This window comes from Spongiibacter sp. (genome assembly GCF_984394615.1).
In genome coordinates, this window is the sequence record NZ_CFHTQA010000006.1 from 1 (window position 1) to 106,411 (window position 106,411).

Annotated in this window: 102 protein-coding genes and 1 tRNA gene; 54 read left to right on the forward strand and 49 right to left on the reverse strand. The window is 57.2% G+C overall.

The window, feature by feature from the left end:
- Positions 1-19: 19 nt before the first annotated feature.
- From AC5DB9_RS03845 to AC5DB9_RS03880, 8 genes are all read right to left on the reverse strand, one after another.
- Positions 20-664 (reverse strand): hypothetical protein, encoded by a 645-nt coding sequence (locus tag AC5DB9_RS03845; RefSeq protein WP_483263607.1) that lies wholly within the window; start codon positions 662-664, stop codon positions 20-22.
- 127 nt (positions 665-791) lie between these two features.
- Positions 792-1,733, reverse strand: a complete 942-nt coding sequence (locus AC5DB9_RS03850) for a hypothetical protein (protein WP_272990799.1) — start codon at positions 1,731-1,733, stop codon at positions 792-794.
- A 1,058-nt stretch (positions 1,734-2,791) separates the two neighbouring features.
- Entirely contained in the window at positions 2,792-4,876 is a 2,085-nt protein-coding gene (gene fusA / locus AC5DB9_RS03855; RefSeq protein WP_272990803.1) for an elongation factor G, read from the reverse strand.
- A gap of 504 nt (positions 4,877-5,380) precedes the next feature.
- Positions 5,381-6,268: a 3-hydroxyisobutyrate dehydrogenase gene (mmsB, locus tag AC5DB9_RS03860; protein ID WP_272990805.1), complete on the reverse strand. Its 888-nt coding sequence runs from the start codon at positions 6,266-6,268 to the stop codon at positions 5,381-5,383.
- 76 nt (positions 6,269-6,344) lie between these two features.
- Positions 6,345-7,463 carry an enoyl-CoA hydratase/isomerase family protein gene (locus tag AC5DB9_RS03865; RefSeq protein ID WP_272990807.1) on the reverse strand — a complete coding sequence of 373 codons (1,119 nt, stop codon included), beginning with the start codon at positions 7,461-7,463 and terminating at the stop codon, positions 6,345-6,347.
- Entirely contained in the window at positions 7,463-8,251 is a 789-nt protein-coding gene (locus AC5DB9_RS03870) for an enoyl-CoA hydratase (RefSeq protein ID WP_272990809.1), read from the reverse strand. The genes AC5DB9_RS03865 and AC5DB9_RS03870 overlap by 1 nt, the downstream gene beginning before the upstream one ends.
- A complete protein-coding gene (locus tag AC5DB9_RS03875) occupies positions 8,248-9,408 on the reverse strand; it encodes an acyl-CoA dehydrogenase family protein (RefSeq protein WP_272990810.1) in 1,161 nt (386 codons plus the stop codon). The genes AC5DB9_RS03870 and AC5DB9_RS03875 overlap by 4 nt, the downstream gene beginning before the upstream one ends.
- Positions 9,409-9,446: 38 nt before the next feature.
- Entirely contained in the window at positions 9,447-10,886 is a 1,440-nt protein-coding gene (locus AC5DB9_RS03880) for an aldehyde dehydrogenase family protein (RefSeq protein WP_272990813.1), read from the reverse strand.
- A 157-nt stretch (positions 10,887-11,043) separates the two neighbouring features.
- Here AC5DB9_RS03880 and AC5DB9_RS03885 point away from each other — a divergent pair, with 157 nt between their 5' ends.
- On the forward strand, positions 11,044-11,925 hold the full coding sequence (locus tag AC5DB9_RS03885; RefSeq protein WP_037508420.1) for an AraC family transcriptional regulator: 882 nt from the start codon (positions 11,044-11,046) through the stop codon (positions 11,923-11,925).
- Here the strand turns inward: AC5DB9_RS03885 and AC5DB9_RS03890 are convergent.
- From AC5DB9_RS03890 to AC5DB9_RS03900, 3 genes are read right to left on the reverse strand one after another with little or no spacing between them, the layout of a single operon-like run.
- Positions 11,919-12,701: a PhzF family phenazine biosynthesis protein gene (locus AC5DB9_RS03890; protein ID WP_272990815.1), complete on the reverse strand. Its 783-nt coding sequence runs from the start codon at positions 12,699-12,701 to the stop codon at positions 11,919-11,921. The genes AC5DB9_RS03885 and AC5DB9_RS03890 overlap by 7 nt on opposite strands.
- Positions 12,702-12,728: 27 nt before the next feature.
- Complete coding sequence (gene cobB / locus AC5DB9_RS03895; RefSeq protein ID WP_272990818.1) at positions 12,729-13,448, reverse strand: Sir2 family NAD+-dependent deacetylase; 720 nt, start codon at positions 13,446-13,448, stop codon at positions 12,729-12,731.
- A 10-nt stretch (positions 13,449-13,458) separates the two neighbouring features.
- Complete coding sequence (locus tag AC5DB9_RS03900; protein WP_272990821.1) at positions 13,459-13,944, reverse strand: GNAT family N-acetyltransferase; 486 nt, start codon at positions 13,942-13,944, stop codon at positions 13,459-13,461.
- 179 nt (positions 13,945-14,123) lie between these two features.
- On the opposite strand from AC5DB9_RS03900, the gene AC5DB9_RS03905 reads away from it, so the two are divergent.
- Complete coding sequence (locus AC5DB9_RS03905; RefSeq protein ID WP_272990824.1) at positions 14,124-15,911, forward strand: alpha/beta hydrolase; 1,788 nt, start codon at positions 14,124-14,126, stop codon at positions 15,909-15,911.
- Positions 15,912-15,967: 56 nt separating this feature from the next.
- On the opposite strand, the gene AC5DB9_RS03910 is transcribed toward AC5DB9_RS03905, so the two are convergent.
- The 3 genes from AC5DB9_RS03910 to AC5DB9_RS03920 form a co-directional block, all read right to left on the reverse strand.
- Positions 15,968-16,153, reverse strand: coding sequence for a DUF3094 family protein (locus tag AC5DB9_RS03910; protein WP_022958398.1), 186 nt, complete (start codon positions 16,151-16,153; stop codon positions 15,968-15,970).
- Positions 16,154-16,311: 158 nt separating this feature from the next.
- Positions 16,312-18,099: an acyl-CoA dehydrogenase C-terminal domain-containing protein gene (locus AC5DB9_RS03915; RefSeq protein WP_272990828.1), complete on the reverse strand. Its 1,788-nt coding sequence runs from the start codon at positions 18,097-18,099 to the stop codon at positions 16,312-16,314.
- Positions 18,100-18,207: 108 nt separating this feature from the next.
- Positions 18,208-19,995 (reverse strand): acyl-CoA dehydrogenase C-terminal domain-containing protein, encoded by a 1,788-nt coding sequence (locus AC5DB9_RS03920; protein ID WP_272990831.1) that lies wholly within the window; start codon positions 19,993-19,995, stop codon positions 18,208-18,210.
- A 253-nt stretch (positions 19,996-20,248) separates the two neighbouring features.
- Between AC5DB9_RS03920 and AC5DB9_RS03925 the strand changes: the two genes are divergently transcribed.
- Positions 20,249-20,653 carry a hypothetical protein gene (locus AC5DB9_RS03925; RefSeq protein ID WP_272990832.1) on the forward strand — a complete coding sequence of 135 codons (405 nt, stop codon included), beginning with the start codon at positions 20,249-20,251 and terminating at the stop codon, positions 20,651-20,653.
- On the opposite strand, the gene bioD is transcribed toward AC5DB9_RS03925, so the two are convergent.
- Genes bioD through bioB form a run of 4 tightly spaced genes read right to left on the reverse strand, consistent with a single transcriptional unit; the run spans position 20,650 to position 25,191 of the window.
- On the reverse strand, positions 20,650-21,348 hold the full coding sequence (bioD, locus tag AC5DB9_RS03930) for a dethiobiotin synthase (RefSeq protein WP_272990834.1): 699 nt from the start codon (positions 21,346-21,348) through the stop codon (positions 20,650-20,652). The two genes, AC5DB9_RS03925 and bioD, sit on opposite strands and share 4 nt — an antisense overlap.
- Complete coding sequence (gene bioC / locus AC5DB9_RS03935; RefSeq protein ID WP_272990836.1) at positions 21,348-22,940, reverse strand: malonyl-ACP O-methyltransferase BioC; 1,593 nt, start codon at positions 22,938-22,940, stop codon at positions 21,348-21,350. Before bioC ends, bioD begins: the two co-directional genes overlap by 1 nt.
- A complete protein-coding gene (bioF, locus tag AC5DB9_RS03940; RefSeq protein ID WP_272990838.1) occupies positions 22,940-24,142 on the reverse strand; it encodes an 8-amino-7-oxononanoate synthase in 1,203 nt (400 codons plus the stop codon). Before bioF ends, bioC begins: the two co-directional genes overlap by 1 nt.
- Positions 24,143-24,147: 5 nt before the next feature.
- On the reverse strand, positions 24,148-25,191 hold the full coding sequence (gene bioB / locus AC5DB9_RS03945) for a biotin synthase BioB (protein ID WP_272990840.1): 1,044 nt from the start codon (positions 25,189-25,191) through the stop codon (positions 24,148-24,150).
- Between the two features lie 79 nt (positions 25,192-25,270).
- On the opposite strand from bioB, the gene AC5DB9_RS03950 reads away from it, so the two are divergent.
- The 5 genes from AC5DB9_RS03950 to AC5DB9_RS03970 all read left to right on the forward strand — a co-directional run bounded on the left by AC5DB9_RS03950 (position 25,271) and on the right by AC5DB9_RS03970 (position 30,368).
- Positions 25,271-25,978, forward strand: coding sequence for a ComF family protein (locus AC5DB9_RS03950; protein WP_272990842.1), 708 nt, complete (start codon positions 25,271-25,273; stop codon positions 25,976-25,978).
- A gap of 18 nt (positions 25,979-25,996) precedes the next feature.
- Positions 25,997-26,983 carry a serine/threonine protein kinase gene (locus AC5DB9_RS03955; protein ID WP_272990843.1) on the forward strand — a complete coding sequence of 329 codons (987 nt, stop codon included), beginning with the start codon at positions 25,997-25,999 and terminating at the stop codon, positions 26,981-26,983.
- A gap of 152 nt (positions 26,984-27,135) precedes the next feature.
- Entirely contained in the window at positions 27,136-27,594 is a 459-nt protein-coding gene (locus AC5DB9_RS03960) for a (2Fe-2S)-binding protein (protein WP_022958408.1), read from the forward strand.
- Positions 27,595-27,603: 9 nt separating this feature from the next.
- Positions 27,604-29,829 carry a xanthine dehydrogenase family protein molybdopterin-binding subunit gene (locus AC5DB9_RS03965; protein WP_272990844.1) on the forward strand — a complete coding sequence of 742 codons (2,226 nt, stop codon included), beginning with the start codon at positions 27,604-27,606 and terminating at the stop codon, positions 29,827-29,829.
- Positions 29,826-30,368 (forward strand): hypothetical protein, encoded by a 543-nt coding sequence (locus AC5DB9_RS03970; protein ID WP_022958410.1) that lies wholly within the window; start codon positions 29,826-29,828, stop codon positions 30,366-30,368. Before AC5DB9_RS03965 ends, AC5DB9_RS03970 begins: the two co-directional genes overlap by 4 nt.
- Positions 30,369-30,374: 6 nt before the next feature.
- Here AC5DB9_RS03970 and AC5DB9_RS03975 read toward each other — a convergent pair whose 3' ends face one another.
- The 4 genes from AC5DB9_RS03975 to AC5DB9_RS03990 form a co-directional block, all read right to left on the reverse strand.
- Positions 30,375-31,409: an NAD(P)H-dependent flavin oxidoreductase gene (locus tag AC5DB9_RS03975; protein WP_272990847.1), complete on the reverse strand. Its 1,035-nt coding sequence runs from the start codon at positions 31,407-31,409 to the stop codon at positions 30,375-30,377.
- 51 nt (positions 31,410-31,460) lie between these two features.
- The gene (locus AC5DB9_RS03980) at positions 31,461-32,222 is read right to left on the reverse strand and encodes an ABC transporter permease (RefSeq protein ID WP_022958412.1); all 762 of its coding nucleotides are present in this window, start codon (positions 32,220-32,222) and stop codon (positions 31,461-31,463) included.
- A gap of 4 nt (positions 32,223-32,226) precedes the next feature.
- Positions 32,227-33,156 carry an ABC transporter ATP-binding protein gene (locus AC5DB9_RS03985; RefSeq protein WP_022958413.1) on the reverse strand — a complete coding sequence of 310 codons (930 nt, stop codon included), beginning with the start codon at positions 33,154-33,156 and terminating at the stop codon, positions 32,227-32,229.
- Positions 33,157-33,231: 75 nt separating this feature from the next.
- On the reverse strand, positions 33,232-33,864 hold the full coding sequence (locus AC5DB9_RS03990; protein WP_272990850.1) for a TetR/AcrR family transcriptional regulator: 633 nt from the start codon (positions 33,862-33,864) through the stop codon (positions 33,232-33,234).
- 115 nt (positions 33,865-33,979) lie between these two features.
- On the opposite strand from AC5DB9_RS03990, the gene AC5DB9_RS03995 reads away from it, so the two are divergent.
- Both AC5DB9_RS03995 and AC5DB9_RS04000 read left to right on the forward strand, forming a co-directional pair.
- Positions 33,980-35,998: an oxidoreductase gene (locus tag AC5DB9_RS03995; RefSeq protein WP_272990852.1), complete on the forward strand. Its 2,019-nt coding sequence runs from the start codon at positions 33,980-33,982 to the stop codon at positions 35,996-35,998.
- A gap of 177 nt (positions 35,999-36,175) precedes the next feature.
- Positions 36,176-37,069 (forward strand): hypothetical protein, encoded by an 894-nt coding sequence (locus AC5DB9_RS04000; protein WP_272990855.1) that lies wholly within the window; start codon positions 36,176-36,178, stop codon positions 37,067-37,069.
- Positions 37,070-37,147: 78 nt separating this feature from the next.
- Here AC5DB9_RS04000 and AC5DB9_RS04005 read toward each other — a convergent pair whose 3' ends face one another.
- Together AC5DB9_RS04005 and AC5DB9_RS04010 are read right to left on the reverse strand one after the other, a co-directional pair.
- Complete coding sequence (locus tag AC5DB9_RS04005) at positions 37,148-37,531, reverse strand: MAPEG family protein (RefSeq protein WP_272990858.1); 384 nt, start codon at positions 37,529-37,531, stop codon at positions 37,148-37,150.
- A gap of 40 nt (positions 37,532-37,571) precedes the next feature.
- On the reverse strand, positions 37,572-38,294 hold the full coding sequence (locus AC5DB9_RS04010) for an acyltransferase (RefSeq protein ID WP_022958417.1): 723 nt from the start codon (positions 38,292-38,294) through the stop codon (positions 37,572-37,574).
- Between the two features lie 90 nt (positions 38,295-38,384).
- Between AC5DB9_RS04010 and trmB the strand changes: the two genes are divergently transcribed.
- Both trmB and cysE read left to right on the forward strand, forming a co-directional pair.
- The gene (trmB, locus tag AC5DB9_RS04015) at positions 38,385-39,077 is read left to right on the forward strand and encodes a tRNA (guanine(46)-N(7))-methyltransferase TrmB (protein WP_272990860.1); all 693 of its coding nucleotides are present in this window, start codon (positions 38,385-38,387) and stop codon (positions 39,075-39,077) included.
- Between the two features lie 39 nt (positions 39,078-39,116).
- Positions 39,117-39,917 (forward strand): serine O-acetyltransferase, encoded by an 801-nt coding sequence (gene cysE, locus AC5DB9_RS04020; RefSeq protein WP_272990863.1) that lies wholly within the window; start codon positions 39,117-39,119, stop codon positions 39,915-39,917.
- Here cysE and AC5DB9_RS04025 read toward each other — a convergent pair.
- Positions 39,914-40,708: a M48 family metallopeptidase gene (locus AC5DB9_RS04025; RefSeq protein WP_028968219.1), complete on the reverse strand. Its 795-nt coding sequence runs from the start codon at positions 40,706-40,708 to the stop codon at positions 39,914-39,916. The genes cysE and AC5DB9_RS04025 overlap by 4 nt on opposite strands.
- Positions 40,709-40,806: 98 nt before the next feature.
- Between AC5DB9_RS04025 and AC5DB9_RS04030 the strand changes: the two genes are divergently transcribed.
- Positions 40,807-41,385 (forward strand): DNA-3-methyladenine glycosylase I, encoded by a 579-nt coding sequence (locus tag AC5DB9_RS04030; protein WP_272990867.1) that lies wholly within the window; start codon positions 40,807-40,809, stop codon positions 41,383-41,385.
- Between the two features lie 80 nt (positions 41,386-41,465).
- Positions 41,466-42,008, forward strand: coding sequence for a DUF4136 domain-containing protein (locus AC5DB9_RS04035; protein ID WP_272990869.1), 543 nt, complete (start codon positions 41,466-41,468; stop codon positions 42,006-42,008).
- An 8-nt stretch (positions 42,009-42,016) separates the two neighbouring features.
- Here the strand turns inward: AC5DB9_RS04035 and AC5DB9_RS04040 are convergent, their stop codons facing one another.
- Positions 42,017-42,568, reverse strand: coding sequence for a DUF1415 domain-containing protein (locus tag AC5DB9_RS04040; RefSeq protein ID WP_272990871.1), 552 nt, complete (start codon positions 42,566-42,568; stop codon positions 42,017-42,019).
- 213 nt (positions 42,569-42,781) lie between these two features.
- On the opposite strand from AC5DB9_RS04040, the gene AC5DB9_RS04045 reads away from it, so the two are divergent.
- On the forward strand, positions 42,782-43,336 hold the full coding sequence (locus tag AC5DB9_RS04045; RefSeq protein WP_022958424.1) for a hypothetical protein: 555 nt from the start codon (positions 42,782-42,784) through the stop codon (positions 43,334-43,336).
- A gap of 66 nt (positions 43,337-43,402) precedes the next feature.
- On the opposite strand, the gene hemE is transcribed toward AC5DB9_RS04045, so the two are convergent.
- The 10 genes from hemE to AC5DB9_RS04095 all read right to left on the reverse strand — a co-directional run bounded on the left by hemE (position 43,403) and on the right by AC5DB9_RS04095 (position 57,264).
- Entirely contained in the window at positions 43,403-44,470 is a 1,068-nt protein-coding gene (gene hemE / locus AC5DB9_RS04050) for a uroporphyrinogen decarboxylase (protein WP_272989524.1), read from the reverse strand.
- A gap of 82 nt (positions 44,471-44,552) precedes the next feature.
- A complete protein-coding gene (locus AC5DB9_RS04055) occupies positions 44,553-45,971 on the reverse strand; it encodes an FAD-dependent oxidoreductase (RefSeq protein ID WP_273009020.1) in 1,419 nt (472 codons plus the stop codon).
- Between the two features lie 30 nt (positions 45,972-46,001).
- A complete protein-coding gene (gene gltB / locus AC5DB9_RS04060; protein ID WP_273009022.1) occupies positions 46,002-50,450 on the reverse strand; it encodes a glutamate synthase large subunit in 4,449 nt (1,482 codons plus the stop codon).
- Between the two features lie 154 nt (positions 50,451-50,604).
- Positions 50,605-51,693: a 3-dehydroquinate synthase gene (gene aroB, locus AC5DB9_RS04065; protein ID WP_272993563.1), complete on the reverse strand. Its 1,089-nt coding sequence runs from the start codon at positions 51,691-51,693 to the stop codon at positions 50,605-50,607.
- Between the two features lie 56 nt (positions 51,694-51,749).
- Complete coding sequence (aroK, locus tag AC5DB9_RS04070) at positions 51,750-52,280, reverse strand: shikimate kinase AroK (protein WP_022958429.1); 531 nt, start codon at positions 52,278-52,280, stop codon at positions 51,750-51,752.
- Positions 52,281-52,287: 7 nt separating this feature from the next.
- Positions 52,288-54,465 (reverse strand): type IV pilus secretin PilQ, encoded by a 2,178-nt coding sequence (locus AC5DB9_RS04075; RefSeq protein WP_286855400.1) that lies wholly within the window; start codon positions 54,463-54,465, stop codon positions 52,288-52,290.
- Positions 54,466-54,488: 23 nt separating this feature from the next.
- Complete coding sequence (locus AC5DB9_RS04080) at positions 54,489-55,010, reverse strand: pilus assembly protein PilP (protein WP_272993559.1); 522 nt, start codon at positions 55,008-55,010, stop codon at positions 54,489-54,491.
- Positions 55,010-55,627 carry a type IV pilus inner membrane component PilO gene (locus AC5DB9_RS04085; protein ID WP_272993557.1) on the reverse strand — a complete coding sequence of 206 codons (618 nt, stop codon included), beginning with the start codon at positions 55,625-55,627 and terminating at the stop codon, positions 55,010-55,012. Before AC5DB9_RS04085 ends, AC5DB9_RS04080 begins: the two co-directional genes overlap by 1 nt.
- A gap of 9 nt (positions 55,628-55,636) precedes the next feature.
- Complete coding sequence (locus AC5DB9_RS04090; RefSeq protein WP_272993555.1) at positions 55,637-56,197, reverse strand: PilN domain-containing protein; 561 nt, start codon at positions 56,195-56,197, stop codon at positions 55,637-55,639.
- Complete coding sequence (locus AC5DB9_RS04095) at positions 56,197-57,264, reverse strand: pilus assembly protein PilM (RefSeq protein WP_022958434.1); 1,068 nt, start codon at positions 57,262-57,264, stop codon at positions 56,197-56,199. The genes AC5DB9_RS04090 and AC5DB9_RS04095 overlap by 1 nt, the downstream gene beginning before the upstream one ends.
- 169 nt (positions 57,265-57,433) lie before the next feature.
- On the opposite strand from AC5DB9_RS04095, the gene AC5DB9_RS04100 reads away from it, so the two are divergent.
- Positions 57,434-59,887 (forward strand): penicillin-binding protein 1A, encoded by a 2,454-nt coding sequence (locus AC5DB9_RS04100; RefSeq protein ID WP_273009045.1) that lies wholly within the window; start codon positions 57,434-57,436, stop codon positions 59,885-59,887.
- Between the two features lie 27 nt (positions 59,888-59,914).
- On the opposite strand, the gene radA is transcribed toward AC5DB9_RS04100, so the two are convergent.
- Positions 59,915-61,279 (reverse strand): DNA repair protein RadA, encoded by a 1,365-nt coding sequence (radA, locus tag AC5DB9_RS04105; RefSeq protein WP_022958436.1) that lies wholly within the window; start codon positions 61,277-61,279, stop codon positions 59,915-59,917.
- 78 nt (positions 61,280-61,357) lie between these two features.
- Between radA and AC5DB9_RS04110 the strand changes: the two genes are divergently transcribed.
- From AC5DB9_RS04110 to tatC, 10 genes are all read left to right on the forward strand, one after another.
- Complete coding sequence (locus tag AC5DB9_RS04110; RefSeq protein ID WP_028968224.1) at positions 61,358-62,491, forward strand: DnaT-like ssDNA-binding domain-containing protein; 1,134 nt, start codon at positions 61,358-61,360, stop codon at positions 62,489-62,491.
- A gap of 10 nt (positions 62,492-62,501) precedes the next feature.
- The gene (locus AC5DB9_RS04115; protein WP_272993547.1) at positions 62,502-63,074 is read left to right on the forward strand and encodes a replication protein P; all 573 of its coding nucleotides are present in this window, start codon (positions 62,502-62,504) and stop codon (positions 63,072-63,074) included.
- 86 nt (positions 63,075-63,160) lie between these two features.
- On the forward strand, positions 63,161-63,910 hold the full coding sequence (gene ubiE / locus AC5DB9_RS04120) for a bifunctional demethylmenaquinone methyltransferase/2-methoxy-6-polyprenyl-1,4-benzoquinol methylase UbiE (RefSeq protein ID WP_272993545.1): 750 nt from the start codon (positions 63,161-63,163) through the stop codon (positions 63,908-63,910).
- A complete protein-coding gene (locus AC5DB9_RS04125) occupies positions 63,907-64,536 on the forward strand; it encodes a ubiquinone biosynthesis accessory factor UbiJ (RefSeq protein WP_272993543.1) in 630 nt (209 codons plus the stop codon). Before ubiE ends, AC5DB9_RS04125 begins: the two co-directional genes overlap by 4 nt.
- A gap of 14 nt (positions 64,537-64,550) precedes the next feature.
- Positions 64,551-66,179 carry a ubiquinone biosynthesis regulatory protein kinase UbiB gene (gene ubiB, locus AC5DB9_RS04130; protein ID WP_272993541.1) on the forward strand — a complete coding sequence of 543 codons (1,629 nt, stop codon included), beginning with the start codon at positions 64,551-64,553 and terminating at the stop codon, positions 66,177-66,179.
- Positions 66,180-66,217: 38 nt separating this feature from the next.
- Positions 66,218-66,619 (forward strand): phosphoribosyl-AMP cyclohydrolase, encoded by a 402-nt coding sequence (hisI, locus tag AC5DB9_RS04135; protein ID WP_022958441.1) that lies wholly within the window; start codon positions 66,218-66,220, stop codon positions 66,617-66,619.
- Positions 66,620-66,623: 4 nt separating this feature from the next.
- Positions 66,624-66,971 carry a phosphoribosyl-ATP diphosphatase gene (locus AC5DB9_RS04140; protein WP_272993539.1) on the forward strand — a complete coding sequence of 116 codons (348 nt, stop codon included), beginning with the start codon at positions 66,624-66,626 and terminating at the stop codon, positions 66,969-66,971.
- A gap of 10 nt (positions 66,972-66,981) precedes the next feature.
- A complete protein-coding gene (tatA, locus tag AC5DB9_RS04145) occupies positions 66,982-67,212 on the forward strand; it encodes a Sec-independent protein translocase subunit TatA (RefSeq protein WP_022958443.1) in 231 nt (76 codons plus the stop codon).
- Positions 67,213-67,215: 3 nt separating this feature from the next.
- Positions 67,216-67,626 carry a Sec-independent protein translocase protein TatB gene (gene tatB, locus AC5DB9_RS04150; RefSeq protein WP_022958444.1) on the forward strand — a complete coding sequence of 137 codons (411 nt, stop codon included), beginning with the start codon at positions 67,216-67,218 and terminating at the stop codon, positions 67,624-67,626.
- Positions 67,623-68,375, forward strand: a complete 753-nt coding sequence (tatC, locus tag AC5DB9_RS04155; protein ID WP_272993536.1) for a twin-arginine translocase subunit TatC — start codon at positions 67,623-67,625, stop codon at positions 68,373-68,375. The genes tatB and tatC overlap by 4 nt, the downstream gene beginning before the upstream one ends.
- On the opposite strand, the gene dnaB is transcribed toward tatC, so the two are convergent.
- The 7 genes from dnaB to rnr all read right to left on the reverse strand — a co-directional run bounded on the left by dnaB (position 68,369) and on the right by rnr (position 75,303).
- Entirely contained in the window at positions 68,369-69,769 is a 1,401-nt protein-coding gene (dnaB, locus tag AC5DB9_RS04160) for a replicative DNA helicase (protein ID WP_022958446.1), read from the reverse strand. The two genes, tatC and dnaB, sit on opposite strands and share 7 nt — an antisense overlap.
- A gap of 160 nt (positions 69,770-69,929) precedes the next feature.
- Positions 69,930-70,376: a 50S ribosomal protein L9 gene (rplI, locus tag AC5DB9_RS04165; protein ID WP_022958447.1), complete on the reverse strand. Its 447-nt coding sequence runs from the start codon at positions 70,374-70,376 to the stop codon at positions 69,930-69,932.
- A gap of 33 nt (positions 70,377-70,409) precedes the next feature.
- Positions 70,410-71,228: a hypothetical protein gene (locus tag AC5DB9_RS04170; RefSeq protein ID WP_084495348.1), complete on the reverse strand. Its 819-nt coding sequence runs from the start codon at positions 71,226-71,228 to the stop codon at positions 70,410-70,412.
- A 39-nt stretch (positions 71,229-71,267) separates the two neighbouring features.
- Positions 71,268-71,495 carry a 30S ribosomal protein S18 gene (gene rpsR / locus AC5DB9_RS04175; protein ID WP_022958449.1) on the reverse strand — a complete coding sequence of 76 codons (228 nt, stop codon included), beginning with the start codon at positions 71,493-71,495 and terminating at the stop codon, positions 71,268-71,270.
- A gap of 26 nt (positions 71,496-71,521) precedes the next feature.
- Positions 71,522-71,956 carry a 30S ribosomal protein S6 gene (gene rpsF, locus AC5DB9_RS04180; RefSeq protein WP_022958450.1) on the reverse strand — a complete coding sequence of 145 codons (435 nt, stop codon included), beginning with the start codon at positions 71,954-71,956 and terminating at the stop codon, positions 71,522-71,524.
- 147 nt (positions 71,957-72,103) lie between these two features.
- Complete coding sequence (rlmB, locus tag AC5DB9_RS04185; RefSeq protein WP_022958451.1) at positions 72,104-72,835, reverse strand: 23S rRNA (guanosine(2251)-2'-O)-methyltransferase RlmB; 732 nt, start codon at positions 72,833-72,835, stop codon at positions 72,104-72,106.
- A 53-nt stretch (positions 72,836-72,888) separates the two neighbouring features.
- Positions 72,889-75,303 carry a ribonuclease R gene (rnr, locus tag AC5DB9_RS04190; protein WP_272991134.1) on the reverse strand — a complete coding sequence of 805 codons (2,415 nt, stop codon included), beginning with the start codon at positions 75,301-75,303 and terminating at the stop codon, positions 72,889-72,891.
- A 126-nt stretch (positions 75,304-75,429) separates the two neighbouring features.
- On the opposite strand from rnr, the gene AC5DB9_RS04195 reads away from it, so the two are divergent.
- Positions 75,430-75,516, forward strand: a tRNA-Leu gene (locus AC5DB9_RS04195).
- A 164-nt stretch (positions 75,517-75,680) separates the two neighbouring features.
- Entirely contained in the window at positions 75,681-76,940 is a 1,260-nt protein-coding gene (locus tag AC5DB9_RS04200) for a tyrosine-type recombinase/integrase (RefSeq protein ID WP_047012722.1), read from the forward strand.
- A 37-nt stretch (positions 76,941-76,977) separates the two neighbouring features.
- Here the strand turns inward: AC5DB9_RS04200 and AC5DB9_RS04205 are convergent, their stop codons facing one another.
- Positions 76,978-77,259, reverse strand: coding sequence for a hypothetical protein (locus tag AC5DB9_RS04205; RefSeq protein ID WP_047012723.1), 282 nt, complete (start codon positions 77,257-77,259; stop codon positions 76,978-76,980).
- Between the two features lie 478 nt (positions 77,260-77,737).
- Here AC5DB9_RS04205 and AC5DB9_RS04210 point away from each other — a divergent pair, with 478 nt between their 5' ends.
- From AC5DB9_RS04210 to AC5DB9_RS04270, 13 genes are all read left to right on the forward strand, one after another.
- Complete coding sequence (locus AC5DB9_RS04210) at positions 77,738-78,478, forward strand: hypothetical protein (protein WP_047012724.1); 741 nt, start codon at positions 77,738-77,740, stop codon at positions 78,476-78,478.
- Between the two features lie 119 nt (positions 78,479-78,597).
- A complete protein-coding gene (locus AC5DB9_RS04215) occupies positions 78,598-78,819 on the forward strand; it encodes an AlpA family transcriptional regulator (protein ID WP_047012725.1) in 222 nt (73 codons plus the stop codon).
- Between the two features lie 25 nt (positions 78,820-78,844).
- On the forward strand, positions 78,845-79,708 hold the full coding sequence (locus AC5DB9_RS04220) for a ParA family protein (RefSeq protein WP_272994566.1): 864 nt from the start codon (positions 78,845-78,847) through the stop codon (positions 79,706-79,708).
- A gap of 179 nt (positions 79,709-79,887) precedes the next feature.
- Positions 79,888-81,591: a ParB family protein gene (locus tag AC5DB9_RS04225; protein WP_272994564.1), complete on the forward strand. Its 1,704-nt coding sequence runs from the start codon at positions 79,888-79,890 to the stop codon at positions 81,589-81,591.
- 10 nt (positions 81,592-81,601) lie between these two features.
- A complete protein-coding gene (locus AC5DB9_RS04230) occupies positions 81,602-82,162 on the forward strand; it encodes a DUF2857 domain-containing protein (RefSeq protein WP_272994562.1) in 561 nt (186 codons plus the stop codon).
- 2 nt (positions 82,163-82,164) lie between these two features.
- Entirely contained in the window at positions 82,165-83,307 is a 1,143-nt protein-coding gene (locus AC5DB9_RS04235; protein ID WP_272994560.1) for an STY4528 family pathogenicity island replication protein, read from the forward strand.
- Positions 83,308-83,522: 215 nt separating this feature from the next.
- The gene (locus AC5DB9_RS04240) at positions 83,523-84,302 is read left to right on the forward strand and encodes a PFL_4669 family integrating conjugative element protein (protein ID WP_047013456.1); all 780 of its coding nucleotides are present in this window, start codon (positions 83,523-83,525) and stop codon (positions 84,300-84,302) included.
- Positions 84,299-84,835 (forward strand): DUF3158 family protein, encoded by a 537-nt coding sequence (locus AC5DB9_RS04245; protein ID WP_047012730.1) that lies wholly within the window; start codon positions 84,299-84,301, stop codon positions 84,833-84,835. Before AC5DB9_RS04240 ends, AC5DB9_RS04245 begins: the two co-directional genes overlap by 4 nt.
- Positions 84,832-85,230 (forward strand): single-stranded DNA-binding protein, encoded by a 399-nt coding sequence (locus AC5DB9_RS04250; protein ID WP_047012731.1) that lies wholly within the window; start codon positions 84,832-84,834, stop codon positions 85,228-85,230. Before AC5DB9_RS04245 ends, AC5DB9_RS04250 begins: the two co-directional genes overlap by 4 nt.
- Positions 85,231-85,561: 331 nt before the next feature.
- Positions 85,562-87,574: a DNA topoisomerase III gene (locus tag AC5DB9_RS04255; RefSeq protein WP_047012732.1), complete on the forward strand. Its 2,013-nt coding sequence runs from the start codon at positions 85,562-85,564 to the stop codon at positions 87,572-87,574.
- Positions 87,575-88,306: 732 nt separating this feature from the next.
- On the forward strand, positions 88,307-88,558 hold the full coding sequence (locus AC5DB9_RS04260; RefSeq protein WP_047012733.1) for a hypothetical protein: 252 nt from the start codon (positions 88,307-88,309) through the stop codon (positions 88,556-88,558).
- Between the two features lie 28 nt (positions 88,559-88,586).
- Positions 88,587-88,979 (forward strand): hypothetical protein, encoded by a 393-nt coding sequence (locus AC5DB9_RS04265; RefSeq protein WP_047012734.1) that lies wholly within the window; start codon positions 88,587-88,589, stop codon positions 88,977-88,979.
- A 94-nt stretch (positions 88,980-89,073) separates the two neighbouring features.
- Positions 89,074-89,790 carry a DUF5983 family protein gene (locus AC5DB9_RS04270; protein ID WP_047012735.1) on the forward strand — a complete coding sequence of 239 codons (717 nt, stop codon included), beginning with the start codon at positions 89,074-89,076 and terminating at the stop codon, positions 89,788-89,790.
- A 54-nt stretch (positions 89,791-89,844) separates the two neighbouring features.
- Here AC5DB9_RS04270 and AC5DB9_RS04275 read toward each other — a convergent pair whose 3' ends face one another.
- Entirely contained in the window at positions 89,845-90,576 is a 732-nt protein-coding gene (locus AC5DB9_RS04275) for a hypothetical protein (protein ID WP_272994556.1), read from the reverse strand.
- Between the two features lie 404 nt (positions 90,577-90,980).
- Between AC5DB9_RS04275 and AC5DB9_RS04280 the strand changes: the two genes are divergently transcribed.
- The 8 genes from AC5DB9_RS04280 to AC5DB9_RS04315 all read left to right on the forward strand — a co-directional run bounded on the left by AC5DB9_RS04280 (position 90,981) and on the right by AC5DB9_RS04315 (position 98,578).
- A complete protein-coding gene (locus AC5DB9_RS04280; protein WP_272994553.1) occupies positions 90,981-91,775 on the forward strand; it encodes a GTPase in 795 nt (264 codons plus the stop codon).
- Between the two features lie 109 nt (positions 91,776-91,884).
- The gene (locus tag AC5DB9_RS04285) at positions 91,885-92,247 is read left to right on the forward strand and encodes a DUF3085 domain-containing protein (RefSeq protein WP_047012738.1); all 363 of its coding nucleotides are present in this window, start codon (positions 91,885-91,887) and stop codon (positions 92,245-92,247) included.
- Between the two features lie 402 nt (positions 92,248-92,649).
- Positions 92,650-93,150: an STY4534 family ICE replication protein gene (locus AC5DB9_RS04290; RefSeq protein WP_272994551.1), complete on the forward strand. Its 501-nt coding sequence runs from the start codon at positions 92,650-92,652 to the stop codon at positions 93,148-93,150.
- 104 nt (positions 93,151-93,254) lie between these two features.
- The gene (locus AC5DB9_RS04295) at positions 93,255-93,863 is read left to right on the forward strand and encodes a DUF3275 family protein (protein WP_047012742.1); all 609 of its coding nucleotides are present in this window, start codon (positions 93,255-93,257) and stop codon (positions 93,861-93,863) included.
- Positions 93,864-93,956: 93 nt separating this feature from the next.
- Positions 93,957-94,604: a hypothetical protein gene (locus tag AC5DB9_RS04300; protein WP_272994550.1), complete on the forward strand. Its 648-nt coding sequence runs from the start codon at positions 93,957-93,959 to the stop codon at positions 94,602-94,604.
- Positions 94,605-94,666: 62 nt separating this feature from the next.
- Positions 94,667-95,776 carry a DUF6094 domain-containing protein gene (locus AC5DB9_RS04305; protein ID WP_272994548.1) on the forward strand — a complete coding sequence of 370 codons (1,110 nt, stop codon included), beginning with the start codon at positions 94,667-94,669 and terminating at the stop codon, positions 95,774-95,776.
- Positions 95,777-95,886: 110 nt separating this feature from the next.
- Complete coding sequence (locus tag AC5DB9_RS04310) at positions 95,887-96,180, forward strand: hypothetical protein (protein ID WP_414711341.1); 294 nt, start codon at positions 95,887-95,889, stop codon at positions 96,178-96,180.
- Between the two features lie 106 nt (positions 96,181-96,286).
- Positions 96,287-98,578, forward strand: coding sequence for a DEAD/DEAH box helicase (locus AC5DB9_RS04315; protein ID WP_272994547.1), 2,292 nt, complete (start codon positions 96,287-96,289; stop codon positions 98,576-98,578).
- A gap of 75 nt (positions 98,579-98,653) precedes the next feature.
- On the opposite strand, the gene AC5DB9_RS04320 is transcribed toward AC5DB9_RS04315, so the two are convergent.
- Together AC5DB9_RS04320 and AC5DB9_RS04325 are read right to left on the reverse strand one after the other, a co-directional pair.
- A complete protein-coding gene (locus tag AC5DB9_RS04320; RefSeq protein WP_272994545.1) occupies positions 98,654-99,565 on the reverse strand; it encodes an ImmA/IrrE family metallo-endopeptidase in 912 nt (303 codons plus the stop codon).
- Positions 99,562-99,876, reverse strand: coding sequence for a helix-turn-helix domain-containing protein (locus AC5DB9_RS04325; protein ID WP_272994543.1), 315 nt, complete (start codon positions 99,874-99,876; stop codon positions 99,562-99,564). The genes AC5DB9_RS04320 and AC5DB9_RS04325 overlap by 4 nt, the downstream gene beginning before the upstream one ends.
- Positions 99,877-100,094: 218 nt before the next feature.
- Between AC5DB9_RS04325 and AC5DB9_RS04330 the strand changes: the two genes are divergently transcribed.
- The 4 genes from AC5DB9_RS04330 to AC5DB9_RS04345 all read left to right on the forward strand — a co-directional run bounded on the left by AC5DB9_RS04330 (position 100,095) and on the right by AC5DB9_RS04345 (position 104,767).
- Positions 100,095-101,270 (forward strand): HNH endonuclease, encoded by a 1,176-nt coding sequence (locus AC5DB9_RS04330; RefSeq protein ID WP_272994541.1) that lies wholly within the window; start codon positions 100,095-100,097, stop codon positions 101,268-101,270.
- Positions 101,270-102,520 carry a nucleotidyltransferase domain-containing protein gene (locus AC5DB9_RS04335; protein WP_272994540.1) on the forward strand — a complete coding sequence of 417 codons (1,251 nt, stop codon included), beginning with the start codon at positions 101,270-101,272 and terminating at the stop codon, positions 102,518-102,520. The genes AC5DB9_RS04330 and AC5DB9_RS04335 overlap by 1 nt, the downstream gene beginning before the upstream one ends.
- Before the next feature lie 544 nt (positions 102,521-103,064).
- Complete coding sequence (locus tag AC5DB9_RS04340; protein WP_272994539.1) at positions 103,065-104,288, forward strand: HesA/MoeB/ThiF family protein; 1,224 nt, start codon at positions 103,065-103,067, stop codon at positions 104,286-104,288.
- Complete coding sequence (locus AC5DB9_RS04345; protein WP_353744101.1) at positions 104,285-104,767, forward strand: Mov34/MPN/PAD-1 family protein; 483 nt, start codon at positions 104,285-104,287, stop codon at positions 104,765-104,767. The genes AC5DB9_RS04340 and AC5DB9_RS04345 overlap by 4 nt, the downstream gene beginning before the upstream one ends.
- 28 nt (positions 104,768-104,795) lie before the next feature.
- Here the strand turns inward: AC5DB9_RS04345 and AC5DB9_RS04350 are convergent, their stop codons facing one another.
- Positions 104,796-105,344, reverse strand: coding sequence for a 3'-5' exonuclease (locus AC5DB9_RS04350; protein WP_272994537.1), 549 nt, complete (start codon positions 105,342-105,344; stop codon positions 104,796-104,798).
- Positions 105,345-105,990: 646 nt separating this feature from the next.
- Here AC5DB9_RS04350 and AC5DB9_RS04355 point away from each other — a divergent pair.
- The gene (locus AC5DB9_RS04355; protein WP_272994535.1) at positions 105,991-106,188 is read left to right on the forward strand and encodes a helix-turn-helix domain-containing protein; all 198 of its coding nucleotides are present in this window, start codon (positions 105,991-105,993) and stop codon (positions 106,186-106,188) included.
- The last annotated feature ends 223 nt before the right edge of the window (positions 106,189-106,411 follow it).

Below are 106,411 nucleotides of genomic sequence, written 5' to 3' on the forward strand. Positions count from 1 at the left end.
GCGGAAATTTGGCGATATTTTATAAAAGGGAGAGGTTGTGCAGACCTTCCCTAGGTCTTTTTGGTGGTTTAACTATTGGAGGCGGTATTACGTACTTGTGTTTTTCAGGGTCGTGCAATGTAAACAAATACTCCGGCTCATAGAACGGCCATATTTCTTCTGACACTCGATTTAGGACGCACAGTTTGCCAAGCAGAAAACCAGCATTATTTTTTACACGTATTTCCTTGGCATCTGACTCACCATTGTCTAAGGCTATGTCTGTATAGTTTTTATTTGGCTCTACCCATGTTCGTTTTACAACGCCAATCTCAAGTTCGGGATTCTCGGTTAAATTTTGCTCTATTTCAGCGGATACCAAAGAGGGCTCATAAATACCAGACGAGATCTCGTCAGTGTAGAAACATCCATGCTTATACCAAGGCCATCCCAATGGTGGATCTAGCCATACACTCCCGCCGTTGTGACGGACAAAAAAGACTCCATCACCGCACCTAGGACATGTAGTGCTGAAACACATGCTTTCATGTGAGGTATTGTACCCTGAGTAATCAGTTGCCCTTGAAGATGAACCAATACAGCTACCATACAAGTGCATGGGGATACATCGTCCATTGACGTATCTAAAATCAATCGGGTTTCCACATTTATCGCATGTGCTCACGATCTCCCCCGAATGCTAACGCAGAGTGCAGCGGCAGTTTGTGGAGTGGCGTTTTGCGCTAGCGTAGCGATCAGCGCAAAAAGAGCCACGGAACAAACTGTCCGACTGGCACGTATTGTTAGGGTATTTATTTGGCATGCGTAATAGCGTTTCTTGAATCTGAAATTACTCGGTCATAGCGCTCGATAAATACAAGCATCTTGTCGGGGCTTTCTTGGAATGTCTTAATCCAACGAGATAATGCCTGCGCTATTTCATCTATTAAATCTTTAAAATTGAAGTATTGAGTGTCTAGGTCGGGATCTGGAATGTATCCACTTCTTGCGACACAAAAGCTAATTCTCTTTTCTTTTCCGGACAACACTTTTCTGGAATCCAAATTAGACATGTGAAGAACGGAATTCCGAAGCTCCCACAGTTGCTGCTCAGTAATTCCCAATTTTTCAATTGATGCATACTTTTTTAACCATTGGACGAAACTTCCACTAACATCACCAAACTCGAGATATGCGATCGTATCGATGAATGAGACAAGAAGCTTCATACACGACACATAGTGCTTTGCGTTAAAAAGAAGCTTTATTGCTTTAAAATAATCGTCGTTTAGCAGTCGAGGCATATCAAAGCCATCTGGCGTGATGTAAGACTCCAGATAATCTGCCATCTTACCCTTGCCGATTTTTGGATGATCTTCGAATGAGCTCACATAGAATGGCTCATACCCGTGTGTGACATCTATCTGCGCCTCACCGTTTACAATTGGAGTAATGCAGCAAAGTGGGCTTTCAGGAGCATCATGGCGAGCGAAGAACTCCTCAAAGACCTCCATGCTTCGCCCAGCCCTTACCATTGCCATGTAGGAAGAGTACTTAAATATGCCATCGGAAGTACCAACCGTACATGACCGCACGTTGGCAATATCTGCTATTAAGCAGTCGCTAGACACGGATCTTCTAAGGAATTCCATTTTTTCTTCATCAGAGCCATCCATTTCATGCACTGCCACACCGAGCTGACTAATTTTTTCACCGTCAGTGTAGAGAAAGCAGTTAAAAACTCTTTCCTTCATATAGACCTTCGAAGATTCTCGTTGTCAGACACCCTAACGCCCAAAGCACAGGCGCGAACGTAGTGAGCGTCCAGCCCGCGCTTTTTGCGGGCGATTGTGCCTTTGCTTGTTAAATGTTGAGGGCACGAAAAGAACCCCCGAGTAAAATTAATAGAACAGGCACCACAATGAAAACTGCGATGTCTGACTTTACACCTGACTTAATTATTCTTGGTGCGTAATAGATACCAGCCAATAAAGCTGGAACCAACATTATGTTTATACCTTTTACGCTATCAGTTACTGGAAGCTCAAAGGGCAGAACCATAGGGACTACGAAAGCGCCCAGCCAAAGATAAAATACAAAAACGGCATTTCTATATGATGTATGTGCTTTCTCAAAATCCATAGTGACATTTAACAGCCTGTTTATGAGGCCTACGGCCTCATAATAAATATTATCGGGCGGCCATCTATCACGCCCACCCATTTTAGCCCAACCCTTAACTTATTGTTTTTAAAGCCATATTTCGAGATCAGGTTTCTTCGCGACGAATAACAGGGCCATTTCACTGGCAGGAAGGAGCTATCGGGATACACTGTATGCACATACAGTTTTTTTTAACAGGGAGTGTCATTATGAGTGCTTCACCATTCCTTCGGTCATTGCGGGGCACATGCTAGTGCGTCGCTACTGTCTTTCTACAGTAAAGTCGTACCGCTACTGGATCAAGCTTTTCATTATGGTTGATTGCAAGTCGCCTCTGACGGAGGGGGCTGGCACATCGATGGAGCTTGTTCTTGTTATCTCATCGGTGAGCGCTGCGCGCCACGACACGCTGGTTGTTTTGCGCCTTGAGCAAAAAGAGCCGGGAGGTGCTCCTTCCCGGCAAGGCGCTCTATAAGCGCACGTTGAATTCAACACCGTAACCACGCGGCGCTGCAGCAAGGTGGCGCTTCGATGCGTCGATGCCTTAACACCGGCAAGCAAGTGATACCGGCGCATCGCCCTTCGCGAGACATAAAAAAAGCCCCGCCGGCATCGCCGACGGGGCTCTGTTCAAGAAAAGGCCTGAAACTTACTTCGCAGCCTTTTTCTCTTTCTCTTTTGCAATCACTTCTTCAGCCACGTTGGCGGGGCACGGTGCGTAGTGCGAGAACTCCATGGAGAACTGGCCACGACCGGAAGTCATGGTACGCAGGGTGCTGATGTAGCCAAACATTTCTGACAGCGGTACATCGGCCTTGATGCGAACGCCAGTTGTACCGGCTTCTTGACCAGAGATCATGCCGCGACGACGGTTCAGGTCACCGATAACGTCACCGACGTTGTCTTCGGGGCTGAATACGTCAACTTTCATCACCGGCTCAAGCAGCTGAGCACCGGCCTTAGGCATAGTCTGACGGAATGCACCTTTAGCAGCGATTTCGAAGGCTACTGCCGAGGAGTCAACCGCGTGGTACGCACCGTCGTGCAGGTTAATCGCAACGTCCAGAACCGGGAATCCAGCCAGCGGACCGGTTTCCATCATCGACTTGAAGCCCTTCTCGATAGCCGGGAAGAATTCCTTCGGTACGTTACCGCCCACAACAGAGGTGGTGAAGGTGAAGCCGGTGTTCGGCTCGCCGGGCTCGATGGTGTAGTCGATCTTACCGAACTGACCGGAACCACCAGACTGCTTCTTGTGCGTGTAGCTGTCTTCAACTTTCTGAGTAATGGTTTCGCGGTAGGCAACCTGAGGCTGACCAACAACCAGCTCAACGCCGTAAGTCCGCTTGAGGATGTCGACCTTGATATCCAGGTGAAGCTCACCCATGCCTTTCAGGATGGTCTCGCCAGAATCTTCATCAGTTTCGACTCGGAAAGTGGGGTCTTCAGCAACCATCTTGCCGATCGCAACACCCATCTTCTCGGTCGAGCTCTTGTCTTTAGCCGCCACGGCAATAGAGATAACCGGCTCAGGGAACACCATTGCTTCCAGCGTACAGGGGTGATCTGGATCGCACAGGGTGTGACCGGTTTGCACGTTTTTCATGCCCACAATGGCGATGATGTCGCCCGCTTGCGCATTGCTCAGCTCGTTGCGCTCATCGGCCTGCATCTCACACATGCGACCAACACGCTCCGTTTTACCCGTGAACGAGTTAAGAATCGTGTCGCCTTTTTTGAGCTTGCCGGAGTAGATGCGGATAAAGGTCAAAGCACCGAAACGGTCGTCCATGATCTTAAATGCCAGAGCGCGGAACGGCTCGTCAGCAGAAACGGTCGCGTATTGGCCAGTCGGGGTACCTTCTTCGTCAGTCAGCGGCTGGGGGTTAACCTCAGTCGGGCTGGGCAGGTAGTCAACAACGGCATCCAGAACCAACTGCATACCTTTGTTTTTGAAGGCAGAACCACAGTAAGTCGGGAAAAACGCCAGCTCCAGCGTGCCTTTGCGGATACAACGCTTGATGTCGTCGATAGAAGGCTCTTCACCTTCCATGTACGCCATCATTACGTCGTCGTCCATCTCAACAGCCGTTTCAATCAGCTGCTCGCGGTACATGGCTACATCTTCTTCCATGTCAGCAGGAACGTCGGTGATCTCGTAGTTTTCAGGCAAGCCTGAATCGTCCCAGATGTAAGCCTTGTTGCTCAGCAGATCAACAACGCCTTTGAACTCGTCTTCACGGCCAATCGGCAGGGTCATGATCAGCGGTGTTGCGCCCAGTACTTTCTTAACCTGCTCGGTAACACGCAGGAAATCCGCACCAATACGGTCGAGCTTGTTAACGAAAATCAGACGAGAAACTTTGGAATCGTTCGCATAGCGCCAGTTGGTCTCAGACTGGGGCTCAACGCCGCCAGAGCCACAGAATACGCCGATGCCGCCGTCCAGAACTTTCAGCGAGCGGTAAACTTCAACGGTAAAGTCGACGTGTCCAGGGGTGTCGATGACGTTCAGGCGGTGGCCCTTCCATTCACAGGTCACAGCAGCCGACTGAATGGTAATACCACGCTCAGCTTCCTGCTCCATGAAGTCGGTAGTCGATTCACCCTCGTGAGTCTCACCGAGCTTGTGAATTTTACCCGTGAGCTTGAGGATACGCTCAGTAGTAGTGGTTTTTCCGGCATCAACGTGGGCGAAAATACCGATATTGCGGTAAAAGGATAGATCAGTCACGGCGGTCTCTAAATAAGCTGGGTTGAAAATGGTTGGCTACGATACTGGAAGTGAGGAAAAATTTCTCTACTATTTTGGGAAATTATGCTAATCCGGGCCAAATTTTTCCCCAAAAAGCCGTCACAAAGCCCCAAATGGCGCTAGCTCGAGGTCAACGGCTCCCAGATGCCCTCCCCTCCCCAGCTTGCCACCTGCCAGAGAGCTAGTCGCCTCCGCAACGAGTCCCTGCCGCCCATACCGCGCTCAAGAACATACCCCAATGAAAAGTGGGCGTAATGAGCGCCAACCAAGAACGTTGGCTTGGTCAGCAAGTGGACCTGGCCGGGGGCGTATACTTCTCCATAGCTCTGCCCCCTACCCACAGGCTGCCTTGGCAGCCCTCATATTTTATCGAACCGGCACTGAATTCCAGAGAGTTGTGATCCGAACTTTCAACAACAGCAGGGATGCAGAACAATAGCTTTGATTGTGGACTTCCCTGAGTAATGTAGGCAACTCCTCCGCTTATTCACCCTGCATCATTTCAATAATGGCGGAGAAATCGCGCTGGCTGTTGCCCTTACCGGCAAAGCTGGCGTAAAGGCTACGCGCCATTGCGCCCATGGGTACAGCACTTTGGGTTTTAAGGCTGTTTTCCATGGCCAGACCGAGATCTTTGAGCATGAGTTGGGCCATGAAGCCGGGCTGGTAGTCGTTACTGGCGGGCGTACCGGGCATGACACCCGGCACCGGGTTGTAGTTTTGAAGGGACCAGTTGTCACCCGAGCTGTTTTTCATAATTTCGGACAACACACCCGCATCAAGGCCGTTGTTCATGCCCAGTTGCAGCGCTTCTGCAGTGCCGATCATGTGGACAGCCAGGAGCATGTTGTTGCACATTTTGGCGATTTGTCCGGCGCCGTGATCGCCAGCGTGGAAGATTTTCTTGCCCATCCCCGACAGGATTTTTTCTGCCCGCACGAATCCCGCTTCGCTGCCACCGCACATAAAGGCCAGGGTTCCGGCCTGCGCGGCTTTCACCCCGCCAGAAACCGGCGCATCGAGCATGGCCAACCCGGCGGCTTCGGCGGCGGCCCCCACCTGACGCGCCGTTTCGGCATCGATGGTGCTGCAATCCAGGATAAGAGTGCCTTTCGCCGCCTTGGCGATAAGGCCGTTTTCCCCGAGATACAGACCCGCCACATGTTTACCTGCGGGCAGCATACTGAGTATCACCTCTGCGCCCTCTATCGCCTCCAAGGCTGAACTGGCGCAACGCGCCCCCTTTTCAGCCAGCGCTTGCATGGCCGCCTCTGAAAGGTCGAAGACGGTAAGGCTATGGCCAGCAGTCATCAGGTTGGCGGCCATGGGGCCACCCATATTGCCCAGGCCAATAAAGGCGATATTGCTCATGCGGTTCTCCTTCACGCCGCCGAGGCGGCGTCTTGGTGGCGATGTGAACGCCGTTCGCGATTATTATTGGGTTCGCTTATAAATCCCGGAGTGGGTGTTCATGCCAGGGCGACTCAAAGTAAGCACCCACTTCACCCTCACCCACCGCCGCAGCGTTATTGTGGCGCCACTGGGGATTTTTATCTTTGTCGATCAGCAATGCGCGTACGCCCTCGGCGAAGTCACTGCCGCGCACGATATTTGTCGACAGCGTCAGCTCGGCGCGGAACACCTCGCGAAGCGGCAAGCGCTGGGTTCGGCGCAGCTGTTCAAGGATCAAACGGGCACTGAGCGGCGAGCCTGCGGCCAGCGTCGCCGACGCTTTTTGCAGCCAGGGATTGTCGCTTTGCAGCGCGCAGATGTGCTCGATAATATCGAGGTCGCTACCCTGACAAGCCCGCTCTATTTCGGCGCTGGCGGCTTCAACCTGCCCTACTGGACGCGCATCAGCGCTGGCCTGCACGAACTTGCGCATCAACTCCATCAAGCGCTCGTGATTGTCGCCCACACTGGTTGACCACGGCTCCTCGCTCATAGCCGTTAATACGTCGTCGCGTAGGCGGTGCTCAATGAAGCCTTCCGCCAGACCGAGATACAGCGCGTCGGTGGCATTGAACGAGGCGCCGGTCAGGGCCAGGAAGCGGCCGTTACTGCCCGGCATGCGGTTGAGGAAGTAGCTGCCACCCACGTCGGGGTAAAGACCAATGGTAATTTCGGGCATGGCGAGACGGGATTTTTCGGTGACGACACGGTAGCTGCCCGCTGCAAAAATCCCCAGGCCGCCGCCCATTACAATACCGTGGCCCCACACCACCACGGGCTTACCGAATTGCTGGAGTGCGTAATCGAGCCGGTATTCCAGTTCAAAGAAGCGTTCGGCGTAGTCGCAAGGGCCGCCGGGCTGTTCGGTCGCGGAGCGGTATAGCGCCTGTACGTCGCCACCGGCACAGAACGCTTTTTCACCTGCAGCAGTGATGAACAGGCAGGCAATATCGCTGCGTTCGCGCCAGTCCTTTACGGTGGCCAGCATGGCCTCAACCATGTCGAGGTTCAGCGAGTTGAGGGTTTTCTCAATATTGAGGGTGATAATGCCCAGCTTCTGACCACTGGCCGTACTGCGTTCTTCAAACAGGACATCCTGCGTCGTTATGCTCATTACGCGTTTTTCCACTCCGGTTGGCGTTTTTCCAGAAAGGCGTTCACACCCTCTTTCTGGTCAGCGGTGTCGAACAACTGAATGAAGCGCTCACGCTCCAGGATCAGACCTTTTGGCATCACCACATCGCGGGCTTCATGAATCAGCTCCTTGCAGAAGCTTACCGCTACCGGACTCTGGGCGGCTACCGACGCCGCCAAATTCATGGCCGCTGATTTCGCTTCACCGGTGTCGACCACCTCCTCTGCCAGTCCGATACGCTGAGCGGTTTCGGCATCGATGCGCTCGCCGCAGAGGATCATGCGCTTGGCCCAGCCGGGACCGACCAGCGCGGTAAGCCGCTGAGTGCCCCCCGCGCAGGGCAACAGACCAACCTTGGCTTCCGGCAGGGCGAGTTTGGCCTGGCGCTCAACAATGCGAATATCGCAGGCCATAGCGCACTCCAACCCGCCGCCCATGGCAAAGCCGTTAACCGCAGCAATCGATACGCCGCGAAAATCCGCCAACGCTTCAAAAGCCTGACCAAACTTCAGACCGATATCCTGCGCCACGGCCTTGTCGCCGCTGGCGAACATCTTCAGGTCGGCGCCTGCGGAAAAGAATTTATCGCCGCTGCCGGTAATCACCAGCGCATAGATATCGCGATTGGCATTCAGCTCGCTAACGATCTGACGCAGGCCAATCAGGGATTCGGCATCCCAGGTGTTGGCGGGCGGGTTGTTGATGGTGATCACAGCGGTGTGCTCGCAGATGTCCAACAACAGTTTTCCAGTGGGGCTCGTGCTCATTTGATCACCTCCAGTGCGCCTTCCATTAATAAGCGGCGGGCAATGATTACCCGCATGATTTCGTTGGTGCCTTCCAGTATTTGGTGCACGCGGCTGTCGCGCAGGTGGCGCTCCAGCGGGTATTCGCGGATGTAGCCGTAGCCGCCATGCAATTGCAGCGCGTCGTTGCACACCTCAAACCCCACATCGGTGGCGAAGCGTTTGGCCATGGCGCAATAGGAGCTGGCTTCGGGGTGCCCGGTATCGAGTTTGAAAGCCGCCAATCGCACCATTTGCCGCGCGGCAACCAGTGTGGTGGCCATGTCCGCCAGCTTGAATTGGGTGTTTTGAAAGTCGGCAATCGCCTGCCCGAACTGCTCTCGCTCTTTCACGTAGGCGGTGGCGGTTTCCAGCGCCGCCTGAGCGGTGCCAATGGAGCAGGTAGCGATATTGATGCGACCGCCATCCAAACCTTGCATGGCAATTTTAAAGCCTTGCCCTTCTTCGCCCAGGCGGTTGCCAACCGGCACCCGTACATTGTCGAAGGTGACCGTGGCCGTTGGCTGGCTGTTCCAGCCCATTTTTTCTTCCGGCTTGCCGTAGCTGATGCCCTCGCTATCGGCGGGAATCGCAAAGGCGGTAATCCCTTTCGGGCCAGCATCGCCCGTGCGCAGCATTACCACCAGCAGATCAGTGGAACCCGCTCCGGAAATAAACATTTTGCTGCCGTTGACGACGTAGTGGTCGCCATCGCGCTTGGCGCTGCTGCGCAGATTACCGGCATCCGACCCCGCGCCCGGTTCCGTTAGGCAATATGACGCCAGCCGCTCACCGGCAACCAAACCGGGACACTGCGCTTCGATCAATGCGGGCTGACCGTAGTGGCCGATCATACTGGTCGCCATATTGTGGATGGTCAAAAAGGCCGCGGTAGAGGTGCAGCCTCTTGCCAGCTCTTCCACGATCACGCTGGTGTCGAGCCGACTCAGCCCGAGGCCACCCGCCGGCTCGGGGGTGTACATGCCCATAAAGCCCAGCTCACCGGCCTGGCGCAGTGCGTCTTTAGGAAAGATATGCTCGGCATCCCAACGCGCCGCATTGGGCTTGAATACACCGTCGGCAAACTGCCGGGCGCTGCTCGCGTAGGCCTGCTGTTCGTCGTTTAATTCAAAGTTCATCGACCGTACCGAATTAACAGCTGCTGGATCGCAGATTATTACGCGGGTGACTGCAGCGCTCGACGCTGCTCCGCTGCAATGGCCGAAGCAAACAGCAGCTCGTCGGCGGGCAACTGCTTGGGTTCAGCAAGAGGCTTGGACACCCACGTCACATTGACCAGATCCTGCCAGCTAATATTGTTGTTAGTAGCGTTGCCGCCCCAGCTTCCGCAACCAAGCGAAAAGGTCTGGCGCATGCCGTTCCACACATTACCACTGTTTGAGGGTGCCTGGGGCTGATTGACCATGACGCGTGACGTATACGTCTTGGCAGCAAAACGCAGAATATTGTCATTGTCGCGGGAGTAGATCCCACAGGAGTGCCCCTGGCCCTGATAGGCCTGAATGGCGTTGGTTTTTGCGATGGCGGCGTCCAGTGTGGCTTCACGGTAGAACGCCATGACCACCGACATTTTTTCACCCGAAAACGGATAGTCCGCCCCCGCGCCGTGTTCAGGCACGATAAAAAATGTTTTCCCATTCGGCAGATTAATCTGTGCCAAGGCCGCCAGTACCGAGGCAGGCTGCGCAACAATCTGCGTATTTAAATGGCCATCTTCCCAAATGCTGTTTTGCAGGCGCCGTTTTTCATCTTCATTGCAGAGGTAGCCTCCCTCCGCTTGAAGTTTTTCCAGCAGGCTATCCGCTACCGACTCCAGCGCAATGACGGCGTTGTCTGACGAGCACGACGCGGCCAGATCCAGCGTTTTGGAAATACGGATTTTCTCAGCCGCTTCGCCAAGGTCTGCTGTGTCGTCCACCACAATCACCGCGTTGCCGGCGCCGACGCCCAGGGCTGGCGTGCCGCTGGCATACGCCGACTTGACCATCGCCGCGCCCCCCGTCGCCAAAATGCGGTCGCACTGTTTCATCAGCTCATTGGTCAACTCCAGGGTCGGCTGCTCAATGGCGATCACCAAATCTTCCGGCGCACCGCATTCCCGCAGGGCGGCGCGCATCCGGTCACAGATAAGCTTGTTCGTTAGCTTTGAGCGAGGGTGAGGCGCAATGATAATCGCGTTGCGTCCTTTGAGGGCGAACATGGCCTTGATCACCGGTGTGGCTTCCGGATTTGTGCAAGGTGCCAACGCACCGATCACGCCAACGGGCTTGGCGATTTTGACGATATTGCGCTCATGATCCTCTTCAATCACCCCCACCGACTTATCGTTGATAATGTCGAACAGGGTTGCCCGCGTCTTGCTGAAGATTTTCAGGTACTTACCTTCGAAGTTGCCGAGCTGGGTTTCTTCCACCGCAAAACGAGCGATCTCCTCAGCCACCCCAGGTTTGACGACAGCCCATACCATCGCGGTAATCAGCGCATCAACCTGCTCTTGCGAGTAATTTTCTATCTGCTTTTGAGCGGCGCGAGCACGCGCCATCATCGCTGTCAGCTGCACGGCCTCATTGCGTTGATCTCTTATATGAGTAGCCATAAAACCGTCCTCGTTCTTCGGCCCGGCACCGGGCAATGGATAACAGCAGGCCATATGACCACATGCTGACACGCGGCTGGATTGCTTATCTTGCCGATATGATGGACGATATTGCGGAATACCAATAACGCACCGCCGAGAGAGAAATGCCGTGGCAATGACCTCTGACTGGCCGCTGCCTGCGGATGGGGTTCGTTTTCTGACCCCCGGCTGGCTGGCCAAACAACTGGGTAAACACCCCCTGAGCGAGGCTCTTTATCCGCTCGCAATGGGCTACTACCCCCGCGCTCAGGGCCATCGCATGGCGCGTCCACAGCACGACAATTATCTGATGATTTATTGCGTTGACGGCGCCGGGCAACTGGAGTGCGGAGAGCGCCACTACCGCATTCGCAGCGGCGATTTGATCCTGTTGCCAAAGGGGATTGCCCACCGCTATGAAGCAGACAGGAAACACCCCTGGACGATCTACTGGCTGCACTTCAACGGCAGGCTCGCCGAAACACTGTGTCAGCATTGCGGCCTGAGTTCACCGCGTTTTCACATCGGCGTACAAGCCAGGGTGGTGCGCGTTTTCGACGGGCTGTCGGAACTTAGACGCGGCGCCTACCAACTGGCGGAGTTTATTCAGGGCTGCCATCAGCTACAGGCGTTATTGAGCTACATCGCACTGCTCGCACGACAAGGGCAGAGTGATCACGGCAATCTTGACTGGGCGCGGGTCCGCGCCACCATGCAGGAACATATTCACGGACAGCTCCGCCTGGACGCACTGGCGGCCAGTGTGAATGTGTCGAAATATCACTTCATCAAGAAGTTTAAAGCCTGGAGCGGACAATCGCCCATCCAGTACTTTATCCATATGAAGGTGCAGCGCGCCTGCTATTTGCTGGACAGCACCACCATGTCTGTCAAAGAGGTGTCCTCCGCGCTGGGCTACGATGACGTGTATTATTTTTCCCGGCAGTTCAAGAAGGTCGTCGGACTGGCACCCAGCCGCTATCGCCATCATCGCGGCGCGCTGCTAGCGCCTCAGTAATGCAGGTCGCCGCTGAGTACGGTATGCGCGCGACCGCGCAGTTCGACCCGGTCGTCCTGCAACGCCAGCCATAGCTGGCCACCGCGCGACGACAACTGCTCGGCGCTGAGTTGAGACTTACCGAGCTTGCCCGACCAATAATCCGCCAAGGCACAGTGCGCCGAACCGGTTACCGGGTCTTCATTAATCCCGACAGATGGGGCGAAAAAGCGCGATACCACATCAACCGACTCACCCGCCGCGGTGACAATCAGACCGCGACAGGGCAGCGCCGCAATCGCCGCCATATCGGGCAAATAAGCGCGTACAGCGCGCTCGTCTTTCAGTTCCAGCAGCAGATCTTCGCCCGCCACCGCCGCAGCAACGGCAGGGAGACCAAGGCTTTCTGCCCACGCAGATAGCGGCTGCTCCGCGGTAGGACAGCGGGGGAAATTCATACTTAGCAACTCGCCACAGCGACTCACCTGCAATTCCCCGCTGCGTGTATCAAAGCGCAGACAACTCGCATCAATCTGGCACTGGTCCCAAAGGGCATGGGCGGCCGCCAGAGTCGCGTGCCCGCATAGATTGACCTCGGCCAGCGGGGTAAACCAGCGCAGCGACCAGTGCTCACCCGCACTGTCCAGTGGTTGGAGGAACGCCGTTTCCGAGAGATTGAATTCTGCGGCAATGCGCTGCATATCCGTATCATCCAGGGCACGACTTTGCAGTACGACTGCCGCTGGATTGCCGGTAAAGGGCTGGCTGCAAAATGCATCGACAATAAAGCTTTTCATGGTGACTCCCTCTCGCCTGGAAGGCCGCTACGACGCCGCCAGAATCTCCTCACACAACCGGGGCAACACCTCACTGGCGAGGCCGTGACGATGCTCATCAAAGTAGCTGTGTTGGGATGAGGCTTCAAGATTGACCTCAATACTGTGTGCCCCTGCATGGCGAGCAAGCTGAACAAAGCCTGCTGCCGGGTAAACATTGCCCGACGTACCCACGGCGATAAACAGATCGCACTGGCTCAGCGCCGCCTCAATGCGCGGCATCTGCAAAGGCATTTCCCCGAACCACACGACGTGGGGACGCAGCGTTCCGGTTTTTCCACAACAGGCGCAACTGAGCTCGGCGTGAATATCGCCGTGAATCTCGAAAACCTCGCCGCTTCGAGTACAGTGCATTTTCAGCAACTCGCCATGCATGTGTATGGGATCATCGGAGCCTGCTCGCTCATGCAGGTCATCGATATTTTGCGTAACCAGCAAACACTCACCGGCAAAGCGTTTCTCCAGTTCGGCCAGCGCGATATGGGCCGGGTTCACCTTAACGGCATCAGACAACAACTGCCGCCGGCGCCCGTTGTAAAAGCGCTGCACCCTCTCGGGATTCGCGGCAAAGCCCTCCGGCGTGGCGACGTCCTCTATTCGGTGCTCCTCCCACAGGCCGTCAGCGGCACGAAAGGTTTTAATACCGGACTCTGCCGAGATACCGGCCCCGGTGAGAATTACGATGCGTTTTGCGGCAAGCGGGGACACGGACGAACTCCTACAAGGCTTTTTCCATAAACCGGGCAACACCGAACTCCGGTTTCAATTGATAGTCGACAAAGCCGCTGTCCAGATAACGCTGCCTCGCCGCGCGATTGCCTTCCAACACCTCCAGCGTAAGCTTGCAGCAGCCCTGCTGTCGCGCTTCGCTCACCACGGCATCAAGCATCAGCGCTGCAATCCCCTGACGGCGATTCTCGGGTCGCACGATCACATCGTGAATATTCATTAGCGGCCTGGCCTTGAACGTAGAAAATCCGAGAAAGGTATTGATCAGACCGACAGCGCGATCGCCCTGCCACGCAATGATGCTAAGCGCACCAGGATGCTCAGCCAGCGCATCACACAGGCGCTCGCGAACGTCGGCAGATAATGGCTCGGCGCCTCCCATAGGATCGTTTGCGTAACAATCCATGAGCGACAGAACAGCCAATCGGTCGATGTCATTTCGGTAGTCTGCGCGGCGGCAGAGCGTGGTCAGCATGGGCACACCAATGATGTCGTAACGGCGTTTCAGTCAAGCTGAAACTTAGTGCTCAGAATGATAACAAATGCATCACATTCGACGAAGAAAAGGCAATATTTGGCGGATTATCCCTTCCTAACACGAATACTCGGCCCTATACTTTTGTGCAATAACACAAACAAGATGGACACGTTCCCATGCATTCCAACTCCCTTTGGTTCCGCGGCATCATTGTCGCAGCACTGGCGGCTAGCATCGCCGCCTGCGGCAGCAGTTCTTCCAGTTCCAGCAGTTCGGATAACAGCAACGGTGGCAATGGTGGCGGCGGTGTCGCCGAGTCAAAGACCTTTGCCGACCAATCCATTACCGCCGATGATGGCGAGACCATTGCATTTACGGCCTATACCCCGGAAAACCCGACAGGCCGCGCCGTACCCTTGATTATTCACGGCCATGGCTTCGGTCTTTCGCGGGCGAAGAATCTCGAAAATCCCGGTCCACTGGAAAACTTTACCACCGCCGATGTCTCCGGTGATGTCGCGCGCCAGGCGTGGCTGGACAAGGGCTACTACGTGATCAGCTTTGACCAGCGGGGTTTTGGCGACAGCACTGGACAGATCACCGTCATGGACCCGGATCTCGACTGCGCCAACATCTCGCGCATCATCGACTGGGCAGAGATTAACTTACCCAACCTGAAGTACGAGGGCAGCGATCCGGTCATCGGCTCGGTGGGGCTGTCTTATGGCGGCGGCTTCCAAACCGTCTGCTCCAGCGTCGACAAGCGTTTCGATGCGCTGGTCCCCCTCGCCACATGGAGCAATCTTCCTTTCAGCCTTTACCCCAGCAGCACACCCAAAACCAGTTGGCTGGACGTACTCGGCATTGCCTCATTCGGCAACATGGAAACCGAGTTTTACCAGGCACTGCTGCAAGCCAACAGTACGGGTGAAATCGACCCAGCCGTGGTGGACCGACTGGCCGGACACAGCCCCCTGTCATTCTGCCTGAACGATCGCGAAGACGGCCGCACGCTCTCCAATGCCGACGCCCTGTTTATTCAGGGGGCCAACGATATTCTGTTCAACGTGAATGAAGCCGTAGAAAACTACGAGTGCTGGAAGGCCAAGGGCCTTGAGGCCCATCTGTTTGTCCAGCGCGATGGCCATATTCTTCCTGCGCTGCAGCAAGCGGGCGACATGCTGCTGTTCGGCACAGACAGCACGCTGTACTGCGGCGAGCAACAGTTTGACACGACCGCACTCGCGCTGGGCTTTTTGGCAAACAAGCTGATGGGCGAATCCCAGCAGGCGCTGCCAGACGTCTGCTTTAGCCACGCGGACTCACAGCGTGGTGTGACCCTGAATGAGGTGACTATTGGCGGCCAGACAGCGTTAGTCCCGGTTAGTACGGTGGTGCCGGGCGGCGCCAACTACATCATCAGTCTGCTGCAAAACCTGCCGTTAAGCACCCTGCTGGAAATTCTTGCTCAGCTTCCCGGAGAACTGGAAACCATCTTGACCGGCGTGCTAAGCGGATTTCAGGACCCGATGGCCATTGCCGATTACCTAGATGAAATCGTCAATGTGATTCCATCTGAGTTGTTGAGCAAGCTTGTCGCGTCAGGCCAGTTTATTCCCTCAACCACCGCCACCAGCGATGGCCTGATTGCCGGCGTTCCCACTGCCAATCTACTACTGGAAGGCGGAAATGGAGACGACAACTTGCTGTTTGTCGGGATAGGCAGGCGTCGAGAAGGCGGTGATGTTCATCTGGTGAACGACCAGGTGCGCCCGCTGCGCGGCACAGGCAGCCAGATGTTTGAACTGAATGGGGTAAGCGAAGATATTCAAGCGGGTGACGAACTGGGGCTGGTGATCTACGGCATTCACCCCTACTACCTGTACCTCGGGGGGCTGGTGCAAGCTCCACTGCCCGTCACCCTTACCGGTACCGTGCAACTGCCGCTGCATAGCCAGCCTTAGCAGCACAGGCGGGGTGCGGACTGAGTCCCGCCCCGCTGTTTCCTATACGCCCGCCATCAATCCAGAACAAAGGTCGCCAGCACAAGGCTGAGCACAGTCATTGAGGTGACAGACAAGAGCAGAAAGCCGAGTAGCTTCAGCGGCTTGAACGGCTTGCGCTCAACGTCGTTATAACCAGCCTTCAGAAACTCATCAACTTTCGCCTGGTCTTCCGGATACAGTTTGTTATGTTCGTTTTCCATGGGGCTACCGCTCGGAAGTCGGTCTACAGACCGGGTTAAGATCGCCGCGCACGTCGGCGCGGGCACAAAAAAAGGCGGCCCCATTATCACAGGATGCCGCCTTTAAGGCCAGATACCGCCCGGCAAGTTCCGGCGGTATCCGATCGGGTGTGCTCGACTTACGCGAAGGCCTCTTCCGCCAGATCCATCATGGCATCGCTGCCACTGCGAATCGCCGCACTCAGGGCCTGAGTTTGCGGCAACAGACGTTGCACAAAGAAACGGGCAGTCTGCAATTTGGCTTTGTTGAAGTCCTCACCCTGCTGGCTCTCGCCACTCAGTACTGTGCGGCACTGCATCGCCCACATGTAGCTATACAGCGTAAAGCCCATCACATGCAGGTAGTCGTTTGCCGCCGCACCGATGGCGTTGGGATCATTGGCAACACTTTCCATCACGAAGCGAGTCAGCGACTCCAGGTTATCTACCGCGTCATTCAGCGGTGCCAGGAATTCGTCCATACCGGCAACGGAGGCAGCATCAGCACAGAACGCACGGATTTCGTCCAGCAGCACGCTCAGGTTCTTCGCGCCGTTGGCCGCCACTTTACGCCCCATCAGGTCCATAGCCTGAATGCCGTTAGTGCCTTCGTAGATCTGGGCGATACGAACGTCACGTACCAGCTGTTCCATCCCCCACTCGCGCACATAGCCGTGGCCACCGTAGCACTGCTGGCCCAGCACCGTACCTTCAAAGCCCTTGTCAGTCAGGAACGCTTTGGCAATAGGCGTCAGCAGTTCCACCATACCTGCAGCGCGGACTTTGTCCTCGCCTTCTCCGAACTTGGACAGGTCGAGTTGCTTGCCTACGTAGACCGCGAAAGCCCGACCCGCTTCGACCAGCGCCTTTTGAGTCAGCAGCATGCGACGTACATCAGGGTGAACAATAATCGGATCAGCGGCGCCATTGGGGTTGGTCGGCCCCGTGGGCGCACGGCTTTGGAGGCGCTCGCGGGCGTATTCGCAAGACCACTGATACGCCGTCTGCGCCGCACTCAGCCCCTGAATACCCACGGACAGGCGCTCGTAGTTCATCATGGTGAACATACCTTGCAGGCCGCGATTGATCTCACCCACCAGATAGCCTTCAGCACCGTCGAAGTTCATTACACAGGTTGCTGACGCATTGATGCCCATCTTGTGCTCGATGCTGCCGCAGTTCACGCCGTTGCGCTCACCGAGGCTGCCGTCATCATTAACTTTAACCTTGGGCACAAGGAACAGAGAGATGCCTTTCGAACCTGCGGGGGCATCCGGCAGCTTTGCCAACACCAGATGAATCACGTTCTCAGTCAAGTCGTGATCACCGCCAGTGATGAAGATTTTGGTGCCGGTGATTTTGTACGTGCCATCAGCCTGTGGCTCGGCCTTGGTGCGAATCATACCGAGATCGGTACCCGCATGGCTCTCAGTCAGACACATGGCGCCCGCCCACTGGCCGCTGTACATGTTTGGCAGGTATTTTTCTTTCAGCTCGTCGCTGGCATGACTATCAATAGCCAATGCCGCACCGGAAGTCAGCGTCAGGTACAGGCCCATCGCGATGTTGGAGGAGTAAAGCATTTCCTCGAACAACAGCACCAGCATTTTAGGCATATTCTGGCCGCCGTAATCAGGCTCGCCAGACAGGCCTCCCCAGCCCCCTTCTGCCAGCTGTTTAAAGGCTTCAGGATAACCCTTGGGAGTAGTGACAACACCTTCATCCCACTTCACGCCTTCTTCGTGGCCGCTTTGACTCAGTGGCGCGATCAGGTTCTCGTTGATCTTGGCGCTTTCTTCAAGAATAGCGTCCGCCAGTTCGCGGTTAACTTCTTCCGTGCCGGGCAGGCTCTGCCAGAGCTGCTCAGCCTTAAAAACTTCGTGCAGGACAAACTGCATATCACGCAGCGGCGCTTTATATTCGGGCATGTCGAATTCTCCACAATGTATCGCGACATGGGTCGCTTTCCATAAACATAGACAAACGCCCACCGGAAGGCGGGCGCTGCTCGTTTGGGACCAAATTCTCTGTTTTTGTTAGAAAGCAAATGCCTCTGCGGGCATTGCCATCAAGCTGTCAGCGCCATTGAGCATTGACAATTTATGAGACTCTGTACGCGGCAACAGACGCTGGAAGTAGAAGCGCGCTGTGTGCAGCTTCGCCTTCAGGAACTCGTCGTCGGCATCGCCGTCCAGAGCGACTGCGGCCATCCGCGCCCACATGTATGCCAGCGAGATATAGCCGGAATACATCAGGTAATCGACCGATGCAGCACCGACTTCGTCGGGATTTTGCATGGCTTTCTCACCCAGCTTGGCGGTGACTTCGCCCCACTCTTTGTTAAGTTCGGCAAGTTTACCAACAAACTCGGCCATTTCGGGACGCTCTGACTCCGACTGACAGAATTTATGGATAATTTTGGTGAACAGCATCAACTGCTTGCCACCCGTACCCATGACTTTCCGCCCCAGCAGATCCAACGCCTGAATACCGGTGGTACCTTCATACAGCGTAGAGATACGCAGGTCGCGAACGATCTGCTCCATGCCCCACTCCGCGATGTAACCGTGACCACCGTATACCTGCATACCGTAGTTCGCCGCTTCCAGTCCGGTTTCAGTAACAAAGGCCTTGGCAATCGGCGTCAGCAGTTCAGAAAGTTCTTCCGCGTCTTTGCGAGCCTGCTCGTCTGCGCCGAAGTAGAAGCTGTCAACCAGTTGCGCGACCCAGTAAATAAACGCGCGGCTGCCCTCAGCCAATGCTTTCTGAGTCAACAGCATACGGCGCACGTCGGGGTGCACGATCAGCGGATCAGCCGGGCCGTCAGGGTTTTTCGGACCACTCAGCGAACGCATTTGCAGGCGCTCACGAGCGTATTCAAGCGCGCCCTGGAAGGAAGCTTCTGAGCCAGCAAGGCCCTGCAACGCAGTACCAAGGCGAGCAGAGTTCATCATGTGGAACATAGCCTGCAGGCCGCGGTTTTCCTCTCCAACCAGGAAGCCAGTGGCACCATCAAAGTTCATCACACAGGTTGCAGACGCTTTAATCCCCATCTTGTGCTCGATGCTGCCGCAGCTTACGCCGTTGCGCTCGCCGACGTTGTTATCGGCATCGGGGAGGAACTTGGGCACCAGGAACAGGGAAATACCTTTTGTGCCAGCCGGGGCACCTTCGACACGAGCCAGCACGAGATGAATGATGTTTTCCATCATGTCGTGCTCGCCGCCGGAAATGAAGATCTTGGTGCCGGTGACCTTGTAGCTACCGTCTCCGTTGTTCTCGGCTTTGGTGCGCAGAATGCCCAGATCAGAACCGCAGTGCGGCTCAGTCAGGCACATGGTGCCGCCCCAGGTGCCATCGGTCATCTTGGGCAGATAAATGTTTTGCAGCTCTTCGCAGGCATAGTTTTCCAGCAGACGCGCCGCAGATTGCGACAAACCGGTATACATACCCCAAGCCCAGCAGGAGGTGCTGACCATTTCAGTCACAACCAGTCCCAGCGAATTGGGCAAGCCCTGGCCGCCAAACTTGGCATCGGCGGTCATCGACGGCCAGCCACCTTCGGCGAACTGCTCATAAGCTTCTTTAAAGCCTGTCGGGGTTTTCACGCCCTCTTCAGACCAGACACAACCTTCCTGGTCACCGACCTGATTCAGCGGAGACAGGACGTTCTCGGAAAATTTAGCACCCTCGGCAATGATCGCATCCAGCAGGTCTTCGCTGACCTCTTCGCGGCCAACCAGGCTCGCAAAATGCTCATCGGCTTTGAGTACATTTTTCAGTACAAAATTAATATCGCGGATTGGCGCTTTGTATTGCGGCATGATGAAACCTCACGTTGCTCGCTGCGTAAGACAGGGTCGCAGCAATGTTGACGGTGACAACTATAGCGATTTATCTACGTTGCGCAAGGCCGAAACGATCAAAAAGGTCGTCATTTGGGCCAATCAGCGTCACACTTTAATGCACGCGAGACGTTGCGAAGCACCATTTAGGGGCATATACGGACTGTCGCTGACCGCTGCGCCTCAGTAGCCTAGTAGCCTAGTAGCCCCCATCGACGACATCTCAGGAATCATGAACTTTCGCCCCCACGGTGAGCACAGCCTCTACTACCCCCGAGAGGGCATTATCCTTGCCGAACCTCTGGGCTGCTGGAATAAGGAAGCCGCCATGGAATATTGCACCGGCATGCGCAACTTCATCAGTCAGTTGCCCTCGGTGCCAAGTCGATGGTGCCGCATTATCGACTTGAGCCAGTACGAGCTGCATACGCCCGACGTCCCCGCGCTGCTGAACCGCCTGGCGCGCTGGACAAGCGACCAAGGCTGCGTCGTTCACAGCTATATTTTTTCCAATACGCTGCAAATCCAGACGGTGGACGAGATGTTCGAATCAATCGGTGCCCGCTACTTCAGCGCGGACGACAGGGAAGAGGCGCTTGCGCAGTGTCAGCAAGCGCTTTTGGAGCAGCGTCGCTAGCTGACAGTTAGCAGCGCGGAAAGGTCAAGGTAGCTGGCAACATCCGACTCGATGGGCCCCGCCCCCAAATGCGGGACCACCCCAAGACAGGGCGCAGGTAACATCCCCTGCAACGTCGCAAGATTTTCTTCAAAGCAGGCCATATCGGGATCAACACGATTGGCCACCCAACCGGCCAACGACAGGCCATCTGCGCGAATCGCGTCGGCCGTTAACAGGGCGTGACTGATGCAGCCCAGCTTCATCCCCACCACCAGAATCACCGGCAGATTCAGTTCCACTGCGAGCGCAGCCAGCGTTTCCCGGTGATTGAGAGGCACCCGCCAGCCACCGGCACCTTCGACCAAAAGAAAGTCCGCTGGGTGCATCATGCTGCCTCGGCAGTAACCGGCCAGTTGCACAGCGGTGAGGCGACGCCCTTCGTGATCAGCAGCAATATGCGGGGCGATAGCTTCTTCGAATACCACCGGATTCACCTGTGCGTAACTGAGTTTTTCGCTCATCGCCGCCATCAAGTTCAGAGCATCATCGTTGCGCAGCTCGCCACTGCGTTTCTCCGCCCCCGCCGCGACCGGCTTCAGCGCCAGCGTGCGCAGTCCTTGAGCCGACGCCGCCGCCAACAAGCCACAAGCCACCAGGGTTTTCCCGGCATCGGTATCGGTGCCAGTAACAAAAAAGCGGGCAGCCCTGGCCATTAGAGATTCTCCTGTAGTTCACGGGATGAATGTGGTGCTTTTTCCAAGCGCAGATACCAGACCTGATAGCTGGTCGGCAGACCCTCTGGCTGACGGAAGCCCTCATAGGCTGTCTGCAACGCCAGCAGGCGACGCCGACTGGACAAGCCCTGCGGCCGGCCGTGGTTAACATTGCTGACACCCAATTGTTTGAGGTCACGGGTCAAGCTGCGCAGGTCGTCATAGTACAAACACTCTTCACCCGACACCCACTCACACTGTAAGCCGGCAGAGGCAATCGCCTGCTCAACCCGCTGACGGGGAATGAAGTCGTTGACGTGTACATAGCTGTCGACCTGCTGCCAGGCTGCCCGCAATTCCCAGAGTGTTTCGGGGCCCAGCGTGGCAATAAACGCACAGCCACCCGGTGCCAGCACGCGTTCAATTTCCGCATACAGCGCCTGCACATCTTCACACCACTGCAGGGATAAACTGGAAAACAGCAGGTCGACACAGCCATCGGCCAGCGGCAGATTTTCAGCGTCGCCGCCCAGCCACTGCTGACAGGCATCGCCATGATGGTCGCGGGCGTACGCCAGCATACCCTCAGCCAGATCCACCGCGGTCAACTGCGCCCCCATAAACTGACCTCGCAGCATCGGCAGGCTATAGCCGGTGCCGCAACCCAAATCCACTACTCTCGCACCGGGAAGCAGCGATACATTACTGAGCTGCGAGAATAGTTGATCAGCTATCCGGCGCTGCACCGTCGCCGACTGGTCATAGCTCGCCGCTGCCCGCGAGAACGACTTCGCCACCGCCTGCTTTTCAAAATGCCGGTCCGCGCCGACGGCGGGCAGTACGTCGACTAACCGCTGCCGATAGAAATTCAATACGTCATCACAGAGGCGCGCGGCCTGCGAACGCAGCAGTAAATGCCCCGCGCCGTCATATACCCGCGTTTCGCCCTGAAGCTGCGGGGCAACCGCACTGGGCACCAATGCGTCGCCCTCGCCCAGCACATTAAGGCGAGGGCAAGATAACAGCTGCTCCCGCTGATCCAGCGTTCGCAGTAAATCCAAGCCTCCAAGCAACGCTTGTGGACCCGCCTGACACTCGGGCAGTGATCGACGCAACTCGCGCGCCTGTGCATCACCGTGACATTGCAGCCCCACGAAACGCCGAAGCGCCTTGTCCGGCGCCTCGCACACCTCCCGATAAAAAGCCTCGAAGGTCTCGACCGGCATGGCGGCAGGCCAAGCATCGCTTGCAACAAAGCGCGCATTGCTGGCCACGCTAACCAGCCCGGCAACCCGCTCGGGGTGGCGATGCGCAAGCTCAGCGGCAATCATGCCGCCCAGAGACCACCCCATATACAGGGCTTTTTCAGGAAGAACAGGCAACAGTGCTTCGATGAGATTTGCCGCGCTGCCCAGCGACGCCTCGGCGCTGCGCCCAAAGCCCGGCAAATCAATCAGAGTCAGATGAAAATGTTGGCGTAAATGCGGCAACAACGGCTGCCAGATGCGGCTATCGCTGGCCCAGCCATGCAACAGCACCAGCTCGACAGCCTCACCACCGGCCGTCAGGCGTTCACGAAACAGCGCGGACATCAACGCGGCTCCAGCAATTGCGGCGCATACTGGCTAAATACCTGTTGCAGCGTCTCCAACAGTTGCTCGATCTGCTCGCTGTGGTGTGCCGCACTGAGAGTAATGCGCAGGCGCGCGGTGCCAGTCGGCACGGTTGGTGGACGAATAGCAGAAATCAGAATGCCCTGCTCTTCAAGCGCCGCACTGAGCTGCAGGGCCAGTGCGTCATCACCGACCAATAAGGGCTGAATCGCGGTCTCGGAATCCATCAGCGGCAAATTCAGTGCCTCGGCGCCGTCGCGAAACTGGCGGATGTGCGCGTGGAGTCGCTCACGCCGCCAGCGCTCATCACTGAGTAAATCCAAGGAGGCGAGCGTTGCCGCCGCTACGGCGGGCGGCATGGCGGTGGTGTAAATGTAGGGCCGCGCGAACTGAACCAGTGTTTCGATAAGCTCCTCGCTCCCCGCAACAAAAGCACCGAAACTGCCGATGGCCTTGCCTAGCGTGCCCATCAAAATAGGCAGCTGTTGCTGGTCCAGCTTGAAGTGTTCTGCACTACCCGCGCCATTGGCACCCAACACACCAAAACCGTGTGCATCATCAGCCATCAGCCAGGTATCGTGGTCGGCAGCAAGTTCAGCCATGGCGGGCAGCGGGGCGATATCGCCATCCATGCTATACACCGCATCCACGGCAATCAGCCGCTGGCCGCGCTCAGGCAGCGCCTGCATACGCGCATTCAAATCATCGAGATCACTGTGGCGAAATCGCTGCATTTTGGCATCACAAAGACGACCACCATCTAACAGCGAAGCGTGATTCAACCGGTCTTCCAACAGGTGATCGCCACGACCAAGCAGCGCGGTAATTACCCCAAGATTGGCCATATAGCCGGTAGAAAAGAGCAGTGCTCGATCGCGCCCTGTGACATCAGCCAGCCGTTGTTCCAGCGCATGGTGCAGGCTGGAATGCCCGCAGACCAAGTGGGAGGCACCGCCGCCCACGCCGAATTCACTGGCCGATGCCTGCATCGCCTCGATCAGCTTGGGATGATTCGCATGGCCGAGATAGTCATTGCTGCAAAATTGGAGCAGCTCCCGACCATCCAGCGTCATTACGGCGCCCTGCGGCGAGGCCAGCTCGCGACGACGGCGGTAAAGTGACTGTTGTCGACGCTCGGCAAGACGGCGCTGCAACTGCTGCGCTCGGGATTCTCGCGTCACGGTGATCAGGCGGTGGCGTCGTAGAAGAACTTGTCGTTCTGCACCCGTTCCACTTCACCCATCAGGGCGGCAGCAGCGGCATCATCATCCGCCTCGGTGCAGCGCTGCTCCGGCGAAATTCCCAGACGATCAAACAGTTTCAGATCTTTGTTGGCTTCCGGGTTAGGCGTGGTCAGCAGTTTTTCACCATAGAAAATGGAGTTGGCCCCGGCAAAATACGCCAGCGCATGCATCTGCTCATTCATTTCCTCGCGACCCGCCGACAGTCGCACGTGGGACTGGGGCATCATGATCCGGGCCACGGCAATAGTGCGGATAAAGTCGAAGGGATCGAGGTCCGCCTCGGCTTCCAATGGCGTACCTTCCACCCGCACAAGCATATTGATGGGCACACTTTCGGGGTGCTCGGGCAAGTTCGCCAGTTGCAGCAGCAAGCCGGCGCGATCCTTCACGGATTCACCCATGCCGACTATGCCGCCGCTGCACACTTTAATGCCCGCATCGCGGACGTTCGACAAGGTATTCAGGCGATCACCATAGGTGCGCGTCGTGATGATCTCACCATAGTATTCTGGCGAGGTATCCAGATTGTGGTTGTAGTAATCCAGTCCCGCCTCGGCCAGCTCCTGCGCCTGCTCGCCACTGAGCATGCCCAACGTCATACAGGTTTCCAGGCCCATCTCTTTCACCCCGCGCACCATGGCGGTCACGTAAGGCATATCTTTTTTCTTGGGTGAACGCCACGCGGCGCCCATACAGAAGCGGGTCGACCCCTGAGCCTTAGCAGCACGCGCCTCAGACAGGACTTTCTCCACTTCCATCAGCTTTTCTTTTTCCAGACCGGTGTCGTAGCGATTGCTCTGGGGGCAGTATTTGCAGTCTTCCGGGCAGGCACCGGTCTTGATCGACAGCAGCGTGCTAACCTGAACAGCATTGGGGTCGAAGTTAGCGCGATGCACGGACTGCGCCTGAAAGAGCAGGTCATTAAATGGCTGCTCAAAGAGCGCTTGAACTTCTTCACTGGTCCAGTCGTGGCGAATAGCTGTCATGGCGAGCATTCTCTGCAGATTGTGGCAAAGCCTGTAATGATACCCGGCCCCGATACACTGTCAACCAACAGGGATGATTATGGTTTACAAGTGGGTGAACAACACTCTGAACCGTTTGCTGCCGCCGCGCTGCCTGTGCTGTCAGCAAGCAGGCCAGCAGCTCTGTCCCGACTGCGAAGCAGAGTTACCGAAGCTGGGCACACGCTGCCAACACTGCGCGCTACCCCTACCCCAAAGTGACAGGCTGTGTCGCCACTGCCTGCGACGCCCTCCCCGCTTCACACGCTGTCTCAGTGCCTTTTCCTACCGACCGCCCGTCGACCAACTGCTACTCAGCTACAAACATGCCGGGCACATGGCCAATGGCCGCGTATTGGCCCAACTGTGGATGAGTTGCTGTGGCGATGACGTGCGTCGAGAGCCCCCGGACGCCCTGATCCCCATCCCGCTGCACTGGCGGCGGCGCTGGCAACGGCGTTTCAATCAATCGCGACTGCTGGCCGAGCAGTGGGGCGACGCCTTCGGTCTTGTCGTTACAGACGCACTGCAACGCCGTGTACACACAGCAGCCCAACAGGGGCTGACAGCGGCGGAACGCCGTCGCAATCTGCGCCGTGCCTTTGTCCTTTCACCCCGCGCAAACGTCACAGGAAAGCACCTGGCGCTGGTCGATGATGTACTCACCACTGGCGCGACAGCCAATGCCGCGGCCGTTATACTCCTCGACGCTGGCGCCCGGCGCGTCGACATCTGGTGCCTGGCGAGAACCCCGGAGCCCGGCCAGTAAGACTCAGCGGAGCAGTACATGAACGAACAGCAGAATTTTGCGGCCCTAAACCCGGATCGGGTGATCGATGCCGTGGAAAGCGTCGGTTTTGTCAGCGACCTGCGCGTGTTCGCTCTCAACAGCTACGAAAACCGGGTTTATCAGTTCGGCCTGGAAGATGCCGAACCACTGGTCGTGAAGTTTTACCGCCCCGGACGCTGGAGCAATGCGCAGATAGAGGAAGAGCACCGTTTCACCCAGCAACTCAGCGATGCAGATATCCCGGTGATTGCCCCCTGGCGGAATAGCGGTGGTGACAGCCTGTTTGAGCACGACGGCTATCGTTTTGCGCTATACCCTCGTCGAGGCGGCCATGCACCCGCGCTCGATGATATGGAAAATCTCTTTCAACTCGGCAGGCTGTTTGGGCGACTTCACCTGCTGGGAGAAACCGAAGACTATCATCACCGCCCACAACTCACCCCCGCCAGCTACGGCACAGCCAGCCGCGAGTTTCTGCTGGAACACGATTTTCTGCCCAGCTCGCTCCGCGATGCCTATCAGGGCATCAGCCAGGATGTCATCGCGCTGATTGATGAGGCCTTTGCCAACGTTGCACCGCGCAATATCCGCTGCCACGGCGATGGTCACGTCGGCAACATTCTGTCTCGTAATGGCGACACCCTGCTCGTGGATTTTGACGACAGCCGCATGGCGCCGGCTATTCAGGACCTGTGGATGTTTCTGTCCGGCGACCGCGATACCCAGCAGGGCGCGCTGTTGGAATTGGTCGAGGGCTACGAAGAATTCCGCGAATTCTCACCACGCGAACTGCGACTGATAGAACCCCTGCGCAGTCTGCGAATCATGCATCACGCCGCCTGGCTGGCGCAGCGCTGGGACGACCCGGCCTTTCCCCTTGCCTTCCCCTGGTTCAACTCCGAGCGCTACTGGGGTGAACACATCCTGTCACTGCGCGAGCAATTCGTCCTGCTGCAAGAGCCCCCGTTAGCCCTACAGGCGTGATCGCCTTCCCCATTTACATACGTAAAGTTAAAATCTATGGCAGGAGATGACAAGCCGGACTACTCAACGGCCAATACATGGCGCCTGAGGCAAGGCTATACTCCTCCCCCACTGCCCCGAATAAACGATCATAAACGGGCTTAGGAGTTTGCATGTATACCATCAACGTCAACGACCAAGACCACACTGTGGATGTGCCCGGCGATAAACCCCTGTTGTGGGTGCTAAGGGAGAACCTCAAGCTTTTTGGCAGCAAGTACGGCTGCGGGCAAGCGCTCTGTGGCGCCTGCACCGTGCACGTTGACGGACAACCCACCCGCGCCTGCGTGATGCCGATCAGCGCCGCCGAGGGGCACCGCATCACCACCATTGAAGTGATGAATGAGGACAATATTGGCCGTCTGGTTCAGGCAGCCTGGCAAGAGCTGAATGTCCCCCAGTGCGGCTACTGCCAATCCGGACAGGTCATGGCAGCAACGGCATTGCTGAAAGACAATCGCTCCCCCAGTGACCGCGATATCGATGAGGCAATGTCGGGCAACATCTGTCGCTGCGGCACCTATCCGCGAATTCGTAAAGCTATTCACAAAATCGCCAGCGAACAGCTCTAAGGAGGCGTTATGGAATTTTCCGAACTGACACGCCGCCAGTTCCTGCGTGTTTCGGCCATCGCTGGCGGCGGCCTGTTGGTTGCCTGTGGCGGTGGCGGAGGTGGCGGCGGAAGCAACAGCGGCAACCCCGGCGATGGCACCAACGAACCGATCGACGCTCAGGAATACGCCGTTGGTGAGTTTCTGCGGCTGAGTACCGACAACCGCGTACACATTCTGGTCGGCGCCTCGGAAATCGGCCAAGGGGCACTGACCTCGATGGCGATGATTGTTGCTGAAGAGCTGGATGTCGATTGGGAAATGGTCACCGCCGAGCATTCGCCAGTCGCTGCGCGCTTTAACAACCCTTACTTTGGCGGGCTGCTGCAATTTACCGTGGCTAGCGCCACAACCCGTGGCTATTTCGACACCCAGCGCCAAATCGGAGCCGCCGTGCGGCAGATGCTTATTCAGGCAGCGGCAGATCGCTGGGAAGTCACCCGGGAGTCGCTGCGTACCGACCGGGGCTTCGTCTATGACGATGCTAATGGCCGCAGCGCCAGCTACGGTGAACTGGCGGAAGAGGCAGCAAGCTACAGGGTGCCGCTGACGCCGCCCCTCAAGGAGCCATCGCAATACCGCATTATCGGCCAATCCAAGCAACGCAACGACGCGGCCGCCAAGGTGACCGGTACACTTCAGTACGGCATCGATGTGGACCTGCCCGGCATGCTGACTGCAGTTATCGCCAGACCTCCCCGTTTTTTCGGGCAGGCACTGACCGTCGATGACAATGCGGCGCTGGCGGTTCCCGGCGTCCGTGAGGTCCATACAACACCGGCCGGCGTTGCCGTCGTTGCCGACGACTACTGGTCGGCAGAAAAAGGACGCCAAGCGCTGGAAGTGCGATGGAACGAGCTGCTGGCCGGGCGGACGGACAGCGATCTCACCCGCTCAGCCTACGAGTTGCGCCTCAACCTTCCCGGCGTGCCAATCCGCATTGACGGCTTGGTGCCGGTCGCACAACTTGCTGCCGCAGAGGTGCGCTCAGCGGACTACTATTTCCCGTTCCAAGCCCACGCCGCGATGGAGCCCTTGAACGTGACCGTGGACTACGATGGCAGTCGCGCCGACATCTGGACCGGCAGTCAATCTCCCACGCTGGATAAAACCTTCGCCAGCATCATTCTCGGCTTGCTGCCCAATCAGATCAATTTCCACACCATGTCGTCGGGCGGCGGTTTCGGCCGTCGTGGCAACGTATTCGCCGACTACGTTCGCGACGCCTGCTTCGTCGCCAGAGCGGTCCGCCAACCCGTTAAGGTGATGTGGACGCGGGAAGACGATATGAAAGGCGGTTTCTACCGCCCCGCCGCCGCCGTGAGAGTCAGCGCCGCCGTGGACAATCAGGGTAATATCACCGCCTGGACCCATCGAGCGGTGACCCAGGACGTGACCGCTATTTTGTACGCAGAGGAGCTTCTGGACACCCTCGCGGAGGGCACGCTGCCCCCACTCAAGGAGCTGACCGACCTGGAAACGGGCATGCCCTACGACATCGACAACGTGTTAATGGATGCCCACCTGACCGTCAATCTCACCATGCCCGCGCTGTGGATGCGATCGGTCAACAAATACACCGACGTCTTCGCTCAGGAGACCTTTATTGACGAGGTCGCCGCTCGCTACAGCCGCGACCCCTATCAATACCGCCGAGGTATGCTCAACAACGAACCGAGGCTGCTTGCCGTACTCGACGCTGCAGCTCAGGCCGCCAACTGGGGCGGACCGAATGGCGGTCGCAGCCAGGGCCTTGCTGTACTCGGCCATTGGATGAGTTATGTGGCTCAGGTTGTAGAACTCAGCGTATCCGCCGACAAAGTGGTGACCATTCATCGCGTGATAAGCGCCGTGGACGTCGGCACGGCCGTCAATCCTGATCTGGTAGTCGCCCAGGTTGAGTCCGCCATCGTTTTTGCGCTGACCAGTGTTTTCTACGGAGAAATCACACTGAACGACGGCGTGGTTCAGCAGAGCAATTATGACGACTACCCGGTTCTGCGAATGTTCGAAACCCCCGAAATGGAAACAATCGTCCTGCCCTCTAATCATGCGCCAGGCGGCGTGGGAGAGTTGGGCGTTCCGGCACTCGGGCCCGCGCTGGTCAATGCTATTTTTGCCGCGACAGGGGAAACGGTTCGCGAACTGCCACTCAGCAAGCTCGGCTACCGTATCGCCGAAAGGAGCCGCTCATGACTGTTTTTCCGACAGGACTGACCAGACTGATAACAGGCCTATTGTTCGGCGCCGCACTGAGTGGCACAGCTAGCGCGCAGTCCCCCCTGTTTGCGCCGATCTATGAGGTGCTGACCCATCCCCGCTGCCTGAATTGCCACACGGAAACCGAATTTCCCCGTCAAGGCGATGAGCGCAGACGGCACGATCAACTGATCGTACGCGGCGACAGCGACCACGGCGCACCCACGCTGCAATGCAGCGCCTGCCACCAGGAGCAAAACAGCCCCGATGGCGAGGTCCCCGGTGCGCCCCACTGGGGGCTGGCACCACTGAGTATGGCCTGGGAAAACAAAAGCGCCGTTGAGGTATGCACGGTACTCAAAGACAAAAGCATGAACGGTGGCAAAGACCTGCAGGCTCTGCTCAGCCATATGGAAGTCGACCCATTGGTGCTGTGGGGGTTTGCGCCGGGAGGAGACCGCACCCTGCCTCCCCTCGACCATCCACAGTTCGTGGAAGTGCTTAAGGCCTGGGTCAATGCAGGCGGCCCCTGCTAAACCGGCTCAGCCTTGGACGTGATTCAGCTCGGTCATCAACACGTCTACTAAATCAGCGGCAGGAAGGGCTCTCGACAGGGCTGCGCCCTGCCCTGCCCATTGCGCGGCGAACTCATGACACCCAGATGTTGCCGCCAAGGCATTAAGCTGCTTTGCAGCGTCATACGCCAGCGGATAATCAGCGGGAACAGGGCTGCCGTCGGCTTCGCCATATCTGACGAGCCGATTCACCATTCCTCGCGCAGGCCGCCCCGAGAACACCGATGTCAGCCGGGTTTCGCCAGCCCTGACGCTCGACAGATTTTCGCGATAACTGGCGTTGGCCGCCGATTCCGGGCAAAGAATAAAGGCGGTTCCCATCTGCGCGGCCACGGCCCCCGCTGCCAACGCTGACGCAATACCCTGCCCGTCCATAATGCCTCCCGCCGCAATCAGCGGCAGAGAGCACTGCATTGACAGCAGGCGCAGCAAGACCAAGGTTGTGAGCCGCTCATCGCGCGCCGAGGTTGAAAACACGCCCCGGTGCCCACCGGCTTCTATGCCTTGCACCACAATGCCATCCAGCCCGGCGTCCTCAATCTGCCTCGCCTCGTCGAGACTGGTCGCTGTCGCCAGTAGAACGATACCCGCATCCCTTAATGACGTCAGCCAATGCGGAGATGGCAAACCAAAGTGGAAACTGAGCACCGCCGGGCGCAATTCAAGCAGCAGCGTCAGCATCTCGGGATCATCGTTAAAACTTCGATAAATCTCGTTCAGCCCCGCCGGTGGCTCGCCGCCAAACTCCTCAAACAGCGGCGCCAAATGCCTGAGCCAGGCCGCCTCTTTCTCCGGTTCGGCTTGTGGCGCCGCATGGCAGAATACATTGACGTTGAACGGCTTATCAGTGAGCTGTCGTGTCGCCTCAATCATCTGCCGAGCCTGCACTATTGTGCTGGCACCAATACCCAGCGAGCCGAGGCCTCCGGCGTTGGACACCGCTGCCGCCATCTCAGGCGTGGACACACCCGCCATCGGCGCCTGAATAATGGGCTTTAACATTCCCAGCCTTGTCAGCAAACATTCCGCTGAGCCCATCGCCACCTCCAGTCGTCAGTTTTTCAGGCGATAGCCCGTGCGGAACATCCAGTGAATGACACCAAGGCAAAGCAGCATAAAGCCCAGCGTCATCCCAATACTCACACCAACATTGACGTCGGCAACCCCATAAAAGCTCCAGCGGAATCCGCTGATCAGATACACCACCGGATTTGCGAGGGTTATCGTCTGCCACAGTGGCGGCAGCATGCTGATGGAATAGAAGCTGCCGCCGAGAAAGGCCAGCGGCGTGACAATCAGCATCGGCACAATTTGCAGCTTCTCGAAGCCGTCCGCCCACACACCAATAATGAAACCAAACAGACTGAAGGTCACCGCTGTGAGTACCAGAAACCCCAACATCCAGAGTGGGTGGGCGATGCTGTAGTCGACAAACAACCGCGCTGTAGCGAGCATAATCAAGCCGAGAATTATCGACTTGCTGGCGGCGGCCCCCACATAACCCAGCAGAATTTCCGGCAATGATACCGGCGCGGACAGCAGTTCGTAGATCGTGCCATTATATTTCGGAAAGAAAATACCGAAGGCGGCATTCGACAGACTTTCGGTGAGCAGCGCCAGCATCACCAAGCCGGGGATAATAAATGCCCCGTAGCTGATGCCATCGATCGCGACCATGCGCGAGCCAATCGCAGAGCCAAACACCACAAAATACAACGACGTGGAGATAACCGGTGAAGCAATACTCTGCAATAAGGTCCGCCAGGTGCGGTGCATTTCAAACAGGTAGATTGCACGTACGGCATAGAGATTCATGATGTTATTGCTCCTGTTCGCTGACCAAGCTAACAAAAATGTCTTCCAGCGAACGCTGCGTGGAGTGTAGATCTTTGTAGTCAATGCCGTGACTTTCCAACCGCCGAAAAAGCTCGGCGATACCGGTTTGCTCGCTCTGGCTGTCGTAGTGATAAACCAGCTCCAGACCGTCATCGCTGAGGCTCAGAGGGTAGCTCTGCAACTCTTCAGGAATTGTCAGCAAGGGCTTCTGTAATTGCAGGCGAAGCTGCTTCTGGCCGAGCTTTTCCATCAACTGATGCTTTTCTTCAACCAGCATCAGCTGACCGCGACGAATCACGCCAATGCGGTCCGCCATCTCCTCGGCCTCTTCGATATAGTGGGTGGTGAGAATGATGGTGACACCGCGCTCACGCAGGCCCCTCACCATCTCCCACATATCCCTACGCAGCTCAACATCCACCCCCGCAGTGGGCTCGTCGAGGAACAGGATTTCCGGTTCGTGAGACAGTGCCTTGGCAATCATCACCCGGCGCTTCATTCCTCCGGACAGCGCCATAATGCGCTCGTGGCGCTTATCCCACAGCGACAACTGCCGCAGTATTTGCTCAAGGTAAGCGGGGTCTTTCGGCTTGCCAAACAGCCCCCGACTGAAGGTAATGGTAGACCAGACACTTTCAAAGCCATCGGTCGACAGCTCTTGAGGCACCAGCCCAATCCGACTGCGAGCGCGCCGGTAGTCACTCACAATATCGTGCCCCGCAGCGCTCACCGAGCCACTGCTGGCATTCACAATGCCGCAAATAATGCTGATAAGCGTGGTTTTCCCCGCGCCATTCGGACCGAGCAGGGCAAAAATCTCGCCACGCTCAATCTCCAGACTCACGCCTTTCAGAGCCTGAAACCCGGAGGCGTAAACCTTGCTGACGTCACGAACACTGATAACTGAAGACACGGACTCTCCCGCAGGTCGGAAAAATAAAAGGCTGAAAGTGTCGCCCAGCGAGCAACGCCGATCAATAGCCGATTGCTATGCCGGCCGGCATTGTCGCCAGAGCATCGCGGCCGCGGTGGCCGACATGTCATCAACGGTGGCAACATCCAGATAAATACCGTCAATCAGCAGGCGGCTCATGCCGTGCAATGTCGACCAGCAGAGCTGTGCAAAGCGCAGGACGTCCACCTCGGCGGCAATCCCTCCTTGCTGCTGAAGCGTACGGATGCAGCTGACAAAGTCACGGAACGCGGCATAGCCCTCTGCTTTGAGGCTGTCAGTGGGTGTGCTGGACTTCCAAAGTTTGCCGCCGAACATCAAATCGTAGTACTCGGCGTGGGACAGGGCGAAGGCGGTGTACTGACGGGCAAATTCCAGCAATGCGGCCTCATCGAAGGTCGACGGCTGCCACAGCGCCGGGGCACAGCAGGTCTCACGAAATCGCCGGAAGCCCTCTTCCGCAATGCCACAAAGCAAACTGTGCTTGTCACTGAAATGGTGGTAGGGCGCGGTGCGCGACACCCCCAACTCCTGCGCCAGTCGACGCATCGACAACCCCGCCTCACCCTCATCGCGCAGCAATCGCGCCGCGACATCCAACAGCTGCGCGCGCAGATCGCCGTGATGATAGGCCCCGGAAGGCTTGCTGCAAGAAGGAGTATCAGTCATCGCGGCACTCTATCAGCAGCGCTCGGCACTGTCCATCTTGACACCGTCTACATCGAGGCGTAGCCTGCAAATCTTGACATCGTCTAGTTAGATTTTTTTTCCATGAGGATTTGCCATGAGCGCCGCTTACCCCAACCTGCTCCAGCCCCTCGACCTGGGCTTTACCACACTCAAGAACCGCGTATTAATGGGCTCTATGCACACTGGGCTGGAAGAAGCCGAGGACGGCTTTGAGCGTATGGCGGCGTTCTTTGCCGAGCGCGCCCGAGGCGGCGTTTCACTGATCGTCACCGGCGGCATCGGCCCGAATCAGCGCGCGGCCACGCACGAGCACACCAAAATTCTGCGCAGCGAAGCCGACTGCGCGGGTCACCGCATTGTCACCGACGCGGTCCACGCCGAAGGCGGCAAAATCTGTATGCAGATTCTGCACACAGGTCGCTATGCCTTTAACGAGAAACCGCTGGCACCGTCGGCGATTCGTGCACCGATAAACGCCTTTACACCCGAAGCGGCCAGTGAAGCCGATATCGAGGAGCAGATTCAGGACTTTGTGCGCAGCGCCAGCCTGGCTCAGCAGGCGGGCTACGACGGCGTGGAGATTATGGGCTCGGAAGGCTACTTCATTAATCAGTTCCTCGCCGCGCGCACCAACCAGCGCGACGACGACTGGGGCGGCAGTTATGAGAACCGCATGCGCCTCGCCGTAGACGTGGTTCGCCGGGTACGCGAAGCCGTCGGCGAACAGTTCATCATTATCTACCGGCTGTCGATGCTGGACCTCGTGGAAGGCGGCAGCAGCTATGAGGAAATTCTGCAACTGGGCAAGGCTATCGAAGCCGCTGGCGCAACGCTGATCAACACCGGCATTGGCTGGCACGAGGCGCGGATTCCCACCATCGCCACCAAGGTACCCCGCGCGGCATTTACCTGGGTAACCGCTAAATTCCGCCAGCAACTGAGTATTCCCGTCATCACTTCCAACCGCATTAATACCCCGGAAGTTGCGGAAGAAGTGTTGGCGCGCGGTGATGCCGATATGGTGTCGATGGCGCGCCCCTTTCTGGCCGATCCCGATTTTGTCGCCAAAGCTGCGGCCGGTCGCAGCGAGACCATCAACACCTGTATTGGCTGCAACCAGGCCTGTCTGGACCACATTTTCACCGGCCGTATGACCAGCTGCCTGGTCAACCCTCGCGCCTGTCACGAGACGGAGTTATTGATTCTGCCCACAACAGAGCCCAAGACCTTCGACGTGATCGGTGCTGGCCCAGCCGGACTGGCCTTTGCCTGCACCGCCGCCGAACGCGGTCATCGTGTGCGCCTGTACGATGCCGACCCAGTGATAGGTGGCCAGTTCAACATTGCTCGCAAAGTGCCCGGCAAAGAGGAATTTAACGAAACCCTGCGCTACTTCCGTCAGCGTCTGGACGCGGCTGGTGTAGAACTGCATTTGGGCCAGCACGTGAATAGTGAGCAACTGAATAACAGTGATGCAGACGCAGTCATCCTCGCCACCGGCATCACCCCGCGGCATCCGGAGATTCCCGGCATCGATCATCCCATGGTAGTGAACTACCTGGACGTACTGCGCGATGACAAGCCCGTCGGCAAACGCGTGGCCATTATCGGCGCCGGCGGTATCGGCTTCGATGTCGCCGAAGCCCTCAGTCATAGCAGCGATGCCAGTCAGAATATTGCAACGTTCATGCGCGAATGGGGCGTAGACATGAGCCTGCAGTCACGGGGGGGCATCGAAGGCGTGACGCCGCAACCCAGCCCGTCACCACGCCAGATCACCCTGCTGCAACGCAAGGCCAGCAAGGTGGGCAATGGACTGGGAAAAACCACCGGCTGGATCCATCGCGCCGGCCTTCAGCACAAAGGCGTGGAGATGCTGGCGGGATGCGAATATCTGCGCATCGACGATGACGGCCTGCACATTCGCCAAGGCAGTGAGGAACGCTGCATTGGCGTCGACAACGTAGTGATCTGTGCGGGACAGGAACCCAACCGCCAGTTAGCCGATGGCCTGAACAAAACCGTGCACCTGATTGGTGGTGCTGATCTCGCCGCCGAACTGGACGCCAAGCGCGCGATTGATCAGGGCACTCGCTTGGCCGCCTCCCTGTAAACGGTTGCCTCGCGCCAACGCCAAACCAGCCTCACTGACAGAGCTGCGCGCGGGGCGACCGTTCCGATATACCAGAAATGCGTATAACCGCTGACTATCGCGGCATGTTGCTATAGCCAGTTGCAAAGCACTGCGGCTAGACTTGGACGTTGTTCTCCAAATCCGACCGGGCCACGTATGTTCAACCGCCACTACCGACGCCTTGCCGCGTGGCTGCTTACCTTGGCCGCACCGGCAACCACAGCCGCCCCCTCTGTAAGCTCCCTCAATGCCGCTTGGCTCAGCGAGCTGAGCGGGCTGGCCGCCAGCTATGCCCACCCTGGTTTTTATTGGGGCCACAACGACAGCGGCAGCCGCGCACGACTGGCATTAATTCAAGCTGATGAGCAGAGTGTGCTTTCGGTAGCGCTACCCAATCTCGACGCGAGAGACTGGGAAGATATCGCCAGCTTCAGCGATGCCTCGGGCAACTATGTGCTGGTGGGTGATGTCGGCGATAACTTTGCTCTGCGCCCGATGGTCGAGCTGTACCTGCTGGCGGAATCCGGCAGTGCCAAAGCACCGCGGTTACGGCTTCTTCGCCGTTACAGCGTCATTTACGACGGCGGCCCTCGGGATGTTGAAGGACTTGCCATCGACGCCCAGACGCGCATGGTGTATCTGCTGAGCAAGCGTGAGACGCACCCCAAACTCTACCGTTTCTCGCTGGACGCCCTGCCCGGCGCACCGATCATGCTCAACGAACTGGGCAGCGTCACCAGCTTACCCACGCCACAGCGCCACCGCCCGCAACGCGAAGGCGGCATCAGCCAGCACTCCCCCACCGGCCTGGATTTTGCCCCGGACGGCAGCGGAGCTGTGATCAGCACGCTGCGCGAAAGCTATTACTTTCCACGCCAAGCTGAGCAAAGTTGGCTGGACGCTCTAAATGCAGAGCCGCAGCCATTAAAGGCACCGCGACTGCGTCAGGCCGAAGCCATTACATTCAGCACTAACGGCAAAGAAATTCTGTTAGGAAGTGAAGGGCGACCGACAAAACTGGTGCGATTTACCGACTTTTCCACGCCTTAAAGAACGGTCTGCCGGGTCAGCAGAAAAGAGAATGGGCCACCGTTGCGATGGCCCTAAGTTCTTCTCGACCTCAAGTGATCAAGGAACAATACAGAACAGCGCCACCACAATCGCTACACCCGCGCCCCAGGTCGCACTGCGCAACACGCCCAGATTCATCAGATAAAAGGCGGTGTAGAGCACACGTACCGCAATGTAGCCCATCGCCAGCATGTTCACCGTCTCCTGCGCCGCACCACCGATGTGGGCAATGATGACGGCGGCCGCGAACAGGGGGAAGCTTTCAAAGCTGTTGTTCATCGCCGCCACAGCTCGTGCCGGGCGCCCCTCTAACTTGGCCAACCATTGGCGCGGATGGTTGTTGTCATAGCGTTTGCCATCAACCTTACCACTTTTAGCCAATAGCCCGGTCAGCGGCGACATCATGCCGGCAATCAAGACACACCACAGTGCAATTGTCATAGTTAAATCCCCTGCTCATCATTTTTGTTGTGTAATGGGCTCAGTCTTTTCGCCCGGGTTTCAGCAAACAACGCAACCAGTTCAAGGTACCGTTTTTACCCAGCACCATGCGGTCAACGCTGTCGAAGAAAGCTTGCAGTTCTGCGGGATCGGCAAAATAGTCGGCCCGTGTGCGCATGGGACGCTCGGGATCGAGTTGCTTGACCACCGTTGCCGGATTTCCCGCCACCACCACATTGGGTGGCACGTTTTTACTGACGACAGCTCCGGCCGCCACGACACTGTTCTCACCAATCGTCACACCTTTCAACACGGTGCTGTGATCACCCAGCCAAACGTTATTACCGATATGTACCGGCTTTACCTCGGGGCTGCGGGCTGTCCGATCATAGAGGTCATGCCAGTCGCTGTCTGTAATATACACACCGTTGGCCATCATCACACTGTCGCCAATGACAATCTCATCGCTGGCAGAAATGCGCCCGCCGGGACTGATCAGCACGTAATCTCCAATGGTGATTTTTCCCTGATCCGGCTCGCGTCCCCACACCCCGATTTTGATTCGGGCTTCCGGCTCCGCAATCACCGTCGCACATTTGCCGATGCGAATATTCGGCCCTGAGATTGAGATATACCAAGGCTTCATGAACGTGGGATAATCGCCCAGGTCATCGCAGGCCGGCTTCAGAAAATGCATGGTGTACCAGTGCCGGAAACGCAGATAGTTTTTCTTCACCCAATAGGGGCGTCGATCCTGACGCATAGCTCGCCTGTTTATCAGTGTTGTCGCAGTTAGGCGCGACAGTGTCGCAAGGCTGGCGATGCCCCGCAATTGCAACAAGGTTACCAATTCATGAAAAAACGCAGCGACGGCAGCCCCTCACGCCGCGTTGAAAGCAGCCAGCAGGGTATTCATGAGCGTCTGGAAGAGACCGTGCGTAAACATCTGGCCCATCCGTTTCGCAAGCCCTATGCCGCCCACAACATCGAGGCATTTGCGCAGGCCCAGCAATGGTTGGCCTCGCGAAACCAGCCACTAATCCTCGATTCCTTCTGCGGCGTTGGCGAGAGCAGTTGGCGGCTGGCCGAGCGCTTTCCCGACTGCGTCATCATCGGCGTGGACAAGTCTGCCGCGCGACTGCAAAAACATGCATCTCATCGAGGTAGCGAACGAGACAACTATCTGTTGCTACGCGCCGATGTCGATGACTTCTGGCGACTGGCCGTCGATGCAGGCTGGCAGCCCCGCGCACACTACCTCCTCTACCCCAATCCCTGGCCCAAACCCGGCCAGCTAAGCCTGCGAGTACACGGCTCACCGCTGTTTGCCAGCCTGCTGGCACTCGGCGGGGAAATAGAGCTGCGCAGTAACTGGCCAGTGTATGTGGATGAGTTCTGCGCCGCACTGCAACTCGCAGGGCGCGACGCCAGTAGCGAATGCTTCGTGCCGAAGACAACGCTCACGCCCTTTGAGCGCAAGTACCACGAGGCAGGACAAGCACTGTGGCGCGTCTGCAGCCCGGCGCTGTCACCCATCCCCGGATAGGGTTTATACTCGCCAGCTATGCAGACAGATACTCATGCCATGAATACACCCGTAGCCGCCGTCGATAAGGTCTGGCAACAAATCCGCGAAGAAACCGCGGAGGAAGTGCAGCGCGAGCCGGTACTGGCCAGCTTTCTTCACGCAACGATCCTCAATCACGACGCACTGGAAGATGCGCTGAGTTTTCATCTGGCGCAAATGCTCGCCAGCCCGGCCGCCTCTGCCCTGCTCGTCCGAGAGGTCATTGATAAGGCATTCGCAGCCGACACCGACATTCGATGCGCCTTGCGCGCCGACCTCTGCGCAGTACTGGAGCGCGACTCGGCCTGCAGCCGTCTGTCGGTACCCTTCCTGTATTTCAAGGGGTATCACGCCCTGCAATCCTACCGGGTATCGCACTGGCTGTGGCAGCACGGGCGACGCTCGCTCGCGCTGTTCTTTCAGAATCGTATCAGCGGTGAGTTCGGCGTGGATATTCACCCGGCAGCGAAGATGGGACGCGGCGTGATGATGGATCACGCCACGGGCATCGTCATTGGTGAGACCGCCGTGGTCGGCAATAACGTCTCACTGATGCAGTCAGTCACTCTGGGCGGCACCGGCAAAGAACACGGCGATCGCCACCCTAAAGTATCCGATGGCGTGCTGATCAGTGCGGGTGCCAAAATCCTCGGCAATATTCGAATTGGTGAGGGCTCACATATATCAGCGGGCAGCGTAGTGCTGAAAGAAGTGCCTCCCCACAGTCTGGTGGCCGGGGTTCCGGCTAAAGTCATCGGCACCCCGGACTGCGAAGCACCGGCGCTGTCGATGAATCACAGCGCCTGCTGCGACGATTAGCCTTTACACGCAGGACGAAGACCGCTGGCTCGCGCCTGCTGGTAAAGCGGTGCGGCTTTTTTCTGCTGGCGCTGCAGCTCTTTGATGCGGCTCTCGTGCGAAGGGTGAGTCGACATAAATTCCGGCGGCTGACCATCGCTGGCCGCACTCATGTTCTGCCATAACTGGATACTGGCCGAAGGATCAAAACCCGCCTTCGCCATATATTCCAAGCCCACCACGTCCGCTTCAGACTCCTGTGTACGGCCATAGGGCAGCACCAGCCCGTACTGCGCCCCCAGACCCAGCATTGCCATGACCGACGCTTTCTGCGGGCTGTCGCCCATCAGCACAGCCAGTAGCTGGGTGCCGGTTCCCGCAACACTTTGCAGCGACATGCGCTCGGCGCTGTGCTGGGCAATGACGTGCGCTACCTCATGACCAATAACGGTTGCCAGCTGATCTGCATTTGTCGCCACCTTAAAAATACCGGTATGAACACCGATTTTCTTACCTGGCAGGGCAAAGGCGTTAGCACTGTCTTCCTGGAACACAACAACCTCCCAGCTACCACGCCATTCTGCGGGCAACTGCGCGGTGATGGCATCGGCGACACAGGTGACATAGGCATTGGTTTTGCCATTGCTGCTGACGGTCATTTCTTCTTTCATCTGATCGAAGGCCGTCACCCCCATTTGAGACATTTCTCCGTTGGAGAATAGCAACATCTGGCGGCGCCCGGTCGGCGACTGAGCGCAGGCCACCAAGGCAGTGATCAATGTCGCGACCGCGACAACTCGCAAAGTTTTCATGGCATTCTCCCAAATGGCAGCGCGAAACGGCTGCATCTGCTATTTTGCGCCATTATGGCACAGCCCTGACCGGGGCTGACAAGCGAGGAGCCAGCAAGTTGAGCGAAGTCTGCGACTGGTGCGGCAATGACCCCGATTACCGCCGCTACCACGATGAAGAATGGGGTGTTCCCTGCCGGGATGATCGTAAGCTATTCGAATTTTTGATCCTGGAGTCGGCTCAGGCTGGCCTGAACTGGCTAACGATATTGCGCAAACGCGAAGGCTATCGGCGACTGTTTGCCAACTTCGACCCCAAGCACGTCGCCCGTTTTGACGACGAGGATATCGCGCGCCTGATGGCTGACCCTGCCATTATTCGTAACCGCATGAAGATCGAGGCCGCCATTAACAATGCCCGATGCGTTCTCGACGTTCAGCAAGAGTGCGGCAGTCTCGCCGACTACCTGTGGGCATTTGTCGACCACAAGCCAGTCCAGAATCGCTGGTCGACCCTGGACGAGGTTCCCGCCAGCACGCCACTGTCAGACCACATCAGCAAGGCCATGAAAAAGCGCGGTTTCCGCTTCTTTGGCAGCACGATATGCTATGCCTATTTACAGGCCATGGGACTGGTCAACGACCACCTCGTCCGCTGCCCTGCCCACGAGCGCTGTACCAAGCTGGCAGATTTGTGAAAGATTCACAGGCACCAAAGTCCGCCAGCACAGACTAATACCCTATTGCTCCCGAGATTCGGTGGCCACAGGAGACAAACATGAAAATCCATGCCCTATTTCTGTTGAGCACAGCCATGTTACTGGCCGCCTGCAGCAGTACCGATGTACATACCGATTACAACCCCCGCGCCAACTTCGCCAATTATCAGCACTATCAGTGGTCGGCCGACAGCGGTGCTGACAAGACCGTGTCCCCGTTTGTGATTGAGCAGGTAAAGGCCTCACTCAAAACCCAACTGGACAGTGGACTGTACAAGCTAGCCGAGAAGAACCACGATTTTTTGGTGCGCTACTACGTCACCCAAGCCGCCGACACGGTTGACCGCAGCCCCCGACTAGGTATTGGCCTTGGCAGCTTCACCGGCAATTTTGGAATGAGTACGTCGGTCGGTGTGCCGCTGGGTAAAGACAAAATTAACCGCAACGTCCAAATCATGATCGACCTGCTCGACGGCAATACTAAGGCACTGAGCTGGCGGGGCGCGATGGTCATCGAGCTGGATGATCAGGACCCTAAAGTGAATATGGACCGCATTGATCGCGCCGTCGCAGAAATCTGGGCCGAGTTCCCGCCGAAATAACGGGGATGTCAGTCGAGGTCGCGGTCGGGAAACAATGTCGCCAACACCTCGGCCTTCATTCCGCGCAACAAGGTGATATTGCGCTCGGGAATGGCCTCAACATCAGGATGGGTATCCACCGCCCAACTCACACTGCTTTCACGCAGTAAATGAAAAATAGGATAAGGCGAGCGATTACTGAAATTGGCCGGATCGTCCACCTCGCAGCCGTCAAATTGGTAGTCGGGATGGAAACTGGCAATCTGGAACTCTCCTCGCCAGGGACTTTGATCCAGCAACTGCTCCGCTACCCCCAGGACAGCCCAGTACTCATCGAAGTCTGTCAGTTGACTAGGAACCACGAGCAAGGTGGTTTCCAGTGCCTCGACCGGCGTGTCAGCGAGTTTCATCAGCTCCGCATAGAGTTGCTGCAACAGCGGTTCAACCTCAGCATGCTCACTGATGACGATGCGAACCGTACCCTGCTCCCATGGCCGTGCCGCAAAAGGGCAGAGCTGCAGGCCGACCACCACACTGTCCAGCCATGTCTCAACCCGTTCTCGTTCCCGATTCGCCGTCACCGCCACACTCCCACACCATTTCGCGCGCAGTATACGCCCGCTAGAGGCTCCGATATAGCGCAATGCCATGACGCACGCCTCCGCTAGACCAAATTACCATAAGCCAATCAGTGTGCCGCCGGGGTGCGTAGTAAAAGGGCTGCTAAACTCAAATGAGACCTCGCTTGAGTGAGGGTGGCTTTTGCGAGCGTAAGCAAAACAGGAGAGTAGTCTATGAAAAGATATTTCTTTCTGGCGGACAATCTCGACAAGCTGGCCGCTATTGAACACGACTTGCAGGAGAACGGTCTATCACGACCACAGATTCACGTTCTCAGTCACGATGACTGCGGTGTCAGTCGACGGCGCCTTAACGACGTGGAAGCTGTACTGCGCAAAGATGTGGTGTACGCCATGCAACGCGGCGCAATTATTGGGGCAGCGGGCGCAACGCTGGCACTGGCAGCAGCACATTACTCAGGCCTTACCACCGCCGTCGGCTGGGCACCCTTTGTGTTTCTGGCCATTGTTGTTTTGGGCTTTTTTACCTGGGAAGGTGGCCTGCTTGGCATTCAGGAGCCCCATCGGGATTTTCGGCGCTTTGAACAGGCGCTCAACAGCGGCCGTCATCTGCTGGTCATCGACGTGAACAGCCACGAGCAGAACCTGCTCAACCGGGTCACGGCACACTATCCAGAGCTGGAATTTTCCGGCACTGGCGACGGCGCGCCAAACTGGTTCATCGGCCTGCAAAATAAATGGCGAAATTTTGTCGAAGTCATGCCCTGAATCAGGCTTATAGCGGAAATAAAAAACCACGCCTTAGCGTGGTTTTTTTATGGCTAGCGGATCGAGTCAGCGACGATGGTAGGCGGGGGACAGCTCTTTGACCGCTTCAATGAAGGCGCCCGCATGGGCCGGATCCACCTCTGGCGTAATGCCGTGGCCCAAGTTGAAAATATGGCCTTCACCCTCGCCAAACTCCGCCAGAATCGTCGCCACTTCCTCGCGAATACGCTTGGGTGAGGCGCGCAGCATGGCCGGGTCCATATTGCCCTGCAGCGCCACTTTATCACCCACGCGGCGGCGCGCTAAGCCGACATCCGTCGTCCAATCGAGCCCCAGCGCATCAGCCCCGGTATCGGCCATCGCATCCAACCATTGCCCACCGTTTTTGGTGAAAAGAATTGCAGGAACACGGCGACCATCGCGCTCTTTAATCAGACCGTCGACAATCTGCTTCATGTAGCGCAGGCTGAACTCGCGGTAGGCACGATGCCCCAATGCACCACCCCAGGTATCGAAGATCTGTACCGCTTGAGCACCGGCACGAATCTGGTCATTCAGGTAAGCGGTCACGCTCTGAGCCAACTTATCCAGCAATGCATGCATGGTCTCCGGCTCATCGAAAGCCAGTGCCTTACAGCGAGCGTGGTCTTTAGAGCCACCGCCTTCAACCATATAGGTGGCCAGCGTCCAAGGGCTGCCCGAGAAGCCGATCAACGGCACACGCCCGTTCAGAGCCGAGCGAATCGCACGCACCGCATCACAGACGTACGTAAGATCGTTCTCACCGTCAACAACCGGCAGGGCTTCCACATCGGCCATGCTACGCACGGTCTTGCGAAAACGTGGGCCCTCACCGGTTTCAAAGTACAGACCAAGCCCCATGGCATCGGGAATGGTAAGAATGTCAGAAAACAGAATTGCCGCATCCAGGGGGTAGCGTTCCAGCGGCTGAAGCGTCACTTCACAGGCCAGTTCGGTGTTTTTGCACAACGACAGGAAGTCACCGGCTTTGGCGCGGCTGGCACGGTATTCGGGCAGGTAGCGGCCCGCCTGACGCATCATCCACACTGGCGTGTAGTCAACAGGCTGACGCAGCAGGGCTCGCAGAAAAGTATCGTTCTTCAATTCACTCATGGACGCTCAACCTATTGCCAATACAAAAACGCCGGAACCGCCGCCGGCACAGGTCCTGCGGTGGTTCCGGCGTTCAAACACCTTACACTTTCAGGTAATCGAGAATGCCTTCCGCAGCCTGACGACCTTCCCATACCGCAGTCACCACCAAATCTGAGCCGCGTACCATATCACCACCGGCGAAGATTTTGGGATTGCTGGTCTGGAATTTAAACAATTGTTGCTCCGGCGCCTTCACCCCTCCCCAGGATTCGAGCTCGACGTTCTGCTCAGCCAGCCACTCCGGGGGGTTGGGCTGAAAGCCGAAGGCCACTAACACCACATCAGCGGGAATAATTTCCTCGCTGCCGGGAATCGCTTCAGGACGACGACGGCCATTTTCATCGGGCTCGCCCAGTTTGGTGGTAACCACTTTAATACCTTCAACCTTACCACTGCCGATGATGGCCACTGGCTGACGGTTGAACAGGAATTGAACGCCCTCTTCGCGCGCGTTTTGCACTTCGCGACGTGAACCAGGCATGTTTTCCTCGTCGCGGCGGTAAGCGCAAACGACGCTGGATGCCCCCTGACGGATAGACGTACGGTTACAGTCCATGGCGGTATCGCCGCCACCCAGCACCACGACCCGCTTGCCGTTGACACTGATGTAGTCGGTCGCGTCCTGCTCCCAGCCCATGTTGCGGTTAACATTGGAAACAAGGAATGGCAGCGCATCGTAAACGCCATCCAGTTCTTCACCGGGGAAGCCGCCTTTCATGTACTTGTAAGTGCCCATCCCCATGAACACAGCGTCGTACTCGGCCAGCAGATCATCCATGCTCACATCGCTGCCGACATCAGTATTCAGGCGGAATTCAACACCCATCTCTTCCAATACACGGCGACGGCGCTGAACCACCGATTTTTCCAATTTGAACTCGGGAATACCAAAGGTCAGCAGACCGCCAATTTCGGGATAGCGATCGAACACTACCGGCTTCACACCCGCGCGCACCAATACGTCGGCACAACCGATACCGGCAGGTCCGGCACCGATAACGGCCACTTTCTTGTCAGTCCACACCCGCTTCGACATATCCGGGCGCCAGCCCAGTTCCAGCGCGGTGTCGGTGATGTACTTCTCGGTAGACCCGATCGTCACGGCACCAAAGCCATCGTTCAGCGTACAGGCACCTTCACAGAGGCGGTCCTGCGGGCACACGCGGCCACAGACTTCAGGCAGACTGTTGGTCTGGTGGCTCAATTCCGCCGCCTCGAACAGATTGCCTTCACTGACCAGTTTCAGCCAGTTGGGAATAAAGTTGTGAACCGGGCACTTCCACTCACAATAGGGATTGCCACAAGCCAGACAGCGGTGCGCCTGGTTCTGTACTTCCTCTTCTTTGTAGGGCTCATAAATTTCTACAAAGGCTTCGCGGCGCTGAACCATGTCTTTTTTAGACGGGTCCTGACGCCCTACATCGAGGAACTGAAATGTATTCTGCAAACGTTCAGCCATAATCTCTTTACCTCTTCGCTACGCGACTGCTTATTCCGGACGCCGTCTGGTGGTTTCCAGCAGGCGGCTGAGGCTTGCTGCTTTGGGCTTGATCATCCAGAACTTAGCGATGTAGTCGTCGAAATTATCCAGCAGATGCTGCCCCCAGGCACTGCCAGTCTCCGCCACAAACTCCTCAATATTGCCGCGCAGGTGCACGCGGTAGGCCTCCATGGCCTCAGAGGTAATACGACAGATTTCAACCAGTTCGCTGTTGTAGCGATCAACGAAGGTGTTTTCCATATCCAGGACGTAGGCAAAACCGCCAGTCATACCGGCACCGAAGTTCACCCCGGTATTGCCAAGTACGGTGATGTTGCCGCCGGTCATGTATTCACAGCAGTGGTCGCCGGCGCCCTCAATTACCGCGTGAGCACCGGAGTTACGCACCCCGAAACGCTCACCCGCGGTACCGGCAGCAAACAGCTTGCCTCCGGTCGCACCATACAGACAGGTGTTGCCGATAATGGAGGTTTCCTGGCTCTTGAAGGCACTGCCTTTAGGCGGGTAAATCACCAGCTTGCCGCCCGCCATGCCTTTGCCGACGTAGTCGTTGGCATCCCCTTCGAGGTGCATGTGCAAACCACCGGCATTCCAGACGCCAAAGCTCTGTCCGGCTGTTCCCGTCAGGCGCAACACAACCGGCGCAGCTTCCATTTCCAGGTTGCCGTGGCGCTTGGCGATTTCACCCGACAGGCGCGCGCCGATCGAGCGGTCACAGTTGCCGACACGGAAGTGATATTCACCACCGGATTTGGCCTCGATCGCCGGCATAATCGCCGCCACCATTTCTTCGGCTTTTTCACCCTTATCGAAGGGCTCATTCAGACTGACCTGACAAAACTCCGGCTGCCCTTCTGCCGCAGGATCTTTGAACAGAATCGGCGACAGGTCCAACAGACCCTGCTTGTCAGTTTCACCGGCTTTCTGAGCCAACAGGTCGGTACGCCCGATCAACTCTTCAATGCTGCGAACGCCGATTTTCGCCATCCACTCGCGGGTTTCCTCGGCCATGAAACGGAAGAAGTTCATCACCATTTCCACGGTGCCGATGAAGTGGTCATCGCGCAGGCGCTCATCCTGCGTCGCCACCCCGGTGGCGCAGTTATTCAGGTGACAGATACGCAGGTATTTACAGCCCAGAGCGACCATCGGCGTAGTGCCAAACCCAAAACTCTCAGCGCCAAGGATGGCGGCTTTCACGACATCTAGGCCGGTCTTCAGACCACCATCGGTCTGAACGCGCACCTTGCCTCGCAGGCCATTGCCGCGCAGGGTCTGCTGCGCTTCAGAAAGGCCCAGCTCCCAAGGCGAACCCGCATAGCGGATAGAGGTCAGCGGGCTGGCCGCTGTACCACCGTCGTAACCGGAAATAGTAATGAGGTCGGCATAGGCTTTTGCCACACCAGCGGCAATCGTGCCGACACCAGGCTCAGACACCAGTTTGACGGATACCAGTGCGTCAGGGTTGACCTGCTTGAGGTCAAAAATGAGCTGAGCCAGATCTTCGATCGAGTAAATATCGTGATGCGGCGGCGGCGAAATCAGCGTCACGCCTGGAACGGAGTAACGCAGACGCGCAATCAGCGCATTGACTTTACCACCGGGTAGCTGACCACCCTCACCGGGCTTGGCACCCTGTGCGACTTTGATCTGCAGCACCTCTGCATTCACCAGATAATGCGGCGTCACACCAAAGCGTCCGGAAGCGATCTGCTTGATTTTGGAGACGCGCTCAGTACCGTAACGGGCGGGGTCTTCCCCTCCCTCACCGGAGTTCGAACGCGCGCCCAAGCGGTTCATTGCGGTTGCCAGCGCCTCGTGAGCCTCGGGGCTCAGTGCACCCAGCGACATCCCCGCTGAGTCGAAGCGGCTCAGGATGCTCTCGGCAGACTCCACTTCGTCCAGCGGAATCGGCGCAGCCTTATCACTGAAATCCAGCAGATCTCGCAGCGTGGCAACGGGACGCTGATTTACCAGATCGGCATATTTTTTCCACAGCCCGTAGTCGCCGGTTTTGACCGCCTGTTGCAGACTCATCACCACGTCGGGATTAAAGGCGTGGTATTCCTTACCGTGCACATACTTCAGCAGACCGCCCTGATCCAGCGGCTTGCGGGGCAGCCACGCCAAGGTCGCCAAGGCTTCCTGGTCGTTCTGCAGTTGCTCGAAGCTGACACCGGCAATACGGCTGGCGACGCCACTAAAGCAGGTATTGACCACGTCGTCATCCAGGCCGATCGCCTCAAACAGCTGGGCGCCACGGTAGGACGAAATGGAGGAGATCCCCATTTTCGACATGATTTTCAGCAGGCCTTTGTTGATGCCTTTAACGTAGTTGCCCCAGGTGGTTTGCTCGTCACCCAGAATTTCGCCGCAAGCCAGCATATCGCTGAGTACCGCAAAAGACATGTAGGGGTAAACCGCCGTCGCACCGAAGCCAAACAGACAGGCCATCTGATGAGAGTCGCGGGCAGTGCCGCTCTCGATCACCAGGTTGGCACTGCAGCGCAGCCCCTGCTTGATCAGGTGGTGATGCACGGCACCGGTGGCCAGCAGGCTGTGCACCGACAGCAGGCCGGGCTCCAGCTTGCGATCACTGAGGATCAGAATGACCTTGCCACTGCGCACCGCCTCTTCAGCCGCGGTGGCGACATCGGCCACGGCCTGTTTCAGGCTTTTCTGTGAGGGGTCATAGCTGAGATCGATCAGCGCCTTGGGGTAACGCGGAGAGTCTACCCCCATCAGGCGGTCGTATTTATCGGGCGACAGCACCGGGCTGCTCAGAATCAGTCGATCGGCGTGGTCGGCGGTCTGCTCGAACACATTCTGTTCGGCACCCAGCAGGGTTTCCAAGCTCATGACGATCGACTCACGCAGTGGGTCGATCGGCGGATTGGTCACCTGAGCAAATTTCTGCCGGAAGTAGTCATAAAGTGAGCGCTGACTGCGCGACAGCACAGCCATCGGAGTGTCATCACCCATCGAGCCAACAGCTTCGTTACCGCTGTCTGCCAGCGGAGACAGTACCTGCTCGCGCTCTTCAAAGCTGACCTGGAAGTACTTCTGCAGTGCCTTGAGCGGCTCACCTTCAGGCAGCGCCGGGCGGTTGCCCTCACCGAGTTGGTCCTGAAGGCGGTTGGCGTTTTCACGCAACCACTGTTTGTAGGGGTGGGCGGCCTTGAGGCGCTCATCAACGTCTTTGGTGTGTAGAACTTCACCCGTCTCGGTATCGACCACCAGAATCTGCCCGGGACCAACGCGTCCCTTGGCAACTACTTGATCCGGCTGGTAGCCATAGGTACCAATTTCCGATGCCACGGTGATCAGACCATCTTTGGTAATTACCCAGCGAGAGGGACGGAGGCCGTTGCGGTCCAACATACACACCGCATAACGGCCGTCGGTCATAACCAGACCGGCCGGGCCATCCCACGGCTCCATATGCATGGAGTTGTATTCGTAGAACGCCTTCAGATCGGCATCCATATGTTCGATGTTCTGCCACGCTGGCGGCACCAGCATGCGCACGGCTCGGAACAGGTCCATGCCACCGGCAACCAGAAGCTCCAGCATATTGTCCAGGCTGGAAGAGTCGGAGCCAGTGCGGTTAACCAGCGGCGCCAGCTCTTCGACATTCGGGATGCGCGGGCTGCTGAAGTTCTTGGTACGCGCTTCCGCCCAGTTGCGGTTCCCCTCAACCGTATTAATCTCACCGTTGTGCGCCAGCATGCGGAAAGGCTGGGCCAGCGGCCAGCGCGGCATAGTATTGGTGGAGAAGCGCTGGTGGAAAACGCAGATAGCCGTTTCCAGCTCGGGGTTAGCGAGATCCAGGTAAAAATGTGGCAAATCGACGGGCATCACCAACCCTTTGTACGACACCACATCTGCCGACAGGCTACAAATGTAGAACTCGCTGTCATCCGCCAGCGCAATTTCCACCTGACGGCGCACCACAAAGAGCTTTGTGGTCAATTCTTGTGCAGACAGACCTTCAACGTTGATAAAGAGCTGCTCAATGCGCGGCAGACTGGCCAGAGCGATTTCCCCGCAAACCGAGGCATCGACCGGTACCTCACGCCAACCCGCCAGTTGCAGGCCGTTGTCGGCAAGCACGCCCGCCACCGCTTCACGTGCGCTGGTGGCTTTTGCCTCATCCTGGCTCAGAAAAATCTGACCGATACCGTACAGCTCACTGAGCTCGCCACCGAAAGCGTCTTTCGCCACCTTGCGCAGAAACGCATCCGGCTTTTTCAGCAATAAACCGCAGCCATCACCTGTTTTTCCGTCTGCCGCGATCCCCCCGCGGTGAGTCATGCAGGTCAGCGATTCGATGGCGGTCGCCAACAGTTCGTGACTCGCTTTGCCCTGCATATGGGCAATCAGTCCAAAACCGCAGTTGTCGCGCACATCTTCAGGTCTGTACAGGCCTGTACTCATAAAACGACTCTCACAAAAAATACAAGAAAAACAAGCAGATAGCCGAAATGACTGTTCGGGACGCTGTTCCGTACCCGAAAAAAGGAGGGACATTCTACACGTATGCGGCAAACCCGACAAACGCCGGGCAGTTTCCGCTCAAACTTTAAGCAATTTATGCGGTGATGCCGGCAGAAATCAGTACCTTAGAGATCTGCTCAACTGACGCCTGGTCACTGACGACCGCCTGCCCAAGCCCCTCCAGCAACACTAGGCGCAACCGCCCATCGATCACTTTTTTGTCCCGCCCCATCAGTTGCAGGAATTGGTCCACATTCATGCTTGGCGGCGGCACAAGAGGCAGGCCGGCGCGCTGCATCAGCACATCTGCTCGTTTCCAGATGCTTTCATCCAACCACCCCAGCTCGACCGACAGCGCCAGCGCCAGGGACATACCGGCTGCTACCGCCTCACCATGCAACCAACTGCCGTAGCCCTCAGCGGTTTCAATGGCATGCCCAAAGGTGTGCCCCAAGTTAAGGATAGCGCGACGCCCACCCTCTCTCTCGTCCTCAGCAACCACTTTCGCCTTGTTGACGCAGGAACGATACACAGCCTCCGCCAGAACATCGCCGTCACGCGCCATCAGCGCATCGACGTTATTTTCCAACCATTCAAAAAACGGCGCATCGCAAATCAGTCCGTATTTGATGACTTCTGCGACGCCTGCCGCATACTCTCGGCGCGGCAGAGTATCCAGCAAGCTCAGGTCCGCCAGAACACAGGCCGGCTGATGAAACGCACCGATCATATTTTTCCCGAGCGGGTGGTTTACGCCAGTTTTACCGCCAACGGATGAATCCACCATTGCCAGCAACGTGGTGGGCAACTGAACAAACGCTACGCCGCGCTGGTAGCAGGCCGCCGCAAAGCCACACATATCACCCACAACACCGCCACCCAAGGCAATCAGAGTGGTGCTGCGGTTATGATTCTTCTCCAGCAGGGTGTCGAACACCCGTGAAGCGACCTCCAAGGTCTTGTGAGATTCACCATCAGGCAAGATCACCTCGGCAAGCTGCTTATCGCCTAGTCCGGCCCTAACCCGATCGAGGTACAGCGGTGCAACGCGATCATTGCTGACAATACAAGCCTGGTGCCCTCGCACAAAGGATTGCCATGCGGGGGCACTCGCGCCAAGAAGATCGCGACCAATAAAAATCGGGTAGCTGCGCTCACCCAGGCTGACCTGGAGCTCTTTCATGATGTGTGTCCGACGTGAGTACTTGGGAAGTAGGGCCGAGCGGCCCAGTATAACAGTTACGCAGTCAGACCGTCGCTGCGTAACTGGCTGACCAAATCCTGCACCACAGATTTGGGGCTGCGGTGGTCCGTCGCAATACGATAGTCCGCCAGCTCGAGATAAAGAGGCTCTCGCTCAGCCATGAGGCGGCGCAGCGTCTCTTCGGGATTGCCTTGTTGCAAGAGCGGACGCTTGCGATCTTTCGCTGTGCGGCGGATTTGCTCCTCAACGGAAGTGCACAGGTAGACAACCCGACCTTTCTCCGCCATCAGCCTGCGGTTTTCATCGCGCAACACTGCGCCACCACCAGTAGATACAACCGCGCCACCCACTTCACTCAGTGACTGCAACATCAAGGCTTCGCGATCCCGGAAGCCTTGCTCCCCTTCCATATCAAATATCCAGGGGATATCAACACCACTGCGCTCTTCGATCTCGCGATCGACATCGTGAAATTCAAGGCGGAGAGTATCTGCAAGCAGGCGGCCGATGGTGCTTTTTCCCGCGCCCATCGGCCCGACCAGATAAATTAAATCGTTGTTTCGCATTGCCCCATCAATCTATCAGGCTGTCCGCAAGAATGCGTGGGGTGATAAAAATCAATGTTTCCTGCTTCTCGCGCGTCACATTGGTGCTCTTGAACAGGTGCCCAATAAAAGGAATATCGCCCAGCAGCGGCACCTTACTCTCGCTTTCAATGTCCACCTGATCGTACACACCACCCAGCACCACGGTTTCGCCATTGCTGACAAGCACACGTGTTTGTAGCTCAGTGGTATCAATGGTCGGCACCTGCCCACCAAGCCCGGTAGCAATAACCAGCTCACCAACTGTATCTTGATTAATAATCAAGTCCATAATGATGCGGTCATCGGGTGTGATAATCGGCGTCACATCCAGCTTCAGCACCGCTTCCTTGAAGGAAATGGTAGTTTTACCGTTGGCAGAACTCTCGGGGTAAGGGATTTCTGTACCCGACTTGATAATCGCCGGCTCTTTGTCACCAGTCACGACCCGGGGCTGCGACACAATCTCTCCGCGCCCTTTCGACTCCAACGCAGAGAGTTCAAGGTTCAGCAACACATCAGAGCCAATATAACCGAGCGCAAAACTGCCGGCTGCGCCACTAACCCCCAAATCAGTCACCAAGCCCGGCACCGCCGTATAGGTACTGGAGCCGGCAGCCAACGCACTCAGGTAATTCGACTGCGTGGCCTGATCGCTCTCAAGGTCACCATTGACCGAAAATATCTCGTTACCATTCTGCTTGACGTAAGCTCCACCCCAGCGCACACCCAACTGGCGATCAAAATCAGAAGAGGCCCGCACAATTCGCGCTTCTATTTGCACCTGACGCACCGGCACATCAATCAGCGCAACGAGCCGCCGGAACTCCTCCAGACGCTCAGCCGTCTCGGTAATCAGAAGGGAATTGGTGCGCTCATCAACAATGACACTGCCGCGCGGAGAAAGAATACTCTTGGTTGCGCCCTGCCCGTCACTACCGCTACTGCCCTTAGGCTTGAACAATTTGAACAATTCAGAAGCATCGGCATAGCGGATACGAATATATTCACTCTGCAGCGGAGCCAGCTCTTCAACCTGCTTCTGAGCCTCAATCTGCTGACGCTCCCGCTCTGCAATCTCCGCGGCTGGCGCCACCATCAACACATTGCCAACCTGACGCTTATCCAAGCCCTTGGTCTTGAGCACTAGATCAAGCGCCTGATCCCAGGGTACGTTCTGCAATCGCAGCGTGATATTGCCCTTCACGGTATCACTGGCCACCAAGTTCAGCTCAGTAAAATCCGCGATCAATTGCAATACCGAGCGCACCTCAATGTCCTGAAAGTTCAGCGAGAGCTTTTCGCCGACATAGGTAAACTCCTTGCGGCGCTCCTCGACCTCTTCTCGAGTGAGAGGCTTGACGCTGACTACATACTCAGTATCCGTCTGGTAAGCCAGATAATCATATTCACCGCTGGCCTCCAGCGAAAGTTTTGCGCCGCTTTCACCCATACGCGCATTGATCATTTTCACCGGGGTTGCAAAATCCGCCACATCAAACTTGCGCTGAAGGCTTTTGGGCAGCGCAACATCGGCAAAATCGATTTTGATGCGCGGCCCCTCAACAAACACATTGATATCAGCCTTATCGTCAGCCAGCTTGATCAGCAGGCGCCCCTCCCCCTTGTCACCGCGACGGAAATCCAAGTCTGTAATTCGGTTGCCCGTCGGCACAGCCTTGTTGTCGGCCATTGACAGGACAGGGTTGTTGTATTTCTCTTTTAGGTAGGCCTTACTGCCACCACCGCCAACCGCAACAACGAGCTCGTTGCCCTCGATGCGGGTTTCATAGCTCGCCAAGCGCACGAGATTCAGCACCACCCGGGTGCGCCCCTGCCCTTCCACTACTATCGCGCTACTCGCATTATCGTAGGATAGCGGAAACTTTTTCTGACTGAGCTTGTTTTCAACCCCGACCAAGTCCAGCGCGATACGCGCCGGTTTTTCAATACTGTACCCTTTGACGTCCGGCGGCACCCCCTCAAACTGGAGCCTCGCTTCAAAACGACCACCCTCGAGAGCGTTGAATTCCACATTGGTCAGGGTGCTGGCCCGAGCCGCCAAAGAGAGAAGCAGCGATCCGGCTAACAGCAGGCTGCGCGTCAACACTGCTCTGCAGTGACGGCGCCAGGCCGCCAGAAGGGGCTTACGCATGGGGGTATTCATTTATCTCTCCGCCTCTCAAATTCTTACTTGCCGCTGCTCAGCTCCAGCGAGCGGGGGCGCTCAACCCAACCCTCTCCACCCGTGGAAACAATCTCGACAACCGACACATGGTTGTCGCCAACGTCAATAATTTTGCCGTGATTCCGGCCTATGTAATTGCGCTCCCGCACACGATGGACAGCTCCGTCCGGCGCTTTAATCAACGCCCAAAGCACATTGTTCAGTTTCACCGTTCCCACCATCTTCAGAGAATCGATGGAGAATGACTCCAGATACTCCCTCTCCCTGTTCATATCGGGCTTCACTGAAGATGACGCCTCCAACCTGGCTATCTCCTGGACGTCAACAGGCTTGGTAAACGGACTGCGCAGCCCTGAAGCCGTATACGTGAAGGCCCGGTAAGCCTTGAGCGCGGGAATCGGCGCAATTGTTCCGCTCGGCGACGAACGCTTCTCAGCAATGAACGCATCGAGGTCAGCGTAGCGGCCACTACCACTACAAGCTACCGCAGCCAAACAGAGAAGGGGCAGCAAAACACGCTTCATCAGGAACCTCCCTCTACTTCTTTGTAGCGGTAGGTTTTGGCTGTAATAGACATCTGCTGGCTAGCCAGGTCTTTGCTGCTTTTAATTTTGTAATCGTGCAACGTCACAATTCGCGGCAGGCTCGCAATGCCACTCACAAACGCCGCCAAGTCGTGGTAAGTCCCCTCGACCTCAATGGCGATGGGCAATTCAATATAGAACTCCTGAGCGCGCTCAGGCTGCAATTTGATGCTGGAAATTTCCAAACCGTTGTCGATAGCCTTTTCCGTCATATCTTCCAACAGTCCCGGCACCTCGGTGTCTGCAGGCAGTTGTCCCAGCAGAATACCGAAACTCTCCTCCATTTCCGCCATTTGCTTCTTGAGCGGCTCTAACTTTGCGGCCTTAAACGCTTTTTTCTCAAATTCACTTTTAAGCTGAATCTCTTTGACCTCGGCAGCCGCCAACTCCTTCCGCAAGTCGGCAATCACGTAGAAATAGCCCACCGCCAGCACCACTGCAAAGGCAATTGCCCACAACGCCGCACGAACCAGCACCGGCCAGGCGCCGATATTGCCCTCGTTGAGGTCGTTAAAATCAAACTGTTTGACTTCGTCCAGCCACTCTTGCCAAGCCACAGCCATCTCCTACTTTTCGCTCTCGGGCGACGGTGCGCTGATGCGGAAGCTCAGCTTAAAGTTACTGGCTTGCTCGCCGTATTGCTCTGCGGCTTTGACAGCCGTCAGGTTCGGCTCAGAAAACCAATCCGAGGCGTCCAGCTTTCGCATCAGGCTAGATACCCGGTTGTTCGACTCAGCGATACCTTCCACATCAATCCTGTCACCAGAGCGAACCACTGATGTAAAGAACAAGCCATCCGGCAAAGTACGCACCATCTCATCGAAAACACGCACAATCAGCGGGCGAGTCCCCTGAAGGCTCTGAATAATATTCATGCGATCCAGTAGTTGTTGACGGCGGGTCTCCAGGTCCTGAATCTCGGCAACCTCTTTATTGATCGTGCGGATATGCCCCTGAAGATAATGATTTCGCCCTTCCTGATTACTGATCGCACCGTTCACGATACTCATTGCCAACATGACCATGAGCACCGCCAGCACAACAACGCCGCCGAGCACAACGAGAAACTGTTTCTGAATCTGCTGACGCCGGGCTTCACGCCAGGGGAGGAGGTTGATATTGGCCATCAGTCAAAACTCCTCAGCGCAAGACCACAGGCAATCAGCATGGCAGGTGCATCATTGCTTAAACGCATGGCATCCACCCCGGAGGCAATTGCCATATTCGCGAAGGGGTTGGCGACGACAGTATTCACACTCAAGCGCTCTTCCACCAACTCCGCCAAGCCCTGCATAGCGGCCACACCGCCAGCCAGGAGGATCATATCCACCTCACTGTACTGGCTGGCCGAGAAGAAAAATTGGAGCGAGCGAGACACTTGCTGAATGACCGCCTCTTTGAACGGAGCTAAAACTTCGCTGTCATAGTCATCGGATAGCCCCCCTTGCTTCTTGGCAAGGCCCGCTTCTTCAGCGCTTAAACCGTAACGCCGCTGAATCTCTTCGGTCAGCTGCCGACCACCGAATAACTGATCTCGCGTATACACGGTCTCATTATTCACAATCACGCTGAGCGACGTCATGCTGGCCCCAATATCGACGATGGCCACCACCGTATTCTCGTCGCAACCCAACTGCCCGGCCATTAACTCAAAACTGCGCTCTACCGCATAGGCCTCGACATCCATGACCTTAGGCTCAAGGCCGCCGATTTCCAGAGCTTCCACCCGACTATCGACGTTATCCCGGCGACAGGCCACCAACATGACCTCTGCCTGATCGGAGGAGTCCTCTGCAACGCCCATGACCTCGAAGTCCAAGGCGACTTCATCAAGGGGGTAGGGAATGTATTGGTCTGCCTCGAGAGAGATCTGCGTCTCCATGGCGTTGTCATTCATGTCCGCCGGCATACGCAGTATTTTCGTGATAACCGCAGACCCCGGCACTGCCGCAGCCGCCTTATTCACCTTGCTGCGGGAGCGGGCATGCACCGCCTTGATCGTCTCGCCGACGGCCTCGACCTCTACCAGGTTCTTTTCCACGACGGATTGCGGCGGCAAAGACATCACCGCATAGCTTTCCACGCGAAACTTGTCGCCACTGCGACTCAGCTCGAGCACTTTCACAGCACTTGAACTGATATCGACGCCTAGCAGGCTGCGGGATTTTGGACCACCAAACAAGCCATCTAGCACTATTATTTTCCTATTTACATCGTGGACTTAGCGCGAGTTTTTACATGGAAGATTAAATACCAGTGTATACCATTGCGCAAATAGTTATGAAAAAAATACCCCGATAATTTCACAGATTTCGGTATCCTAGTCGCGCATTCGTAACGCTATTTGGCATAACTGGGAAATTATGGCTCGCACACTCTCTCTTTTCAGGTTTTTCGGACTGCTGGCACTCATCGCCGCCAGCGGCGCCGTCATGGTATTTTGCGCGGCCTTCCTGTACATCGCCCCTCGCCTTCCCGAAGTCGAACAATTGCGCGACGTCCAACTCCAGACGCCGTTGCGCATCTACAGCCGCGACGGCAAGCTGATCGGCGAATTCGGCGAAAAACGCCGCTCCCCCATCAGCATAGTCGAAGTACCACAAACCTTTATCGACGCCTTCCTGGCTGCTGAAGATGACCGTTTTTACCAACACCGAGGCGTTGACGTAACCGGCCTGCTTCGCGCTGCCTCCCAACTGGTGACCACCGGAAGCATCCAAAGCGGCGGCTCCACCATCACCATGCAGGTTGCCAAGAATTATTTCCTAAGTCAGGAGCGTACGTTTACCCGTAAATTTACGGAGATCTTTCTCGCTATTGAGATAGAGCGCCAACTCAGCAAGGGCGATATCCTTGAGCTGTACCTGAATAAAATCTTCCTTGGCAACCACTCCTACGGTATCGAGGCCGCGGCTCAGACCTACTATGGCAAGTCGATCAAAGAGTTAAACCTGGCCCAGATGGCAATGATTGCCGGACTGCCCAAGGCTCCCTCAGCCTATAATCCCATTGCCAACCCTGAACGCGCCCATATCCGCCGAGACTGGATTTTGCGCCGCATGCACACCCTCGACTACATTGACGACGTGGACTATCAGGTTGCCATTAGCCAGCCGCTTACCGCTCGCCAGCACGGCACCCAGCTGGATCTCAACGCCGCGTACGTTGCGGAAATGGTCCGCACCGAAATGCTTCGCCGCTATGGACGGGATGCCTACGAGGCAGGCTTTAGCGTGATCACCACCGTCGATAGCCGCCTGCAATCCGCCGCCAAAACGGCCGTGCTCAATGGTGTTGTGGAGTACGACCAGCGCCACGGCTACCGCGGCCCCGAACAGCAGTGGAAAATCCCCACCCAGCTCGACGATGTCGCCAAAGAAAGCTTGCGCAAAAAACTGCAGGATGTCGGCAGTGTCGGCCCCTGGCACCCGGCACTGGTGTTGAGCATTGAGGACAAGCGCGCCGTCGTCATGCTCGCCACCGGCGACCAAACCACACTGGAGTGGGAGCAGGGCTTTGCAGGCACCGTGCGCTACATCAATGAAGATCGCCACACCTACGAAGCAGAAACTGTTGGCGAACTGATCGCAGCGGGAGACCTTATTCGCCTGCGCATGGGTGAGTCACCCCGCCGCTGGCAGTTCTCTCAAATCCCCGACATTCAGGGCGCACTGGTCTCGCTGGATGCCGACTCGGGTGCCATTCTCAGCTTAGTCGGCGGCTACAGCTACCAGCGCAGCTCCTTCAACCGCGTCACCCAAGCCGCCCGCCAGCCCGGATCGGCATTCAAGCCCTTCATCTATACCGCCGCCCTCGACAAGGGCTTCACAGCGGCCAGCATCATCAATGACGCGCCGATCGTCTTCGACGACGCCTCACTAGGCGGAACCTGGCGCCCCAGTAACTCCAATGGTCAGTTCAACGGCCCGATGCGATTGCGCAAAGCGCTGTACCTGTCTCGCAACTTGGTATCCATCCGCCTGCTTCGCGAGATGGGCATCAACTACGCCATCGACTACGTTTCGCGCTTCGGCTTCGACAGCAGCAAACTCCCCCGCGACCTGTCGCTCGCACTGGGCAGCCACTCGCTAACACCGCTGGATGTGGTCACCGGTTACGCCGTGTTCGCCAATGGCGGTTACAAAGTTTCACCCTACCTGATCGAGCAGATTATCGACCGGGACGGCAACACGCTCTACCGCGCAGACCCCGTTATCGTTTGCCATGAATGCAACGAAGAAGACCTCGCAATGAGCGCCTTTGACGAAGCCGAATCCCTGGATGATCTCGACATCGACGATCTTACTGCCCCCGCCCGCAAAGCGGAGCGCGTAGTCGACGAAGAAGTGACCTTTCTGATCGACAGTATTTTGAAAGATGTGATAACACGCGGCACCGGGGTGAAAGCCCGCAAGCTGGGCCGCAGCGACGCGGCGGGCAAAACCGGCACCACCAACGGCCCCACCGACGCCTGGTTTTCCGGCTACAGCAGCGGCGTAGTGACCTCAGCCTGGGTGGGTTTCGACCAGAACCAAAAACTGGGCCGCAGCGAATACGGCGGCTCGGTCGCCCTGCCGATCTGGGTGGATTATATGAGCGCGGCATTAAAAGACCGCGCAGAGCGCCACCTGAAGCAGCCCGACGGCATTATCTCGGTCCGCATCGACCCAGAGACTGGCAAGCTGGCCGCGCCGGGGCAGAGCGACGCCATTTTTGAATACTTCCGCATCGATCGCGCGCCCAGTGAAGTCAGTAATGGCGGCAGCACCATCGGCCCCTATGACAGTGCCGATGGGGACGTTATCGAACTGTTCTGACAGATCGACGCTAAATATCGAGGCGCCCTACAGCGCCTCAATGGCTTCAGCCAAGGTGCTCACGGCAATCACGCTCATCCCCATATCACTGCGGGGCGCATTGCCCTTGGGCACAATCGCCCGGGTAAAACCGTGCTTCCGGGCCTCCTGCAGGCGCTCCTGACCACTCGGCACCGGGCGAATCTCGCCCGACAGCCCCACTTCGCCAAACACCACCAGATCATCCGGCAGTGGCCGGTCACGAAAGCTCGACACAATGGCAAACAGCAGCGCCAGATCGGCACCAGTTTCCAGCACTTTCACGCCACCGACCACGTTCACGAACACATCCTGATCACCGAGCTGCAAGCCGCCGTGGCGATGCAACACCGCCAGCAGCATGGCCAGCCGGTTCTGCTCCATACCCACCGCGACGCGACGCGGATTACCGTAATTACTCTCGTCCACCAGCGCCTGAATTTCCACCAGCAGCGGACGCGTGCCCTCCCAGACCACCATCACCACACTGCCCGACGCCTGCACATCACTGCGGTTAAGAAAAATCGCCGAGGGATTACGGACTTCCTTCAAGCCCTGCTCTGTCATCGCGAAGACACCCAGCTCATTCACCGCGCCAAAGCGGTTTTTATGGCCGCGCAGAGTCCGATAACGGCTGTCACTGCCGCCTTCAAACATGATTGAACAGTCGATGATATGTTCCAGCACCTTGGGCCCGGCAAGTGCGCCGTCCTTGGTCACATGCCCCACCATAATCAGCACGGTATTGCTCTGTTTGGCAAAGCGGGTCAACGCCGCGGCGCATTCGCGCACCTGCGAGACGCTGCCTGGAGCCGAACTGACTTGCTCGCTGTGCAGGACCTGAATCGAATCCACAACCATCAGCGCGGGTTGGTAACGGGCCGCCTGAGCCAGAATCGCCTCAAGACTGGTCTCCGAATACAGCTGCAGATCATCCGCTTGCAGCCCGAGACGCCTCGCTCGCATCGCCACCTGTTGCAGCGACTCCTCACCCGTCACATACAGGCAACGCCGATCGGCAGCTAACTGGCAGAGGACCTGAAGCAGCAAGGTACTTTTCCCCGCCCCCGGATGCCCGCCCAGCAGCACCGCCGAGCCCGGGACGTAGCCACCACCCAGCACCCGGTCCAGCTCGGCAAAGCCGCTGGCAATTCGGGGTAGATCTTCGATTTGCACCGACGCCAGCGCCTGCAACTCTCCCACAGCCCCGGCATAGCCCTGTTTGCGAGCGGCTCCCGACCCACTGCTTGGCGACGCCCCCAGCCGAACTTCTACCAAGGTATTCCATGCGCCACAATCCTGGCACTGGCCCTGCCACTTGCTATGGTCGGAACCACAGTCGTTGCAAACATAGGCGATTTTACTTTTTGCCATACGGCCTCACTCCACTGCGCTGCTGACAGACCGGGCGGCAAGCCCGTACAATGCTCTGCCAAGCGAGGATTCTGTTTAATGTCGGCGCCACTGCTCGAAAGACCGCTACTTGTCTCCCCCACCCTGGCCGCAACCATTGGGCTGGAGTGCGCGCTGCTGTATCAACTGCTGATCGAATGGCAACCCCTGCTTGAAGCCCGCCCCCGCCAGGGGCAAGACTGGTATCTGCTTGACCGAGAGCGCCTACAGGCACAGCTGCCTTTCTGGCAGCCCAGAGACATCGACCGGATATTCCAGCAGCTCCATGATCAGGGGCTCATTATTATCGGCAGCGCCCTGATCAGCAACGCCCGCAATCTGCGATTGGCCTTTCCAGGACGCGAAGCCGCGCCGTCAACATCTGCACAACAAGCCCCGGCATCGCCTCCGGCAACAGCACCATCGCGCGCCAGCAGCCCCGTTCCCGGCAAACAATGTATCAGCGCCGACTGGCAGCCCGACCCGGCCGCACTGGAATATTTGCAGCGCTTCAGCCGCATTCCTTCGACCTTTATTGACGCCTGCCTGCCGGAGTTTATTGCCCACTACCGCGAGAGCGGCGAGGCACGAAGTTCCTGGAGCAGCACCTTCAGCCAGTTTGTCAGCCGTCGCTGGAAAAAACAGCAGTATCAGGAAATTGAACAGGCCCGGGAGCAGGTACTCGACAACGACTGGCGACCCAGCCAGGACGCCTGGGAAATTCTGCTGCGCGACGGTATCAGCCAGCACTTTATTGAAGACGCCCTGCCGGAATTCATTCTCTATTGGCGGGAACGCGGCACCGCTGATAGCAACTGGAACTCGCGTTTTTTGCAGCATATTCGCCTGCAGTGGGCGCGCTACACCAATGCGGTCAGCCACGAGCAGGCCTTTGTGCCGATCAGCTCGCAATGGCAACCCAGTCCCGAGGTGTTTGAAATTCTGCAAATGGCCAAGATCGACACCGATTTTGCCCGCCGCCAAATTCCCGAATTTATTCTCTACTGGCGCGACAGCGGCCAGCCGCAGCGCTCCTGGAATACAAAATTCCTGCAGCATGTAAAATACCGCTGGGCACACAGTCACCAACTGGACAAACACGATGCGCGACAGCAACAAGCTCCTGGAGCAGGCCAAGCAGCAACTGGCTTCATCGCCAAACACACCGACCGCAGCTGGGCAGACGGGCTCTGAGCAACGCCCCATGCCTGACAAAGATGCCGTCATTGACGCCATTAACCGCATGTTCGCGGAGTTTGAGCTGGTCTACCACAACCAGTACAACAAGGCCTTCGCCACCGCAGAAAAGCTGTCCTACGCCAAAAAACTGTGGTTCAGCAACCTCTGCCATATTCCGCCAGAACAGATTACCGCCGCCTGTCACCGCGCCATTCGCGAGTCCGAATTCCTGCCAACGATCAAGGGCATTCTGAAATACTGCGAACCCGACGATACCGCGCTTGGCCTGCCCGACGCCCACAGTGCCTACGTGGAAGCTTGCCGCGCAGCCTCACCCAAGAATGGACAGCACTGGTCGCACCCGGCGGTCTATCACGCGGGCAAGCAGAGCGACTGGTATTTCCTGGCCAACAACACCGAACAGCAGGCCTTCCCCATTTTTCGCCGCCACTACCTCGCCCTGTGCGAGCGGGTGCGCGAAGGCGAAGCGTTGGCCCCGCCGCAGCCCGAAGCCCTTCCCAAGCCCGACCCCAAGCCACTGCCCGCCGAAGAGCAACGCCGCCGTATGCGGGAGCTGCGCAGCAAACTGGATATCTGATACACAGCCGTGCAGCGGGCGGCAACAGCGGATACAATAGCGCAGCCCCGAACAAACAACCCCAATTCAGCCCCGTGGAACGCACTATGGCAGACAATAAAACCACCCATTTCGGCTTCAAAACCGTCGACCAGAAAGACAAAGTCAAAATGGTTGCCGGCGTATTCCACTCCGTCGCGGGCAAATACGACCTGATGAACGACCTGATGTCGGGCGGCATCCACCGTTTGTGGAAACGCTTCACCATCGAACTGTCAGGCGTGCGCAGCGGCAATGCCGTCCTCGACATCGCCGGCGGCACCGGCGACCTCGCCGCCAAATTCAGCCGCATTGTCGGCCCCGAAGGCAAGGTTGTACTGGCCGACATTAACGATTCCATGCTGCAAGTGGGCCGCGAGAAGCTGACCAACCAGGGCATCGTCGGCAACATCGAGTACGTGCAGGCCAACGCCGAGTGCCTGCCCTTCCCTGACAACAGCTTTGACTGCATCACCATCGCCTTCGGGCTGCGCAACGTCACCGACAAAGACGCCGCGCTGCGCTCCATGCTAAGAGTGCTCAAGCCCGGCGGCCGACTGCTGGTACTGGAGTTCTCCAAACCCAAAAGCGAATTGCTGAGTAAGGTCTATGATCGCTACTCCTTCGACGTGCTGCCCCGTATGGGGCAACTGATCACCAACGATGCCGAGAGCTACCGCTACCTCGCCGAGAGTATTCGCATGCACCCCGATCAGGACACGCTCAAAGGCATGATGGAAGAAGCCGGCTTCACTGAGGTTCGCTACCACAACATGACGGGCGGCATCGTGGCCGTGCACCGGGGCGTGAAGCCGTGATTCCCCCCATGCTCAGCAGCGCCGCGTTAGCCGGGCTGGAGGACAGTGTGAACCGTGCGCTGCGCCTCGACCCGCGCAGCGCCGCACGCCTGCTTGAGCTGGATGGTGAGTGCTTCGCCCTGCACTTGCAGGAACCCGATTTGAACCTTGGGCTAAGCGTCGCGGGCGACCGCCTGCGTCTGATGCTGACCCCACCGGAAAACCCCAGCACCGCCCTGCGTGGCCGGTGGAGCGAATTCGCCGCCGTCGCTACCGCCAGCGACCCTGCCGCCGCGCTAATCAATGGCGATATTCAGGTCAGCGGCGATACCGCGCCGTTGCTGGCGCTGCGAAAATTGCTATCAGAACTTGAGCTGGACTGGGAGCAACCGCTGGCTGACGCCTTCGGCGATGTGGCGGCCCATCAGATAGGACGCGGCCTGCGCGCCGGTCAGAAATGGCTGCAAAACACTGGCCGCAATCTGCGCCGCCAGCTCGGCGATTTTTTGCTCGAAGAAAGCCGCTTGTTGCCCCACCCCATACAGGCGGAAGCCTTTTACCGCGATATCGATGAGCTCAACGCCCGCAGCGAACGCCTGGAAGCCCGTATCCGGCGCCTGCGACAGAAGTGCCAGCGGCCGCAATAAACAAGGATCACACTATGGGCCTGCGACGGCTGCTCGCCATTCTGATGATTATCTGCCGCTATCGCCTGGATCAGCTCATACCGATCGAGCAGCTACCTTGGCGGGCGCGCCTGCTGGCCAGGCTGGGGCCTTGGCGCCTGTTCCCCACACCCTCGCTCAGCCGGGGGGAGCGGCTGCGGCTGGCGCTGGAATCCCTTGGCCCAATCTTCATCAAGTTTGGTCAGCTGCTGTCTACTCGCCGCGACCTGCTGCCCCCCGATATCGCAGACGAACTGGCCCATTTGCAGGACCGCGTCCCCCCATTCCCCAGCACCGTGGCCGTCGGCGTCATCGAAAAGGCACTGGGGCAAGGTGTCGACGAGCTGTTCGATAACTTCCAGCGCGAGGCCCTGGCTTCCGCCTCGATTGCTCAGGTCCACTGCGCCACGCTGAAAACCGGGCAAGACGTGGTCGTCAAGGTGGTTCGCCCGGGCATTGAGCGCACCATCGGCGAAGACGTCCGGCTGATGCAGAGCATCGCACGTCTGGTGAAGCGCCACCTGCCTGATGGCCGACGCCTCCGCCCCGAAGAAGTGGTAGAAGACTACCGTCACACCATCTACGACGAGCTTGACCTGCAACGCGAAGGCGCCAATACCTCGCAACTGCGCCGTAACTTTGCCAACTCAGATATCCTCTACGTTCCCGAGGTGCACTGGGACTATACGCGCCGCAATGTACTGGTGATTGAGCGCATTCATGGCATCCCCGTCACCGACGTCGAAACCCTGAAAGCTCAGGGCACCGACATGAAAAAGCTCGCTGAACGCGGGGTGGAAATCTTCTTCACCCAGGTATTCCGCGACAGCTTTTTCCACGCCGACATGCACCCGGGGAATATTTTTGTGGCCGAGGGGCGGCCCAATTCGCCCCAGTACATCGCTATCGACTGCGCCATCATCGGCAGCCTCAGCGATTTCGACCAGTACTATCTGGCCCGCAACCTGCTCGCCATCTTTCAGCGTAACTACCGCGAGGTGGCAGAGTTGCACGTTGAATGCGGCTGGGTGCCCCCCACCACCAAAGTGCACGAATTTGAAGCCGCCATTCGCAGTGTCAGCGAACCGATTTTTGAGAAGCCTCTGGCCGACATCTCCTTTGGGCAATTGCTGATTTACCTGTTCCAGACCGCGCGCCGCTTTGACATGGAAGTACAGCCATCGCTGGTACTGCTGCAGAAGACCCTGCTGAATATTGAAGGACTGGGGCGCCAGCTCTATCCGCAACTCGACCTGTGGTCGACTGCCATGCCCTTTCTGGAGCGCTGGATACGTGATCGCTATTCGCCCCAGACCATGCTCAAGCGCGTCAGCCATCGACTTCCAGGCTGGCTGGAACAACTGCCGCAACTTCCGGAAACGCTGCTGGAGCGTCCTTCTCCCCATAGCAGCGAAAACGAATTACTGCGCCTGCAGTTGCAGCAGGTCGAGCAGGAGAGCCAGCAACGGCAACGCCGCCATCGCAACCTGGGCTTGGGCTTATTCGCCATCGGCGCCGCCTATGTCGCCGCCAGCCCGGCGGCCCAACAAAGCCTCACTCAACTGCCCGCCGGCAGTATCGCTCTCGCTGTCGTCGCATTGTATTTTTTTATTCGCGCCCGCTGAGGTAAAGTAAGCACCCCTCAACGCTAAGGGATAGAATCATGACCTCGCCCGCAGACGTGCAGTGGCTGGACGAAGTAAAGTGGAATAACGACGGCTTGGTGGCCGCCATTGCGCAGGATGTGCACAGCGGCCGCGTATTGATGATGGCCTGGATGAACCCGGAATCCCTGCAGCTGAGCGTTGCCGAGGGCCGTGCCGTCTACTGGTCTCGCTCTCGCCAGGCTCTGTGGCGCAAAGGCGAGAGTTCCGGCCATGTGCAGACCCTGCATGACATTGCACTGGACTGCGATGGCGACGCGCTGCTGCTGCAGGTCGAGCAGATCGGCGACATCGCCTGCCACACCGGGCGCCAAAGCTGTTTTTATCGCGGCCTGCAGGATGGCCAGTGGCAAACGCGGGAAGCCGTTATCAAAGACCCCGCCAGTATTTACAGCAAGTGATCGTATGAGTAATTCTTCCGCCCTGCTAGAGCAACTGGACGCCGTCCTCGCCGAGCGCAAAAACGCTGACGCAGACAGCTCTTATGTCGCCAGCCTGTACCATAAAGGGCTGAACAAGATTCTGGAAAAAGTCGGCGAAGAAGCCGTGGAAACGGTTCTTGCTGCCAAAGATGCTGAACACAGCGGCGAGCTGGCCGACGTCATTTACGAAACCGCAGACCTGTGGTTTCACAGCATGGTAATGTTGCAGCAGCTCGGCGCAGACCATCGCGATGTCATCAACGAATTAGCGCGCCGCTTCGGGCTTTCCGGCCACGAAGAGAAAGCGCAACGCAACAAGAACAACACATAGAGGAAATGTCATGGGACTTGGTGGAATTAGTATCTGGCAACTGCTGATCATTCTCGCAATCGTTGTGCTGCTGTTCGGCACAAAGAAACTGAAGAACATCGGCAGCGACCTCGGCGGTGCCGTCAAAGGCTTCAAAGACAGCCTGGACGGTGAAGACAAGGCCAAGAATATCGAGCAGCAGGAAAGCGCGGAAGGCGAAAAGACCGAAGCCGACACGCAGCAAAAGAACGAGTCTCGCTAATCCATGTTCGATATCGGTTTCGCTGAACTGCTGCTGATAGCCGTTGTCGGCCTGCTGGTGATCGGCCCGGAACGCCTGCCCAGCGCTATTCGCACGACCAGCCTCTGGCTGGGGCGCCTGCGCCGTAGCTTCTCCAGCATGAAGCAGGAAATCGAACGGGAAATCGGCGCCGACGAAATCCGGCGCCAGCTCCATAATGAATCGGTGATGGCCTCGCTGAACGAGAGCAAAGACAAGCTTCAAGGCAATCTGAACGCCGCCAGTGATGAGCTTCGCCTTCTGGAACAGCGGCTCAGCCCATCAAGCGACACGCCCAACCAAGAGGAAGAAGCCGCCCCCTCCGACGCGCTTCCTGATTCGGATACCCCACCGAGTGACACTCCTTCGGAAGAGAGTAGCAGTAAGCCCTCATGAGTCTCGATGCCGATACTGATCAGGGTCAACCCCTGGTTGCCCACCTGACTGAGTTGCGTGATCGCCTGCTGCGCGTAGTGCTGGCGGTACTGATTTGCGCCCTGGCCCTCATGCCGTTCTCGTCGGAAATTTACGCCTTTGTGGCCAAGCCACTGCAACAGTATCTGCCTGAAGGCAGCGGCATGATCGCCACCGAAGTCGCCTCAACATTTTTGGCCCCCTTCAAACTGGTGCTCGTGTCCGCTATCTGCCTGGCCATCCCGATAATACTCCATCAAATCTGGGCATTTATCTCGCCGGGCATGTACCGTCACGAAAAGCGACTCGCTGCGCCCCTGCTGATCTCCAGCGTCATGCTGTTCTATCTCGGACTGGCCTTTGCCTATGTGGTGGTGTTTCCGCTGGTCTTTGGCTTTTTTAGCAGCATTGCCCCCGAGGGCGTTGCCTATACCCCGGATATCTCACGCTTTCTCGATACCGCACTGAAGCTATTTATGGCCTTTGGCATCGCCTTTGAGATCCCCATTGCGACAGTATTGCTGATCAGCGCCGGCGTCGTCAGCCCCGAAAAACTGCGCGAAAAGCGCCCCCACGTCATTGTCGTATGCTTTGTGTTCGGGATGCTGCTGACGCCACCCGACGTCATCTCGCAGATGCTGCTGGCCCTGCCGATGTGGCTGCTGTTTGAGGTGGGAATTTTCTTTGGCCGCTTTACGGAAAACGGCCGCAAGAAGACCGAAGATCAGTAATCTTCGTAGTCGTTGAAAGCGAGGTTTTCGAAGCGGGTAAACTTGCCGATAAAGCCCAGGCGGGCGGTGCCAATGGGCCCGTTCCGCTGCTTACCAATGATGATTTCCGCCACGCCCTTGTCCTGAGTTTCCTCGTTGTAGACCTCGTCGCGGTAGATAAACATGATGACGTCGGCGTCCTGCTCAATCGCACCGGACTCCCGCAGGTCTGAATTGACCGGACGCTTGTTCGGCCGTTGCTCCAGCGCACGGTTCAGCTGCGAAAGGGCGACCACCGGGCATTCGAATTCTTTCGCGATACCTTTCAATGAGCGGGAAATCTCGGAAATTTCCGCCGTCCGACCTTCGCCACTGCGTCCGGCGACCTGCATCAACTGCAGATAATCGAGCATGATCATGCCGATACTACCGTGCTCGCGCAGTACCTTGCGCGCTCTTGAGCGCACTTCCGTCGGCGTCAGCGCAGGGGTGTCGTCAATATATAGCGGACGGTCTTTCAACTTGCTGACCGCAGCGCTGAGCTTGGGCCAGTCCTCTTCTTCCAGCTTGCCGCTGCGCACCCGCGTCTGGTCAATTTTGCCCACTGAGGACAGCATCCGCATCATCAACTGGCTGGCGGGCATCTCCATACTGAACACCAGAATCGGCTGCTCGTAGCGCAGCAAAGCATTTTCAACCAGGTTCATGGCGAAGGTGGTCTTACCCATCGACGGACGGGCAGCAACGATGACCAGATCCGACTTCTGCAAGCCCGAGGTCATTTCGTCGAGTTTTTCAAAGCCCGTACTCAGACCCGTAATGGCTTCGTCGTTGTTGAACAGCTCATCAATCTTGTCCACCGCCTGCTTGAGCAGCGGATTGATCGGCTCCAGCCCCCCACTCTTCGGTCGCTCCTCGGCGATCTGCATGATGCGCCGTTCGGCTTCATCCAGCACTTCGTCGCTGCTGCGTCCTTCAGGGTTAAAGCTGGTATCGGCAATCGAGTTCGCTGCCGCAATCAGCGAGCGGAAGATCGCGCGCTCGCGCACGGCCTGGGCATAGGCGCGAATATTGGCAACAGAGGGGGTATTGCTGGCGATTTCTGCCAGATAGGCGGTACCACCGACTTCATCCAGCTCCCCGTTGCGCGCCAGCGTCTCCGCCAGCGTAACCACATCAATCGGCTGCTCTTGGGCAACCAAATGTGTCATGCAGGCGAAAATACGACGGTGCTCCGGGCGGAAGAAATCGCCCTCGCCCACCATGTCGGCGACGGAGTCCCATACCTCGCTGGCGATCATCAGCCCGCCCAGCACCGACTGCTCCGCCTCAAGAGAATGGGGCGGCAGTTTCAGCTTGGCGAAGTCACCCTCGTCAAACTCGGGTGGCGAATCGGGGTAGGCGTCAGCTTGCACGGGAATACTCGCAGATTACCGGGTCGGCCATTGTGGCAAACTTCAGAGCAAAAAAAAACGCGCAGAGCCCGTTGGCCCGGCGCGCCTTTCAGCCACAGCACAGCGGCAGGCCGCTGCGCTTGCAAATAGTCAGACTGTGGCGACCAAGGTCGCCCGCCAATTACTCGGCAACGACAGTCAGTGCAACGTTTTGAATAACGTCGCTGTGCAGCTGAATTGCGATTTCGAAGCTGCCGATTTCTCGAATCGGACCTTCGGGCATACGCACTTCGCTCTTGTTGATCTCCACACCGGCCGCGCTCACTGCATCAGCAATGTCGCGAGTACCGATAGAGCCGAACAGTTTGCCACCTTCACCGGCATTCGCCTCGATGGTCACGGCAACTTCCGCCAGCTTGGCAGCGCGAGCTTCAGCTTCTGCACGCTTCTCAGCGGCAGCGGCTTCCAGCTCAGCGCGACGTGCTTCAAACTCCGCCACGTTGGCGTCGGTTGCAGGCACAGCCTTACCGAAAGGAATCAGGAAGTTACGGCCGTAGCCGGACTTAACATTGACCTGGTCGCCCAGATCACCCAGCTTGCCAATTTTCTCAAGCAGAATCACTTGCATGGTTCTAACCCTCTTCATGTGCGCTTGCCGGGCCTATCCGGCCGTCGGCAAACGCCTTCTGATATCAATCCAACTATCCACAATCGCTGTCAGTATCAACACCGCCCAAAGCGGGCCGATTAACAACAGCGCGATATAAAACACTACCAACCACGTGCGCCCCAGCTTGTACCGTCCGACCACTCCGTGCAGCAGCGATAAACCGCAGGCAATAAAGGGCAACAGACACATTACCCCCCAAAAGCGGTAAACCTCACCGGACTGGCTGACCAACAACATCCCGGCAACCAGTAACACCGTGATACCCGCCGGCAACCGCAGCGACCACATCTCGTCGCGGAAGCCACCGGGGTTGTACAGCATGGCTTGCCACCAGCGCGCCAGCATTAAGGCCAACACACTCCACAACACCGTGCTGCTGCCAATTACCGCGGCGATATCGCCGGTCAAAATCTGCGGCAGGCTGCCATTTGACTGTGCCTGCAGCTGATCCAGCATGGGCTGAACCACCTCAAGAATACCGCTGAGATAGTCCTGTCCGAAGCGGTTAAGCACCGCAGCGGAGGCCATTCCCCCCGCCACAGCGGCCGCCATTGCATTGGCCCAAGAACGCGTATTGCGCAATACCCAGGCCGCCAAGGCGGTGACCAGCAACATGCAAAGCGGGCCAACATCCTGGCCGTAAACCAATACGGCGGTGGCCGGCAGCAGCGCCCACATCACGACAAAAGCGCCTTCGGTCAGTCCCTTTCTCAGGGTTACCAGAGCGGCAGCGGCAGCCCCCACCCAGGCAAACATCAAGGTGCCAATCCCCAGAGCAGCGACCGCAACTGCTTGGAGGCGCCCTTTCATAATGAATTCTGCAAGGGGGCGCATGGCTAAGCGATCAGCTTATTTATGGCTGTCGGTGTACGGCAGCAGAGCCAGGAAGCGCGCGCGCTTGATGGCAGTCGCCAGCTGGCGCTGGTACTTGGCATTGGTTCCAGTGATGCGGCTGGGAACAATTTTGCCAGTTTCTGAAATGTAGGCTTTCAGGGTGTCCAGATCTTTGTAATCGATCTGCTTAACACCTTCCGCAGTAAAGCGGCAGAACTTACGACGACGGAAAAAACGTGCCATTTTCTAATTCCTCACTCAATCCGCAATTATTCAGCGCTGTTTTCAGCCGTTTCTTCGGCTGCTTCAGCGTTGTCTTTGGGCTGCTGCTCTTCGCGGCGCTCGGTGCGCTGCTCGCTGCGGCTGCGACGCTCACGGCTCTCTTTCTCTGCCTTCATGATCGGCGACTCTTCAGTCACAGCTTCATCCTGGCGGATAATGAGGTTACGCAGTACGGCGTCGTTGTAACGGAAGTTAGTGGTCAGCTCGTCGATCGCTTCAGCGCTGGCTTCAGCGTTGATCAGCACGTAATGAGCTTTGTGGATTTTGTTGATGGGGTAAGCCAGTTGACGACGGCCCCAGTCTTCCAGACGGTGAACTTTACCGCCGTCTTTTTCGATGGCCTGAGTATAGCGCTCGACCATACCCGGTACTTGCTCGCTCTGATCCGGGTGGACCAGGAACACGATTTCGTAGTGACGCATTGTATGCTCCTTACGGGTTAAGCCACCCTTTAAGGTGTGGCAAGGAGGGCAAACTCGCCAAAAGGCGGGCTTACCGTTAAAACAAGAGCGCGGATTTTAGGCAAGCGGCCCGCTGGATGCAAGCCATTCGTGCATTTTTTAATCAGATCAGCGGCGCTGGCGCACGGCCTCGAACAAACAGACCCCGGTCGCGACCGACACGTTCAGGCTGCTCACTTCTCCAGCCATCGGCAAATTGGCCAGATAATCACAGCACTCGCGCGTCAGGCGACGCATGCCCGCACCCTCAGCCCCCATGATCAACGCCACCGGCCCGCGCAGATCGCATTCGTACAAAGACTGCTCTGCTTCGCCAGCCAGCCCGATAGTCCATACTCCTGCCTCTTGGAGCTGACGCAAGCTGCGAGCCAGATTCGTGACCTGAATAAAGGGCACGGCTTCAGCCGCACCGCAAGCGACCTTGCGCACCGTTGGATTCAAGCTGGCCGAGTTATCGCGAGGTGCAATCACCGCGGTCACCCCCGCAGCATCGGCACTGCGCAGACAAGCTCCGAGGTTGTGAGGATCGGTCACACCATCCAGCACCAGCAGCAGAGCATCTTTCCCTGCCGCAGCGACAAGCTCCGGCAGGGCTTTTTCACCCAACTGACGCGGCGCTTCCGCTAACGCAATAACACCCTGATGGCGGCCATCAACCCGGTCATCCAGCTCCTTGCGGTGGCACTCTCGCACCGGGATACCCCGCTGCTCGGCCAGCGCCAGCACCGCTGCCAGACGCTTATCACGGCGCCCCTCCATAACCATCAGCGATTCAACGCTTTCGGGGCGTCGCTGAAGCGCGGTCTGCACCGCATGCAGACCAAAAATCGTTTCTTTCACTCTTTGCTTCCGTATTATCAAGCCCGCTGGCGAACGCGGCGGGCCACATCATCTCAGCGGCGACGGCGCTTTTTATTGGCACTGGCCGAGCGCGAGGACTTACCGTCTTTCTTACCCGTCCCGCCGGTTTTTCGACCGCCTTTCTTTGGACTATCGGCTTTTTTCATGCCTGGCAGCTCGCCCCGCGCCAGCGCTTCGCGCACGGAACCCGGCTTGCGACGCTGATCACTGCCGCTGGCCAAGCCGAGATCAATCTTGCGGTCATCCAGGTTCACACTCAGCACCTGCACCCGCAGGCTGTCACCCAACTGGTACACACGCCGACTGCGCTCACCCACAAGGCGCTGGTGGGCCTGATCAAACTGATAGTAATCCTGCGGCAGGGTGGAGATATGCACCAAGCCTTCAATATATAAGTCACCCAACTCCACAAACAGACCGAAGCCAGTGACTGCGGCAATCAGGCCATCGAACTCGCTGCCCACATGCTCCTGAAGGAATTCGCATTTAAGGAAGGCCATGACATCGCGGCTGGCATCATCTGCCCGGCGCTCAGCCATCGAGCAGTGTTCACCCAAAGTCAGCAGGGCAGGCATATCGTAGGGGTAAATCGCCTTGCGAGGCAGCTTCTTCGCCCCTTTCACCGGACGGAAGCATTTGGGCGCATCTCCGCCGCCGCTGCGCAGCAGGTAGCGCAAGGCGCGGTGCACCAGCAAATCCGGGTAGCGCCGAATGGGGGAGGTGAAATGGGTGTAGCCCGTGTAGTTCAGGCCGAAGTGCCCCTCGTTGTCGGGCTGATAAACCGCCTGACTCAATGAGCGCAACATCATGGTCTGGATCATCTGCGCGTCGGGGCGATCACCCAAGCTGGCGAGCAATGCCTGATAATCTGTGGGCGATGGCTGCTCGCCGCCTTTCAAGCCAAGACCGATTTCCCCGAGAAACTCTCGCAAGTTACCCAGCTTCTGATCACTGGGACCATTGTGGACGCGGTAAAGCGCCTCAATACCTGAGCGCTCAAGCGTGCGCGCCGTGGCGACATTCGCCACCAGCATGCACTCTTCTATCATTCTGTGCGCGTCGTGGCGATGTACCGGCACAATTTCGTCGATGCGCTTTTCGTCGTCGAACACCACGCGGGTTTCAACGGTTTCAAAGTCGATGGCCCCGCGCTGATCACGGGCCTTGCGCAGCGTCCGGTAGAGGTTATGCAGCTCTTTCAACTGGGGCAGCAGCTCCCGATGCTCACCAGTGTCTTTCGCCGGATCAGCCCCCTCAACGCCGAGCATCGCCCCTACTTGGTTGTACGTCAGCCGTGCGTGGGAACGCATGACCGCCTCATAGAACTGATAACCACTCAAACGACCGCGGCTACTGATGGTCATCTCGCAGACCATACAGAGGCGTTCCACATTAGGCTTCAGTGAGCACAGACCATTGGAAAGCGCCTCCGGCAACATCGGCACCACCCGGTCGGGGAAATACACCGAGGTCGCCCGCTTATGGGCCTCTGCATCCAGCGCCGAGCCGATCTTCACATAATGCGAAACATCCGCAATGGCCACCCACAGTCGCCAGCCACCAAAGCGCTTTTTCTCGCAGTACACCGCGTCATCGAAGTCCCGGGCATCTTCCCCGTCGATGGTTACCAGCGGCAGCTTGCGCAAATCCACTCGGTTCAGCTTGCCGTCTTCATCGGGCTCGCTGCCAAAGCGCCGCGCCTCCTCTTCAACCTCATCAGGCCACTCGAAGGGAATTTCGTGGCTGCGCAATGCCAACTCGGTGGCCACACCCACCGTGGCGCGATCGCCCAGCACCTCGGTGACCCGCCCCTGCGCTTGCTGACGCAAACCCGGCTGACGGGTGATATCGGCCATCACATAGTCGCCCTCACGGGCATTCACCACACTGTCGTCTTCCAGCTGTACCCAGTTCTGGATGCGGCTGTTATCGGGAACCAGTAACCAGCGACCGCGCTGCTCTTTCAGCTTGCCCACCAGTTGCCGGGTATTGCGCTCCAGCACCTCGATGACAATGCCCTCACGTCGACCGCGACTGTCAGTGCCGCTGACCTCAACCGACACCACATCGCCATCAAACAACTGCTGCATCTGCCTATTGTGGAGATAGATGTCTTCACCGTCCTCCACCAGCACAAAACCGTAACCGTCCCGATGCCCCTGCACCCGACCGATAAGCGCCTCGCCGCGATCCGGCACCTGCAGCTTGCCACGACGCCCTTCAATGAGCTGGCCATCGCGCAGCATCGCTTTGAGACGACGGCGCAGGCCCTCCTGCTGCTCCTCACCCTCAATCCCCAGGGCGCGGCGAATCGCCGCCGCACTCATGCCCTGCTCGGCACCCTGCAAGACGTCCAGAATATATTCCCGGCTGGGTACCGGGTTGTCGTAGCGCTCGGCTTCACGGGCAGCGTGGGGATCAGAATGCTTGTTGGGGCCTTTTGGCATGCAGAAATGCGTCCTTTTGGAAGACAGTAAAAATTTTGCAGCCAGTGTAACGCAAACCGTTGACAAAAAGGCGCAGCATCAGTAAATTGCGCGCCTCAACGACGCATGTCGTGGTTTACCTCCTGTGCCCAGGTGGTGAAATTGGTAGACACGCTAGCTTCAGGTGCTAGTGGCTTCACGGCCGTGGAGGTTCAAGTCCTCTCCTGGGCACCATTTTGAATTCCAGAGACTTCCAACAAAATCTCTAAGTCATTGAAAAAGCCCGCGAAAGCGGGCTTTTTCGTTCCAGCATGCGCTACCGGGTTCCACTGAAAGCCATGTGCAAATGAGTACATTTTTGAGTACACTAAAAGTTCGAGAGAAAAAGTGTACTCACCATGCCCCTTACCGCACGAGAAGTCCAGGCTGCCAAGCCTAAAGACAAGCCTTATGGCCTCGCCGATGGCGGAGGCCTCTCCCTGTGGGTGACCCCCGTGGGGCAGAGGTACTGGCACTTCCGCTATCGCATCGACGGCAAACAACCTCGTATTTCCTTGGGTGTCTACCCCACTATTTCACTCCAACTTGCTCGCGAGAAGGCGGCTGAAATGCGTGCACTTGTGGCACGCGGTATCGACCCGAGCCAGAAACGCAAAGTTGATAAACAAGCATCTACCGAATCAAAGACCAATCTGTTCAGGGTAGCCGCAGAGGACTGGTACCAAAGCAAGGTCAAAGCTGGTCGCTCGGCGTCAACCTTGGATAAAATGCGGACCTACCTCGACAAGGACATTCTCCCCGTACTGGGGGACAAACACCTTCCCAGCGTATCGAGGGCAGACTGTGCTTCCGTACAAACCCGCATCGAGAAACGTGGCGCACTGAACGTCTCCAAGAAAGTCCGCGGCTGGCTGCGCGAAATCTTCAGCCGGGCGATCGCCAAAGGGCTATGCGACAACAACCCGGCATCGGAGCTGCGCTATATCGCCAAGGAAGCCCCGAGAGCCGAGCACTACCCACATTTACTCGAACCTGAGTTACCGGATTTTCTCCGCAAGCTGGACAACTCGACCAGTCGCCTCATCAACCGCACCGCAGCCTGGATGGCAATCCTCACCGCCTCCCGCCCTGGTATGGTTCGCTTCGCCCAATGGCACGAAGTCGACCTGGATGATGCGATCTGGCGTATCGACGCGGAGAAGATGAAGATGCGCCGTATGCACGTAACGCCGCTTCCGACCCAACTCGTTGCAATGCTCAAAGAGCTCCGGGAAATTACCGGAAGGCAACAGTATCTTTTCCCCGGCATCGGCACCAAAAACGCCATGATCAGCGAAAACACGGTCAACAAGGTATTTCGCCTCATAGGCTACAAGGGTCGCATGGTGAGCCACGGCACTCGACACACCGCCAGCACGCTGCTCCGGGAACATGGCTGGCCCAAGCAGTTCGTGGATGCGCAACTGTCCCACAAGGAAACCGGAATTGCCGGCGACTACAACCACGCCATCTATCTTCCCCAGCGCCGACTGATGATGCAGTGGTATGCAGACTATCTGGATGCGTTAAGGGTGGGTTTGACTTCGAAACAGTCGCAAGCATTTGCAAGACGAGTGAATACTAATGCACGTCTTGAAACAGCGTCAGCCGAGAGTTGACCGGAATAGTCAGTGAGCACGGCCCAGCTCCACAAGCTTAACATCGCTGTCGTCGAGTGAGTTTGTAAATATCCACCCGCCAATCAGCATCATCGATTTCTTCAAACTTTTCGATTTCCTCCGCAATCAGCGTCAGAAAATCATTCAGATACAACTTCCTGTCCGGTTCAATTTCGTATTCATCCACCAGACCAGAATCGGCTTCCACACGGACACGTCCCAGCCAACGCAAACGGGCATTTTCGTATTCCTTGGGTAGAGGCTGCTTGGCACGACAACCACTTCCGTAGGATCGGACCAGTTTCCGTTTTACCGCCATGTTTAGGCCAATACTTCTTGGTTTCGCATTGGATTGATCAACGCAATGACACTGTTTCTATTTTGATCTGCTGTGAGACCTGTTGCGCAACTATTCGAACTGCAAATATGAACAAAGTATGACAAGACTCTCACTGCAACCCTATTTACCTGTGACCTAATCAGCAACAGCTGAAGCCCGCAAAGACACAGAAATCCACACTGACCCAATCGGTCTTGGCTTTCCCGAATTCAGTCACAACACTTCTATGCCCGATGTATCCACCGCCAGTAGAAAATCAATTGCAATCCAGCGGGGATAAAAGATTCAGGTTTTCGGCGTTTGCGCCTCTAAGGAGTGTACGTGTTAAGCAATCTATAGCCCAAACGCCGCAAAACCATCACAACCGGTTCGCGGCCGACTCCATCGTGTATACACCTCGAAAACCGTCATAGGTAACACCCCTCCAGGGTGAATAACAATCGATGAGGGTATCGGTATGCCCGGCAGCGCGCCTGAAAAAATCTTCTATCGCCCCATTGAGGCGGCCATCCGTTGGAGCGATCTGTTCGACCACGAGCATCATATCATTCAGGTGCTCGGGGCTCATCAAGTCCCCGCTCCAACCGATTTCCCGCAATGGCCCAGGCTCCATTTGAACACCGCACGAATACTGGATGCCCTGACCAACAGAGATCTTCCCTATGGAAAGAATGGTGTCACCTGTGAAGACCCGCTGCTCCTGGATGATCCTGACCTGACGGTCCGCCATGTGGATCTGAAAGCCTGGATGGCCTCTACCTACCCGGAAGAAAAACCCGGATTCCTGTTCGGAGCAATCGAACAACACCTATTCACTGGTCTCAGTACTGAAGCTATTCAAATCTTACTGGCCGACCGGGAAGCCCTGAAAATACAGCTTGCAGACCAAGAACACATCTGCCAGGCACTCCAGATCAAATACGACGCACTCAGAGAGGATTATGAGCATCAACAGCTGAGCATACGCCGGGGAAAGTCACCCGGCGCTCGTAGCGAATCAACCTACCTCAACATTGTCGCCGGGCTGTTGAGTCTGTTACTGGGACACTCACCGTCGGGCCAGCCTTATTCGTCCTTCAAATCCCAAGACGCTGTTATCAGCGCCATGATTGCCCATTCCCCCAACACCATGGGTATCACTGAGCGTACCCTCCAGGCCAAGTTCGCCGAAGCCAAACGCCACTTGGCATCGAACTGAGGCATCAAGTCTATAACAGCGGTCCGGGATGCCGCATTTGCGGTGTCGTTTTCCGGCGAGCTGTATTTAATACCGACCATGTCCCAACAAACGCCAAGGAGCGTCCAGGAGTGGTCCCTATGTCTCAGCAACCTTTAGCAGCGATGAATCCCAGTGAACGCCGCATCCTCCGCCGCGCCGAGGTGGAAGCCAAGACGGGCTTCAAACGCGCCCACATCTACAATCTGATGAAAGCGGGCAAGTTTCCCAAAGCCATTCGCCTGGGTGTCCGTGCCGTGGGCTGGGATTCGGTCGAAATCGACCAGTGGATCGCCGAACGCCGCAAAGACCGCACCCTCTGACACCGGGATTTGGAGGGTCAGCACTATGCAAGTGATCTCCGTGATATCAACCAAAGGCGGTGTGGGGAAAACCACCATCGCGGCCAACCTTGGCGGCTTCGCCGCCGACGCCGGGCTGCGGGTGCTACTGGTAGACCTCGACGTTCAACCAACCCTGTCCAGCTACTTTTCTCTGAATCAACAGGCCGTCGGCGGGATCTACGAACTGCTGGCATTCAATGAACAAGTGCCAGAACAGGTTATCTCCCGCACGGCGGTTCACGGACTTGACCTCATCCTATCCAATGACGACAAGGGGCAGTTGAACACGCTATTGCTGCATGCGCCGGATGGCCGCCTTCGCTTACGCCATCTCCTGCCGTCCTTCGCTCCCCACTACGATCTGATGCTGATCGATACCCAGGGCGCGCGCAGTGTGATGCTGGAGATGGCAGTGCTCGCCTCGGACTTGGCGTTGTCCCCGGTTACCCCAGAAATCTTGGCGGCGCGGGAGTTGCGGCGGGGAACCCTGCAGTTACTCGATGACATCACGCCCTATCGCCATCTTGGTATTGCGCCACCGCCGCTGCATTTGCTGATCAACCGTGTGCACTCTGTTTCCTCTAATGCGCGCGCTATTCAGCAGGCGTTGCATCAGCTGTTCCGCAGACAAGTGGGAGTTTCACTACTGGCGACCAGTATCCCGGCTATCGAAGCCTATCCCCGGGCGGCCACCCTGAGCCAACCGGTCCACCGGGTTGAGCATCGCCGCCCCCATGGGCGCGTGGCACCAGCGGCCCTGGAAACGATCAAGACATTGGCGCGGGAACTGCTGCCGCAATGGGAAGACCGCTTTGATGGCGTAACGCCCGCAACCTGTCGGAGGGCGGCCCATGTCGAATATCGTTGAACCGGCGAACCGGACATGCCCGAAACGGCGCAGGCTGATGACCTTCGCACAAGCACACGGGTGGCATGTCGCCTACCGCGCTGCCAATCAGTTCGTACTCACCAAGCCGGACATGCCGGCCATCGGCACCGCAGCGTTGCTCCTGCCCACTCGGCGTCCCGCGACCAGGAATCCCCGCCATGGCTGAGCAGGATCCCAACGCCATCGCCGGCAAGTTACTGGCCGAGGGGTTTGCCCGCTCCGGCCCGAAGGCCGAGCAGTTGAGCGACCCCATCGAGGACACCCCCATGGTGGTCACATTGGACCAGTTGCGTCCCTACGACCTGAACCCGCGCGTGACCCGCAATCCCCGCTATGATGACCTCAAAGCCTCAATTCGCGAGCGGGGGCTCGACGCTCCTCCGGCTATCACCCGGCGGCCGGGTGAGTCCACCTATACCATCCGCAATGGCGGCAACACCCGTTTGGCCATACTCAATGAACTTTGGCGTGACACCAAAGAAGAGCGCTATTTTCGTATCACCTGCCTGTTTCGCCCATGGTCGGCGCGCGGTGAGATCATCGCGCTGACCGGCCACCTGACCGAGAATGAACTGCACGGCGGGCTTTCATTTATCGAACGCGCGCTGGGCATCGAAAAGGCGCGGGAACTGTATGAAGCCGAAGGCGGGCAGTCACTGTCACAATCCGAACTCTCCCGTCGCCTCACCGCGGATGGCTACCCCGTTTCTCAGTCCCATATCAGCCGGATGCAGGACACCATCCGCTATCTGCTGCCCGCGATTCCCACCCTCCTGTACGCTGGCCTTGGGCGTCCACAGACCGAGCGGCTCACCACCTTGCGCAAAGCCGGGGAGCGAGTTTGGAGCACCTACACCGCCAAGGACACTGGCGTGGACTTCACCACACTGTTCCAGGAAGTCCTCACCCTCTTCGATCATGCCGGCGATGAATTTCCTCTGCAACGCATCCAGGATGAATTGATCGGGCAAATGGGGCACGTCCTCAATGTGGACTACGATACTCTGGCGTTGGCGATTGACAGTTCCGCACATCGGCAACGGACGCTCGAAGCGCCGCCACCCGATACGTCCGGATTACCTCATAATTCGGATCAACCCGTAGTTCCAAAAACGCCGGTATCGCCGGATATCAATCACCTATCTCAGCCGGTGGCCAACCCGCACATTGACGAAGATGATCCCCGTTCGACCAAGCCATTCGGGCAATCGAAGGCGGCGGATACTCCGGCTGCCAGCGCGAACCCCGCTGAATACACACCCGACGAAGCACGGGCTGCCGACAACGAAATTCCCGAGGAGTCCCTACCCTCGACAACAGACCGCTTACAATCGATTCAACGCCTGGTGGCCGAACAAACCGGTGAGAGGCTGCCCGAACCAATCAACGCTGGGGCAGACACGCATTCTCCCCTGACGGAAACAGGGGATACTGAATCCTCACTGGGTTCAACGGACCAGCTTCGCATCACCATCGGCGAGCTGGCCGCCACCATCGCCAGCGAGATTGGCGAAAGCGGTCGGGTAAGTCCCGTCAGTACGGGCATCGGTTTCACCTGCCGGCACGACGGTACGGCTCCGGATGATGTACTGCCGGATACCCCCTCACATCCGCTGTTTTCCTTGTTGTCAGCGATGGAAACCTGCATCTGTGCAGACAGGCCGGCGGTGCAGTCTGCGTCTATCGCCGGTATCGTGCGATCACTGCTTGGGGACTGGTTCCATACCGACCAGGAATCTATCCACCATCTCAGCGATACCGGCCTGGACCGTTTATTCCAGCTGTTCCGTCTGGCGCGACAGCTGCGGGAATGGCAGTGGAGCGACGCACCCGAGCCCGCCGGCAAACCCGGTCGTCGGTGAGGATTAAACTGTGTCAGGTCCCCACCCGCTCAACCAGGCCGTTATCGCACAAGCGCTGCATGATTTGCGCAACGGTCAGCTGCGACGCTGCAAGGCCATGGGGTTTGGGGAAGAGGAACTCGATGCCCTCAAACACCCCGCACTGGTGAGTGTCCTGATCAATGCCTCGGTCTCCTGGTGCAAGGTACAGGTCAATCGCGAGGTACTGAAGCATCTGCTCCGCCAGGTCGAGGATGTCGAGCAGGAAATCCTGACAATAGACCGAATGCTCCGGCTGGGGGCCAGTACCGACATGATCAGTAGGTTTTACGGACTGACTCATCAGGAAGTGGCGCTCCGCCGCGATGTGCTGGGCCTGCCAAAACGCAAGGGGCGACACCCGGTATTGAGCGAAGTGCAGGAAATGGCGCTGTGGCAACGATGGCAACCCGCCATCAAAGCGAGAGAGATCGATTTCGATGACGACGCGGCCATGCTGGATCTCGCCATGGAGTTGGCCGAGGCGTTGAGCCTGCCCATGTCGGTGATCTGGGCCACTATCCGGAGCTGGATTGACCAGGGACTGGCGTAGTCATGGCTGCCGATGACCCGAAGGGTTCCCCGGATGCCCTGAGCGCAATATTGGAAACCGCCTCCCGACAGAGCGGCAAGACCGCAGCACAGGACGCGATTCTGTTCAGCGGCAACCGCCACGAGAGCGTCCCCCGCACGCTCTTCTTCGACCGACGCCTCACACCCCTGGAACGCAATGCCTGGCAGGTACTCCGTCTCCTGCTGAACCCCGACGAGATCACGGTCTTTCCCACCTACGAACGGTTGCGCCCCTTTCTCGCCGCCATGCCCTGTACCGGCAAAGCCTCTCACGAAACCGTCGCCCGGGCACTGACACTATTGCGGCTCACCCGCTGGCTGAGCCTGGTCAGGCGTCGGCGCAACGCCCGAACCGGCCGTATCGAAGGGAACCTGTACGTGCTTCATGACACATCACTCACCCCATTTGAAGCCATACACCTGGATGCTGACTACCTCCACCTGATCAGCCAGTCAATCACCCATGCCAGCAAGGCGATACAACGCGTTGCGTCGGAAACCCTGCGGGAACTGGTTGACGATCCGCAGGTGAGCCAACGTGCACTGCCGACCCGCCTGCAGGCCATCACCGAGAAGTTGCTTACCTCCTCATCGGAAAAAGCGGCGGGTTATCCACAGCCCGGCACTGGCCACCAATCCGAAGAAGGGAATAGGACCCCGCTTCGGAATGACGAAGAACAGCCTTCGGATTCCGAAGCGGGTCGGCAAGCCAGTGGTAACAACGGTCTTCGGAATCCGAAGGCAGACCGTACAGTAAGTAGTAGTAATCAAAGTATTCATAAAGTACTTACTGGACGCGAGCTCGCCAAAAATCTGCATTTGCCGGACTATTTTTTCAAGCTGCGGGAAGAACAACAGAAAGGCGCACTGGCCGCGTTGCGCCAGGTGGATGAAAAGCTGCAACAGGCTGTGCTGGATGAATGGACCGTGCGCTGCCTGTCCGGCGATGTACGCAATCCCGCCGGCTACCTGTTCGGCATTATCCAGAAAGCCATCCGCGGTGAATTCAATACCTGGGTCGGGGATCTGCTGGCCGACGCGCGTCCATCATCCGGGCACATCCCCGATGACGAGCGAACGGTGCATGAACATATGGCGCAGCTGCGGTCGCTATTCAAACCCTGAACGGTGTTTGCAGCGGAACCCATTTCCGGCGCTATGCGAGTCGCATAGCTCATCCTGCCAACGATCCGCCCCTTAAGGTTATGCCACTCGCATAGCGCCATCTGTTGCAGCACCCTCACCCTGACAATCCGGCTCCCACCGGCTTCGACTTGTTGACTGACAGCCTTCCGCTGGCGCAGGACACTCATCCCCAAACTGACGACGAGAGTGATCCTATGGCCAATGACATGAAGATGAACCTCGGCTCCCTGCGCAGCACCATGACGCTGACGCTGCACACCCATCACGCCTCGCGAATCTGGCATGGCCGGGCCCCCGCGGAAGGCCGCCCAGGCATCATCGGTCTTAACGGTTTTCTGGCCATCATGAATAAAATGAAACGCGGGTCAGAGCAGGATGACCCCTACTCCGACTGGTGGATGCTCCGCGTCGAGGAGAAGTTGGCCGACACCAAGGACCGGTTACAGGCGCTACGGGAGCAGGTTGATCAGGCACTCGCCGATGTCCCCTCCGCCCTCAGCCTGGGGGACAACCTCAATGTCCAGCCGGTGACGCTGCCGCTGTTTGTGAACGCCCAACTGGGATTTATGGCCGTGTACCTGCTCGCGGATTTTGACGCACTGGCACGGCATCTCATTCTCGCCCATCACACTGCCCTGATTGATCGCAGCACCCTGGAACGGTGGCTGAACGACGGCGCCCACGCCCTGCGCAGCCTATTCTCACTGGCCCAGCAGTACAAATATTCCGGGACAAAACGGGACGACTATGCCGCCAGAAATGCCGCCGCCCGTGCAGCACTTGAAAAGTACGGCCCGCTGCCGCAAGACGTGCTCGAAGGCACCCGCCGGTCCCGCTTCGCACCACCACTGGCACGCGACTCATCTACAGCCGATAGCGATGACGTCGACAGTACCGAATCGACCCTGGCAGCGGACAAACCCACGCCGGTGGATACGACGGCTCCTCAATCCGCCGAGAGCGATTCGTTATGAGTGACCCTCACCCACAAGGCAATCGCTATTTCGTGCCTCTGGTACAGACTGACTTCCAACGCCTGGAACACGCCGCCTACCTAAAAGGCCTTTTAAAACCTTTTAAAGGTAAGGGGGAACTGGAGGACTGGGCCGACCAATGCCGAGCGCTCCGGGATGACCTGATCGAACTCGCTGAGCGGCGGGTGCTCGGGCAGGTGCGTGGGTACCCCTTCACCCTGCTGGGGGTACATCTGGCCCAGCAAGCCACCAGCGCGGGCACCACTTTTCTGCGCTGGCGCAATCTCGATCGCTCCAGTATGGGAGTCCCGCTCTGGGAACAGGCAATGCTCAGTTCAGCAACTCCCGACACACTCGTCGACGACCTTTACGCTCAGGAGCTACAGCGCATCGCCCTGAATATGCAGATCAGCCTGACTCACAGCATCGCCCGCCAGGCTTTTGAATGCGCCGAGAAGATGGCCCGGGCCGAGATGATTTACCTGCAACGTGCCGATCGGCAACGTTTAACCACCGAGGAGGAATCCCCATGAGCACACATTTTTTTGGCGAAGGCAACATCGGCTCGAAGCCCGAGTACCGCGAATTTGCCAATGGCAACGACGAACCCCGGCGACTGCTGCGGCTGAATGTCTACTTCGACAATCCGGTACCGGTGCAGGAAGGGTACGAAGATCGCGGGGGCTTCTGGGCTCCGGTGGAGCTGTGGCATCGCGACGCCGAACGCTGGCACCTGCTGTATCAAAAAGGGATGCGGGTTCTGGTGGACGGGCGCACAGTGCGTGACGAGTGGGAGGACGCAGAGGAAAACGAACGCGTCACCTTCAAGATCGAGGCACGACGTGTGGGTATCTTGCCGTACCGGCTTGACGATGTGGTACTCAGCGCCAAATCCACCAGCGAAGAGTCACCTGCGGACGACAGGTGAATTGATCGGAACGCTGGCCGGCCATGAGCGGCTGTAGCAACCTTTGGCCGCTCATCCTGCGCCAGCCACTACCTGCCCGCCAATACCCTGCACCGGGATGCAGATCCGACGCTGGCAACCCGGTAAAGCGGAACGTGATGGAGCCTCCTGTTCTTCCACTGTGTTCCATTCGCGCCACAGTGCGAAGCTTTGGTAGCGCTATCTCTCGCCACACTAATGCAAATGTTCGGATGAAAGCCGGAACACCCGGTGCCGGTTTCATCGCGGTGGCCGGCGCTGCCGGAGGCGACAATAACCGGGTGTTCTGTCACCACCTTGCCGGAGTCATCACATGCGCCTGTTCCTGTGCGAAAAACCCTCCCAGGGAAAAGACATCGCACGGGTATTGGGTGCAACACGGCAAGGAACCGGCTGCTACAGCGGTACCGGCATTACCGTAACCTGGTGCATCGGTCACCTGATCGAAGCGGCAGCCCCGGAAGTTTATGGTGACGAGTACAAACGCTGGTCCCTCGATCAGCTCCCAATTATTCCCAAGGTCTGGCGCAGCGACATCAAAGCATCGACCGCAGCCCAGTACAAGATTGTCAAACAATTGCTCAAGCAAGCCACTGAGCTGGTTATCGCCACCGACGCAGACCGTGAAGGTGAAATGATTGCCAGGGAGGTGATCGAACTGTGCGGCTACAACGGTCCCATTCAGCGATTGTGGCTTTCCGCACTCAACGACGCCTCTATTCGCAAAGCGCTGGGCGCTCTGAAACCCGGGAGCGAGACCCTGCCGCTGTACTACTCTGCGTTGGCGCGGTCGCGGGCGGACTGGTTGATCGGTATGAACCTGAGCCGGTTGTTTACCCTGCTCGGTCGCCGCAGTGGTTTCGAGGGCGTGTTATCCGTTGGACGTGTGCAAACCCCTACCTTGCGTCTGGTGGTAGACCGCGACAGGGAAATCTTTGCGTTCACCCCAACCCCCTACTGGTCAATTGCGGTCAGGCTCATCTCGTCCGAAAGTCACTTTCTTGCGGAGTGGATACCACCAACGGACACCGCCGACGAGGCGGGACGCTGCGTACAGGAGCAGGTGGCGCAGCACGCCGTTCAATCCATCCGGACCGCCCGAACGGCGCGAGTCTTGTCAGCCGATACAGAGCGTGTCCGGGAGGCGCCGCCACTGCCTTTTGATCTGGGAACCCTGCAGGAGGTCTGCTCACGACAGCTGGGGCTGGATGTCGCGGAAACCCTTCGGATTGCCCAGTCCCTGTATGAAACCCACAAGGCGACGACGTATCCCCGTTCAGACACCGGGTACTTGCCGGAAAACATGCGGCGTGAGGCTCCCGTAGTGATCAAAGCCTTGCTTGCGGCGGACCCCGCGTTGGCCTCTCTTATTGAGACACTGGATCTCAATCTACAGTCCCGCGCATGGAACGATGCCAAGGTCACGGCGCACCACGGCATTATCCCGACACAGGCGCCCTGCCAGCTGTCCGCCCTATCGGATAAAGAGCAGGCGGTCTACGCCATCATCCGTGCCCACTATCTGTGTCAGTTTCTCCCCCACCATACGTTTGATCGAACGACGGTGCTGCTGGAAGCCGGGGAACAGCCGTTGAAGGCCACCGGCAAGCGGGTCATCGATCCCGGTTGGCACCGGGCACTGAGAAGTGATGCACAGGACAATCAGGAGGAACCGGGAGCGCAGCCTAGCCAGCAACTGCCCTCCCTCGCCACCGGCACAGACTGCAGCATTACCGGCACCGAACTAAAGGCACTGCACACCAAGCCGCCCAAACCCTATACACAGGGCGAATTGATCAAGGCCATGAAAACCGTCGCCCGCCTGGTAAATGACCCGCGCCTGAAGCAGATTCTCAAGGAGACAACCGGTATCGGCACCGAAGCGACACGCGCCGGCATCATCAGTGGTTTGCTTGATCGCGGTTATCTGCAAAAACGTGGTCGAGCCCTTCGTGCCACGGAGGCAGCCTATACCTTGATCGACGTGGTCCCGGAGGCCATCGCCGATCCGGGCACGACGGCGATCTGGGAACAAACCCTGGATTTGATCGAAGCGGGAGACATGACCCTCGGCGCCTTCCTCGACAAGCAAAGCGCCTGGGTGACACAACTGGTCCAGCAGTACGGCACCCTCTCCCTGGACATCAAACTGCCACCCTCACCCACCTGCCCGGATTGCAGCTCACCCATGCAACGGAAAGGCGGTCACAAAGGCGCGTTTTGGTCCTGCGTACGCTATCCGGACTGTAAAGGGACGCGCCCCATCGCGAAGCCTCTGCGTGGGAAAACACCCAGGCAGCGGCGACGGTCCACACCTCACAGCTAAGGCGTCATACGACCCCCGGCAATTGAGGCGCACTGGCCCGAAATCGGGCAGCCCAGGCACGCGACCCCTTCTGTCACGGCGTGCGCACCCTGTCGGTTTTCACTCACCACGGGTGAGAAGGTTTCTCCTCCGACAACTATTGAGAGTAGTTGCCAGTCATCAGCCTGCTTCCGTTGCTCCCGAAGGGTCTCCTGGGCGCTTGCCGCGCGAGCGCCCAGGAGACCCTTCGGGGTTGACGGTACTCATTCCCGGTGCCCGCCGGTGAAACACTGGGCTCCCTTTGTGCGCGGATGTGTGCCACAACATTCCGGCTCCAACCACGACACGGGTCGGGTGAATCGCCAAGAGAAACGGCTTTGATGACGGCCAGATTATCATGTGATTCACGGGTGGTGATTTCTCGTTGCCGAAGGTAATCGCCTTCGGCTGCCTTCTCTTTCTTCGCTTTGTCTCAGCGCCTCTGCCCCCACAGCGTGCCAATCCGGTCGCCGCGGAAACCCCATAGACCCTCGCTCACACACCACCCTCTCGACACGATACCCCCACATATTGCTGACCCGGTCAGCACTGTGCCCCGGCAGCAGCGGTCTTCAATGCTGCATCGCGGATATTCCGCGCCGACCGCGCCAGCCCGTTCCGCATCGTATCGCGGGCGTCCGCCTTCACCGGTGGCGATGCCTTGTTGTTCCAAGAGCCCTTTTCACTCTGTAGCAAACCGCAGGAGATCAAACCATGTCTACCCGTAATCATCCTCCACCCGGCACAACGTGTCAGGAAACACCGATAACCACCGGTCGATTGGCCAAGACGTTCGCCGACCGGAGTCTGCCTCTGCAAGTTCTGCGCAGTGGCCGCGGCTACTACCTCGGCACCTCAGATCAGGACGGCCCGGTTTCCCGGGAATCTGTCGAATATTTTTCCCAACTCCCCGACGCACAACACGCACTGGATACCGGCAACTGGACCCAGCGCGAAGCGCCATAACACGTTTCATAACTTCAGGAGATTTTTTATGACCTTATCCACCCACCAGGAAGCGTTTGCCTGGATTGCCCGGGAGCAGGATCATTTTGAGCAGGCCCCCAACGCATTTCTAAACGCATGGCGACAAGGTGTTGCCCTCGCCGGCATTGAGCTTTTTGGCGATGGCACGCAAGACACCTGGGAACAGGCGACCGACAAATGGGACTTGCGCCCCAACCTGTTGCTGATCAACGACACCGTCGATGTCATGAGTTCCGGCCAGAAAAGGTTCCTTGCCGCATTGGTGAGTTTTTATAACTCCCAGGAAGGCGGCGCACTGTTTCGCCGTGTTGGCATTGAAGGCCTGGCCGATCTCAGCGGCCTGGACCTGACACGTCGCGAAGTGATCGCAGCGCTGATTCTGAACTACTGCGGCTGGTAGTCGCGACCACATTGATCCACTTGAAATCATTCACCCACCGGGGCTCACTTCCCGGTAGGGGTGGGCTCTGCCCTACCTCTACAGGAGATCCACCATGAGCGCTATCATCAACCCCTTTATCCGTGGCTTTAACCATCTCACCACGCAACGGCAGCTAGTCATTACCTACGAGGATGATTGTCCGCCGGCCTTTCGTCCCCTGCATGAATCTCAAGCCCATTTACGGGACGACGAGATTCGGCAGCATCCCTGCATCTTTTGCGACAGCTTTGCACTGATCACCGAGGGACAAACCGTTCCGGATGTCATTGAGGCCCAATGCACTGGCATTGGAATCGTACGCACAGTGGTCTATGCCGTGATGGCCAACGATACTGGGCATCCCATGCATGTTGGCGACACCTATTCAGCGGAGTCCGCCGCGACGCTCATTCACCGTCTGCATTTTATGACGGGGCACTACAGCCGGTGTTGGGAGATCAGTTCGGCCCACATCAGTCGGCAGGCATTGGCTGGATTGGGTGCAATGGCTGATATCGCAACGCCGAGTGGCTTGCTGTTTGAAGCGTTCAGGCTGCCGTACAGCCACGCTGTCGGAGTCAAGCTTATCGCCACACCCTGGACCAGTGAGAACCTTCGGCACATCACCGACCAAAACGCGACACAACTGCGCCAGGAGCATATGGCGGCAGGACTGCCCGGATCGCTGGTGAATGTGTTGCACCTGGCCGCGCTTGCCGATACGCGGATTCTGATATTTGATCCCGATGCGCCAGCGCTGGAAGGTTTACCACTTCACGACCATGGGTAGTATACAAGAGCCCCACCACGGGGCTCATTTTTTAGCTCAGCTTATGTTTACCCATTAATGTTGAAGGTGTTCATCAAAGCTGTGATACCGCTTTTGCCCCGCGCTTTTTCGGATACGTCCCACCTTCGAATTATCAATCTTTCCCTGCAGGAATTGAACGAGCTCATCGAAGCGCGCCGAGGGGATCAATTGCCACTTGCAACCAAACTGGCGTTTCACCGCATTATAGATCGCCATGTACTTGTATTTGTCCTGCTTGGATGTGTCCTGCTTTTGGTAATCTTTATATTTCCCAATCAAATACTCGATGTAGGCGCACTGATTCAAGTCACTGGACACACTTCCCTCCGGGGGCGCTATGGTGACTTTCTGCTTGGTTGATTTCAGATTTAAGGTACCGGCCTGAATGGCTCCGGGGCTATTGATGGCGACCTGTCCCGAGTTGTTTTCCACCCTTATATTTTGGTAATTATTGATGAGCACTTCGGCCACGGAAGTGGTACGAGGTGTTATTTCGACCAGGCCTTTTTGCCCCCAACGACTCTTGTAACTGATCAACAACTCAACGGGATGGTTCTCCACCTCCGAGTCAATAATTCTGTGGTGACGACCACAAAAAAGCAGCAGGTTCTCAAACCCATGCCGTTCGTCGTCGGATTGGCTGGGATCATACCTCGGCCCCCCTTTGCTTGCTGCCCTGATATGGGCAATTTCACCCGTCACCGTGCCAGAGGATTCTACCAGTGGCACCTGGCACGCTGGGTATGCGCACTGATTGTCGGACATTGCGAACAGTCGCTTTATCGTCGGTAGCTTTGGCGATCCCACTCTCCCTCCCTATCACTCAACGTTACTGATGATCCGTCGTGGATTATATGACAGCGAGACATCCATCCCCACCGATACCCTCTGTTTCCAGCCCTCCAAATCCAAGCACCGACGATCAATGGGGCTCAACACGTAACCCATTGCAGATGGCAACGTTGCCCGACAAGCGACATCGTTGTGCCATGTTCCGCTGCTTCGCCAGCGACATGCCCAGGTAGCCTCGACCTTCAAGGCTACGATGCGATCCGTCGCATTGGTTGTTTTTGTACCTGATGCCATCGCGCGTCTTTTACCTCAACCCTCAAGGGACATCCCTCCCTTGCAGGGCGGAAGTCCCTTGGCTTTCCCACAAGGAGTCTTTCATGGACATTCAAGTCATCCGTGCACAGCTGCCGACGCTGGTCAGCGGCCATATGCCGCGCAACGCCCGCAAATTCAAGTTCAACATCTTCGACGGACAACCCAAGGTTTCGACGCTGGGCTTCCACATCGATCCCCAACCGTTCGAAGGCAAGGTGATCGCGAAGACCGATGAGGCCATCGTCGTCAAGACCGGTCGCGCCGAGTTCGCGGTGCTCGATCGCACACTGATCACCGACGTGCCCGACGAGGGCGTCGAAGTGCAGGTTACACCTTATGCTCGACGCCGCTTCGACGGGCTGCGCGCGGACACCCCGGAACAGCGAACCGAGTACGCCGATGGGGTTCCGTACACGGTGAACACCCTGGTGCTCGGCTCGGCACCGGCCAGATTGCCGATTCCGCTACCGCGTTGCCAGGAATTGCAGGATCTCGTCGATCAACTGGAGCAGTTGCCCGCGCCCGATGGCTTTCGGCGCATTACCCACCTGCTGGTGGACGCGGGGGCACGGGACTTCACCTGTGTCAATCCGCTACCCGGCGACATTATCAGGACGCCACCGGCGATCGGTTTCACCGTTGCCACGGCAAAGTTCCAGGGCCAGGTCACCGTACTCTACGAGCGCGGCCTTGATCTCTACGCGGTGGAACTGCGCCGTGAGGGGGATCTGGTCGAGCGGGTCGATACCCTGTGCTTCGATTCGCTCGGCGACACACTGGAACGCCTGATCGACGATGGCAGTTGGCGGCGCATCCAGGTGGTGACTCTGTCTGGACGCACACCGACCCGCCACTGATCCGGCCACCGGCCGTTTTCCTCTCAACCCACGGTGCCGCTGCTCGGCGCCGTGCCCTGGCATCCGCATTGATGCCTCCTTTCTCTTTCATTCTTTGGAGATTACAACCATGTTGCGATTCAAAGGCGCTGAACTGCGCCCCGTACTGACCGAAGCGATAACCAACCAATGCCGCATCATCCTAGCAAAGGATCAGGGCGTCTATTTCCTGCCCGAACAAGGCGAGCGAACGCCGGAAGGACGCTACCAGCGGCTGGCCTACGCCGTCGGCTGCAACCCCGACATCGATCCGTTCGATGACTGGTGGACGCTGGCTTACACCGAGTTGGGCGGTGACGATTTCGGCGAATTTTTCGATCCCCTGGAGGCCGTGTTCGCACACATTCTGAACAGCGAGGACGATCTCGAACTCTCCGCCACCCCGACGCACCTGTCGTTTCAAGCCGTGCCGCCCAAACCGGGCAACGGCTGAAAAGCGGCCTGTCCTCAAGCCCCCCATCGGGGGCTTTTTCTTTTTCCACACCCAGCCACGGAGACCACTTACCTTCCCAAACACTGCCAACAATAATGGGGCTCGGGCAATGTCCCTTAGATACGCGCGCGCCACACACACTGACGTAACACTATGAGCATGTTCCGCTGCTCCGCCAGCGACATGCCCAGGTAGCCACGATCCTTAAGGCTACGGCGCGGTTCCGACCGCGTTGATCGTCCCAGTTCGCCCAGGCATCCCGCGCGCGAACGCTCATCGTTTCGATGATGGATGCACCCTTCTCTTCCCGGATCTGTCGATCCGTCATCCCGTGCGGGGGTATTCCTCCCGCCAGGGCAGGTTTATCTCCGTTATTTTCTATTCTTATTGTGGAGATTAACCATGCCTACATCGTCTGAAAAAACTTTCTTCAACCTGCATATCACCGGCTTGGGGTATCTGAATCGTATTCGCGAGGTCACCCCCCGCAAAGGCGAGTCTTTCCTGGCCTGCGATATCGCAGCACTCAATGGTCCCAGCGATGCGCCTGAGTATCGCCGTTTCGATGTCCGGGTTTCCGGCACTGAAGCGCAACACCTGATTCGCCGTTGTTCCGAAGCCGTTGAAGCGGACAAAAAGGTGCTGATCGGCTTTCGCCTTGGCGACCTGTGGACCGACACCTTTACCTACACCAAAGGCGAGCGGGCCGGGCAACCGGGCATCAGCCTGAAAGCACGTCTGCTCTTCGTCCAGTGGATCAAGGTTGATGGAGAAATGGTCTACAAGGCCGAACCAAAATCAACCGAGAGTTCTGGCGAGGCGGCATCACCCGATGCTTCGGATGCTTCCGCTGAACCAGCGCCTGACATCCCTGACGACGCTGAAACAACCGTATCAGCCTAGTCATCCTCCCAAGGCCCCCACCGGGGCCTTGTTGTCATTTTCTTCCGATCCTTCAGGCGCTTCGCCGTGCCTTTCCGATCACGTCCCATTCAAGGAGACCTTCCATGATTAATCTTTCCGGCCAATTGGCCATACGCACCATCCACGGTCGCAACGGTGATTTCAATGTCGGCCGATTAACCACTTCCATCGGTGAGTTCGTTATCAAGAACGCCGAGCTGGACCAGTACAACGAAGGCAAATACGACGGTGATTTCATCATCACCGAGATTCGACCTTCCACGTACAACACCAGCGGACGCATGGTCATTGAGATTCGCGCCCATTTGGGCGGCATGACCTTATCCAGTATTGATCCTCTCAGCAGTGACGAAGCCAACCGGCTAAGCCCGCAGGAAGTCGATCCTATTGATGAGGAAGCTCAGGCACCGGTACCCATCGCCGCGGCTCCGATCGAGGCAACGGAACAAGTGTCCGGTGATCCGCTGGTCGATACCACGCCATTCGGCGCCTCTGCTTCGACCATGACAGACACACCGATACCGGAGGACACGGATGCCACGCTGTTCGGCACCCTCTGGCCTTTGGGCGAGAGCATCAAACTCGACGCCACTGTCGATCGCCGGGTGTTGCGTCAGCAGCGCGACCGTCTCGGTGTTCTGGGTTACGAGTTCGCACCTCTGACCCAGGACTGGCACCGGGTTTCCGCCTGATCCTCATCGCATCCCGCGATTTTCATCCACCCCAAAGGGGCACCTGTCGCCCCTGAGGCATGGGCGCCCCTCTTTTCTCAAGAGGACATCACTATGCCCACACCTTTATCCCCACAACCGCTGTACCGCCTTGATGAATGCCCGGACCTGATGGCCGATGGCTGCATCACTGACGAGAGCGGCAATCTGGTCTTTCTGTCCGTCTGGGCGCGGGATACCGCTGTCCAGGAATTTTTGGCTCGGCTGACCCTCGGTCGCGCCGAAGACGGACTGGATCAATTCCATCTTATCCCCGAACAGGGATCGTCCATCCCGGTGTTTATCGGCAATGCTGATCTGCTGGAAAAGCGCATCACGCGCGCCTTCAGGCGCACGCTGTTTGGATCCATGGTCCATCTGTGGCTGTTCGACAGGCACTGCATTACCCCGGACAAGGCGAACACCCTTGCACTGGCGGTATTGCCCAAGGGCAACTGCCAATACGAGCGCCTCTGGGTGCTGGTACGAGAGACCTGCCCATTACCGCTGCTGGATCACTGGCGCGAGCCGGTACTGGCCTTGCTGCAATCACGAAACATGCTGATCCAACTTCCCGTCGCTCTCGGGCCTCTGGAAGGTCATCGCTTGGTTCTGGATGTACCGGCCCTGACTGACGCATTGGGCGACATGATTCGCAACGGTGTCTTGACGGTCTCACCGACCGACTCGGTCCCGAACAAATCCGTTCAACGGGTCGCCTGACGCTTTACCACCGAGCCCGTTCTTCCGGGCTCTTTTCTTACCACTGCTACCAGGAGAGAGTTATGGCTCTTATGTTTCCGCGGCTGGCCCGCAACTTTATCAAAAACGGTTACTTCCCCACGGATGAATCGACGCTGGAGCGGACACTGTCCGCACTGGCCCCATCGTCGGGCACCATGTGCATTCTCGACCCTTGTGCTGGCGAAGGCGTAGCGATTGCCGAAGCCGCTCATGCCCTTGGGCGGGAGCAGGTCACGGTCTACGCCGTCGAGTACGACACCGAGCGTGCCACCCATGCGCGCAATCTCGTTGACCACTGTCTGCAGGGTGACCTGATGGACACACTGATCTCCCGCCAGTCCTTCGGACTGCTGTGGCTCAATCCGCCCTACGGCGATCTGAACCGCGGTGCCGATGGCAATATCGGTTATCCAGGTAAAGGCCGTCCACGGCTGGAGAAGCTGTTTTACCAGCGCACCCTGCCACTGTTGCAGTACGACGGCGTGCTGGTGCTGATCATCCCGATCTACGTCCTCGACGCCGAATTCGTAGGCTGGCTGACACGTCACTTTGCCGACCTGCGACTCTACCGTGCGGTGGACACCCAGTTCAAACAGGTGGTGATCTTCGGTCGACGGGTACGTCAGCGGGAGCTGGCTGGAAGCGACACCAAGGCTGTTCGACAGCAATTGCTCCAGGCCGGTCAGGGCAACATCGATGTAGACGTGTTGCCGGATGACGGATCTTGCCCGACCTACACAGTGCCCACGTCCCAAGCGAACCCGGAGCATTTTTATCGCATCACGCTCGAACCGGAGCAATTCGCTGCCGAAGTACACCGCCTGCAGGGCATGTGGCCGGCCCTCGAAACGTACTTGGGCGCCGCACAGCGAATACCGCGGCCTCCGGCACGTGCCCTTTCCCACTGGCATCTCGCTTTGGCCCTGGCGGCTGGCGCGATCTCAGGGGTTGTCACTGCCAAAACCGGCAAGGTCTTGGTCGTCAAGGGCGATACCCACAAGGAGAAATCCTTGACCACGGAGTACCGGGAGCGGGATGACGGCTCGGTTGCCGAGACCCGCATCCTGACCGATCGCTTCGTACCGATCATCCGCGCGTGGGATATGACACCCGACTCCCCCACCAGGGGGCAGGTGTTGACCATTCGCTGATCATCTCCGGCGGCACGCCGCCGTCGTTAATTCTTTGTTTCATCCACCCACCGGGGTCCAGTCGCCCCGTGGGGTGCCGTGGCCCCGTTTCATATAGAGAGGTAATCACCATGGCACTCGTAACACTGTCTCAACCGCGCTTCCAAGCCGGCAAAGTACTCATGACCCAAGGCGTGAACGATCTTATTCAACGGGGAGTTATCAATCCCGTGCCTTATCTCCAGCGCCATCTCAATGGCGACTGGGGCGATTTGTGCGGCGACGACAAGCAGCTCAATGATGAAGCACTGACATCGGGGGGACGATTGATGTCGTCCTACGACGTCGGGCCGGATCTCAAGCTTTGGATCATCACTGAATGGGATCGCAGCGTCACGACGTTGCTGCTGCCCAGCGAGTACTGATTCCTTTTTTACCGCGACGCCAGCCGTCGTTTCATTTCCCACCCCTGGGGCATGCCTTTGCCCTGCTGGGGGAGATGCATGCCCCGTTTTTTTATGGAGCATCATCATGTCCCTCAATACTTTTACTGGTAACACTGCTGATAACACCTGTTCTGAATCCGTCGGCCAATGCGACTTGCTCGAACAAGATTCTTCCTCCCTCGACATCAGTCTGCCGGACTTTGTGTCCGAATTCGGTGACGAACTACTGGATTCACTCAACCGCGCCAATCCCCCGGTGTATACCGGGCAGGCACGGGCATACCATGAAACCATTCTTGGCGGCCTGAAGCGGCAACTGTTTCCCGCCCAGGCCGACGTGGTTCATGCCGTCACCGAGTTGCTGATCAATCGTGGTGAACGGGCCGCCATCGTCAATGGCGAAATGGGCTGTGGCAAGACGACCGTTGGCATTGCCACGGCCGCCGTCCTCAATGCCGAAGGCTACCGCCGCACCCTGGTGCTCTCACCTCCCCACCTGGTCTACAAGTGGCGACGGGAAATCCAGGAGACGGTCGCCGACGCCAAGGTCTGGGTTCTCAACGGCCCGGACACTCTGGTCAAACTTCTCAAGCTGCGCGAGCGGTTGGGCGTGCCCTCCCAGGGACTGGAATTCTTTGTCCTGGGCCGTGTGCGCATGCGCATGGGTTTTCACTGGAAGCCGGTGTTTGTACGACGGCGTACCCGCCATGGCGACGTGGGGACCTGTCCAAATTGTGGTCAGGTCATCACCGATCTGGACGGCGAGCCCATCAATCCAGTTGAGCTGGAGGCGGAGGACTCCCGTCGTAGCTGTGGCCACTGTGCCTCGGCGCTGTGGACCCTGATGCGGCCCCGGCGCCTGTCGGTCAATGACCAGTCTCAGGCTGTGCTGAAGGCATTGAAACGTATTCCCACCATCGGCGAGGTTACTGCCCAGAAGCTGATGAAAACCTTTGGGGAATCGTTCCTAGCCTCCATGCTGGGCGACAATCTGTACGAGTTCATCAACCTGATGGACAGTGACGGTGAACTGGTATTCTCCGATCGCCAGGCCCAGCGCATGGAACGCGCCATGGCCAACATGGAGTTCGGCTTTGGTGAAGGGGGCTATCAACCCTCGGAATTCGTCAAACGCTACCTGCCGCAGGGCACGTTCGACCTGCTCATCGCCGACGAGGCGCACGAGTACAAGAACGCTGGCTCCGCACAGGGGCAGGCCATGGGCGTACTGGCGGCCAAGGCGCGCAAGACGCTATTGCTCACCGGCACCCTGATGGGCGGCTACGGAGACGATATCTTTTATCTGCTGTTCCGCGCCTTGCCCGGACGAATGATCGAAGACGGCTACCGGCCCGGTAAACAAGGTAGTCTGACGCCCGCGGCGATGGCGTTTATGCGCGATCACGGTGTGCTTAAGGATATTTATTCCGAGAGCAACGGCTCAGCCCACAAGACCGCCAAGGGCAGCAAAATCACGGTGCGAACCGTGAAAGCCCCCGGATTTGGTCCCAAGGGTGTGTTGCGCTGTGTACTGCCGTTCACGGTATTCCTCAAGTTGAAGGACATTGGTGGCAATGTGCTGCCGCCCTATGACGAGGAATTTCGCGAGGTAGCTATGGATAGTGAGCAAGCGCAGGCCTACTCCCGCCTGGCGGGGCAATTGACCGCTGAGTTGAAGCAGGCCCTGGCGCGCCGCGACACGACGCTGCTGGGCGTGGTACTCAATGTTCTCCTGGCTTGGCCAGACACCTGCTTTCGGGCAGAGACGGTCAAACATCCTCGCACCCGTGACTTGCTGGCGTTTACGCCGTCATTGTTCACTGATCTGGACGTCATGCCCAAGGAACAGGAGCTGAGTGACATCTGCCGGGAGGAGAAAGCTGCCGATCGCAAGGTGCTGGTCTACAGCGTCTATACCGGGACACGGGACACCACGTCTCGGCTGAAGGTGCTGCTGGAGCAGGAAGGCTTCAAGGTGGCGGTACTGCGCGCCAGCGTGGATGCCTCCCGCCGGGAAGACTGGATCGTCGACAAGCTCGACCGCGGTATCGATGTGCTCATCACCAACCCGGAACTGGTCAAGACCGGGCTGGATCTGCTGGAGTTTCCGACGATTGTGTTCATGCAATCCGGGTACAACGTCTACAGTCTGCAGCAGGCCTCCCGGCGTTCCTGGCGCATCGGCCAGAAGCAACCGGTCAAAGTGATCTACCTCGGCTACGCGGCCACCTCGCAGATGACCTGCCTGGGGCTGATGGCGAAAAAAATCGCCGTTTCCCAAAGCACCTCTGGCGATGTGCCGGAATCCGGGCTTGATGCCCTTAATCAGGACGGTGATTCGGTGGAAGTGGCTTTGGCTAGGCAGTTGGTAAACTGAGTATTGTTTGATCTGATCTTGGCGGCCCCTTCGGGGGCCGTATTTATTACAACGCAAGGTGATTTGAGGCGGGAATCAGTCTAGCCAAGAACTACCGGGATTAACGCGCTGCATGTGTTCAAAGGCATCCTCGAAAGGCTCTTCATCAATCGATGCCCCTCGATTCAAAGCGTCCCCAAAATGTAGCAACGAGAGCGTAAAATAGTATTGATCCGAAAAGAGGACGTGTTCATGACAGGACTCTTTAAGCCACTGTGGTGTGTCGTGATACTCGCTAGCCATGGAATTGCCGATATCCCGACGCCGGGCAGCCAGCGACCCTTCAGGTACAGGGATCGGTGGTCTACTCCTAGTCTTGTAATAAAGCCCTGACTTGAGAGCCGCCTTACTGGAACGAGTCCATAGAATAAAACCATCCCTGGACACAACCAGCACCGACCGCCTGGTTGTGAACTGGAGCCAGCGCAAGATCGCAGCAATCAAGGACACGTCATAGCGCGTTGCGCAAGCACCCAACACATCAAAATCCGCTCTCTCTGAGACTTGGATCTGAGTGCGAAAATCATCAAGAGGCATCAGCAGGGTCGCAGCAAAGTCGTTGGCCTGGTACTCAAGCTGGCCGTATTCAGAATCCCACCCAGCCATATCCTCGGTACTACACTGAAACCCCTCGGGATAGTGCAAACGATGAAGCAAGTAATGCCCGAACTCATGGCCAAGCGTGAAATTTATCCGTCCCGGGGACTGCGTGTTGTTGTAGATGATTCCCCATCCCCTCTTTCCAGGCGGTGCTGGCGTCAAGGCCCCTTCGAAACCAGGGAGATCCGCCCCCTTAATCATAGTCAGTGGGTCATCAGGGAATTTTTGGGCAGAGATTTCCCGCGCAACCTCGCTCACGTTAACCGGAAACCGGTCATTGCCAAACACAGTTCTCAGTACGATTGAAATCTCATTGGCAACACGCTTTGGACGGGGAGTATTCGTCATTCATCTTTCCAAAGATCGACCATCTGCCGGATTTTTTCTTTAACCTCTGGCGACATTTGGCGGTACTCCCGATAAAACATCCGGTCGGTGGAATCTTCCTCATTAACCTCACCGCCAACGAAGTAATCAATGGTGACGCCCAATGCCGCTGCCAGACTGGAAAGCTTCTCTGCTGAAGGGCGGGGCGGGTTGCGGTTCTCCAGCTCCCAGACATAGCTCTTGCTACAGTTTGCTTTGTTCGCGAGCTGCTCCAATGTAAGCCCCTTCCGCTTGCGGAGCTCAAAGATCTTTTCGCCGACTGTAGATGCCATGGTTAACCACTTTCCAAATCAAAGTTCACAACTCCGAACAATAATACCTTGACATCCGAATTTCAAGCGGCATAATAATTCCAGAGTACTGAACATTAATTATTGGAGTATCGCACACCTTCAGCTCATATAGGGCTTGAAGAGCAAAAAATACACCATATTTAGTAATATCTAAATGTGTGGAACGGCCCGTAACAACTAAGGTGAGAATACTCGCAGTGGCAGATCAACAAAAGCTTAAGCCCGCAAATGGGCGCTACAACACTAACGATGAAACGAAGAAGGTCGTTTGGATCCAAGCTGCCGGTCACTGCGAACTCTGTGGTAGTGATCTGATGTACGACTACCGCACAGGCCAGCCCATGAAATGGGGGGAGGTTGCCCATATCCTGCCGGCCAGCCCCAAAGGCCCCCGGGCACAGGCGGAGCATGATGACGCAAAAGCGCAGGCGCTCACACACGACTCCGCCAACCTCATGCTCCTATGTCCCAGCTGTCACGACAAAATTGATCGTGATGCAGACGGGTACCCGGAGAGCGACTTGAGCGGCCTACACCAAGCGTACTTGGAACGCATTCGGCTCGCGGCTACGGCGCCAGATGGCGGCCGGGCGATTCCTGTAATTGTGCAGAGCCAGCACTTTGAGACGATCAATGAAATTCCCGTTCGCGATTTGTTGGTTGCAATGTCTTCTGAAGGGCTAACAGCTTTCGATCACGGCATCAAAATCACTTTTCCCTCACCCGGACCTCGCGGTAGGGATGAAGCCTACTGGCAGAATATCAAGGACAATATCCACCATAACCTGGAGCAGCAATTAAGACGCCGTGGAGGCACCTATGGCGATGCGCCTGCGCTAGCTGTGGTGGGCCTAGCCGACATTCCGGCACTAATGTTACTGGGACAGGCCATAGGAGACCGCTCCAAACGTCTGCTCTTTTCCTTTAACCGCGAGCATCACCTGCGCTGGCCCGATCTGTCCGCTGAGCCACCAAAGTTTCTGTTCACTCCTCCGCCAGATGGCGATGGCCCACTAGCACTAGTGCTATCCATCTCCGCGCTGGTCCCGCATCGCGATGTGGAAGAGGCTTTACCCGGTACACGTATCGCTGAACTGAGCATTCCTGAACCCAGCTATATGATGGTCCAGAACCGTCGTGTTATTCACGCATTCCGCGACGCTCTCCAAATCCGCTTGAGCCAACTCGAAGCCATGACTGCGAGCACGATCCATGTGTTCGCAGCAATCCCAGCCGCACTAGCAGTTGAGTTTGGCGCCTTGCTCACCACCCAACACCAGCATCCGTACCTAATCTTTGACCGGGATAAGGACAACCAAAACCAGTTCAAGCCAACACTACATTTGGCCCCCCAGGCCCAGGAGGCCTCATAATGTCTATGATCATTGAGCAAACCAAGCGTGACAGCTGGGAACATTTCCTGCTTCGTGCAGCAAGAGAGATCTCGTTGTCGGAACCCTTGTACGACAAAATCAATGATCGTTACTCCCAACTAGAGAAAATCCTCTCCACCTCCGATAACCCACTGCTGGCTGGCGCACATATTTTTGTCCAGGGATCCATGAGGTTGAAGACCACTATCAAGCCCGTCTCCGGTGCACCAGCGGAAATGGATACAATCGACGCAGATGCCATTGTCTGGCTACCTCATGCGCAAGGGGCTGAAGCCCATGAAGTTCTTGAAGCAGTTGAGCAACGCTTCACTGAAGGCAGCCGCGTTCAGGAAGAGATTAAACCTTTACGTCGCGGGATACGGATTGTTTACGCCGACGAGAACCCTGGTTTTCATATTGATGTCACTCCTGCCCGTGCGATTAATGGCAACGCGAAAGAAAAGGGTGAGGGAAAACTGGAGGTGCCGGATCGAGAGATGGGTTGGAAGGCAAGCAGTCCAATCCCCTACTCTAACTGGTTAGAAATTGCCTCTACCCAACAAATTACCTTGGAAAGCCTGGCGATAGCAAAAAGTCAACACACTTTTGATGAAGCAACGCAGGATCCCTTGCCTGACTATCAGGACTACCTCGATCAGGATCCGCTTCGCGCAGCGATAAAGTTACTGAAGCGGCATCGGGATGAATGGGCCATCCGAACTAAGAATGAGGATTATCGCCCCATTTCCGCCGTTATCACGACTTTGGCCACCCATGCCTATCTTGATGTGGTTGAAGAGTCAAGGTTAACGCCACTACAACCATTGGATGCAATTCTGGAAATCGTTCGCCGGATGCCACAACATATCCGTTTTGAGGGTAATAGAAGTTTCATCTATAACCCCAAAGACAACGGCGAGAACTTCGCCGAGAAGTGGAATAAGCCGCTTAAGGGGCAACGATATAGCCAGGCTTTCCAAGAATGGCACTTGAGTGCTAGAGAGTCGGTATCTCTGGGGCTGGAGAATTTCGAATCTGCAGAGTCCTTTGCCAAGGCAGTGAAAGAGAACTTCGGTATGGGCGGAACATTTATTTCTGATGTCAATAACGAAATTCCAGCAAACTGGTCTATGCCGGGCCGACCTGCAGGGACCACCCGAAACTCACTGGCAATGGGGTCACTCTTTGGAGGGTTAGTTGCCGGGGCGACCTCTCAGGAAGACATTAAACCCGTTGAACGCCTTGGCTGAGCACCTCGAGCACCCCGTTAAAAGGGGTATCACAGCACTCCGTGACTTTCTTGGCGAAGACAATGCAAGCGCATTGCTTCGGTCCGCCCCTCTGAAATCTGGCGAGGCAGCCAGCTTCTACTATCCGCTGCCAACTGATTACACTGGAGAACAGCGACAACTGCGTATCAGCTTTCCATCTAACTTTCCTCAGGGGGAGCTTAAACTCGTTGTCGAGCCATCTCCTTGGCTAATTTGGCCCCATGCCATGGAATCAGGACTCTGCCTACATGGTTTTCGGGAGCGCCCCATCACGGGCACACCCGAGCTTATAGTAGAAGACAGTATGTCTCGCCTGAGAAAAATTATAGCCTTGTCCGTGGAGGGTTCATGCAAAGCTCGGCGTGACATCGAGTTTCAGAATGAAGTCACCTCTTACTGGTTCAGGCAGCACGGCCCATCTGTACAGAACCTGCTCCTGCTGGACCGACCCCACAGTGCGTCAAAACTATTCGCCCTCAGTGCTCCGAACCAAATGTTACCTTCAGGCCAAGAGACGGTTTGGATGGCAACCAATACGTCCGTACTCAAGAAACACTTCAAACGTATGATGGGACGATCAGTAACAATTCGAGCGGCGGAAACCCCCAGCTTCTATGCCAAGTTGCAGAGCTACCCGGACATCCGCACTCCTGCGCCAGAGGATTTGCTACCATGGTTCACACCGCACTTGAAGAAAGGCGACTCTGGCCAACTATTCTCATGGTTTCGTGAGACAAGTTCATTAACCTCCCGATGGATTGCCTTGGAGCTTCCAGGGGATACACGCGCTCCGATCTACTGTCTCAACATTCGCTCTTCTAACTCGCAAACCAACCGGGGCGCAACCTTCAACTTGCGCACTGCGCGCCGACGGCCTGCCAAGGCTGCTAATAAAGCCCCCACGCTCATCCGCTCGGCTAATCTGGATGTGCTTGATCGGAACGAAATTTTATCCCGCGACCTCAGCGGCATTGCCGCTAGTCTTGAAGGTTCTCGCGTCGTTTGCATCGGCGTCGGATCGCTTGGTAGTTCAGTGGCCATGCAGCTAGCTCGTTCCGGCGTCGGCCACCTGACTCTTATCGATTACGAGACATTGGTTTCAGCCAACCTTGGCAGACACGTTCTAGGAATAGATGACTTGGGAAAGGCAAAGGCCGTAGCACTCCGGGACAAACTTTTAAAAGATTTACCAACCATCGAAGTCACCGCCTATGCCACCTTCGCCGAGGTTGTATTGCAACAGATGCCCGAAGTATTCGAGAAAGCAGATCTGGTTGTAATCACCACCGCTGAATGGGAATCAGAATCCTCTTTTTGGAAAGCTAAATCAGACAACGCTTCCTGGGGATTGATTCAGGCTTGGAGCGAGCCGTACACCCAGATTGGGCATGCCCTCTTGGCTCCGGCTGGAGCATTTGATGCTAGACACCTGTTCAGCGAAAGTGGTGACTTCAAGCACAAGTTCACTGAGTGGCCGGAAGGGGGTGTGGTCTCACTCCCCGCTTGTGGTGAAAGCTTTATTCCTGGTGGCTCCCTGGGAATGACAAATATCGCTTCCATGGTATCGCAGACTGTTTTGCGTACCTTGAGCGGAAAAAGCGAGGGAACGACCTGGATCAGCAGTATTAACAGGCCCCATGACATTGCAAGCCTTGGAGGAAACTACCTTGGGCCTGAACTGCCAGAAGGAATGCAACAGGCTTTGCTGGAGCGCGGATGGCCGAAGAGAGCGGACGGAACCGAATGACGGATATCGCTTGGCGGTGGCGTTGGCCTGGGGTGGACCATGAACTCCTGGTATCCCAGTCAGTCGCCGATGTATTAAGTAACCATCGGCAAAAAGGAGGTGCAACGGAATGTGGGGGACAATTGTTCGTAGATCCCAACGGTCGGTCAGGATTACTGCTTACTTTGGCTACTCCTCCTCACAACGCCGACCGTGCAGGTAGAACCTGGCTGGAACTGGACGCGGAGCGTTGCCGACAAGAGGTATCGAACGCCAATATCCTTGGGCTACGCCTCGTAGGATATTGGCATACACATCCCCAAACTGTTCCCGCTATTTCACCTATCGACGCAGGAAGTTTCTTCAGGTTTACCTCACACCATACTCAGGAATTGCCTCATCCGATAGCCATCATTGTTGGTAAATCCAAAAAGCCCGATGGAATCAAGGCATGGTCCTTCAGGAGTGGCCACTATGTCGAGGCAATGCGAACCAAATGAGCACCTACTCACAGTGGCTGCCCGCTGCTCAACGTTTGGCTCTATCCGTTAGCATCAAAGCGAAAAGCTCTGCCTGGAAACGAGCATCCTCCAATGCGTTATGTGTCGGCGCACTGTATGGTTTGAGTTTATCAGCCATTTGGGAGGATTTCGTTCCCTTCCAACTGCAACCTGTAGATCCCATGAAGTAGGCTTTCATATCAATCGCAGTGAAGCCAAAGGGATTGGCTCCCAAATATTTGTGGAAGTAGTAATTAATGAAAGACCAATCGAACGGGGCATTGAGTCCGACAAAAACAGGTTTCTGACCAGGCCGGAGCGAGGACTTTAACCATTGTTCAAACAGAATCATCGCCTCGCTTGGAGCCATACCCTCAAGGTCCAACCTACTCATGTCCAAACCCGTCACGGCAACCGCTTCAGGATCGTGAGTCTCGCTGTCGGGCTTCAGCTCAAGGTAGATAGACCTTGCAGGCTCATCTACCAAGCAAGCGCCAATCGAAAGTAGGCTATATACTCCAGGTGCCGGACCGGAGGTTTCGACATCAACGGAAATGTAAAGCTCATCTTCAATCATGCCAAACCCATACAATCAATTCCCATTGTGGGTTACGCGAAACATTGCATCATGCTGTTATCTGTTACCCCGTTGGATCCGTCTGTACATTTCCCCAAGTATTGTACCATGATTAAACATATCATCAGTTTCTCGCTCAGTTCCCGCTCCCCCTGTTTTAGATCACCTCACTCCCACCGCTCAGTTGCGTACCATATTGCGGCATACGCTCATACCGCACGCAACCATGGATGAATAGCCCGGTCGCAAAACGATATACCTTGCTCATAACAGACGGCAATAGCCCCGACCCTGCGGCAATATCCACCCGCCCCACTACACCCTTCGGCTCCCGAACAATACCAATTTCACCAAACCAGATGATGAACTGAAATTTTGCGCGCCGCCCAAAAGCCCCTAGCCCAAATCGACAGGGGTGTTGAAGGATGACCCAGCTTCATTTCCCCCGCATCCGAAGCAACCCAAACCATTAACCCCTGAATCTTGCCGAAGTTCATATATCTTAAGACTACACGGATTCTCCGCAACCCAGAAAAGCCACGGAACCAGACCAAACCGGACCCAATCATATCAAATCATTGCACCAACAACATTGTTCGTGTCATCATGGCAGCTTGCCCAGATTTTGACTTCACACAGGCAAATCATGTCTGAACGTTGGCTATCGGTCGAAGAAATCGCCGAGTATCTAGGAGTTAGCAAGGACAGTGTCTATGCGTGGATTCGAGGGCGGAATATGCCGGCCCATCGTATTGGGCGACTTTGGAAATTCAAGGCACAGGAAGTGGACGAATGGGTGAAGTCGCAAGGCGCAGCCGAGAGTGGCGATGAAAGCCGCGAATAATGGATATTTCAATACGCGAGGGATTACGTCTGGGACAGCCAGATTTTATTCCTTCAGCACTCTAATTGGGAGCGCCGAGTAATGCATCAGAATTCAGTTGGATGGAAAAACCCGAATGCCCGTTCCAATAATTGATCTCTTCGCCGGCCCGGGAGGTTTGGGAGAGGGGTTTGTAGTGGTCAAGTAAAACTGGCCACGGGTTTGTAAGTTTTCCAGTACATAC

Excerpts from the sequence above, each read along its gene's own strand:
- AC5DB9_RS03850 (WP_272990799.1), bottom strand. The coding sequence starts at position 1,733 with ATGAAGGAAAGAGTTTTTAACTGCTTTCTCTACACTGACGGTGAAAAA.
- mmsB (WP_272990805.1), bottom strand. The coding sequence starts at position 6,268 with ATGAGCAATATCGCCTTTATTGGCCTGGGCAATATGGGTGGCCCCATG.
- AC5DB9_RS03865 (WP_272990807.1), bottom strand. The coding sequence starts at position 7,463 with ATGAGCATAACGACGCAGGATGTCCTGTTTGAAGAACGCAGTACGGCC.
- AC5DB9_RS03870 (WP_272990809.1), bottom strand. The coding sequence starts at position 8,251 with ATGAGCACGAGCCCCACTGGAAAACTGTTGTTGGACATCTGCGAGCAC.
- AC5DB9_RS03875 (WP_272990810.1), bottom strand. The coding sequence starts at position 9,408 with ATGAACTTTGAATTAAACGACGAACAGCAGGCCTACGCGAGCAGCGCC.
- AC5DB9_RS03880 (WP_272990813.1), bottom strand. The coding sequence starts at position 10,886 with ATGGCTACTCATATAAGAGATCAACGCAATGAGGCCGTGCAGCTGACA.
- AC5DB9_RS03885 (WP_037508420.1), top strand. The coding sequence starts at position 11,044 with ATGACCTCTGACTGGCCGCTGCCTGCGGATGGGGTTCGTTTTCTGACC.
- AC5DB9_RS03890 (WP_272990815.1), bottom strand. The coding sequence starts at position 12,701 with ATGAAAAGCTTTATTGTCGATGCATTTTGCAGCCAGCCCTTTACCGGC.
- AC5DB9_RS03900 (WP_272990821.1), bottom strand. The coding sequence starts at position 13,944 with ATGCTGACCACGCTCTGCCGCCGCGCAGACTACCGAAATGACATCGAC.
- AC5DB9_RS03905 (WP_272990824.1), top strand. The coding sequence starts at position 14,124 with ATGCATTCCAACTCCCTTTGGTTCCGCGGCATCATTGTCGCAGCACTG.
- AC5DB9_RS03910 (WP_022958398.1), bottom strand. The coding sequence starts at position 16,153 with ATGGAAAACGAACATAACAAACTGTATCCGGAAGACCAGGCGAAAGTT.
- AC5DB9_RS03915 (WP_272990828.1), bottom strand. The coding sequence starts at position 18,099 with ATGCCCGAATATAAAGCGCCGCTGCGTGATATGCAGTTTGTCCTGCAC.
- AC5DB9_RS03920 (WP_272990831.1), bottom strand. The coding sequence starts at position 19,995 with ATGCCGCAATACAAAGCGCCAATCCGCGATATTAATTTTGTACTGAAA.
- AC5DB9_RS03925 (WP_272990832.1), top strand. The coding sequence starts at position 20,249 with ATGAACTTTCGCCCCCACGGTGAGCACAGCCTCTACTACCCCCGAGAG.
- bioD (WP_272990834.1), bottom strand. The coding sequence starts at position 21,348 with ATGGCCAGGGCTGCCCGCTTTTTTGTTACTGGCACCGATACCGATGCC.
- bioC (WP_272990836.1), bottom strand. The coding sequence starts at position 22,940 with ATGTCCGCGCTGTTTCGTGAACGCCTGACGGCCGGTGGTGAGGCTGTC.
- bioB (WP_272990840.1), bottom strand. The coding sequence starts at position 25,191 with ATGACAGCTATTCGCCACGACTGGACCAGTGAAGAAGTTCAAGCGCTC.
- AC5DB9_RS03950 (WP_272990842.1), top strand. The coding sequence starts at position 25,271 with ATGGTTTACAAGTGGGTGAACAACACTCTGAACCGTTTGCTGCCGCCG.
- AC5DB9_RS03955 (WP_272990843.1), top strand. The coding sequence starts at position 25,997 with ATGAACGAACAGCAGAATTTTGCGGCCCTAAACCCGGATCGGGTGATC.
- AC5DB9_RS03960 (WP_022958408.1), top strand. The coding sequence starts at position 27,136 with ATGTATACCATCAACGTCAACGACCAAGACCACACTGTGGATGTGCCC.
- AC5DB9_RS03965 (WP_272990844.1), top strand. The coding sequence starts at position 27,604 with ATGGAATTTTCCGAACTGACACGCCGCCAGTTCCTGCGTGTTTCGGCC.
- AC5DB9_RS03970 (WP_022958410.1), top strand. The coding sequence starts at position 29,826 with ATGACTGTTTTTCCGACAGGACTGACCAGACTGATAACAGGCCTATTG.
- AC5DB9_RS03975 (WP_272990847.1), bottom strand. The coding sequence starts at position 31,409 with ATGTTAAAGCCCATTATTCAGGCGCCGATGGCGGGTGTGTCCACGCCT.
- AC5DB9_RS03980 (WP_022958412.1), bottom strand. The coding sequence starts at position 32,222 with ATGAATCTCTATGCCGTACGTGCAATCTACCTGTTTGAAATGCACCGC.
- AC5DB9_RS03990 (WP_272990850.1), bottom strand. The coding sequence starts at position 33,864 with ATGACTGATACTCCTTCTTGCAGCAAGCCTTCCGGGGCCTATCATCAC.
- AC5DB9_RS03995 (WP_272990852.1), top strand. The coding sequence starts at position 33,980 with ATGAGCGCCGCTTACCCCAACCTGCTCCAGCCCCTCGACCTGGGCTTT.
- AC5DB9_RS04000 (WP_272990855.1), top strand. The coding sequence starts at position 36,176 with ATGTTCAACCGCCACTACCGACGCCTTGCCGCGTGGCTGCTTACCTTG.
- AC5DB9_RS04005 (WP_272990858.1), bottom strand. The coding sequence starts at position 37,531 with ATGACAATTGCACTGTGGTGTGTCTTGATTGCCGGCATGATGTCGCCG.
- AC5DB9_RS04010 (WP_022958417.1), bottom strand. The coding sequence starts at position 38,294 with ATGCGTCAGGATCGACGCCCCTATTGGGTGAAGAAAAACTATCTGCGT.
- trmB (WP_272990860.1), top strand. The coding sequence starts at position 38,385 with ATGAAAAAACGCAGCGACGGCAGCCCCTCACGCCGCGTTGAAAGCAGC.
- cysE (WP_272990863.1), top strand. The coding sequence starts at position 39,117 with ATGAATACACCCGTAGCCGCCGTCGATAAGGTCTGGCAACAAATCCGC.
- AC5DB9_RS04025 (WP_028968219.1), bottom strand. The coding sequence starts at position 40,708 with ATGAAAACTTTGCGAGTTGTCGCGGTCGCGACATTGATCACTGCCTTG.
- AC5DB9_RS04035 (WP_272990869.1), top strand. The coding sequence starts at position 41,466 with ATGAAAATCCATGCCCTATTTCTGTTGAGCACAGCCATGTTACTGGCC.
- AC5DB9_RS04045 (WP_022958424.1), top strand. The coding sequence starts at position 42,782 with ATGAAAAGATATTTCTTTCTGGCGGACAATCTCGACAAGCTGGCCGCT.
- hemE (WP_272989524.1), bottom strand. The coding sequence starts at position 44,470 with ATGAGTGAATTGAAGAACGATACTTTTCTGCGAGCCCTGCTGCGTCAG.
- AC5DB9_RS04055 (WP_273009020.1), bottom strand. The coding sequence starts at position 45,971 with ATGGCTGAACGTTTGCAGAATACATTTCAGTTCCTCGATGTAGGGCGT.
- gltB (WP_273009022.1), bottom strand. The coding sequence starts at position 50,450 with ATGAGTACAGGCCTGTACAGACCTGAAGATGTGCGCGACAACTGCGGT.
- aroB (WP_272993563.1), bottom strand. The coding sequence starts at position 51,693 with ATGAAAGAGCTCCAGGTCAGCCTGGGTGAGCGCAGCTACCCGATTTTT.
- aroK (WP_022958429.1), bottom strand. The coding sequence starts at position 52,280 with ATGCGAAACAACGATTTAATTTATCTGGTCGGGCCGATGGGCGCGGGA.
- AC5DB9_RS04075 (WP_286855400.1), bottom strand. The coding sequence starts at position 54,465 with ATGAATACCCCCATGCGTAAGCCCCTTCTGGCGGCCTGGCGCCGTCAC.
- AC5DB9_RS04080 (WP_272993559.1), bottom strand. The coding sequence starts at position 55,010 with ATGAAGCGTGTTTTGCTGCCCCTTCTCTGTTTGGCTGCGGTAGCTTGT.
- AC5DB9_RS04090 (WP_272993555.1), bottom strand. The coding sequence starts at position 56,197 with ATGGCCAATATCAACCTCCTCCCCTGGCGTGAAGCCCGGCGTCAGCAG.
- AC5DB9_RS04100 (WP_273009045.1), top strand. The coding sequence starts at position 57,434 with ATGGCTCGCACACTCTCTCTTTTCAGGTTTTTCGGACTGCTGGCACTC.
- radA (WP_022958436.1), bottom strand. The coding sequence starts at position 61,279 with ATGGCAAAAAGTAAAATCGCCTATGTTTGCAACGACTGTGGTTCCGAC.
- AC5DB9_RS04110 (WP_028968224.1), top strand. The coding sequence starts at position 61,358 with ATGTCGGCGCCACTGCTCGAAAGACCGCTACTTGTCTCCCCCACCCTG.
- AC5DB9_RS04115 (WP_272993547.1), top strand. The coding sequence starts at position 62,502 with ATGCCTGACAAAGATGCCGTCATTGACGCCATTAACCGCATGTTCGCG.
- ubiE (WP_272993545.1), top strand. The coding sequence starts at position 63,161 with ATGGCAGACAATAAAACCACCCATTTCGGCTTCAAAACCGTCGACCAG.
- ubiB (WP_272993541.1), top strand. The coding sequence starts at position 64,551 with ATGGGCCTGCGACGGCTGCTCGCCATTCTGATGATTATCTGCCGCTAT.
- hisI (WP_022958441.1), top strand. The coding sequence starts at position 66,218 with ATGACCTCGCCCGCAGACGTGCAGTGGCTGGACGAAGTAAAGTGGAAT.
- AC5DB9_RS04140 (WP_272993539.1), top strand. The coding sequence starts at position 66,624 with ATGAGTAATTCTTCCGCCCTGCTAGAGCAACTGGACGCCGTCCTCGCC.
- tatA (WP_022958443.1), top strand. The coding sequence starts at position 66,982 with ATGGGACTTGGTGGAATTAGTATCTGGCAACTGCTGATCATTCTCGCA.
- tatB (WP_022958444.1), top strand. The coding sequence starts at position 67,216 with ATGTTCGATATCGGTTTCGCTGAACTGCTGCTGATAGCCGTTGTCGGC.
- tatC (WP_272993536.1), top strand. The coding sequence starts at position 67,623 with ATGAGTCTCGATGCCGATACTGATCAGGGTCAACCCCTGGTTGCCCAC.
- rplI (WP_022958447.1), bottom strand. The coding sequence starts at position 70,376 with ATGCAAGTGATTCTGCTTGAGAAAATTGGCAAGCTGGGTGATCTGGGC.
- AC5DB9_RS04170 (WP_084495348.1), bottom strand. The coding sequence starts at position 71,228 with ATGAAAGGGCGCCTCCAAGCAGTTGCGGTCGCTGCTCTGGGGATTGGC.
- rpsR (WP_022958449.1), bottom strand. The coding sequence starts at position 71,495 with ATGGCACGTTTTTTCCGTCGTCGTAAGTTCTGCCGCTTTACTGCGGAA.
- rpsF (WP_022958450.1), bottom strand. The coding sequence starts at position 71,956 with ATGCGTCACTACGAAATCGTGTTCCTGGTCCACCCGGATCAGAGCGAG.
- rnr (WP_272991134.1), bottom strand. The coding sequence starts at position 75,303 with ATGCCAAAAGGCCCCAACAAGCATTCTGATCCCCACGCTGCCCGTGAA.
- AC5DB9_RS04200 (WP_047012722.1), top strand. The coding sequence starts at position 75,681 with ATGCCCCTTACCGCACGAGAAGTCCAGGCTGCCAAGCCTAAAGACAAG.
- AC5DB9_RS04205 (WP_047012723.1), bottom strand. The coding sequence starts at position 77,259 with ATGGCGGTAAAACGGAAACTGGTCCGATCCTACGGAAGTGGTTGTCGT.
- AC5DB9_RS04210 (WP_047012724.1), top strand. The coding sequence starts at position 77,738 with ATGCCCGGCAGCGCGCCTGAAAAAATCTTCTATCGCCCCATTGAGGCG.
- AC5DB9_RS04215 (WP_047012725.1), top strand. The coding sequence starts at position 78,598 with ATGTCTCAGCAACCTTTAGCAGCGATGAATCCCAGTGAACGCCGCATC.
- AC5DB9_RS04220 (WP_272994566.1), top strand. The coding sequence starts at position 78,845 with ATGCAAGTGATCTCCGTGATATCAACCAAAGGCGGTGTGGGGAAAACC.
- AC5DB9_RS04225 (WP_272994564.1), top strand. The coding sequence starts at position 79,888 with ATGGCTGAGCAGGATCCCAACGCCATCGCCGGCAAGTTACTGGCCGAG.
- AC5DB9_RS04235 (WP_272994560.1), top strand. The coding sequence starts at position 82,165 with ATGGCTGCCGATGACCCGAAGGGTTCCCCGGATGCCCTGAGCGCAATA.
- AC5DB9_RS04240 (WP_047013456.1), top strand. The coding sequence starts at position 83,523 with ATGGCCAATGACATGAAGATGAACCTCGGCTCCCTGCGCAGCACCATG.
- AC5DB9_RS04245 (WP_047012730.1), top strand. The coding sequence starts at position 84,299 with ATGAGTGACCCTCACCCACAAGGCAATCGCTATTTCGTGCCTCTGGTA.
- AC5DB9_RS04250 (WP_047012731.1), top strand. The coding sequence starts at position 84,832 with ATGAGCACACATTTTTTTGGCGAAGGCAACATCGGCTCGAAGCCCGAG.
- AC5DB9_RS04255 (WP_047012732.1), top strand. The coding sequence starts at position 85,562 with ATGCGCCTGTTCCTGTGCGAAAAACCCTCCCAGGGAAAAGACATCGCA.
- AC5DB9_RS04260 (WP_047012733.1), top strand. The coding sequence starts at position 88,307 with ATGTCTACCCGTAATCATCCTCCACCCGGCACAACGTGTCAGGAAACA.
- AC5DB9_RS04265 (WP_047012734.1), top strand. The coding sequence starts at position 88,587 with ATGACCTTATCCACCCACCAGGAAGCGTTTGCCTGGATTGCCCGGGAG.
- AC5DB9_RS04270 (WP_047012735.1), top strand. The coding sequence starts at position 89,074 with ATGAGCGCTATCATCAACCCCTTTATCCGTGGCTTTAACCATCTCACC.
- AC5DB9_RS04275 (WP_272994556.1), bottom strand. The coding sequence starts at position 90,576 with ATGTCCGACAATCAGTGCGCATACCCAGCGTGCCAGGTGCCACTGGTA.
- AC5DB9_RS04280 (WP_272994553.1), top strand. The coding sequence starts at position 90,981 with ATGGACATTCAAGTCATCCGTGCACAGCTGCCGACGCTGGTCAGCGGC.
- AC5DB9_RS04285 (WP_047012738.1), top strand. The coding sequence starts at position 91,885 with ATGTTGCGATTCAAAGGCGCTGAACTGCGCCCCGTACTGACCGAAGCG.
- AC5DB9_RS04290 (WP_272994551.1), top strand. The coding sequence starts at position 92,650 with ATGCCTACATCGTCTGAAAAAACTTTCTTCAACCTGCATATCACCGGC.
- AC5DB9_RS04295 (WP_047012742.1), top strand. The coding sequence starts at position 93,255 with ATGATTAATCTTTCCGGCCAATTGGCCATACGCACCATCCACGGTCGC.
- AC5DB9_RS04300 (WP_272994550.1), top strand. The coding sequence starts at position 93,957 with ATGCCCACACCTTTATCCCCACAACCGCTGTACCGCCTTGATGAATGC.
- AC5DB9_RS04305 (WP_272994548.1), top strand. The coding sequence starts at position 94,667 with ATGGCTCTTATGTTTCCGCGGCTGGCCCGCAACTTTATCAAAAACGGT.
- AC5DB9_RS04310 (WP_414711341.1), top strand. The coding sequence starts at position 95,887 with ATGGCACTCGTAACACTGTCTCAACCGCGCTTCCAAGCCGGCAAAGTA.
- AC5DB9_RS04315 (WP_272994547.1), top strand. The coding sequence starts at position 96,287 with ATGTCCCTCAATACTTTTACTGGTAACACTGCTGATAACACCTGTTCT.
- AC5DB9_RS04320 (WP_272994545.1), bottom strand. The coding sequence starts at position 99,565 with ATGACGAATACTCCCCGTCCAAAGCGTGTTGCCAATGAGATTTCAATC.
- AC5DB9_RS04325 (WP_272994543.1), bottom strand. The coding sequence starts at position 99,876 with ATGGCATCTACAGTCGGCGAAAAGATCTTTGAGCTCCGCAAGCGGAAG.
- AC5DB9_RS04335 (WP_272994540.1), top strand. The coding sequence starts at position 101,270 with ATGTCTATGATCATTGAGCAAACCAAGCGTGACAGCTGGGAACATTTC.
- AC5DB9_RS04340 (WP_272994539.1), top strand. The coding sequence starts at position 103,065 with ATGGCAACCAATACGTCCGTACTCAAGAAACACTTCAAACGTATGATG.
- AC5DB9_RS04345 (WP_353744101.1), top strand. The coding sequence starts at position 104,285 with ATGACGGATATCGCTTGGCGGTGGCGTTGGCCTGGGGTGGACCATGAA.
- AC5DB9_RS04350 (WP_272994537.1), bottom strand. The coding sequence starts at position 105,344 with ATGATTGAAGATGAGCTTTACATTTCCGTTGATGTCGAAACCTCCGGT.
- AC5DB9_RS04355 (WP_272994535.1), top strand. The coding sequence starts at position 105,991 with ATGTCTGAACGTTGGCTATCGGTCGAAGAAATCGCCGAGTATCTAGGA.